This window comes from Vallitalea longa (assembly GCF_027923465.1).
Lineage (GTDB): Bacteria > Bacillota > Clostridia > Lachnospirales > Vallitaleaceae > Vallitalea > Vallitalea longa.
Genome location: NZ_BRLB01000001.1, coordinates 461,372 through 576,714 on the forward strand (window position 1 = coordinate 461,372; position 115,343 = coordinate 576,714).

Genomic DNA, 115,343 nt, shown 5'->3' on the forward strand with positions numbered 1-115,343 from the left:
TTACCTTGATTTTTAATGTTTATACTTGCATTTAGGTCTCTATCTATTGAATTGCCACACTCACAAGTATATACTCTTTCTGATAGTTTCAAGTCTTTTTTTACTGCACCACAAATTGAACAGGTTTTACTTGATGGATAGAATCTGTCTATCTTCACAAGTTGTTTTCCTCTTAATTCAGCTTTATATTTAAGCATTGCAATGAACATTCCCCAACCATTATCAGATACGCTTTTACCAAATTTCAATGCTTGGCTCATACCTTTCATATTTAGGTCTTCTATCGCTATAGCATTGTATTTATTTACTAATTGAGTAGATAGTTTATGTAAAAAATCCGATCTTGAATTTTTGATTTTATAGTGTATTCTTGCCACTTTAGTCTTTTGTTTATACCAATTATTTGAAAACCTTACCATACGTGATAATTTCCTTTGTGCCTTGATAAGTTTAGCTTCTAACATACGAAAAAATCTAGGATACTTGGCTCTTTGGTTTTCAGAGCTAACAAACAGTTCTTTCATTGAAAAATCTAAACCTACTATGTTGCCGTTACTTGGAACTTGAATTATTTCTTTTTCAAATTCAGTAGTAATACTTACAAAATAAGCACCTGTAGGTACTTGACTTATAGTAGCAGATAATATTTTATGATTTCTAGGTATTTCTCTATGAAATTTAGTTTTTAGTAATCCTAATTTTGGGAACTTCAACATACTGCCTTCTATTCTTATTGAATTGTTAGTGTTTTTGGTTGTATAAGATTTGATATTGTTTCTTTTAGATTTGAATCTAGGATATTTAGCTCTCTTTTGAAAGAAATTCTTAAAAGCAGTATCTAAATTCCTAAGTGCAGATTGAAGAGAAACACTATCCACTTCTTTAAGCCAAGTTAAATCTTTTTTCAAAGCTGTTAATTCTTTAGCTTGATTAACATAAGTAGTTGATTTTTCTTCATTCTTGTATAATTCAATTCTTTGATTAAGAAAACGATTGAATACAAATCTAGTACAGCCGAAGGTTTTATGAATTAAAGTCAGTTGTTCCTTATTAGGATATATTCTATATTTGAAAGCTTTATTGATTTTCATAGATTTTCCCTCTTCCTTATGTTATAATTATATCGTAATTCAATTTAGTTGTAAAGGAGTTTTTTAAATGAATAATAGTGAATTCAAAAGCAATAGACATTCAATATACAATCTAAAATATCATTTGGTTGTAATAACTAAATATAGACACAAATGTATTAACAAAGAACTATTAGACGACCTAAATGAAATATTCAAAAACATAATTGAAGGAAAAAACGGAACTATAATCGAATTTAATGGAGAACCTGACCATATCCATTTACTATTTGAAACACCTCCCCAAGTGGAATTAGCAAAATTAGTTAATACTCTAAAGACTGTTTCTTCAAGACTTATTAGGAAAAAACATAGTGAATATTTAAAAGAATATTACTGTAAACCCGTATTTTGGAGTAGAAGTTATTGCATTTTAACAATTGGAGGAGCAACAATAGAAATGATTGAGAAATATATTCGCTCTCAAGCAGGAGTTAAAGATTAAAAACCGTTCCGATTCATCTCCCTCCTAGTTAGAGGAGGGGGTTTTCTCGAAACATCTAGATAAATTTATCATATTTTGATGGAATTATTCCTTCCGAAGTATAAACATACATCTTTTTTACAATTTTATTAAAGGCTGATATATATGAATCACAAATACCATGCAGAGTATTAATCATTTAAAGTAGTACTACCTGCACTATTTCTCAGATTAACATTAATTGTATCAAGGTCACTTCCAAACCAACCTGCAGTTGTTACTTTTAATGTCCCTGTAACCTTTTTTATAGGACTTGATGCATTAGCAAATATATTTATATAAACATAACTAGATGACCAATAAGCAACCTTAACTGTAGAGTAAACTGCTGTTCACCTACTCATTGCATCTCTGTTGTTTATTGCTCTAAGACTTCCATCATTTTCTTGAATAACAATTATTTCTGAGTTATCATTTAGCTTTGTCCGCTGATATTCTACCCATTAAACATAAGATAATAAATAATAAAGTAACCATTAATGCTATTATCTTTCTAACCTCAAGTAATGCTGTTAATTTTCTTTCATTCTACATCTCCCCAATCTTTAAAGCAGCTGCCTTCATATTTTTTATTTTTTCTTTAATTTATTCATATGCACGTCCCTACTAAAAAAGTCTTTTATCTATCTTATGAAATCTATCTAGCATAGTCCAAACTTCTTCTCTATTCTTTTCTGTTTCCTTTTCCTGATCCACCATCACCTGCATTCCAGAAGAAATCACTAAAATAAATAATGCATAAAACCCTTATTGTCTCATGATTAATAAAAAATCCTATAAATTACTACTTAACCCATTATTATTACTGGCTTTACACCGCTTTTTCATGTCAAATACTAAATCTGAACTGATTTATGTCCTAATGCTTTCCTTACATATTCAAGGTCATGGGTTGATTTATATAACCTATTTGCATATGTTTTTCTTAAGCTATGCCCTGTTATGCTTTCAAGATTGATCTCACTATCTAGTGAAACCTTTTTTAATATATCTGAATATGATTTCTCAGTGATATATTTACATCCTCTTCCCTTTTGGCTTGGGAATGCATATTCAATACTGTATTAGCCATCTCTTCATAACAGAAATCTTTATCAATCTTTTTACCTGCGTGAATATATATTCACCACGATATTTAGTTCTCCATGAACGAGTTTCAATTTTCTTAGCTTTCATAGCTATTAATGTAGCCCAAGGCTGAATTATGGTTAAAGCTTTTGATTGCATTTTATTCCCTCACTTTCTATAACTTTGATTTTATCATATTTCTACTTGATAGTTATTCGGTTTTGTTATCTTTACATCATATATATATCAATGTTATAATCCTTTAGTAACATAATTTTCACTATGAAAGGATTGATATTATGTTAGTTTATGCTATCATAACTATTTCTCTAGCTCTTGTGTTTTATACCATAGGTGTATGGTCCGAAAAAATACAAGGTCAACTTAAAAGATGGCATTTGATACTTTTTTGGTTGGGACTTGTATTTGATACAACTGGAACAACTCTCATGAGTTCAATATCCGAAAATACTTCCATACTAAATTTTCATGGAATTACTGGATTACTTGCAATATTATTAATGCTATTTCATGCTGTATGGGCTACTATAGTCTTAACAAAAAATAACGTAAACACGCTAGTAAAATTTCATAAATTCAGCATATTGGTTTGGTTAATCTGGCTCATTCCATTTTTATCAGGAGTAATGATTGGTATGAGGTAGATGAATATAAATATTCAAATACCTCTATTTACTAACCTAACTTTAATTTATTTTAACTATGTATTATAATTTTTTTATCTTTGTATAAGGAGTTGTTTTGATTGAATAAAATTGCATTTTGTTTATCTGGTATTTTAGTAATTCTATGTTTTTGTTGGCTAATACTAATTTCTCTACTTAGTAATTTAGGACAATTTTATGGATATACTACTTTTCCTTTCTTGTTGTCATTGTTAGGAATTGGAACTGGTTTATACCTGTGTAGATATTTTTATAAAAAGGACAAATAGTAATATATTCATTAATGCAGTTAAGAGAAATTTATTTTTGCATTTAGCTGCATTCTTTAGCTGTTTTACTATTAATATAAAATTAATAAGGTGGTTAATCTTCATGAAGTTACTTTTTATAATTTACTATGTATTTATCATTGCTTTTATTAGTGTTGCAATTTATTTAATAATAATCGGTGAATATATAGCATCCCTTATGGCTATATCAATGTGTGGTATATTTCTATGCATCATTTTCCATAATCGAAAACATACTAAAATTATCATTCTTTTTCTTCTTATTTTTGAAATATTTCTATTAGTTATTCAAAAGGTGATTGATCTTAACTAAATACAATTTTTGCCTATACTCTTGCTTTTATCACCTTTAAGAGATAAAATATATTAGAGGTGATAAATAATGAAATTTTTTAAAGATTTTTTTACATTAGGCAAACTTTCAGTATCATACATAATACATAAAATATTTTATATAGGTACTATATTTATAGCTTTCAAAGCATATCTTTTTGCAAAAGGTATCTACCTTACACATACCTATATGAAAGATTTTTCTTATATTGAAAATGGTCAACATTGGTACACTTCTACAGAAGCACAAAATACACCATTGGCGATACTTGGATTCATCGTATTTTTCATAGTAGTTCTTGTTATGTGGAAATTCATTTGTGAATTACTATTGAAATTCTTTAGTTATTTTTCTAGTCATATTAACTAAAATACTCTATACTATTACTACTAAATTTAACTTGGGGTGGCTAATATAACTTTTATCTATACAATCATTGTTTGTTCTGCATTATCATACTTACTTTTTAAATTACAAAAACGATTTTCTTTTAGTAATAAAATACTTCCTAAGTCAAAAGTAATTCGCTTTATTATTGTGGTAACTCTAGTTACAGTTATAGACTCTAAGCTAGATAAGTATATAATCTCTGAATTGATTTATACCATTTTGTCATATTCGTTTTTTACCTTTGGTTTCTTTATACTCTTTAGCTATGAGCAAAACTAATATTTAGCATCTCTTAATTACTTCTTCCATTTTGTTAACTCTTTAAACTTTTTCATGTTATTTAACCTCCTCGATTGACCTTTAATTTCAACCTTTCCTTCTAATAAGTTTTGATATATAATATTATTACTCTAAATGAAAGGTTGACTAATTATGATTATGCTAATATTAATAATTATTGGTTTTATTTCTTTTTTCGGTTCACTCTATGCAATTTCATTACTATCTGCATTATTAGGTTTTAAGGGTAATGGAGAATTTCCTGGAATTTGTTTTCTATGTGCAATAATAATATGCTGTACTTATCTAATCATTTCTAAGCTAAACGAGCAAAAAAATGAATTGAAAGAATACAATGAAAAATCTAATCACGACCTACTAAAATAGTTTTTTCATATTCTCACTCTCAAAAACCTTATCCCCTGTCATCTTAGCAATACACTCTATTCCTAGTATTGCTATTTATCTTATACTATCAGCCTTATTAATCTTTATCTTATATCGCTTATATATTCTTGTATACTTTACTTCCTTGCTGATTCCTCTAGGTTCAAAAATGTATGATCGCTATAGGGGAAATACTTACTTCCATCTTCTCCATTCTTCATCTTCTCCAGTAACATCATAGTATTCTCATACATTTTCTTCACCCGCCTTGTATTTCAAACTCTTTAGGATTAGTCAAGCTAAATTGATTACGATAATTGTACAGTTTTATTTGATTTATTACTAAAGAATGGTAATCGTGACGATCGTTTTTACACAATTAACTATTGTAATAATACTTTTGATTTTAATTCACTAACTCATATAACAGATATTCCTAATGATATACGGAAACACTGTTGTGAATACTATTATACTAATCAATATCTATTTGAAAATACTATTTTACCATTACCATTAGTATTTTTAATTAAAAAGGGACAAATAATATAAGCTAAAAAAAGTAACCTTTATATTAGGTTTACTTTTTTAATTGTCTTAATCATTTTTTTCATTTATAATATTATCATAAGTAAATATGAGGTGATACCAATGATAGCCATATACGCCCGTCAATCCATCGACAAAAAAGACAGCATCTCCATAGAAAGCCAAATAGACTTCTGCAAAAAAGAATTCACCACCGAAGAGTACCGTGTCTACACCGACAAAGGTTTCAGCGGCAGCAACACCAACCGCCCCCAATTCGAACAAATGCTAAAAGATATCAAACACCAAGATATCTCAAAAGTAATTGTTTATAAGTTAGACCGTATCAGTCGTTCAATTCTTGACTTTGCTAAGATAATAGAACTGTTCAAAAAGTATCACGTAGAATTCACTAGTGCTACTGAGAAATTTGATACAAGTACACCTATGGGTAATGCTATGCTTAACATAACTATGGTATTCGCACAGCTGGAACGTGAAACCATCCAGCGACGTATAAAAGACAGCTACTACGCACGAGGCAAAAAAGGCTTTTTCATGGGAGGCAAAACCCCTTACGGATGTATAAAAGAACAGATTGCAATAGATGGTGTCAAGACTTCAACCTTGAAACCCAATCCTGAAGAATATAATGTCCTAATTAAGATATTTGACCTCTACTCTATTTCTGATCTGTCACTAGGTAAGCTTGCTGCATCATTAAACGAAGAAGGCTATAAATCACCTAATGGTGTCAACTGGGACGGACAGAAACTTCAGAGAATCCTACGTAATCCTGTATACGTGAAAGCTGATGCAGATATATACACATATTTTGAAAACAAAGGCTGTAAGATTAACAATGACATATCTGAATTCATTGGTACCAATGGTTGCTATCTCTATGGAAAAAGAGATCGTAACGCAAGTAAGTACACGAATATACAAGACCACGTTCTATCACTGGCATTACATGAAGGATTCATCAATAGTCATATATGGTTGAGTTGTCAATATAAGCTTGACAGCAATAGACAGATCAAGAATAGCGGAAAAGGAAAACATTCCTGGTTAAGCGGTCTAGTGAAATGTGGCTACTGTAATTATGCTATGACTGTTAAGACTTACAAAGATTATAAATATCTATCATGCACAGGAAGAACAAACTATAAAGTATGTGATAGAAAGCAACGAACTCATTATGTATATGAGATAGAAGACTATGTAAAAAACGAACTCACTAAACAATTAGCTAACCTAAAGGCTGTCAAACAAGATACTCCAAAAGAAGTCAGTTATGAACTTAACCAGTTGAAATTACAGCTTATCAATATAGATAAACAGATTGACAATCTAATCAATCAACTGGCACAAGGTAACGAAGTAATAACTAATTATATCAATAAAAAAATAGTTCAGCTGGATTCAGAAAAAAATGATATACTAGAAGAGATAGATAAGCATACTCGAGATGATAAGTTGAGCCAAGAACAGATACTTGATGCAACTAAGGATATCAGTCTCTGGAATGAGCTGACTCTGGAAGAGAAAAAAAGGATTGCTAGAAGATTCATAAACAAGGTTTTCGTCACTGATGACGTGATTAAGATTGAGTGGAAAAGCTAGTAAATATGCAGGTTACAGACTTTGTAAGTTCATCACCCGTGAGTCAACATCCCATTGGATAGTATAATAATTGCACTCCCTAGCTGTTTCTACCAAAGTATCATTATAATCTCCGAAAGGTGGCCTGAATAGTTCCATCTCATATCCAGTAAGACTCTTGACCTTTTCATGAGCTCCCATCAATTCTTCTTTTATGCCTTCTTTTGATAATTGAGACATATGTGGATGAGTACTTGAATGATTCCCTACGTCATGACCAGCAGCTAATATTTTCTTAACATCATCTGGATATTTTTCAACCCACATACTTACTAGAAAAAATGTGGCTTTTATATTATATTCATCAAGTATTTTAAGTAAATCATCAGTATCATCATTGCCCCAGGCTGCATCAAAACTTATTGCAACCTTGCTTTCCTCTGTATCAACACAATATATGGGCAATGATTTTTTGCTAGTGGACATTGTAGTTATTGTTTTTTCAATCAGCATATTACTAAGCATCATTATCGCTAATATAATCAATAATATACCTATAAATCTTATCAATAGCTTCCTATTAAGACGTGTTCTAATCATAATCTATCACACTTCATATAAAATCTTTATTATATTCTATTCCTATTATAATGAAAAAATTAATAAAAGTGAATATCAATAGGATTATAATAGCTCTAACTGTTCTGTTTCTTGTAATCTATAAACAGATAAAGGTGATTTTTCTTTTAAATAAGCCATGTTAATATGACGCTCATTAGTCATAATCTGTCTTTCCCCTCCAACAGCATCTCTTAATCTACAACTATACACTATAGGAAAATAATCAGAAATGAATTTCCCCTGAGCATGAGCAGTTAATGCAATAATCTGAAATCCTAACTTTTCAGCTATAAAAAATACTGGTTCCAGAACATGCTTGCTAGAAGCTTTCCCAAACGGATTATCTAGAATAACTGTACGATTATTCTTTTGGCTTATGTTCAGGTGTTGTTTCTTCTCTGCTAGATAGTTAAGAATCCCTAAGAACAGAGTCATATTTTTACTCCATCTTTCTCCTCCTGACCATTTATTTGAACTTTCCCATGACATAGGAACTTTAGTTATCTTCATATCATTTGTGACCTTACGGCATTTTATCTTGATTGATTTATCTTTTAATACTACATTCAATAAATTTTTTATACTTAATTTTTTTTCAATTAATCGACGAATTGACACTTCGTCACTACTATTTTCTATTTCTCTATCAAATTCATCAATAATAATATCAATATATTTTCTTAATTCCTCTTTCCCCTCTGCTACTTTTATTGTATAAACAATAGTTTTTGCCATATTTTTTTGGTATTCTATAAGATCTTTGTACTCGTTTTTATTTTTTATACCATTTACAGCCATTCCTCTTAATCTGCTGTCATTAATATGTAGATTGCAATAATCAATAAAAGCTTCTCGACTTAATTTAATTCTATTGTATTTTCTATCGCATTCATTTTTGTCAGATTCCAATTCTTGACTAAGTCCTTTCATTATTTCTATCATCTGGTAATTAAAATCTAACAATATTTGTTCTGCTAATACTTCAGTCTTAATAGTCTCACTGAGAAAATTATGTTTTGCGTTTTCAACTTGAAATTTATTATTAACATTTTCTAACAGATCTGTTCTTGCGATAATATTATCAAATTCTCTATTAATATTTGTTTCTAGTTTTTTAATTTCTAGCTTTTCTACTTTTAGTAATTGTGGTATATCATTAATATCAATATTAAATTCACAAGGAGATTTATCTTCTTTTATCAATTCATTAGTAGTTCTTCCTTTTTCCATTTATGTTTACTAATAATCTTATTTATTTTATTAATTTTATTGTTCACCAATTTTATTTCTTTACTGATCTCTTTTATTGTAATTATGAGTTTTTCGATTTCTTCTTCATTATAGACATTTAATAGTTCTAATGGGAAGTCTGCTTCTTTTGATTTATAATCTGCACTTCTTGTGTTTTCACTGAGATTCTCTTCTTCTCTCATTAGATTATCAGAAATAGCACTTCTATTGAAATTTAATCCTCTTAATCTATCTTTTATACTTTTTCTTGATTCACATAAAACTTCAAGGGTCATATTTGAATAATTTACATCACTATTTTTAATTTCTCTATATAATTCATTATCAATTATGATAGCTTTTCTGTTATCTAATTTAGATATAGCAGTATTAATATCATCAATTATATCTTGAATCTTATCAAATTCCATTTGTAATAGTTTTTTATCATTTTTATAAGTCTGTAATAATTTATTATTAGATTTATAAGCCTTCAATTTAGTATTTTTATCATTATTTTTATTGTTAAAATCGATTGCCCTAGTTACACACTCTTCATTAATTCGAATCTCCTGCATATATTTTTCTTTTTCATTATCAATATTTACTACATCTTTACTACACTGATTAATTATATTATTTATCATTTCTTCTTTTTCTTTGAGACTAATTAGTTTCTGTTCTGAATCACTTATGTTTTTTTCCAATTCACTTATTTGTTCATATGGGTAAGTAATAAAAAAATCCTTAGCATGCTTAAGAACATCGTTACAAGATATGTATTCTTGTTCATTTTGTTTTCTAATGCTTTCAGTTTCTTTTGCTAATTTCTCATTAACTGATTTCCATTCGATAAATTCACTTCTAGATATATTATCAATCCATATGCTTGGAAAAACTGGTTTATCTTCTTTTATGTTATTACTCTCGTCATTATAATTCATATATGACTTTATTTGGTCAAGTGTCTTAATGAATATTGGATACATCAATTCTCTTTTATAAGACTCTACCTTTTTTTCTACTACTGGCTTATCTTTACCAGTTGTTATAATGGTAATTGCCCAATATGGATACTTGTCAAATAATATATCTTTCGTAAAATTACCATCATTAATAAGGGATTGTAAATATTGGCTTCCAATAGTTATATATCCTATTTTATTTTTAAGACTATTGACTATTTTCTCCATAACAGGTTCTGCACAAAAAACATCCATATTTTCATATAGATCTTGCAACCTTTTACTAATACGTTCTTTCAATAATGATTTTTCCTTATTATCGTTCAGTAACCTTTGTTTTTCAATTAATCTCTGTAATATACTCTCTTCTTTTAAATATATATTAGAATGGGTATTGATATATTGTCCATGCTCTATTAGTTCTTGATACAATTTTTCTTCTTCTTGTCTTTGTTGATTTAACTCTCTTTTATTTTCTTCAAGTTCCAATTTAGTAGAATAATAATTTTCTTTAGTTTGTTCTCTTTGCACTCTTTTATTTCCAATTTCAGTATTTAGTTCTTTCTTTTCTCTTATAATATCTAGCATTTTATTTTCAAGTTCTGTAAGTCTAGTTTTCCAATCGTGTATACATCCATTGATATTATTAGTATCCAATGGTAATGACATTGTATCGGCGATTTGCTGCATATTTTTTTCTAGCATCTCGATTTGAGCTTCTATCCTATGGATTTCTTCTTTTACTTTATCCTCTTTCAATATAATTGAATCCATTTTGCTATTAATCTGACTATATTCTCTATCATACGTTTCTTTCTGTGCTATTAATTGTTGCTTATCTTTTATAATAATTTGAAGTTCATTTTCATAATAGCCTTTTATATTACTACTATTTAATTCCAGCTTATCTTCCAATTCTGAAATAGATATATCCTTTTCAAACTCCTTCAATTTCTTTTTGAAAAAATCTATTTTTTCAATATTAATTTTTATTTTATTTTGCAATTTAGTCCATTCAATATTTTGTTTTCTCGATTTTAATTTGTTTATTTGTTCCTTATATTTTGATAATAATTTTTCTTCAATATCTAATTTATCGGATTCTTCTTTTAACTGCTCATCAAGAAGTAAAATATTATAGGATAAATCTTTTTGATTATACTCATCTTTTCTATTTATGAGTTTTTCTTTTCGGTCTATATTTTGTTTTTTATTATCTTCATTTTCTTCTGTAAGATTTATTAGATATCTATTAAGGGTTTTAGCTTTTGACTTATTATCATCGTATGTTTTTAGACAATCATCATAATCTTTGAATTCTCTGATAAAATCATCTATATGTTCTTTCACGTTCTTACTTTCTGTTATTTTTTCTTGCAGATATTTATTCTTCTTGAAATGATCCCTTTGTTTTTCAAATGTATCAACAAATCCTTTCGCCTGATTTCCTTCAATGGCTTCTTCTACTACTGGTATCAAAAGATTATTTAATAAAGCAGTTGTTGTCTTGCATTGATTAAAAAATTCATCTACATTACCCTCACTACTGTTAATCAATGCTATTTTACGCCATTCCGAAGGAACAATTTTAAAATGTTCTTCTATATAGCCCCCATATTCATTAATACCATCAAAAACTTTTGCTTGTATGCATTTATTGTTCATACGATGATAGTATTCAGATATCTCCCCTTTACTAGATGGTCGTTTCTTTCCATTTTGCTGCATTATAGAAAAGGGTATTTTTTCTATATCATTTTCACTTTTACCACTATATTCATATACATATTTTACTGAACCTAGCATGTTTTTCTCAATGAATAAACTAGTAGCTGTTATTGCATATCTTCTAGGATGTTCATTAATTATCCATTCAATTGCAATATGTGCTGGTCCACTTTCTAGAGACAATGTATCTTTGATTTTTCTGTTTGCCATATCAATATGAGGAATGATAGCTTGAATTGCCGTTTGGATAAAAACAGTTTTACCTCCACCATTTTCTAATAGAATAGCTCCATTCTGACCATCAAAATCGAAAATCATATCATTGTATCTCTTTGCTCCATTTTCATATATTACGTTTGTGAATCTTATCTTTGAAATTGCGGGCATACTATTCCTCCTCATTCTCCAACTGGTAAATAACATCTAAAATTCCTCTATTATATTCATATTCCATAAAATACTTACCAACAATAGCTTTTGTTTTCTCTGTCAATTCAAGTTCATCACGTCCTATTTCTTTTATCAATTTTTGGTCAAGCATAAACTTTTTAACAATAGTCATAAATCCCATACGACTTACAGTCTTAGCTGTCTGTTTTCTAACTCCCTCTTTAATATTATCCATAGCTTCCCATTTTTTCAGGATGCCTATCCAATTATATTCATTCTCTTGTTCTAAGCTTATAAGAGTTTCCTCATCAACTTGATTAAGACTATCCATACGCTTGTTCATACTGTCAAGCCAATCATTTATAGTAATGAAATCTCTTGTAGAATTAGCTGATTGGTAACTATCATAGAACTCCCCTATAAAAATAATAATAGCAACATACATAAGATAAATATCCATGTTGAGAGTTTTTGCAGGAAAATATATTCTTTTGATATCACTATTAGTTATATGATATATTGAGTTTTTAGTCAAAGGAACTAAATAAATATAATAGGCGGCAGTAACCACCGTACAATCTACCTCATTGGCAAATTCCATGACTAGGCTTCTTACGATTTCGTCTGTAAAGAATTTATTGCAATCAGTTTTTAATACTTCACCTTCAGCATTTAATTTTGAAAATATTTTGAATGCTTGAGTTATAAGTTCGTGGTTAATCATCTTCATTCCCCCCTAAGACTATTAACATATTTCTTACATAATAATTTCCGTCATAAGTTATTTCTTCTTTTAATTCAGTTGCTGTTATCATACTACCTATATCTATAAGTTTTTCAAAAGCTAATTTAAAAACATGCTCTCTACTGTTTACAATATCCAATATATTTAAAGGAGATAATTGATGGAGTATAATAAAGAAATCATAAAATTCTCTGGTACTGAACAATGGATTCTTACTGGATTTAATTATATCTTTTAGCGTAAAAGTATTTATATCTTTAATAATCAATAATAGCTCTTCAACAATATATGCATACACCCTTTGCTGTTCAACTAAAGTTTCACTTAATTCCCTATCTTCATCAACATCTATATAACTATCATTTTTCATCTGTTCCTCAGTTTTTCTGATCTTCTGCTTTGCAAATACTGTAAGTGGTGACCAAGTATAATAATTCTTTAATCTTAAGAAAGGGCTAGCCAATATTTTACCACTTTCAAAAGGTAATGGTACATTCATATATTTTCTTGTTATTTCCTGATCAAAATTAAATGATGTTAATCCAACGAAATAAAGGGATTCAGTCGCAGATTCAAGTGCAGTGGTTTTTAATTCAATACTTTCTTTTAATAATGTTGTATGTATATAATGTACTTTTGCAAGTTCATTGTCTATTTTTATTATTTGAATTAAAGCAGATTTTTCTTTTTTTGTCTGCTTAATATAATCATTCAATCTATTTTGGGTATCCCTAATGAAATCCATCAATTCTTCAAATTCTTCGTGTTCTCTTGTAAGTCTCCTATTTATATCACCAATTAATTCTTTATATCTTTCGTAAGTTTCATCAGATATAATATTCCTTTGTATGTCATGTTTTATATTATGTATCTTATCTTTTATACTGTTAACATTAATTCTCATTTCATCAATTTGTCTTAATGCACTGGAAAATTCACCTTTTTCCAATTGCTTCCTTAACAACAACTGACTTATGGATATTTGAAATTCACTATAATATTCTTTGGTTGCGAATATAAGCTCTAACCCCTGTTCATCCAAAACATAATATTGGATGTTATTAGTACTGTCCCATGAATCTGCTTTCAGTATAGAATAATCTACATAATCCAATTCCTTAGTTTCATAATTATAGAATTCTCTTCTGTTTCTTTTACCAGATGAAGGTCGAAAAACATCTATAATGCTCTTACTTATTTCAATAAAACCTGCTTGATCCAATTTCATTTTATTAAAAGATACTTCTTGTAGGTAATCAGCTAATTCCATAATACCTATTTTTTTATTTCTTATAAGCATATTTTCAAAGAAAAACATTAGAGTCAATAATCCTAGGCCAAAAAAATCTATAGTATTTCCTGCCCTATCTTTTTTCTGTTTTTTTTCCAAACGATATAGGCAGTCAAATAATGCCACCCTTTCTATTCGATCTCTATATCCTTTTGTTACATTCCTATAATCCATAAATAATTCATCCTTTTAGTATTTTGCATAATGTATTTTTACTTAAAATTTCTTGAGGATAATATTTTTTACTAGTTAGTACTTTCTTTATTAATTCTTTTTCTCTATCATTAAAATGAATAGCAAAATCATTTATAGCAGTATCATTTATTTTTTGAGTTACTTTACCTTGTACACCATCATATCTCATCATGGTTCTGTAATAATCAACAGCTGGTTTAACATTTATCTTATTAGCAAGACTATCATATATACTAATACCTTCGTTATCTAAATCTCCAAAATACTCATAAACATGTTTACCATTACAGTTTAGCTGTCTATCTAACATTTTGATACTAGAGATGATTTGCCATCCTTTTCCATATATTATAGTAGTATATTTAGATTCTTCTATACAACTAATCAAATGTAAAAAAGGTGTTTTGTTTTCTATAATTAGATGATAATGTATATCTTCATCGAATCTATTTTCATTAACTGCAAAAGATAATGGTTCAATGCGTTCATAAAATGACAATCTTTCCCATAAATGCAATCTTTTTAATACTGCTTCCCCACCTTTTTCTTGTATCCATTTCTCATCTTTCACCAGATTAAAGGAAGACTCGGGTATAAACTTTTCTTTACTAATATCAGGATTCTTATTAAGATAATCACTAATCAAGTCAATATAATATTCATCTTTATTATATATGGATTCTTTCAATGAAAAATAATCTTCTAAACTTATATGTCTATTTATTTCAAGTTGTTTCTTATATAATTTATTATAATAACTCTGAAGAAAATACTGCTTATTGATTCTGTACTTGTAATAAAGTGGTTGTGACATATTATTTAGTCCAGAGTTTTTTACAGGCTGTAGACCTCCATTTTCTTCAATGTCTTTTATATTATCTGACAGTTCATTATAAGTCATATTGCTATCATATATTTTCATTATTTCATCTAGTAGTATGTAAGTCTTTTTATAATTTGCAAGATAGTTTTCTAACCTTTTTTTCAACCTAATAAACCCCTTTCCTACAAAATTATCTATATATATGCTTATTATAGCATAATTTTTTCTAGCTATAATAATTTTCTGAAATAATATATAAAAATAACCTATTTAATTGTATCTACAAAAGATATAATCAAATAGGCTTTAGATATTACCATACGAGCTTCTATAATAATAAGTTATAATATTAAAATTATTTTATACTTAACTTATTAAATAATATTTATGCTATTACTACAAATAGATAAAGATAATGTCCAATCTAAAAATCAATATTGTCAGGTTCAGGGAATATCTTTATCCCATTATTCAATCCACTAATAGTCTTCATATCTTCCTCAGCAAGAGAAAAATCGAATACATCCCTATTAGAAACAATACGTGCTGGAGTTGATGACTTAGGAAGTGGTATTATATTTTTCTGTAGCAAGAATCTAATAGCTACCTGAGGTACTGTTTTCTTATATTTCTTAGCAATTTCAATCATATCTTCGTTACTTAATAATTCAGATATTCTATTACTCATCAATGGAGCATATGCCTCTAGATAAATACCAAATTTATTACAATACTCCTGTAGAACTCGGTTCTGTAATCCAACATGACACTCTACTTGATTGACTGCTGGAAGTATCTTAGCATTCTTAATCAGATCATCCAAATGATGAATATTAAAATTAGATACACCGATTGCACAAATTTTACCTTCTTCATACAATTCTTCCATAGCACGCCAAGAAGCACGAGTTTTTTCATAACTCTTTGGCCAATGAATTAGATATAGATCTATATAATCAAGTTGAAGTTTTTCCATAGAATCATAAAAAGCCTTTTTGGTTCCCTCATAACCCTGATCATCATTCCATAGTTTGGATGTGACAAATATTTCGCTTCTATCTATACCACTATCTTTAATTGCTCTTCCAACACCTTGCTCATTACCATAAGCTGCTGCTGTATCAATATGACGATAGCCGTTTTCAAGAGCACATTTTACACTATTATAAGCTTCCTCTATCTCAGCACGAAAAGTACCAAAACCCAATTGAGGTATTGTTACCCCATTGTTTAAATTCAATTTTAGCATCCTCATAACCTCCTATATTTATGATAAATACATTGTACTATATATAATTTATAATATCCACTAGAAACCAACAAAAAAAGAGAATAAAAATAAAAGCCATATCACAGCTTTTATTTTACATTCATTTATTGATATTTTTTCTAATCCGTATTTTACTCATACAATAGTTAATTCTTTCTTAGATTATATGTTATTTTCTATTTATCTACAATTACAGTATTCTTTATCATGCCTGATTTCCTTAGAACAGGGATTATAACAGTTGAAGTGTATGCTGCAACAGCAATCAGAATCAAATCTTTTACCATAAATGGAGCCATGGATTTAAAAATACTGAACAAAGGAATAGGCTTGTTTATATATAGATCTTTTATAAAATACAAATACACATTTCCTATTATGTAATCAGCTAAGAATCCAATTACAGCTATACCTAGTATATTAACGAAATTCAACTTGTTAGTCCTTTCAGTCATAAGACCAACTATTAGAGCTGCAATTGCAAAACCTATAATATACCCGAAAGTAGGGTTAAATACATATGAAAAGCCTCCTCCTACAGTAAAAACAGGTAATCCTATAAGACCTAACAGCATATATATTATTTGAGATAAAAAACCTGCCTTAGCACCTAATAATAAACCTGCATAAATACTGAAAAAAAGCTGAAAAGTTATAGGTACTCCAAAAGGAGTAGGAATACTTATCTTAGCACCAACCACCATTAATGCCGCAAAAATACCAATCATGATCATTTCTCTAAGTTGTAATTTCATAAATTCAGTCTCCTCGTAAATATTATTGTTAATTAGATAAACAGCTATATAAAAATCCCCTCATACTTTCATAAAATTAAAGTAAATATGTATTAATGATAAATTACACATAAAAATATAAGATAACCCATTGAATTTTAAGTTCTTAAATATTATACATTTACTACAATATATTGTCAACCTTTTTTATAAATAAGTTAACAATATTCTTAATTGAAAACGCAAAGAACTTATAGCTAATCTTTGCGTTTCATAAAGTAAAATCCATAAAAATGAATTATACCATTCTTGATATATTATTCTAAGTTGTAAGCAACATCTTCAACAGTAACCTTTTGTTCCATAACACCCTCATTATCAATTCTTCTATTAATCCTTATCATCCATAACGTAGCAATCCCAACAATTACAGCACATAACTTCCAGCTAAAGGCATAACTAGTCATTTCAAGAACCTGCCCCATAACGAATGGTCCTGCAGTAAAACCTGCTCCCATAATAATAGGTAAGACAGAACTCATTCTACCTCTATGATTAGCAGGTGTATGGTTCATGATAAATGGCATTACACTTATAGCTTCTAGAATCTCTCCAAGTGTGAAAATGAAAACTGAAACAAAAAATGCTGTTTTGGTTGATATAAAACCAAGTAAACCAAATCCAACTGTAAATAATATTCCAGCATAAAAAACTCTTTTCACATTGCTTTTCTTCTTAAATAATGAAGTTAGAACAGGGGTTAAAGCTACAACTATCGTAGCATTAAATGTTCCCAATATACCATAAAGTGCGGCACCGTCTATTGGAAAATTACTCTTAGCATGCATTGGCAGCATAAAAGACCATTGAGAATATACGAATCTATATCCAAAAAGTGCTAAAGAAAAAATAATAAGTGTTGGTCTTGAAAATAACACCTTGAATATGGAACCTTCTTCTTTCTTCTCCATTTTTCGATCTTCGGTTATCTCTACACTACCATTATTAATAGTTTCTCCAATAAATATAGCAATAAGTGTTATTCCCAATAAACCAGTTGCGGCATCAATTAAAAACAATAACTTAAGATTATGTTCAAATAGAAATCCTGCAAAAAGCTGAGCGATAGCATATCCAAAATTAAAACCCAAATAATTAAGTGAATATGCTCCTTGTCTTTCTTCAGGAGTTGTCAAATCAGCAGTTATCGCATCATGTGCTGGTCCAGCTAAACCAAATAGTACTCCAGACAAAATAAGTAAATATGCCATGTACATATTGGGTTGTAAAAAACAACATGAGCCATAACACAATATACCCAATGTCTCAAATATCACTATGATTTTCTTTCTACCCACAACATCACTTAATTTTCCACCTATTAAACTTGATGGAATGTATAAAATACCACTAAGGGCAATAAAAAAACCTGTTTCACTTTTACTTAATCCAATTTTGTCATTCAATAATAATGTAAGGAATGGGAAAACAAAAGCTCCCATTGCATTAACAGTTTTTGCAATGAAAATAATATATATCTCTCTTCTCAATCCTCTATACGGTGCTAATAATTCTTTAAGTTTATTCATAACTATGTCTCCTTCGGTATCTGCAATAAAATAAAGTCATGTATACGTATTAATACGATCCATGACTTTAATATAATAGTATTGTAAACATAGAGTTATAAATAATTGAACTATATAGCATGATTACATAAAACTCTTATCCCATATAAAATAACTACAATATAATAATAGCCACAGATCTACCTGTGACTAATTAATTATAGTATGTAAATTCACTAAACTATTTCATTAACTATTAGGTATCACAGGTTGTTTTACATTTTTAGATGTTAAATATAATGTTAAGGTATTGCCTATTGTCGTTTTCATAAAACAACCATCCTTTCAAATTAAAATTCTTTAAAGATTATATAATGATATATGTACATTTGTCAAGAACTTTTTATATTATATAACATTATTAAATATTGACTTACTATGTATTTATCATGTAACCAAACACACTATTCTGTTCAAAGCATAGCCTAATATTATAACTACTAATAGGAGCCTTCATAAATGGATCAACATAATCAATATCTCTATGTAATCAGTATAGATGCATTAAATAGTAATGATTTCCATTATATCAGAAATCTCCCTGTTTTCAGGTCATTTATTACTGAAGGATCTTATAGCAACAATATGCTTAGTATTTATCCAAGCTTAACATATCCCTGTCATACATCTATAATCACTGGTACTTATCCTAATAAACACGGTATTGTCTCCAACAGGAAATGTCAACCTTACCGATATAAAAACCCTGAATGGTATTGGTATGAAAATGACATACAAGTACCGACTGTATTTGATTATGCTATGAAACAAAACTACACATGTGCAAGCATATTATGGCCAGTAATGGCTGGTGCTGATATAACATATAACATTCCTGAATTATGGCCTATAGGACCATCTTGCTTTATAACCAACTACATTAAAAACAGTACCAAGAATCTAATTATACCAACTTTAAAAAATATCAAATTAAGCTGTTCAGCACAACCAACACTAGATGATACAGCAGAAAACATATCCAAATACCTTATATTAAAAAAGCAGCCTAATCTATTATTCATTCATTTTACACAGTTGGATTATATGAGACATAGACTTGGTATGAATACAATTGAAGCAAAAGATTTACTTGATAACTTTGATAAAAGATTAGAAAGACTTATAAACTGTACCAAAAAAGCTGGAATATATGAAAAAACAACTTTCATAGTCCTTGGAGATCACGGAATGAATGACTATGACAAATATATATGCATTAACTCTATATTCAAACAAAAACGATTACTAATAACTGACAAGAAAAATAGTATCATATCATACAAAGCTTTTGCTAATGCATGTGGCGGTTCAGCTCAAATATGTATGAAAAACAAATATGATAAATACCTATATGAAAAAATTTATAATATATTATTAGAACTACAATCTAATCCGATTAATGGAATCAAACAAGTATATACCAGTGAAAAGGTAAACAGATTATACCATTTGGATAACAGCTTCCAATTTGTTTTAGAAGCAGAAAATGGTTATGTATTTAATAATCATATTTGCAATAAACTAATAATACCTAGAACCAAGTTATCAAAACCTCATATAGCCGATCACGGATTTTTACCTACTCATCCTAATATGAAAACTGTTTTCTTCGCCAAAGGAAATAGAATTAAAAATACCTATATACACAAAATGAATCTAGTAGATATAGCCCCCACAATAGCAATGATCATGAACCTTCCTATGAAAAACATTGATGGCAATTGCTTAAAAAGCTGCCTTGAATATTAATCAAGACAGCTTTTAGAAATCCCATTTATTTAGAAATTATCACATAAAAGTTCGAAATATGATTGAGGATGTGCACATGCTGGACATACTTCTGGAGCACTTTCTCCCTCATGTATATATCCACAGTTACCACATTTCCACAATGTTTTTTCTGGTTTTGTAAATACTGTATTATTTTCAATATTGCTTAATAATTTTCTATATCTCTCTTCATGATGTTTCTCTACTTCAGCAATCTTCTCAAAAACGAATGCAATAGTATCAAATCCTTCTTCTTTTGCAACTTTTGCAAATGCAGGATATAAATCTGACCATTCTTCATTTTCTCCATTAGCTGCTGCTAGTAAATTGTCTTTAGTATCTCCAAGTGTAATAGGAAATCCAGCAGTTATTTCAATTGCTTCATGCTTATAGTCTTTTTTCAGGAACTTAAAAAATCTCTTAGCATGTTCTTTTTCATTATCTGCTGTCTCAGTAAATATATCTGATATTTGAACATATCCTTCTTTTTTTGCAGTAGAAGCATAAAATGTATATCTATTTCTTGCTTGTGATTCTCCTGCAAAAGATTTTAATAAATTTTCAGCTGTTTTAGTACCTTTTAATGATTTCATTTTAATTCCTCCAATATTAATTTTTTCTCCATAGTCCATGTACATTACAATACTCTCTTGCAAAAACATTATCAGCCTTTGGAACCATGAATGTAGCTTCTGGTTCATCATCAGGCGTCAATTCTTTTCTATATATATGTGAATCAGCAACTAATTCGATCCACATGATATAATGTTTCTCCATCATAGGATGAGTTTGATTTTCTCCTACTTTAACTTTATATCCATTATCTGTTTCTTCAATAAATGGAACATGTTTTTCTTTTGATGTATCAGCTGTTTGTTCTTCTAATAATTGCATCTTTTCTCCACAACATACAATTGGAGCACCATCACCTATAAAAACTTCAACAATGTTACCACAATGTGAGCACTTGTAGATCTCTAATTTTTTAGTCATTTTATTTCCTCCTCACTATTGATTCAATATGATTTCATGTGATTGATTGTTATACTATTATATTCTATCAAAAAACCAGCTTTCCTTGTATATTTAATAATAATTAAATCAACTTTCTGGTGATTCATTGAATTTGACTATGTTTTTCTGTTCATTATCACCAAAACCATAATATAAGCCATTATTATTAATATTGACACAACCGCTAGTAATATCCATAATCTTGGATTTAAAAACATCTTTTTTACCATACTCTACTAAAACAGTGTATATAACATTATCTTGGTACTGTGTATCATATATAATATAATTGTTTTGCAAAATTTCATACTGTACTTTACCTGATAAAGTATAGTTTACCTTAACGTCCATTAAATAATACAATATATTTTCTGCAACAACAGATGTCTCTAATCCTAATTTAGCACAACCACTATATGCTCTTACAAGTCCGCCTGTACCAAGTAAAGTCCCTCCAAAATATCTAGTAACTATCACTATAACATTTCTTAGATCCATTCCTCTGATGACTTCTAATATAGGCATTCCAGCAGTTCCACTAGGTTCTCCGTCATCACTGCATCTTTCTATAGGTTGCTTTAGTCCTATTGTATAAGCAAATACATTATGTGTTGCATTCCAATACTTTTTTCTTATTTGTTCCAAGAATATTTTTATTTCTTCTTCTGTCTCAACATGTTTAATTGTAGCTATGAACTTTGATTTCTTTTGCTCTAACTCTGCCTCATTATTATCATATATGGTTAAATATTTTTCTATCATTGAATTATCATCCTTAAAATTATTACATCATTTGAATTCTACTCTTTTATATTAAAACATTTTATTTTCTATCCATTCGGCAATATCTTCAAGCATATTTTTTCTGCTAGGTATTGCAGTATTACCTCTTAATTTATCTGCCAATATTTCAGAATTATATTTTTGTCCTATAAATAATTTAGGTAGATCATCTATGAATTCTTGATCTAAGCAATCTGAATAAATAATTACTTCTTTTATTATAGCATTTTTCATATTTAAATGAATTTGTATTTCTCCCCAACTTAATCTTGTTTCTAATACTACCTGAAATTCAGGTACTCTGCCATATCTCCAATCCCATGAAGCATTTTTTTCATATAACTTTTTTATCTCTTCATTTTCAAACCACAATGGGTCTTTTTCTATGATAACATCATTTTCATCCTGTGAATATTCATTTATGAAAGATCTTATACACATATCAGTAACTTTTTCTGTACTTAATCCTTCATAATAAGTAGCTAAATTAGATACTCTTGATTTAACTGATGTCACGCCTTTGGAACTCATTTTTTCTTTTGACACTTTTAAATATTTAGCAAGATTACTCATGTTCTCGTTAATGAGCAAAGTCCCATGATGAAGTGAAACTGATGATCCATGATAAAATGCATTACCGGAAAATTTTCTGCCATTGACAGTGAGGTCATTACGCCCAGTAAGTTCTCCATCAATTCCTAATTCACTACACATATCCAAAATAACTTTCAATTGCCTATTTAGGTCATAATCACCCTTGTTCATGACAAAAGAAAAATTCAGATTTCCAAGTCCATGATATACGGCTCCACCACCAGTTATTCTTCTTGATAGTTTTACTCCGTCCTTTTCTATAAGCGGAATATTGCATTCCCTCCAAGGATTTTGATTTTTACCTATAACTACTGTTTTATCATTCTTCCATAAATACAAAACACATGAATCTTTTTTAAGATTAGTAACCAAAAATTCTTCTATGGAAAGATTTTTCCATGGATCTAAACTTGTACTTATTATAACTTTTGCTTGTTTCATAAATACCCCCTGAGTAAAAGAAATAATTAAAACCTACTATAATTATACCCGCTAGTAACAATAATTTCAAATTGGTTTTCTTATTGTCTAGTCCTATTTAACAAAAAAATAAGCAAGTCAAAATTTATTTTGACTTGCCATAATCATTATGCATTCAATTGTTGAATTAATCCATTTAACTCTTCTTCATTCATAGCTCCAAAGGTTATTAGAGATCTAAGTGTATTGGTCCCTGCCATTTCCTGTATAGCATCTTTGTCAAATATGTCAGAATCACCAAACATCTTCTGCATATTTTCCATAATATTTTTAACTACCATTGCTCCTACTGGATGCTCAGCAATCTCAATGAATGTAGAGTTTCTATTAAAAGATTTATTTATTTTTTTGGTGGAATTAACTGTAATCTTTGTCTTAAGTGGTAAATCAACTACTGATGAACCTACTAGAATTTCAAAATCTCCCGTTTCTACATACCAATCTTTAATATCTACATTGTAATAAGCAAAAGAACGATTATTTAATATGAATCTGACTTTCTTTTCCTCTCCAGGTACTAATTCAACTTTTGCGAATTCTTTTAATTCTTTTTCTGGTCTGATAACTGATGATTCTACATCTCTTACATATAGCTGAATGACTTCTTTTCCAACCACGTCTCCAGTATTTTTAACTGTTACAGTTACCTCTACCTTTTCTGTATCTTGTATTTCTTTTTTATCTACTTCTATACCTTTATATTCGAAAGTTGTATAACTGAGTCCGTGCCCAAATGGGAATAAAGTGTCTATATCTTTTGCATCATAATATCTATAACCTACAAATAAACCTTCATTGTAACAGACTTTATTTTCTTTTCCCGGATAATTAAGTGCTGATGGATTATGTTTTAATTTCAAAGGGAAAGTCTCCGCTAATTTACCTGATGGATTGACTCTACCATATAGAATATCCGCAACTGCTCCTCCACCTGCTTGACCTCCAAGATATCCTTCAAGTACTCCTTTTACATTATTTATCCAAGGCATTTCTATAGGAGAACCATTAGATAATACAACAACAATATTTTCATTAACCCTACTCAACTCATTTATTAGATGAACTTGATTCTCTGGCATTTGTAAGTGTTTTCTATCATAACCTTCTGATTCATACCTATCAGGTAGACCAACAAATACTACAACTGTTTCATTTGCTTTCGCCAACTTAATTGCTTCATTTTCTATTTCTTCATTTGGTTCGTCAGCATCAATATCATATCCTCTTGCAAAACTTATTGTTCCTAATTTCTTCATTTCATCTAGAGCACTATGTAAAAATGTAGGATTGATATGAGAACTTCCTCCACCTTGATATCTTGGTGTATCAGCTAATTCACCTATAACAGCAGTTTTTTGCTCTTTAGCTATTGGTAAAACCTTATTATCATTTTTAAGAAGCACCATACATTCAGAAGCTACTCTTCTTGCTAATGCATCATGTTCTTGTTTGTCATACTTCATGTCTTTAGCTTTTTCTATACCCTTGAATACAAGTTCCAATATTCTCTGTACGACTTTATCTAAATCTTTTTCATCCAAGTTACCATCTTTAACTGCTTGTATTATCTTTTTATCATTAATACCTCCGTTACCAGGCATTTCTAAATCCATTCCTGCTTTTATTCCTTCTATTCTATCATCTTCTGCTCCCCAGTCTGAAACAACTAATCCTTCATAACCCCAATCATCTCTGAGGATTTCTGTTAATAGATTATGGTTATCTGCACAATATGTACCATTCAATTTATTATAAGCACACATCACTGTCCATGGTTTTGCTTCTTTTATAGCAGTTTCAAAACTTGCAAGATAAATTTCTCTAAGTGTTCTTTCATCAACAATAGTATCAACACTCATTCTTTTATATTCTTGATTATTGGCTGCAAAATGTTTTATTGATGTACCTACACCTTGGCTTTGGACTCCTAGTATATGATGTTTAGCTATTTGTGATGATAGGTAAGGGTCTTCTGATAAATATTCAAAATTTCTACCGCATAATGGTGATCGTTTGATATTTACTGCAGGTCCTAATAGAACTGCTACTTGTTCTGTCTGTGTCTCTTCACCTAATGCCACTCCAACCTTCTGCACTAGCTCTCTATTCCATGATGATGCCAATCCTACCCCGGAAGGGAAACAGGTTGCTGGTACAGAAGTGTTCATACCTAAATGATCAGCTTCTGCTGCTTGTTTTCTTAACCCATGAGGGCCATCTGTAACCATGATTGTAGGAATTTCTAACCTTTCCACTGGTTGTGTAGTCCAGAAATCTCTGCCTGAACATAATGAAGCTTTTTCTTCTAATGTTAATTCTGCCATGATTTTTTTGATTTTTTCTTGCATTTAATCTCCTCCTTGATTATATAATTTTACTATATGATAGTCACATATAAGTTTTTGTCTACTTATTTTTTCCCCAATCTGTTATAATAGAAATACTAGATGTTAATTATATTGTATATATTTATTGATAGTATGTATATCATTATATTTACTATTTTTTACCTATATTTTACCTATGGAGGTGATTATGTGTTTATTGGCAATATGGACTTCAGACAGATTTTCAATTCCTTTAAAATATCAGATATGTTTTTGAAAGAAGAATATCTATATAAAGAATTAAAAAATAACAGCTCTAGTTATACTCACTATCCATATGAACTGGAAAAGAAACTATATCAAGCAATTCTAACTGGTAACTTAGTTGATATAGAAAAGGTTGGTAATGAGTATAGTACTTATCCTCGTTCTGTCTTATGCCAAAACAACTCGATAAGATCTCTAAAAAACAACTTGATATGTAGCTGTGCTCTTATTACCAGAATGGCTATAGAAACTGGATTAGAAGAAAACTATGCGTATTTTCTCAGTGACCTATATATCAATAAAATAGAGTCATTAAATGAAGAAGAACTCTTGGTCAATTTAAATGCTATAATGATACTTGATTTCATGACTCAAATCAAAAATAGTCTAACTACCAATAAAAATAATTACTCTGATATAACTAAAAAAGTAATTAAATACATAGATGATAATCTATGCAGTAATCTTACCCTTACTGATGTAGCTAAACATATTAATACTAACAGTAGCTATTTATCAAGACTATTCAAAAAAGAAGTAGGTGTAAGTTTTACAAAATACATTCATATCAACAGGATTAAGAAGGCTCAACATCTACTTTTGTTTACTAACTTGTCACTAGTAGAAATATCCACTTTATTAGGTTATACTACTCAAAGCCATTTTTGTAAAATATTCAAACAGATTAGTGGTATAACTCCTAACAACTTCAAACAAAATCACGTCAAAAAAGTTTAAAATATAAATAGAACAAGAGGCTACATCTCATAAAAGATTTCAAAGAAATAGAAAGTAGTACTTTCCTATTTAATTAGAAAGCAAGCCTTTCGGCTTGCTCTTGATCTATAATAATTCATCAATAGCTACTACCATTCCAACTGGAGTAACTGTATTAGCTATTAGCTTATTAAGTATTATCATAACTTTATCTTTACAATCTGTTATTTTTGAAACGATATCCGATTCTAAGATTTTATTATCTTTCTTAAGTATTTCGATACCATAAGCTACCTTTAATGAATTTTTTTCATAATATGGGGTTTCAATTAAATAATACTCTAGGTTAATAATATGATTATTCTCAGTTACAACTTCTCTTGTTCCTTGTAGACGCTTTTTCATAATACCATCCCCTCTGTAATAAATTCTTATAGACATGTCCAAATTATCCCCTAGCTTGCTAGAAATATCTTCAAATATTTCCACAATATGTAGTGTCTTTGTTTTTCTGTATCAATACATATTGTAGTTTCATGCCTTATCCTCATTATATATTACTTAAAGTAGGTATTCTATATAAACATATCGCAAATCAATGTAGAAAATAACTTCTTTCGACGTATCATTTCAATACATATTAACATCTCTGTATAATACCGTCATATATATGATGTTACTGCGATATCTTTTTTTCAATTATTAACCCCTCCTGTTTTATTCTATAAAACCTCTCTTCCTATTCATTATTTCAACAATTTTTACCTTATTATAATAGTAATCAATATCCTTTCTATTGCATATAGTAGGATATTTTGAATTTTTAACAGCTATTTTACTTGCCATCAGATATTTAGCCAATTTTTCTTGCTCATATCTACGCTCTATAGATACTGCCAATGCTCCTACCAGCGAATCGCTAGAACCTATGTTGTCAGATATTTCTTTTGTTTCACTAATTACAGCTTTACATATTTTACTTTTAGATATTACATAAACACCATCATTAGAATCATATACCAGATAGTGTATTTTATTTAAAGTGAGAATATCATATAATTTTTTTAATATATAGTAATTATCATACGTTAACGTATCTATATCAACCAAATCGGAAATATTATCATCAGATATTTTCAGAGCAAATAGATTAAGGCTTAATGACTTTCTGAGATTTTGTCCTTTTAATGATGATATGATTTTTGTATCATGCTTAATAGCCATTTCTATGATATGTTCTGCAAAATCATAATCAGTACCTTTCGGCAAATCTCCACCAATAACTAATACCTTAGCATCTTTTATTTTATTTTGAAGTTTATGCTTTAGATTATTTTTATCTCTTTCATCTACTGTCATGTTATTATCAATCAATGTAGTTTCTGTTAAATTAATAGAGTCAACAATCTTATATATGGATTGACTCTCACCTATGTTAAAAATAAAATCTGATTTTATTCTGCTTTTCTGCATAACATTCTGTATAAATCTACCACCCATTCCCCCTAAAAATCCTAAGACATAAGGTTCTCCTTGGAGTAGCTTTATCATGTATGCAGTGTATATCGGGCTTTCTCCTAAAGTTATCCTGTAATCTTGTACCTTATTTTCACCATCCACTTCTAATCCGTCAATAACAGCTAACTTATTGATTGAAGGATTAAGTGCTATAGTAACAATCATTTTTTCCACCTCAACAATATCATTAATCTTATAGATTATTTAATATTATAACAGACCTTGCACTTTTAAACAAACAAAAACAGCTTTTAATGACAAAAAGATTACTCCATAAAGGAATAATCTTTTTGCATATTGTACTCTATCAAAAACTATACTCTAAATAGTAATTCATCATATGTTGGATATGGCCAAGCTTCCTCTGAAACGATTCTTTCAAGTTCATCACATGGTTTTCTCAATTCTTCCATAGCTGCAAATACTTTTTCTCTATATGCAAATGCCATACTCTCAATATTGCTCATGCTTTTTGCATCTTCGATAGCTTTATTAAGATTGGCAACTTTAACTCTTGCATCAAATAATAACTTAGATATTTTTGATACGATTTCTTCCTGAACAGATACATCTACTGAAGGACACACGCCTTTAATTTTGCTTATGGATTCAGCAACACTAGTCATATAACTTATGCATGCAGGTATAATCTGCTTTTTAACCATTTGAGACATTGTAAGTCCTTCTATATTAATTATCTTAGCATATTCTTCGTAAACGATTTCTTTTCTTGACTCTATCTCTTGTTTTGTGAATACACCATGTCTTTCAAATAATTCAACAGCATCTGGTTTATCAAAGTAAGAATAAGCTTCTACTGTTGATGATAGATTTGGAAGTCCTCTTCTTGCAGCTTCCTTAATCCAATCGTCTGAATAACCATCTCCATTAAATATTATTCTTTTATGGTCTTTAATCAATCTACCTATAACTTTTCTAAGTGAATCATTGAAGTCATCGGCTTTCTCTAATTCATCAGCTACTCTTCTAAGATATTCAGAAACAATTGTGTTAAGAACTATGTTAGGTCCTGCTATTGAAGCTGATGAAGGGCACATTCTGAATTCGAATCTATTACCAGTAAAAGCGAATGGTGATGTTCTGTTTCTATCAGTAGAATCTTTTGGAAGTTTTGGAAGTGTAGAAACTCCTACTTCTAATAATTCTACTTGTTTAGCTATATTAAGATCTCCTGCTTCTATTTGCTCAATAATCTTAGTTAGTTTGTCTCCTAAGAAAATAGATATTATCGCTGGTGGAGCTTCGTTAGCTCCTAATCTGTGTTCATTACCAGGATTAGCTGCTGATAATCTAAGTAGTGGGGCATATTCGTCAACAGCCGCAATAATTACTGAAACGAAAAGTAAGAATCTAGCATTATCTTGTGGTGTTTTACCTGGATTTAATAAGTTGACTCCTTCATTAGTAGCTAACGACCAGTTATTATGTTTACCTGAACCATTAACTCCTGCAAATGGTTTTTCATGTAATAGACAAACCAAGTCATGTCTAATTGCAACCTTTTGTATTATTTCCATCATTAATTGGTTATGGTCTGTAGCAATATTTGTTGTTGTGAATATGGGTGCTATCTCAAATTGTGCTGGAGCTACTTCATTATGTTTAGTCTTAGCAGATACTCCCATCTTCCATAATTCTATATCTAACTCTCTCATGAAACTAGAGATTCTTTCTTTTATATTACCGAAGTAGTGATCATCAAGCTCTTGACCTTTTGGAGGCATCGCTCCGAATAATGTTCTTCCAGTGAATATTAAATCTTTTCTTTGTTCATAGTATTTTTTATCTACTAAAAAGTATTCTTGTTCTGCTCCTACAGTAGTTATAACTTTTTTTGCTGTATTGTCACCAAATAATTCTAATACACGCATTGCTTGTTCAGATATGGATTCCATTGAACGAAGTAAAGGTGTCTTCTTATCAAGTGCTTCCCCTGTGTAAGAATAAAATGCTGTTGGTATACATAAAGTTACACCTGCTGAATCTTCTTTTAAGAATGCTGGTGAAGTTGGATCCCAAGCAGTATATCCTCTAGCCTCGAATGTAGCTCTAAGTCCTCCGTTAGGGAATGATGAAGCATCCGGCTCACCTTGAATCAATTCTTTTCCAGAGAATTCCATTGTTGCTCTTCCATCAGAAGTTAAAGAAATAAAAGAATCATGTTTTTCCGCTGTTTTTCCTGTCATTGGTTGGAACCAGTGTGTATAATGTGTTGCGCCTTTTTCGATAGCCCAGTCTTTCATTGCATTAGCAATAACTTCTGCTGTTGTTTTATCAAGTGTCTCTCCAAGTTCTATCGTTCTTTTAAGTGATTTATATGTTTCTTTTGGAAGTCTTTCCTTCATTACTGCATCACTAAATACATTTTTTCCGAATACATCATTAATACTCATAATATGTCCTCCTGTTAACATTTTGATTTTATATTTTTTTATCTTATCTTACGTTTTTTATATTTCAATATTTTTCATAAATAGCAAATAAAAAAAGCGTTACTAAGGGAACTCCCTAAGAACGCCATTGCTCTAAAAGTTTAACTGATTCGGACTCCTTCGTCCGTCTATATTTATATATACTATACCATATTAAATCAAATAATGCAAGTATCAGTTACTCAAAAATTAATTTTCACAATTTTCAATTATTAAGTATATTTGTTTATTATTTCATAGGCTACAACTCTTTTAGAAATACCTCTATTCATACTAAGTTTTTGAATCTTCCTATGGGATTCTTCTTCTGTTGAACCGGTATATTTCATAAGTAATTCTTTTGCCTCATTGATCAATTGTTTATCTTCCTGTTTCTTCTTTAGAGTGCTTACTTCTTTAGTTAATTTAGTTATGCTCTTTGATGTTTTAACTAATATATCGATAGTATTTATCAATAGATCTTTATTTATAGGCTTAACAAGAGAACTAAATATAGGCTCACTTTTTAGATTGGTAAAATAATGTAAATCTGATGAACTGATTATTGTGATAATCGGACAAACATTATCTGCTACTAATACTTCACTTACATCATGTCCATTTAGTCCTTTCATGTTAAAGTCCAAAATACATATATCAGGATAAACAGTGTGTACTCTTCTTAGTATATCATATCCATCTGTCGTTTCACCTACTACATTATATCCATTTTCATTTAGGAAGTGTGATAATTGCTTCAATATTTTTTTGTTTGAGGATCCTACTATAATTCTAGCTCCCATACACAAACATCCTTTTATTCAGCCTATTACTTAGTTCAAAATCTTCTAATATCTTGAAATATACTTTTCTACTTCCCAAGGATGAACTACTGACATATATTCATCCCACTCGATACTCTTCGCTTTCATATATCTTTCGTATACATCACCTAATGCTTCTTTTACGACTTCATCTTTTGACAATTCTATTAATGCTTCTTTTAAGCTACTTGGAATTGTTAAATTGACATCTAATATGTCTAATGCTTCACTTAATTCTTCTTTCTCCAACATTTTAGGAGGTTCTATTTTATTCTTGATACCATCAAGTCCAGCTTTCAGGATTGCTGCTACAGCTAAATAAGGATTACATGATGGATCGGGACTTCTAAGTTCAATCAATGAATTTTTGTTTCTTCCTCTTGGTATTCTAATTAGTGGACTAGCATTTATTGTAGACCATCCAATTCTTACAGGAGCTTCAAATCCTGATACCAATCTTTTATAAGAATTTACTGTAGGATTAGTAACCGCTGTTAGAGCCTTTGCATGTTTTAATAATCCGCCAATAAAATAATATGCTTCTTTTGATAAATTAAGTTCATCATTTTCATTATAAAATATATTTCTGCCATCATCATCATACATCAGTAGATTGCAATGCATTCCAGAACCACTTATTCCAAATATAGGTTTTGGCATAAAAGTTGCATGAAGTCCATGCTTTCTTGCAATAACTTTAACAACTAACTTAAACGTAACAATATTGTCGGCTGACCTTAATGCATCACTATATTTAAAATCTATTTCATGCTGTCCAGGAGCGACTTCATGATGAGATGTCTGAATATCGAATCCCATTTCTTCTAGAGTCAGTACTATATCTCTTCTTACATTTTCACCTAGGTCAATTGGTCCTAAATCAAAATATCCTGCATTATCATGAGTTTTAGTTGTTGGATATCCATCTTCGTCTATTTGAAATAGAAAGAATTCGAATTCTGGACCTACATTGAAATCATATCCTAATTCTTCTGCTTCTTTAATGACTTTTTTCAGAACATATCTAGGATCGCCTTGAAAAGGAGTACCGTCTAGATTATAGATATCACATATCATTCTTCCAACCTTACCTTGATGAGGTCTCCATGGAAATATTTCAAATGTATCTAAATCAGGCTTTAGAAACATGTCAGATTCTTCCATCCTAACAAATCCTTCAATAGATGAACCATCAATCAATATTTGATTATTTAGCGCTTTTATCAGCTGTTCATCTGTGATGGCTACATTTTTTAGAGTACCTAGAATATCTACAAATTGTAGTCTAATGAATTTGATATCCTCTTCCTTAGTGATTTTAATTATATCTTCTTTTGTATATTTACTATCTATTAACATAACAATGCCTCCTTTTCTAATATTATTTACTTACCTTTCCCACCTATAACACTTTTTTTGAGTTCATTAAATTAAAGGCGAGAAAGTTGAGTTGTTTATATTTTCTGCAATCTTTATTAGTTAAGAGTATATTATAAAAACATAAATCTGGCAACACTTTTTATAAATTAACTTCTGCTGTAACACTATACGTACATGGAACATCTGAAATAAAATGATTATTATAGTATATGAAACTTGTACAAGTTATGTTATATAGATAAAAAATCATATGCCTAATAAAATTTTTCCCGCTTCTCTATCCAACACCACTACAACATCATTATGTAACTGTAGAACCGATGCTGGCACTTCTTCTGTAACCTTCCCCTTAAGAGCTTTATAGATAATCTGAGATTTAGAATCACCATTTGCTAACAACATAAGTCTCTTACTGTTCATTATATTCTTTATTCCCATTGAAACACCTTTCTTAGGAACTTTATCTTTACTACCAAATGACCATATATTCGCTGTTCTTGTTTTATCAGTTAAATTACATATATGTACCATTGAATCAAATGGTGTATTGGGTTCGTTGAAACCAAGATGTCCATTATGTCCTATTCCCAATATCAATAGATCTATTCCACCTAAATCATTGATTAGGTTATTATATCTGCAACACTCCTTCTCATAATCCTCTGGATTACTATTTAAGTGATGTATATTCTCTTGCTTTAGATTAACCTTAGTATATAATCTTTTATTTAAGTAACTTTTACAGCTACCTGAATTACTAGACTCAATACCTAAATATTCATCTAAATTCAATGTAGTTACTCTAGAAAAATCAACTTGCTTCTCTTTGCATAAATCACCTAATATATCATACATACCCTTTGGAGTATTTCCTGTAGCCAAACCTATTACTGCATTAGGTTTTTCTTTTATTAGATTCAATATTTCCATTGCCCCTGCATAATCAAATTCCTGTTTATTGTCTTTTATCATAAGTTTCATAATTATACCTTGTATAACCAAATACATTTAATAAGTCATACATTATCCTTTCTTCAATTTTTGAGTATTTATTTCTTTAAAGATGGGAAAGCTGATATATTACTAAAACTAACTTTCCCATCTATCATTTACTATATAGAATTTATCTCTTCTTTAGCACATTTAACAATATAATCTATTTCATCAGCTTTATTTTTTTCTATTGCTAACTCTTCACAAATTCCATGAGAAAATATATCTTCAACTTTTTCATGAGCTTTTTGTAAAGAATCCTTAGAACCTTTCGATACCCATGTATCATAGGCATCTTTATTCAATACTTTAGAAGGAAGATAGTTATTATTCATATGTTCCAGAGTATGCCCTTCCATTAGATAATGCCCGCCTATTCCTACATTTTTTATTACATCTAGGGCTATAGTCTCCTCAGTTACTTCTATTCCTTTTTGAATATAATTATAAGCAGATAACCATTCGTTATCCAAAACCAATTGTTCAAAACTATTACCTTGGTCTGCTCCCACTATACCTTGACATCCAATATCTATAGTTCCTGCAAGACAACTATATGTAGCTGTTAGTGCTTTTTCAAAACCAGCCTGGAAATCAGGTCTCAATGAATCTGTCAATCCTGAATTACTTCTAGTTTCTAATCCATAATATCTACCCAACTGTGCAACACTCATTCCTATTAAAGCCTGATTAGGGGTTCCAAATGAACACAGAGCTGTCTGCATGTCAAGAGCATGCCCTCCAACTTCATATTTGACATATTTTCTAGTAGCTGCATAGATAAGAAATAGACTTGCCAGAACCTCAGCATTCTGCATTGTCAACATACCTGCTATTGTAACTGGACCTGTAGCACCAGCCATAACCATTGGTGCCATAGATAATCCTTGTCCATGTTTAATGAATTCTAGAGCAATTTCCAGCACTTCATCCCGAAATTGTAAGGGACTAACTGTTTCAAATAGATAATTTATCTTCAGCCCCATTACATTAGCCATCTGAGCTATATATTTAGCAGATATTGGTGATAATATGTAAGTTCCTCCTGGTTTGGTGGAATATTTGTAAATTGCTTGAAACGAAACTATATCACTAATGTTATATTCAACATCATGAGGAATAACTATTGCATTACATTCTTTGATATTTTCAAGATGTTCGACTAATGTAATTCCTCTATAGATATCTTCCATTAAACCAGTTCTTCTTGTACTTGATTTATAGTCAACTAATTGAACTTGTGTAGATATATGACCATATAATCTATTGGGTATTTGTACATTTGAATTTTTCTTGGTCTTTTCTCTATTTGTCTCTATTACATGTTCCATTATTCTATTAGGTATCTTAACTATTTGTTTTTCTCTATCTATACAAGCTCCTGCTTCTTCAGCAATATCAAGCCATTTACTGTGTGGTACTTTTAGACCTACGTTTTCTAATATATCAAGGGTACTTTCATGGATTAATTTAATCTCTCTATCACTTAGTACATTAACTCTTGAATCCACTTTATTCATTTTGCAATACCTCCAAAAACTTGACATGTCTATTTTTAGTTAACTCAAATTTCCTGCTTTCAATTTAATGGTTATCTATATTCATCCATAATCTTACTGGCTATGTCATAAGTAATGTTAGCTCCATAACATCCAACAGCTGTAGTGGAATAACCTCCTAATGCATTCCCCCATTTCATACATTCTAATATATCATAACCGTTATACAACCCATACATAACTCCAGCTAAAAAATTATCTCCTGCTCCAGTTGTATCGACAGCATCAAATTTCATAGGCATCTTTATATGAATTATATTATTATCTATCATTGTCAAACAACCATCTCCCCCGACTTTCACAATAGGATGTTTAACATACTTAGATAATATCTTTAATGATTCTTGTACATTATTCGTATGAGTCATTTTCATAGCTTCCTTATCATTAGGTGTAAAAACATCTGTATATTCAAGTATATGTGACAAATTTTTAACATCTAGATCATCATGCCATCCTAAATCATACACTATAGAAGCCCCTTCACTTTTCAATTTTTTAAATATCTTGTCATAACCCTCAAATACAAAACAAAGTTTAGCCTCTTTATAGAAATCGTATACTTCTTCATTCGATAAATAGTTCTCGTGAAGTCTTGGATTATAACATGTGAAACATCTATCTTCTGGAAATGTTGAGACACTCGTCACGACTACCGGATTATCATCTTCTCTATACAGATTCTTATAGTTCATACTTAACTTATCTAGTAATTGTTTAGAGATATTACTTGTAATATCCATTTCATTATTAGATAAAAAAGTTCCGAATCTTGACTTGACTCCAAATCTATTTAATATGATAGCAGGAACCATAGGTCCTCCCCCTAATTGGATTTCAAAATCATCTGCAAAGACTTCTTCACCATAATCAGGTATTCTTGGAGAACCAGAAAAAATCATATCCAGATTGAACTGAGATACAAAAGCCGCAAAGGACATATTTCATTCCCCCCAGTCTCCAACATACTCTTTATATTCATTTAGGTATTCATTGACTAATTGTTTAGCAAGAGAATAGGAATTAACTAATGGATGTACCATCAGTCCCTCTATCGCTTTATCTATACTTTTATCTCTTATCGCCTCTACTGTTGTTCTTTCAAACAGTTTTACCTGCCTGATAAGATTCATTTGTAAAGGTTCCACTTTACCTATCTTAACAGGTACTGCCCCATCTTTATTGATTTTACATGTTATCTCTACTACATCTGTATCTTCCAATCCTTCAATTGAACCGTTGTTAGGTACTGACAAAACCATCTCTATTTCTTTATCTGTCTGCATCGCTTCTATAAAATTAAGTGCTACTCCTGCATATCCTCCTTCATCTTCCTGTTCTATGAATTCATTTACATCAGGTACTTCTACTTGTTTTGTACGTGTACTACCAGATTCAATGGACATATAACTGTTTTCTCTTTCATAATAATGCTCCAAATATATTTTAAAAGCTTTAGCAAATTCTTTTTCTATGTCCAGATTAGATAATCGCTTATTCATTCTGCTATTTATTTCTAATATTGTTTCCCCTCTTGTTTTACCTGATCTATTAATTAATCCGACTGCCTTCTCTCTATAATAATAGAAATATAAATAACCGTTAAGAAGCATCTTATGCATCTTTACAAGCTTTTCATCAAATAGATGCTCTTCTGTTTTTATGTATAACTCTTTACCATTTATTATGTCTTTCGTTATATCCTTCCCATTGACGGTTATTTTTCTAAACCATGATAAGTGATTTAATCCAAAACATTCTACTGAAAAATTATCAGACCTAGACTCTGTTAATATCTGTAATTCTTTGATAAATTCACTTGGTCCATCACATATTCCATATACATTGTCATATCCAGCTGACCTAAGAGCTTGAGTCACAAGACCTGAAGGATTGGTGAAATTGAATATATAAGCATTTTTCTTAGAATATTTCTTAATCAACTCACAATAATTCATAAGTGCAGGAATAGAACGAAGTGACATTGCAAATCCTCCTGCTCCCGTTGTCTCTTGACCTAGTATATTGTATTTCAGAGCAATCCTTTCATCACTTACTCTTCCTTCATCTTGTCCAACACGTAATGTAGTAATAATAAAATCTGCATCTTCTACCGCTTCTATAGGATCTGATGTTAATATGAATTCTATCGATTCATCTATACAATTAGCAATATGCTTGGACATACCACCGTATATTCTCAACTTTTCCATATCATTATCCATAAACACGATCTTATTAATTCCTATTTTTTTGGCTCTGGTAACAATTGATTTTGATAAAAATGGAGAGCGTACTCCTCCTCCACCTAAAACAACTAATTTCATTATCCTTCACTCCTTTTGTCTTATTAACCTTTCACGGAACCTGCTGCTAAACTATCCACAACTTGTTCCTGCAATATTACAAATGATAAAATACTTGGTATATTAATTATTACTATAGCTGCAAATAATGCTCTATAATCAAATGAGAATTGAGATAAAAAGTAATTAATAGCAAGTGGTACAGTTCTTACTTTACTTGAATTAGTTAAAACAAGAGCATACAAGAATTCATTCCAACATAATAGAAATTGTAGCACTGCCGCTGTTGCAAATCCTGGTTTTGCTATTGGTATGATGATCTTTATATAAGTCTTAAAGAAATTTCCCCCATCAATATAAGATGCTTCTTCAATTTCTTTTGGAATACTTAGAAAGTAACTTCTAAGTATATATAGAGTAGTCGGCAAACCTAACGCCATATACACTAGAATGAGTCCTATTCTCTTATCGTATAATCCTATATTTTTTACTATCATGAATGTTGGTAATATGAGAGCAGTAAATGGTATGAGTAACGATAACGAGAAAATCAAAAGAATAGGCTTATTCAACTTAAAGTCAAATCTCGCTAGCACATACGCTGCCATCCCTACAATGAATGTATTCAAAACTGTTCCTGAAACAGCTATTATAATACTGTTCCAATAATAACTTAAAAGGGGAGATGTCTTAAAAGCATCTATATATCCTTGAAAATTAATATGTTTTGGTAAAGATAATGCTGATTCTAGTATTTCACCATTGGTTTTGAAAGATGATATCAATACCCAAATGAAAGGTATGATTGCCAGTAAAGTAATAATTAGCAGAAATAATAATTTTAATATTTTGATCGTTCTTACTTTCATTGTCTCCCCTCCTTATGTATCTGATTTACCTAGTCCAAATAATTTATTGATGATTAATATGCAGATTATTCCACATATGATAAGAACTGTTCCCATCATATTAGCATAGCCATAATCATTTTCTATAAATGCTGTTTTGTATAGATATAGTGGCAAACTAAGTGTTCTGTCACCAGGTCCTCCTTTTGTAGTTAAATATACAAGTTCAAACTCTTTCAACATGCTAGTTGCGGCAATAATAACACATGTACCTATTACATTTCTTAGCAGAGGCAAAGTTATATATATCTTCTGTTGAAATTTAGTTGCTCCTTCTATATCCGCTGATTCATATATGGTTTTTGGTATTGACATTATTTCCGCTAGAATCAAAATTGTGATTAAACCTGCGAATAACAGCCATGTTATGGTTACCGTTGGAAAAGCAGTTCTTCCATCAAAATACCAATTGTGATTGAAATTTTCAAAACCCAATTTACGTATAACAGAATTGACTAGACCAATCTGTGGGTTAAAAATATTCACAAGAATAATTGCAAAAGCCGAACCCGAAATCATATTTGGTACCATATATGAAGTCCTGATGAATTTCCAACCTTTCGGACGATCGGCTAATAATAGTGCAACTATAGTTCCTAAGGCTACATGCACCGTTCCTTGAAGTACTACCCAAAACATAGTATGAGTCAATCCGCTTCTAAAAGATGCATCCTTAAATGCATTAACATAATTTTTTATTCCTACAAAAGACATAGCACCTTTAAAACCTCTCCATTGAAAAAAAGAAGTATACACAACGTTTACTACTGGTACGGCAAATATCAATACAAATATTATTATTGTAGGCAATAAGAACAATGTAATCCAGATATTTCTTTTTTTATACAATTTCTTCGCTCCTATCATATTAAGCTTCCAAATGAGAGGTTATGTATGTAATCAAATGTTAGCTTTTTGATTATTCATTTTTATTTGCTGATTCATTAAGACGATCAATAAACTCTTGTGGAGTAATGTCTCCCATTCCCAATCCAGGATAATCAGTACTTAATCTATCTACTACATTAGGGTACCAAGCTGACTGAATGTTAGGATATATATATTTGGCATCGTGACTTAGATCTATAAGCTTTGCAAGTAATGGTTTGTTTTCCTTAGTATCTTCATCTAACTCAAGCTGTGGTGATGGTGGTATTCTTCCTATCATATTTAATGCCCTTAGCTGCGCTTCCTCATTAGTCAGGAATTTTAGTAATTTTACAGTTGCATCTGCATGTTCTTTATCTTTTGAAGCAACAAAATAGCCGAACATCGGTGCATCATACATACCCGCATCTGGATAAATTGCAACCCCTATTTTTTCAGCAAATCCTTCTGGTGCTTTCTCTGGATTAGAAAAATCAGGTATCATCCAAGGTCCATTTGCCATCATTGCAGTCTTACCTGATAAGAAGTTGTTTGCTGCATTTTCGTATTTGCCACCTATTGCATCGACAGTTGTATACTCTTTAAACATTTTTTGTAATTTGGTTATACCTTCAAGGAATTCTTCGGTATCATAATCTTTGACATTATAAGTATTCATGAATTCATTACCAACTTCACCATTAGTACCTACTATTGAACCAAGCCATAATCCTGAAACCCAACCTGAGTCAGCCGTATCCATAGATAATGGCGTTATACCCGCTGCTTTTAATGTTTCACATTGATTGAAAAACTCGTCCCAAGTATTAGCTGGCCCTTCTAATCCTGCTTTAGCAAATAACTCTTTATTATAGAAATAACCTACAGGCTGCTTTTCTTCAGGAATACCATAATATTTACCATTCCTTGAATTGAATTGTAAATCAGCTTCACTGAAACACGCCTTCCATTTAGGATCTTCCTCAAAATAAGGTGTTAAATCTACAAGCTCAACATTATCCGCTGCTAAGTCTAGTAAATTATATCCACCTGCATATACTAAATCAGGTAGATCATCAGCTGATAATAATATTTTCATTTTATCAACATATGCCTGATCTCCGGGTATTTCTTCTACTATAACTTTAATTTCATCCCCATACTTTTCGTTAAATAATCTAATATTTTCTTTTAATACTGGAGCACCTGAATTAACACCAACTTGAAAAGCGGGAAAAGTTATTGTTATGGGCTCTTTTTTAGAATCTTTGTCATTATTATTATTTGCTACCTCTTTACTACTACATCCCGCGGCACTTACTATTAAAAATACCAATAACAAACATGCCATAATTTTTTTGATAATAATTCTTTTCATAGTAATCCCTCCATGATTTTATTACCTTATCGGTATGTATAATTCTATGACATGTCACCATCATTATCAATTTAGTATTTTGACTACTTTCACCCCAATTTATTAACATGTTTTGATACTGAACCCATATCTTGAATTGATGTTTTTCATATAACTCTGATTTATATGATTTTATTGACTTATATGTTAAAATTTTTACTTATTCTTATACAAAACCAAACATATTTTACTATATATCTATTTTTTCATTATACATAAAATCCAAAAAACATTGATTTCAACTAATATTATTAGTATAATATTAATAAATAATTATCAAAAAAACTTATTGATTAATATTTTAATATCACTTATTACAATATAAATGATATATGACTTAAGGAGTATTCTTATGTATAAAAAGCAATCTCTCAAAAGGGTTATTACAGTGATGGTATTATTTTTTACTTGTTTACCTTTTCTTTTTTTTGGAACATATTATAATTTAACTTTTTCCAATACTTTAAATAAAAACGCTGAGAATTTCCTAACAACTTCAATGGAAATAATGAAAAGGGATATTGAAAGGAATTTCCAATTCACCAACGATACTTCAATGAACTTCTTAGCTGATAAAATATTGAGAGAATATCTAAAAGAATATGCAAGAAGTAATAATCCTTATACAAGAAATCAATTGAGATATGAAATAGAACGAAGATTGCAATCTTCCCTTAATTTCAATTCTCTATGGAGAGAAAAATTGATTAACGGAATATTTATTTTTGTTGATAGAGAAAATTACTTTAGCATTCTTAGGGATATACCAACAGATGATATTGTTGAAACAAATAAAGAACTATTTGGAGAAAGTGAGAATTTTGATAAACAGTTCACATTTTCACCACCTAGAAATGATTTGAATACTATTTATTTTATTAGAGCTATTAATGATTTGGAACAATTTAAACCTATTGGAAAGATAATACTTAGTATTGATTGCCGTAAACTGAATGAAATTGATGAGACTTTTATTCAATACAATAATATCAAGACTTTTACTTTCTCTGATGACAGTACAGTATATTTCCATTCTGATTCTCTAGATATAGGGAAAACTATTGATGAGAAAATATATGCTAATAGAAATGAAAATAATATATTTGAGTTGAAAATCAATGATGAAGTCCATTATATGCGAATAGCAAAAATAAATGATTATAATCTATATACAGCAATAGGTATACCTAAAAAAGAAGTCATGAGAGACCTTATGAAAACTCAACGCAATTATTACATAACCATATCGATTATATTATTGTTGTCTCTAATCCTTGGAACTATAATATCCTCTAATATCATTAAACCAGTTTCTATGATTACTAAAGCTTCTCGAAGAATAAGCGATGGTAATTATAAAAACAAATTACCTGAATTCAATTACAGAGAACTTAACCAATTGAGTACAGTATTCAATCAAATGATTGAAAAACTGGATTTTTCCATAAACCAAGTTTACAAAAAGCAGTTATTATTGCAAGAGGCAGAGTTAAAAATGTTACAATCCCAGATTAATCCTCACTTCTTGTTTAATGTATTAGATACCATATCATGGGAAGCAGTGATGAATGGTCAAAATAAGATTCAAGAAATGTTGAATAGTTTAGCCCAATTGATAAGAAGTAATATTGATTTTAGCAATAGAGAAATCATTACTATCAGTGAAGAATTAAACTACATCAATTATTATGTTCATCTACAACAAACAAGATTTGAAGATAAACTTAGCATAACAATTAATATAAAAGATAATGAAATAGAAAAACTATATATTCCGAAACTTTCCATTCAACCTTTCATAGATAATGCAATCGTACATGGTATTGAACCAAAAGATTCAATGGGTCATATACAAGTTGCTCTATATGAAAAAGCCAATAATATGATCTGCGAAATAACTGATGACGGTGTTGGTTTTGATACATCAGTTAACAATAAATCAAAGAATAAAACCAAACATAACCATATAGGGATAATTAATGTAAAGAAAAGAATCAATCTATTATATGGTGAACCCTATGGTATTGATATAATAAGTGAGCCTGACAAAGGTACGAAAGTTGTAATTACACTACCAATAGTTAAGGATGGTGACGAGATTTGTTTAAGATAATGATAGTTGATGACGAATCAAAAATCAGAAAAGGGTTATCAAAATTTATTAATTGGGAATCTCTTGATTGTGAAGTAATATATGTTGCAAGCAATGGAGAAGAAGCCATTAATAATCTAAAAATCAATAAACCTGATATGATCCTTTCAGATATTAAAATGCCTAAAATCAATGGTATCGAACTTGCTAAATATATCTATGAAAAAGAACCATCAATTGAAGTAATAATCCTTACAGGATATGCAGATTTTGAATATTCCAAGAAAGCCATACAGTACGATATAGTCGATTTCGTTCTTAAGCCAACAACTTTCGATAATATCTCGAGAGCTGTCAATAAAGCAAAAAATAAGATAACCCATAGAAAAGCAATGAATAATAAAATTGTTAATCTTCAATTGGAACTTGAAAAAAATAATGAGAAAATGATTGAGTTGATACTTCATAAAATAATAAACAATATACCCGTTGACCAAAAATCAATTGAAAGATATATTTATCCATCACTTCTTAGTGATAGTATCAAATTCTGCTGTCTTCTTATTAATATAGATTACAAAAGTGCGAAACGAAATATAGAAAGATATTATCTTAAGAATATAAAACTCTACATTAATGAAATCTTTAATAATATTCCTCACTATATAGTTGTTGAAAATCATAATGATATTTGTATCTTTTTACTTCATCATAGGAATAATGATGTACATAATCTTGAGAATACTGTTGTTTTTTGCTCCGAATTAATTGACACAGTCCATACTATACTGGGATTCCAATTGAAAATAGGAATAAGCTTGTATCATAATAAACTAGAAGATATTCATCAATCCTATAGCGAAGCTCAAAAAGCATTAAAAAACACTTTTTATTTTGGACAAGAACCTATATATATTTATTGTTGTAATGAAGAGCAATCAAAGTTGATACATTCCATTAATAATATAGAAGACAATATAATGGAGATATTGAATCTTATTAATAAAAAAGACATCGACGCTACTATAGACACCATTAAATCTACATATAATATATTAAAGAATGACTTTATAAATATTGAGTCCGCACGTTCTTATTCACTATTATTATATTCATATATGATTGAATATAATGATATGAAGAAACTCTCAAAAGATTCTATCGACGCTATCAACTTAACTTTTTCTAAATTGACCAAAGCTAAAAATATTGATGAATTAATGGAATTGATACTAGAAGTTTATAAAAAATCATTGGACTCAACAAGCATTAATTACGATAATTATTTAGTCAATATGGTTAATGAATATATTACTGAAAATTACAATAAAAATATAAGCTTGTCTACTATATCGAAATCAATATCTGTTAATAATAGCTATCTCTGCAGGTTATACAAGCAAATAACGAATCAGAATATAACAACTTATATTACTAAATTCAGAATCAATAAAGCTATAGAATTATTAAAAACAACTGATATGAAAATATATAAAATCGCTAATGCAGTAGGTATAGAAGATGCAACTTATTTTTCACAGCTTTTCAAAAAGTACACCAAGCATAATCCAACAGATTATAGAAATATTTAATAAAACATTCATTTTAGATTAAAGTTACTAAACATCATCAAATAAGAGCAGTGTGACATGCTCCCCCACTAAACCTATAAAACGGTTTTGAGGGGGCTTCTTGGGACGTAGTAACCTAATGGTTACTATTATTACCAAGCTCTACGGGTAAGCCCTACCCTGTAATATTTTAATATTGCAACAACAATTCACCTTGATTTTAGATAAATTCATATGATTTATGACTGCTCTTATTAATATATAATTATGAATTAAAAATTCTACACTCTTGTTTTAACTATTTTGTACTATTATAGACCTCAATTAATTCCTGATAACCATAATCTTGGTCTTTGTATTTTGCTTTCAATTCAATCAATTTCTCTTTTAATTCTTTAATCGTCTCAATATATGATGGATTGTCATATAGATTATGTAATTCTTTCGGGTCATTCTCCATATCATATAATTCCCACCCTGAAGGAGTTTTCTCACTTGATGCTCCACTTGCATCTAATCCTAATCCATAATAGAATATCAATTTCCATTTATCAGTTCTTATACCATAATGAGCTGGATTATGATGTCTGTGTGCTAGATGCATCCAATATCGAAAATAAACAGCATCTCTAGTAGGTTCATCATTAGCAAGCATATTCTTGACTGATATCCCCTGCATTTCTTCTGGTATATCTATTCCAGCAATATCAAGTAAAGTAGGTGCAATATCAATATTCGCAACTAGTCGCTTGCTATTAGTTTTTTCTTTTATCAACTTAGGATATCTTATCAAAAATGGCGCTTTCAAGCTTTCTTCATAACTCCATCTTTTATCTTGATAATCATGTTCTCCTAAAAACATTCCCTGGTCAGAAGTATATATTACGATTGTATCATCTATTATACCTTCATTCTCTAATTCTTCTAATATCCTACCTACAGAATCATCTATACTAGCTACTGTCCTAAGATAATCCTTAATATATTTTTCATATGCTGCTATACCTTTTTCTTCAAAAGTCATATTCTCCGTATTTTCAAGAGGTCCGGTTATATAATCTTTCTTACAGAAATCTTCATACAGACTTCTTATTTTGCTTCTAGGTGTAACAGAAGAACCAAAGTCTCTTGATGCTTCGCTTCTATGACTTCTATCTTCAAAAAGGCTATCTGGAATTGGAATATCTATATCATCAAATAAGTGTTCATATCTTTCATGGTATTCCCAAAAATCATGTGGTGCTTTGTGATGACACATAAGGAAGAATGGCTTGTCACTGTCTCTATTTTTAATCCAGTCAATAGACATATCTGTGATTATATCACTAACGTACCCCTCATACCTTACTTCACCCTTATCTTTTTCTTTGAATGAAGGGTTGAAATAAACTCCTTGACCATAACCATCAGTTAGATACTTATAATCATCAAAACCTATCGGCTCGCATCCAAGATGCCATTTACCCAGCATACCTGTCTTATAATTGTTATCTTGTAATATTTGAGCTAAATTAAGGGTTTCTAAAGGATTCCACTTGTCTTCTAGAGTTCTTACCCCATTGACATTGCCATATTGTCCAGTCATTATTGTAGCTCTTGCAGGAGTACAAATAGAGTTAGTTGCATAGAATCCATCTAAACGTTTTCCTTCTTCTCCTAATCTATCTAGATTAGGAGTTTTAAATATAGAAGATAATATTGAGTTATAGCAACTGATAGCATTAGCACTATGATCATCTGACATAATAAATAAAATATTTGGTCGTTTTTTTTCTCCCATGAGTTTTACCTCCAATTTCTTGATTGGTATTTAGTAATTAAAAATACATGAATCATTAATCAAATTTTTTAAGTCGTCTCACATAAACATAATATGCTGCGTAATGTCTACTATTTCTGTCAATAAAATGAATATAAGCTTTTGTTTTCCCTTTGACTAAATCTATGTTGCTAACAATACTTGAATCATCATTATCAACATCAATTTCATATTGTTTCTCACATATATCAATTACGACTTTCTCTATATCAATACTTGTACCACCAGTATACCAGTTTTCATATTTGTCGTGTATCTCTTTTTTGTTATATATGATATCATCACCATCTATGCCTTCACATATATTTCTTCTATGTGTTCTCGGCCAACGGCATATCTCCAATTCATATGTCCCATCTTTTTCTATTTCGATTTCCCAATAACTAGATGTTCTTTTCCCTGCTCTAATCTCACCTTGATTCCAGGCACAGTCGTCACCATCTCCTCTAGTATCATGAGTTGTCAGGATACAATCATTATCTCCAAACAAAATAGGTACATCCTGCTCAATTTTTCCAGTGACTTTATCCCACCATCTATCATAAGCCAATCGCATATTGTCCACTTTATCCTTGTACAAATTACTTACATCCACTTTTTGAGACGTATCATTTTTTATATTATACAATTCTGTGCCATTAATTAGTCTCCAATTGCCTTTCATTACAGAACTCTGTTTCCATTTAATCGGATCAGTTACTCTCTGAGAATCTGTAACCACATATCTTTCTTCTAGAGTTATATCTTTGCCAGTCAATAGATTCTTAAGGGATATTCCATCCACTTCTCTATTCCTAGGTATTTCAACATTACATAAATCAAGTATTGTTGGCATAAAATCAATATTGGCAGTTAATTCATCTATATCCTTACCGCCTTGTATGCCTAGTCTTGGATATCTGATGAAAAATGGTACATGGTGACCACCTTCATATTCACTTCCCTTTAGTCCTCTGAAACCTCCGTTATACCCATCTATCACTTGTTCATTTTCATCTAGAACTGCTCCACCTGAAGAACCATTATCAGTCATAAAAATTAGTATAGTATCATCAATTATATTGAGCTCTTCTAATTTATTAATAAGTTTTCCGAAATTTTCATCTATATTAGATATCATTCCATAGAATTTTTTTCTATCCTTGTTGATATTATCATCTTGGTATATGTCCTCGTATTTTTGTGGAACATTGTAAGGCTCGTGAGGAGCATTACAAGCTATGTAGCAAAAAAATGGATTATCTCTTTTTTCTTCTATGAATTTCATTGCCTCATTATAGAAAATATCTGTACAATATCCTGAAAATCTCTTGGGTTGATTATCATCATAGTATGTATCGTCAAAATAATCATTTCCCCAATAATCAGGTGTTTGTCCTACTCCTCCGCCTTTATGGATAATGGATTTATTGAATCCTCTGTCAGATGGTCTATAGGGATAAGTATCACCCAGATGCCATTTGCCGAATATACCTGTTTCATATCCATTTTCTTTTAATGCATCTGCAATAGTCCATTCGTCTTGTCTAAGTAAAGAACGACCTCCAATAGTATGCCAAACCCCTGTTGAATTAGCATAGTGTCCAGTCATTAATCCTGCTCTTGTTGGAGCACAAGTTGGTCCAACATGAAAATCTTTTAATCTAACAGATTCATTATAGAAATTATCTATACAAGGTGTTTTTATGATATTGTTACCATGGCATCCAAGGTCTCCGTAACCTTGATCATCAGTTAGTACAAAAACTATATTTGGTCTTTTCATGCATTTCATCTCCAGAATATTTATCTTCTACTTAATTTTTCGTAAACTTCATTGTAATATAATGCATTTTCTATAGGAGTATTAGATGGAATGTGATTTCCTACAGCCATAAAAAAGCCGTTACAATCTTTTCCTATATCTATACATCTTTTTACTTCATTGTATATATCTTCTTTTGAGCCTGATAATAGAATTCTAGTATCAGCATTTCCTATGAATGAATGTGTTTTGCCATATTTTTCTGCAATATATTTCATATCTGTAGTTGGTTCCATAACAAAACCATGAACACCAGCATCTGCTATATCATCAATAAACTCATTATAATTACCGTCTGAAGTATATATAAGTTTTTTACCTGCTTCTAGTATTGGTGAAAATAATTTTTTATAATTAGGGAATAAGTACTCTCTATACCACTTAGGATTGGTAAAAGGTCCTGAAGTCCATACTATATCATCATGTACCATAATTACTGGAGAATCACATTCAGCTAGAGCTTCATAATACTGCTTAATCCATTTCGAATATCTGTTCAGGACTTCTCCAAAACCTGTTAAATCTATTCCCATTGCCATTAGCATCATATCCCAACCAAAAATCTCTAATAGACCTGATATAGGTGATACATAAATTCCCGTCATATTAACTGCATCAGGATTCAAAGTACGATTTTTCTTATAATGTTCATTAAGCTTTGAAACTAATACGTTCATATCCTTTTTCCCATATTGTTCAAAAAAATCTAGTTCAAAAGCTTCTTCTGGTGAATTAAATGGACAATTGACTGACTGATCGAAATCAGTGCCACCTGCGCTGAATTCTGCGTGTCCCATACTAGTACAAAATCCTTCAAATATTTCTTTATTGAATAAAATACTCCAACAAAAATCATAATTCCAATTCTTTTTAAAAGCTGAACTAGCCTTTTCTTTTTCTTCTTTCGAGTTTTTGGCACTATCTATTGATATACCAGTTACACGTTTCACTAATTCCCAATGCTCGCTTGCGGAATATTCTGTTCTAGGTATCCTATCTGTTTTTTCCAAATTTAATGCTGCCCATCCATCTGAATATGCCATAATTAACCCTCCTGTAATGATTTATAAAATTTCTAACCTTTTACTGCACCTGATGTCATACCTTCTACAATATGTTTCTGCAATATTAAATATAAAGTCACAATAGGAATTATAGTTAGAACTAAAGCTGCAAATACATAATGCCAATTTCTGGAATACATACCAAAGAATCCATAAACCGTTAAAGGAACGGTCCATTTAGTTGAAGTTCCAAAGAAATAAAGTGGTATTATGAAGTTATTCCATACACTTATTGTTGTAATTATCAAATTAGTTATTGTTATAGGTTTTAAAATTGGTAATAGAATATTTACTACTAGTCTTATTGGTCCACATCCATCAACAATAGCTGCTTCATCTATCTCTTTTGGAACTCCCTTTACGAAACTTGCAAATGTCATAATAGTGAATGGCATCCTTACAGCTACGAAAACGAATATAACTCCTAAGTAAGTTCCATAAAGATTAAAAGTTTTTAGTAAAGCAAATGTAGTCACCGTCTGAAGTGTCATAGTTAATCCGAAAACAAAGTAATAATATAAAGCATTACTTTTGAAATCACCTCTTCTAGATATAACTATACCAGCAAAAGAACCAACAACTAATGTTATTATTACAGATCCTACAGTTGTAATAACACTATTCATATATCCTCTTAATATATTACCTGTCTCAAATACATAAGAATAATTCGAGAACAACCATTTCTTAGGCAAACTCAAATCAAAAAGTATAGCTTCACCTTGGGACTTAAATGAGCCCAAAACCATCAATAAAATCGGTAAAATATAAATCAAAGATACAATAATCAAAACAACAGCTAATATAATTTTACTAATTGATTTCTTACTCATTACATTTCTACCTCCTTTGATTTGAGTTTCAGATTAAAGAAAAATGAAATAGCAACTACAATTATAGATAATATTATTGCTGAAGCAGCAGATTCTCCAAGTAATCCCAATCCAAAAGATCTATATGTATAAGTATTTAATACTTGAGTATCGAAACCTGGACCACCATTAGTTAATACATATATGATATCAAATACTTTCAAAGCTCCTGATATGTTAAGAGTTATAACAACTGTGAAAGAAGGTACAAGTAGAGGTAATGTTATTTTGAAAAATTGTTGGAATTTATTACATCCTTCTATATCAGCACATTCATAATAGTCTTTTGGAATCGCTTGTAGACCAGAAATAAAAATAAACATACAAAATCCTGCCCACATCCAAGATTCAATCAATATGACTGAAGTCATTGCTGTACCATAACTGCCAAGCCAATTAGTAGCTAGATTGCCTAGGCCTATGGCATTAAGTATATTATTAAGTAATCCATCTGTATCTAGAATGGCTGTGAAAAGAACACCTATTACAACTGTACTTAATACACAAGGAAGATAATAAAGAGTCCTTAAGAAACTATTTCCTTTAAATTTCTTAACTAAAACTAACGCTAATAATAATCCGAATACAGTTTTCAGAATACATGTTGTTATTGCAAATAATAATGTATTGAATATTGCCTTTATGAATATTGGGTCCTTGAATAGTTCAATATAATTTTTAAATCCTGAAAAACTAGGTGATGTAATTCTTAATAAATTCCAATCTGTAAATGATAACACTAAAGATAACACTACAGGAATAATAAAGAATAACGAATATATAACAATGGCTGGAGTTGCAAGCCACATTGGATAAAATCTTCTACTTATATCTTTTTTCATATTATGTCCTCTCCACTTCTTGTAAATTTTATATGGTTTGTTCACTTATATAAGAGAACAAACCATATCTTGTTAGATATTATTAAAATCCAGGTGCTTGTTTTTCTTTCATAAGTTTCTCTACATCCCCTTGGAATTTTTCTAATAACTCTGCACCAGTCATTCCTTTTCCTGGAGCATCTAAGTAATATACCCAAAGTGTTGAATTATATAAAGGTTGAATAGCTGTTAATAATTGATTCATCTCTGGAACAGTTTTTCCTTGCTCAATATAATCTCTTTGAATATCTACCATAAATGAATTAAGTTCACCACCATCAACACCCTCAAATGCTGGGAAACCAGGTTTTGTCTCGAAATATAGATTTTCGTATTCTGGTGTTGAGAATAAGTTTAATATTTTCTTGGCAGTTTCCATTTCTTTTGCATTTTTATTGATTGTTAATCCAATTGAATAAGCAGCTGCACTAACTATATCTTCATCTTGGAAAGGCATCATAGGATTTACCATATTAATATTAACATCTGGGAAAGCTTCTACAATCATGCTTGCAACTTGATTACTTCCATAAAGCATAGCTGCCTTACCATTAGCAATCATTTCTAGACCTTTATCTAAACTAGCTGATAAATAATCTTCATTGACATAGCCCTTATTAAACAAATCAATATATGTATCTATTACCTGTGCTAATTCAGGATGATCCGTAAATTTAGTTTTATTAGTTAATAATTCATCTGCGAATGTATAAGCATCCTTACCTAAAGCTTTTGAATAACCAGCTGCCATCCATATTTGTGGAACCCATAGATCTTTTGGTGAGAAAAATGGAGTAACACCTTTACTTTTAAGTGTTTCACAAGCAGCTAAAACATCATCCCATGTTTTTGGTACATCAATACCATTTTCTTCAAATACATCTACATTATATATAATGGCTTGAAAACCTGATAACTCTTGAAATGGGAAAGCATATATTTTGTCATTGAATTCAACATTTTCTTTACTCTTCAAACGACTTACCCATTCTTCATCACTAAGATCTGCTAAATTCTTTTCAGCATCTACTATACCGAATAATTGAGGTACATTATAATCAATAATATCTGGTGCTTCTCCTGTTGCTAATTTCAATGTCATAAGATTATCATATTGATCATCAGGAACAATCTGTGCTTCCACATTGATATTTTCTTCATCTTTTAATTTTTGTATCATTTTTTGTAACCCTTCAGTATATCTTGACTGCATAATCATTGCAGTAACTGTTACTGATTTATTGCTTGAACCCGAATCAGAATTACTTTCTTTATCAGTTCCTTTGTCATCTGTACTCTTTGAACATCCAAATAGTGATAAAGAAACCATTAAAACTATTAATAAAGTCGATATTACTTTTGAACCTTTTTTCTTCATAAGACTACCTCCTAAGTTTTGTATAACTTATTTTACTTAATTAACCAATATATTAAAATGGAATTTTTATAAATACTACATGGAAATTTATTAAAACTTATGCATATTTACTATAACTTTTATATTTTTTCTTGATTTTATCATAAATATACATTATTATTATGTATATTAAATCTATAAAGGATGATAATTTTGATAAAAAAATTCAAATTCCAAACTAAGGTTTTTCTATCCAATATTATTATTATTTCTTTTATAATGGCTTTACTTTCTATATGTTTTTATTATTTTGTAGTACAAGTAGAACTTGATAAAGCAGATAAAAATCTCAATGTATATGCTTCAAAAATATCCGATCAATATAATGATCTATTATATTACATGGATAGGACTACGTTGCAACTAGCTTCCAATCCTACTATAATTGAATTATTTAATGAAATTCCAAAAGATAATTCTTATAACTATTTCATAGAAGAACCGCTTATCACTAATAACCTCATACCGTTAGTAATATCTTATAACTCCAAAAAGGATTTTACTGGACGTATTTGCTTATATAATGAATTTAATGATTTCTTCTATAGCGGAACTTTATCCACTAATCAAGAAAAAGTTAATGATTTCTTAAAAAACGAAGTATTAGATATACGTAATGAATTCTCCAAAGGTATATTTAGATTATTCACTCCTCCAAGAGATGATCCTATGAATTCAAAAAAACAGAATTCCAATAATAAGAAGTTATTCTCAATTATAAGACCTATTGTAAACTACTCTATATATAAAGCACCTAACTACGGATATATCGAAATACAGCAACCAGTAAACAAATTGGATGAGATGTTTACTTTTTTACCTGATTCGGTAAGTGGTTATATTATAGATAAAAATGATACCGTAATCTTTTCTTACAATGTTAATGAAAATATTTCATTAGAGAAATTACAAAAAGAATTGTACACTTACAAGAACAATAATGGCCATGAAAATCCAACTTTATATAATCCAACAAGCAAAAATAAATATTTGTATTCTAGTTCTGATATAGATGAGATGGAGACCTATATATTATTAGTCCAACCTACAAAAAAAGTGATTTCATCCCTTATTGATTTTAGGGTATTTATTCTAATCACAGCAATAATAATAATATGCGTCGTAACAACTACTCAATTTTTGATAATCAGGAAATTAACTACTCCACTTAGAGAATTACGTAAACATGTTAATAAAGTTACTCTCAATAATCTATCTATCAATATAGAACATTACGAGAATTATAACGAGTTCAACAAACTTAATGTAGCATTTAACAAAATGTGTGATAAACTAAAAGAATCTATAGATGATCGAGTGAAAGCACGTACTAGTGAACTAAAATCCCATTTGTTTGCTTTACAATCTCAGATGGATCCTCACTTTTATCATAATATATTGACAATAATCAGTGTAATCGCTGATGAAAACAATGTATCAGAAATAACAGAGATATGTAATAAGTTATCTAGTATGCTTCGCTTTTCAACTTCTTATGATATATCTCAAAGTACAATAAATGAAGAAATCGAACATACACTCAATTATCTTCAATTAATGAAGATCAGATATGAGAATCTTTTTACTTTTGATATAAATGTTGATGAAGAATGTAAAGAAATAGACGTTCCCAAATTAATTATCCAGCCATTAACAGAAAACTGTTTTGCTCATGGTTTCAAGAAAAAAAGACCCCCATGGGATATTAAAATTGATGCAATGATTAAAAATGACAAATGGATTGTTGAAGTTATAGATAATGGCACAGGATTTAGTGAAGAATCTCTAACAGCTCTAAATAATTTCAAAGACAAGTTTAATATAGATAGAACTCATGAATTGTTAGAAGACCTTAATATCGGAGGATTATGTTTGACTAATATATTTATTAGATTGAGCATATTATACGGAGACGATATGATATTTAGAGTTGATAGTAACCAAAAACAAACTAAAATAACTATTGGAGGCAAAATAAATGTATAAAGTGTTAGTTGTTGAAGATGAACCCCCTATCCTAAGAGGTATTTGTAATGCTATCAAACAAGTTAATCCCAATTTTGAAATAACTTCAACTGCATATAACGGTCAAGATGCTGTTGAGTTACTAAAAAAAAGTTCATATGATTTAGTGATAACAGATATAAATATGCCTATAAATGATGGTTTTTATATTTTAGAGTATATCACTAAAAATTGTCCCAGCACTATATCTGTCATATTAACTGGATATCAAGAATTTGATTACGCAAAAAAAGCAATACAATACAAAGTATATGACTATTTGGTTAAACCTATAAATAAACAAGTATTAGAGAAATTACTGAATTCTATTGATAATCACCTAAAAACTCAAAAAAGAGAAAACAAAAGGGAAAAATTAATTTCTTCAGTACATACTAATACTTATATAGATAAAGTAAATGAAGCATTAGGTGAGAATTGCTATATGTTCTTGTTATGTGCAGGTTCCTTTCCCGTTACAGGATATGATTCTATGACACCAGGAAGCAGTATATGGAAAACTTATAATCTTGAATCTATATCAAAAAATATCATCAATGAAAATTTCAGTTGGATAATTAATGGGAAAACTCCTAGTGAACAAATAATTATACTAGCTGGTAACAGTAAAACTTGCAATACTTTTTCCAAAAGTTTGTTTAACATGGTATCCCAACAAAAAATACCTATCACAATAGTAGTTAGTGAACAGATAAATAATTACTCTCAAATATACCCTACTCACAATCTACTAAGAGATTTTATGTATCAAAATATCATTTTTGGTAAATCTAGTTTGCTATTTTTCAAAAACCCAAAAAATACTAAATCAAACAATAATATTTTTGATGAACAGAAACTAAATATTTCTCTAAATTATAATTCTGTTACTAAAACAAGAACAGCCGTTTCCAATATCATAAAATCATTTAACAATAAACATATTACACAACAGGATTTAAAGAATAATCTTAGAAAAATACTATACTTGATTAATTCTTCATCGAAAGATAATACCATTAATATAGAATCAAGTCTAAATGAAGTTATTGTTAACTCCTTTAATTATGATTCACTTCTAGAAGGCATGGATGTACTTATTAAAAATTGCTATAACAAAACTGCTATATACTCTTCCGACAAAAAAATACTTGTTGAAGATATAAAAAAATATATTGACAATCATTTATCAGAAACAATAAGCAATCAAATCTTATCTAAGATTTTTGGACTCGTTCCTTCATATATAAGTACAATTTTCAAATCACATACCGATACTATACTATCAGAGTATATAATTAATAAACGTATAGAAAAAGCCAAAAAACTGTTATTGTCTGACACTAACCTTTTAGCTAAAGATGTAGCTAAATTGGTAGGTTATAATGACCCGCTTTATTTTTCTAAAGTTTTCAAGAAAAGAACTGGTATATACCCTTCCAAATACAAAAACAAACAATATTAATTAAAGATTACCAATTCCAACTTATTTGTAATTAATCATCAATAATAGTTAGGTTTCATATTGTGTTATATCCTTTACGCAAAATACTGCAAAAAAAGCAAAAATAATACAACTAAAAATTATAAATCTATGATAATATATATATATATTTCTAATAAATATACATTCTATAAAAATAGGTGATTACCCATGTTAGATTTTTTTCAAGAAGATGAGTTGAATATTATAAAAAAGCATATGGAGTTATTTTACAAAATAACAGAAATAAACTGTATGTTGATTGATGATACAGGATCTACAGTTTTTTCTCAAGGAGAAATTTTCAATTATTGTAATAAATTCATGGAACTTACTGGTGATAAGTGCCCATGCTGTGGAGCGCATTTATATGCAAGTAAACAATCGGAATCGTTAGGTGAGTCATATATTTTTTTCTGTCCTGGAGGATTAGTTCACATTACATCTGCAATCGTTATTGGAAATGTTTTTCGAGGTGCTCTGTTGGCAGGTCCAATACAAATGAATATTACAGACCCATATGTTATTGATAATTTAATAAAAGTATATAATATACCTATTTCATCAAGAGGTATATTGCAGTCATATTATAAAATAATTCCTATAGTGGCTCCTGAAAAAGTTAGATACTTAGCTAATCTGTTATATATAATCACTAAAGATATTGTAGGAGACCAAAAATCCGAATTAAAGAAAAAAAGGGATTTCTATTTGGAACAAAAAATAATAAATGAGAATATCCAAGAAATTAAAGAAGAAAATAATTATGAACGTAAGACTTATCCTATTGAACTAGAAAAAGAATTAAGTGGGAAAGTCAGAAGAGGGGATTTAGACGGTGCGAAAGCCATTCTTAATGAAATCCTTGGTTATATATTATTTAAACACAGCGGCAATAATGATATGGTCATTTCTTTTATTATAGAACTAGTTGTTGTAATGTCTAGGGCTGCAGTCGAAGGGGGAGGCAATTTCGAAGAAATTTTCACACAAAACATAAAATTCTACAAAACAGCTTTTAGTATCAACAATATAGAGGAACTATGTGTATGGATAGTAAAGGTTCTAGAAAAATTTACAGAACTTGCATTCAAATTAAATAAAGATAACGTTGAAAACACTAACGTTATCAAAAAAGCTTTACAATATATAAATAATAATTATGATAAAAATATCTCTTTGGACGATGTTGCAAAACATGTCAGTCTGAGCCCAACTTATTTCAGTAGATTTTTTAGCAAAGAAACCAATATGAAATTTTCGGAATATCTTAATATGGTAAGAGTTGAAGAAAGCAAAAAATACTTGCTGGATTTAAAATATAGCATAAGTGATATAGCTGTTATGATGGGTTTTAGTGATCAAAGTTATTATACTAAGGTATTTAAAAACTATGAGAACGTATCTCCCGGAAAATACAGAAAAATGTTTAATTTATGATACTTCTCGCAACATCTATATTCCATAAAACAAATCAATTAAATATCGACGTTGAGATATTAGATTATAGCATAATACAGGTAAAAAGGTGGTTGTATGGATACTTTAAATGAAATTTCTAAATATGTACAAGAAGGTCAATCAATAAAAGTCCGTAAATTGACTATTTCTGCATTAGAAAAAGGTTATACTTATCAGCAGATATTAGAGACTCTAATTACGGCTATGGATATTATCGGTAATAAATTCAAAAAAAATAAGGTATATGTCCCAGAAGTACTTATTGCTTCAAGAGCATTTAATATCGCTCTTGATATAATAAGTCCCCTTGTTGATCCTAATATGAGCACCTATATTGGAAAAGTAGTTATCGGTACAGTTGAAGGTGATTTACATGATATAGGGAAAAATCTTGTCAAAATGATGATGGTTGGCACTGGATTCGAAGTAATTGATTTAGGCGTTGACATATCACCCAAAAAATTTGTTGAAGCAGTCAGAAAGTATAAACCTGATATAGTTGCGATGTCCGCTCTTCTTACCACAACTATGATAACTATGAAAAATACTATTAAACTATTAGAAGAAGAAGGACTTCGAGATAATATTACCATTTTTATCGGAGGTGCACCAATTACTTCTAACTATGCAAGAACCATAGGTGCAGATATATATTCCACCGATGCTGCAAGTGCCGCTGAACTAGCTAAAGAAATTGTTTCTAATGACTCTTGATATCCTACAAGATAAAATAGTACAAAATTAAATATAATTTTTCTATATTTAATATTGATTGTATACTAGAATAATTACATACTATTATAAATAACTCAACTTTCCCACCTTTAATTTAATGCAGGAAAATAAAAGGTAATAGGTTTGGTTTGCAGAATAAAAAGATAGAAGGAACACCTATATTTTTATTCTGCAAAGCCTTTTAATTAGCTTTTCTGCATAGAATATTGAAGTGGGAAAGTTGAGTAAATAAATTATAAGGAGTGCTGATTAATGAACGAATTACTACAAAATATTTCAGAAAACTTACAAAAGGGAAAAATGCCAGAAGTAGTTTCTTTAACTAAACAAGCTGTATCTGAAGGACTTGATCCATCTGAAATTCTTAATGGATTACTTGATGGAATGGGAGTTATAGGAGAAAAGTTCAAGAAAAATGAAGTATTCGTACCAGAAGTATTGATTGCTGCTAGAGCTATGAATGGTGGTCTTGATGTTATCAAACCATTACTAGAAGAACAAGGTGTAGACCCAGTAGGAAAAGTTATTATCGGAACTGTAAAAGGAGATTTACATGATATAGGTAAGAATCTCGTAAGAATGATGATGGTTGGTGCTGGACTTGATGTTATTGATCTTGGTGTTGACGTTTCCCCTGAGAAATACATAGCAGCAGTTGAAGAAAATAATCCTGATATAGTTGCAATGTCCGCTCTTCTTACTACTACAATGCCTAATATGAAATTAGTTATTGATGCATTAGAAGAAAAAGGACTAAGAGATAAAGTAAAAGTTATGATTGGCGGAGCTCCTGTTACTGATAATTATGCACAAGAAATTGGTGCAGATCGTTATACCTCAGATGCTGCAACAGCTGCAGAAGTTGCTAAAGAATTAATTTTAAACTAAAAACTAAAGAGAGGAAAGGTGTTAATATGACAGGAAAAGAACGAGTACTTAATATTATGCAACATCAATCCACTGATAAAATACCTTGGGTTCCATTTGTTGGTGTCCATGCTGGATCAATTAAAGGTTATACAGCAGAAGAAGTATTAAAAGATTCCGATAAATTATATGAATCATTAATGGAAGCTCATAAATTATATCAACCAGACGGTCTTCCAGTGATTTTTGATTTACAGGTAGAAGCTGAGATACTTGGTTGTGACCTTGTTTGGTCAGATGATTGTCCTCCATCAGTTAAATCACATATATGTGAAGATGAAGCAAGAATACCTTGTAAATGTAAACTTCCTACTAAAGAAAGTGGAAGAATCCCTCTTATTCTTGATGTAATGAACAGAATGAAAGAATCCGTAGGAGATACTACTGCTCTTTATGGCTTAATATGCGGTCCTTTCACACTTGCATCCCATCTAAGAGGTAATAACCTTTTTATGGATATGATATTAGATGAAAACTATGTTAAGCAATTAATGGAATATTGTACAGAAGTTGCTCTACGTATGATAGATTTTTATACAGAAGCTGGTATGGATGTGATAGCTGTAGTTGACCCGTTAGTATCTCAAATATCTCCAGAACATTTTACAGCTCTATGTCACGAATCATTCTCCACTATATTTGATTATATAAACATGAAAAATGTGAAATCTTCATTTTTTGTTTGCGGTAATGCTACAAGACAAATAGAAGTGATGTGTAAAACCAATCCAGATTCAATTTCTATAGATGAGAATGTAGATATAAAATCAGCTAAAGAGATAACTGATAAATACAATATAACAATTGGTGGTAACATACCATTGACAACATTGATGTTACATGGAACTCAACAGGACAATATGAAATATGTCGTTAATATGATAGATACATTGACACATGATAATCTGATTATATCACCTGGTTGCGATATGCCTTACGCTGTACCAAAAGACAATACAATCGCTATAGGTCAAACAATAAAAGATACTGATACTATACGTGAAATGGTTAAAAACTATGAATCAAAAGATGATGACATTGATGTTGATATACCAGATTATAAGAATTTAGAAAAACCATTTATTGAAGTATTCACTCTTGATTCTTCATCATGTGCTGCTTGTACATATATGATGGATGCTGCTAATGTAGCTAAAGATCATTTTGGTGATAAAATAGATTTGATTGAATACAAATATACTGAAAAGATCAATATTGCTAGATGTAAAAAAATGGGAGTTAAGAATTTACCAAGTATTTATATCAACGGTGAACTGAAGTGGGCTTCCATAATACCTAGTAAGGAAGAATTATTTAGCGTAATAGAATCATATTTATAGAATCCTTGAGAGTTAGAATATTTAGAGTTATAATTTATATAATTATACTTATATTTTAACTCTCTTGCTTTTATAATTAATAAAGTAAATATGAGAATATATTGAGGAGATTCTTATGGAAATTAATTTTAGTAAGTTATTGAATAAAAAAGAGGTACTTGATGTTATGCAGTGCTATGAGGATAGTACTAATTATGATGAGTACTGTAAAATATATGAAGAGGTAGTTGAACAATCTGTTGAAGGAATTACGCCTAAAGGATATTATCTGATAAAAGATAATCACAATTATATAGATAATGACTGTGAAAAAGTTATTTTCTGTATAGTGACATTAGGTAGTTATATCGATAAAGAGATAAAAAGATATTTTGATAACAATGATTTCCTAAAAGGTATGATGTTGAATTCCATTGCAGACCAGATGTTATATGATATCAGTACTTCTATGTTCAAATTACTACAGAAAGAGCAAGGTAACCAAGGTATTAATCTGACCTCAAGAGTTGAACCTGGCTCAAGTGAATCAAGTATAAAATTCCAGAAGGATATACTTGATATGATAAATGAAAAGGAAAATACTGATATTACAATAACAACTGGATACATGTTCTCTCCTACCAAAACATTATCCTACTATTATGGGGCATCTGCCAATATACCTCCTACTACAGTGGATCATGACTGTAGCAAATGCAGTAATTTGACTTGTCCTTATAGAAAAGTCAATGTTTTCATTCAACAAGGTAACGATTCCTACAGATACCAAGTCAAAAAGAATGAAAACCTATTAAATGTCATACGACAAAACAATTTCCCTATCGAAGCATACTGTGGCGGTAAGAAAGTTTGTGGTAAATGTAAAGTCAAACTTTTAAAAGGAAATGTTGAATTATCTGAAGCAGAAAAGAAATTTTTGACTGAAAAAGAAATCGATGAAAGAATAATTCTATCTTGCTTCCATAAAGTAACTGAGGATATTACTATTGAATTAAAAGAAAAGAATAATAATTCCAAAATACAAACAGATTACAATATTAATTGTGCCACTAGTCCCAAATACCAATTAGTTAAAGTCGATGGTATATCTGAAAGTGCAGATAACAATAACAGTGTAACTGAATTAATCAATGAAAAACTACAATTTAACTTTAATTACTCATTGAACGCAATAAAAGAATTATCAAGAATAGACAGCCTCAAAAAAGATATCTACTTATTGTCAGAAAACAATAGAAATATATTACATGCTGCCAATAAGGAAATCAATGCTTATGGTGTAGCTGTAGATATTGGTACTACTACTATCGTGGTAACATTGATAAATCTACTAAACAATAAAGAAATAGGCATTTTCAAAAATGTTAATCCTCAAAAGGTATATGGTGCGGATGTAATCAGCAGAATCAATTATGCAATAAAAGATACCGAAAACATTCAAACAGAATTAATCTGTAAAGAAATAACATCAGGTATTAAAACAATAGTTGAAGAAAAAGATATAGATAAAAATAATATAGTTGAAATAACAATAAGTGGTAACACAACTATGATGTATCTATTGGAAGGCATCAATCCTTATAAATTATCCATAAGTCCATTTACTACAATAGATTTATCTCTTCACAAATATTGTTATAACCAAATATTCATGGATAATTATCTTAATTGCAAAGTTACTCTTCTACCTGGTGTTTCAGCATATATTGGTTCAGATATAACAGCAGGATTTTATTACAGTGATTTACTTGAACAAGAAGGAAATGTTTTATTTATTGATATAGGTACTAACGGAGAAATAGCATTAAAAACTGATAACCATATTATTTGTGCCGCTACTGCTGCTGGTCCTGCTTTTGAAGGAGCTAATATAAAATGTGGTATGGGTAGTATAAACGGTGCTATCTGTAATATAACATTAGATGATGATGATATTCAATACGAAGTTATAGGAAATGGTACACCAAAAGGTTTATGTGGTTCAGCTCTGGTTGATATAACATCTGAGTTGATAAAAAATAAAATAATAGATAATACAGGTAGAATAGATAACGATAAATTCACCATTTACAAAGATACCAATACTGAAATAGCTCTATATCAAGAAGATATTCGCCAACTTCAACTTGCTAAATCAGCTATCTCAGCAGGAATAAGCGTATTGATAGATGAAGCCAAGATTTCATTTGATGAAGTTGACAAAGTATACCTAGCAGGAGGATTTGGAAGTAATCTCAATATAGCTAACGCAATTACTATTGGATTAATCCAGAAAGACCTAGAAGATAAAATTGAAATATTGGGAAACAGTTCATTAGGTGGATGTGTAAAATATCTTTTGGATGATAACAGCTCTAATAATTTTAATGAAATAAAGTCAAAATGCAATTATATTGAACTATCCACAAATATGAAATTCAATGAAGAATATATTATGAACATGTATTTTGAGTTGCTATAACAAATAAAAGGATTGATATTCATGACAAAAATATATCTTATAACAGGATTTTTGGGCTCAGGTAAAACAAGCTTTCTTCAGAATGTTCTAGATAACGATACTTCTAGATCAGGTGTATTGATGAATGAATTCGGAAGTATCAGCATAGATAGTTCTTTAGTTCAAAGAAAAGATATGGATATGATAGAACTTACTAACGGTTCTATATTTTGCAGTTGCCTAAAAAACAATTTCATTGAAAGCCTTCGTATTCTTATAGAAAGAAAACTGGAGAATCTATATATTGAAAGTTCTGGATTAGCAGACCCTGCCAATATGTTGACTATAATTGATTTGCTTACAGAACAATGTAGTCATGACTTCACTTATGAAGGATCTATCTGCATTATTGATGGACTGCATTTCATGAAAGAAATCAATATGATGGTTAGTGTAGAAAATCAAATCAAACATAGCAAAATCATTCTACTCAACAAAATGGACCTGATAAGTCCTGAACTAGCTACAGAAATAAAGAACAAATTACGTTCAATCAATAATCAAGCACCAATCTATGAAATGGTTAATGGTAGAATCGATTTCAATTCGTTGAAATTCTCTGCGATTATAACTAATGAGGCAGGAGAATCTTCTAATACAACTGAGAATAGACCTAAAACCATAATCATCAAATTGAAAGATAACAATATATCTATTGATGATATCATTACTACAATCAATTTCCTAAAAGAATTCTGTTATCGTATTAAGGGATTCATCACTATAGAAGGGATCACTTACAAAATCGATACGGTGAATGAAAAATTAGATGTAATACAATATAAACATACGTCAGAAAAATTTGATGATCAAACATTGGTTTTGATATCAAAAATCGGTATTGGTATCATTTCTAAAATACTAACATTCATTCAACAATCTCTGAAAAATAAAATTGATATCATTTCTTAGGCAAAATACAATAAGACGTTCCTTTCGTAGGAACGTCCCGTGATTTCTACAACACAATGTTGAATTCGATTTACTTTTATAATCTACATATTGTACATATAGAATTAATATTTATTATGATAATAATGATCTCCGAAATTATCATCTACATATGTATGCCCATCTTTTTCATACTCAATAGTAAAATCATATTCTTCAAATAAATCTTTCTGGATTTTGAATGACCAATATTCGTAAGAATTATCTGGATTTTGATATGAATTTTTGTAACCTTTTACTTCTTTATAAGTATCAGTACCTTTAATCTTATATCGTACTGTTACATTATCAGCAGTATCATTAACTACTATTCTTCCTGTAACATAACCATCGTAGTATTGATCACCATCAAATAATAACTTGCTTTTACTCAATACAAGACGTGGATAATTACCACCTACATTAGATAAACCTACAAAATAATTCTTTCCATTATTATTATCCCAATAAATTTGTCCATTCACTTCATATCTGATTGCAAAAGTACACTCATATGGGTTATAATATCCACGCCAAGGATTCCTATCTGTTTCAAAAGTATATATTTTATATCCATCTGATGATTTTTTTAAATAAGTAGCTGGTATATCACGCCATTCACCAATACAATCAACAAAATGGACAAATACCTTTGCATCATCACCTAAGTCTTTAACAGCAATTTTTCCTACTGTTGTATATTGATTATACGAACTTTCTCCAGGATAATACTTACTCTGTGCATTTGCATAATATAACTTAACGTTATCATTGTCTGCTGCATTAATGTTAAAACTAAATAAAGTCATCATCATACACATACATAAACTAATACTCATTAATAATTTAACTGTTTTTTTCATAATCTTAACTCCTTTTCTCTTGTATATTATCTTTGACAATATAATTGTATCATTATTATGAATAATTTCAATTGTTATAATAACTTAATTTTCTATATATTTCGCACTATTTTCAGTAAATATATTAGATATAAACTTACTGGTTTAATAATACTCTTGTGATATTCCCGAATATTTCATCTATTGAATAAATTCAGACTTATTCAATTCAATATAAACATTAATTCATAGAATAAGAAAAGCCTTGCCTCATTCAGTAAAGTGGATTTGTAATTCCTACAAGAGAACAAAACGAGACGTCCCCTTCATGGGAACGTCCCGTTATTTTCATCTTATTCATAATATACTTATTAAAAAGCAAATTCTACATCAGATAAGCGATTATATATTTCATCTATAACTTTCTTCTCTTCTTCCTCTGTATCTGCCAAAAACGTAACTGAGAATCTTACAAACGCCCCAGCATCATCCCATGGAACAGTGGATATCAATTTCTTTCTTATGAGAAACTGTGAAAAATCTTCTGCTGTAGTAAAAGTCTCTCCACCTTTAACTCCTTTTGGAATTTTAACATATAAGTAAAAAGAACCTTTTGGTTTTCTAGCAGTAAATCCTAATTTATTTAAAACATCAACTAACATATCATGTCTTCTGGAATATTTCGCAGCAGTCTTTTCTGTAATTTCTGGATGTTCTAATGCATATATACCTGCTTTTTGAATCCCTTTGAATTGTCCTGAATCATTATTATCTTTTACTGCGGCAAATGCACTAACTACTTTTTCATTACCTGCTACAAAAGCCATTCTCCAACCGGTCATGTTATAAGCTTTTGATAATGAATGAATCTCTACTCCTACATCTTTAGCTCCATCAAGACTCAAGAAACTGAACGGTCTGTTACCATCAAAAGTCAATGCTGCATACGCCGCATCTTGTACAACAACTAGATCATTTTCTTTAGCGAATCCAATGACCTTCTCAAAAAATTCTCTTGGTGCTACTGCTCCTGTAGGATTATTGGGATAATTCAGATACAATAATTTAGCTTTCTTCAAAACATCTTCAGGTATTGAATCCAAATCAGGCAAGAAATCATTTTCTTCCAGTAGACTTAGATTATATACCTCTCCACCTAACCATTTAGTCATAGTACCCATTATTGGGTATCCAGGTACAGTCATCAATGTAATATCACCAGGGTTAATGAAAGCCTGAGCCATCATGGCAAGAGCAGGTTTTGAACCTATAGCATGATTGATTTCTGTTGCACCGTCAATTCCTTTTACATCATAGACTTCTTCCAAATATCTCGCAGCTGCTTCTTTGAACTCAGGTACACCATTATCAGCATAATTTCTGTTTTCCCATTTAGCCGCTTCTTCTGCTAGAGTCCTTACAACACCTTCATCAGCCATAGCATCTGGTTCACCAACACCCATATCGATAATTTCCATATCTGGATGCTCACTTATTGCAGCCGCCTTGGCTCTTTTTATTTTTTCGAATTTATAGATTACTGTGCTCTTACCGAATTTATTACCTCCGATTCTGTCAGCAATCAATTCTTGAATATACGTCTCCATTATATTTACCTCCTATTCTATGTCGTAGATTTACAGTAGCCATTCACCTTCAAAAACTGTAGTTGCTGGACCTGACATGAATATGTGATTACTCTCTTCATCCCATTCAATGGACAAATCTCCACCAATCAACTTTATGACCGCTTTTCTATCCACAAGGTCATTGAGTACTGATGCAACCAATGTAGCACATGCACCTGTACCACAGGCTAGCGTTTCGCCAGTACCTCTTTCCCATACTCTCATCTTTATCGTTTTTCTATCTATTACTTGAGCAAATTCCACATTGACTTTCTTGGGGAACTTATCATCTATCTCTACTATCTTACCTATTTCTTCTATTGGATAATTATCAGTATCATCAACATAAGTTATAGCATGTGGATTACCCATTGATACACAAGTAAATTCATAAGTTTTTCCTTGAACATCTATTCTTTCACCTATTACAGGGTATTTATCACTAACCACTGGAATATCACATGCTTTTAAAATTGGTTCTCCCATGTCCACTTTTGCATATGTAACTTTTCCATTTTCTACTGTCAAATCCAATGTCTTGATACCAGCTAATGTTTCTATGGTTATTTTTTCTTTTTGGGTCATTTCATTATCGTATACATATTTTCCTACACATCTTATTGCATTACCGCACATTTCTGCTTCTGACCCGTCAGCATTGAACATCCTCATCCTGAAATCAGCTTTTTCAGTTGGCAGAATCAATACTATACCGTCTCCACCTACTCCAAAATGTCTATCACTCATTTTTGTGGCTAATCCTGATGGGTCGTCGATAGAGTTTTCGAATCCATTAATATAAACATAGTCATTTCCGCAACCGTGCATCTTAGTAAACTTCATGTCTAACACCTCACTATAAATTTATTTATAATACTTAAGATAATTGCATAATTCCTGATTTGATTATATACACACAATATGTATATTATTATTGTAGATAGAATCCAACATATTGTGTAGAATCAGCCCAAAGTAATTATGAAATTGTCTTACTTAATATATTTCTCTTCTTATCAAAATATTATCCACCGAAATAGTGGTTCTAATTACAAATACTATTTTATTATACATAACTAATTATATAAAATCAAGAAAAACAATTAAAATTTACAGACATTTACTATTATTCTAGATTGATTAGAGCAATTAAGCTCATAAGAAGATTTCAAGGAAAATAGAAAGCTATACTATCTTATTCATTTTAGAATAATTCTGAACTAATACAAAAATAATCAAGAATCTAATATATCATTTTAAAAAGCTGATTAGAGAATCCCTAATCAGCTTTTTACCAGTCTATACTACTACTTTTTTTATATAATAATTTATCTAAATAAGTTAATAACAATATCTACTAATCATTTCTGTTAATCAACCTTTAACAGCCCCTCCTGACAATCCTTTAACAAAGAATTTCTGACAGAATATGAATATCAAGATAACAGGTAGAAGAGATATGACTGACATTGCAAAAACATATCCCCATTGAGTGAAATTATGTTGTCCGAAAAATCCAGAAATAGCTATAGGCAAAGTTCTCACGTCTTTATCATTCAGAACTGTCAATGCCCATGGATATTCTTCCCATACAGTCAGGAAATTGAATATGCTGACAGTTGCGATAGCTGGACTTGCAAGGGGTAACATAATATGCCTATATATTGTTAATATATTACCTCCATCAATAAAAACAGCTTCATCAAATTCTTTTGGTACATCGTCAATAAATCCTTTTATCATAAACGTTGAAAATGGCACAACCCAAGATACGTATATGGGAACTAAACCACTTAGTTTATTAGTCATATTAAAAAAAACCGCTAACTCGAATTGAGGAATAATCAGTGTCATCCCCGGTACAATCATGGTACTTAATATCATTACATAGATGAATTTTCTACCTGGAAAATTCAACCTTGAAATACAATAAGCTAAACTGGATGAAACCAGGGCCACTATAGCAATAGTGGACACTGAAACAATAACACTGTTAATAAAATTCTTATAGAAATCAACTTCTTTTATTACATAAATATAATTCTCGATTGTTGCTTTACTGGGAAACAACCTAGGAGGGTATTCATATAATGCACCATTAGGTTTTAGAGAAGTACTTATCATGTATATTGTTGGTAATGTCATAATAATGACCCCTATAATTAATATAATATATATTAGATGCTTGAAAAATTTATTTCTAACATTCATGGTCTATTACCCCCTAAGTCAATCATTCTTAAATACCCTGAACTGGATAATTGTTATTATTGATATCAACAAAGCCGTTATGAATGATAGAGCTGCAGAGTATCCAAAGTCTCTAGCTTCAAAAGCTTTATAATACATCCAAGTCAATATTACCTCCGTCTTATGAGCTGGTTTACCACCGGTCATTAATTGAATTGAGGTGAATACATTAAATGCACCTATACTTAACATTACCACTGCAAACAATATAGTATTCTTAATATGAGGAATGGTGATATAGAAGAATTTCTTGAAATTACCACACCCATCTATATCTCCAGCCTCATACAATTGCTTTGGCACACACTGCAGAGCAGCTAAAAATACTACAACATTCCATCCTATCCCTTTCCATATACCAAGTAATTGGGCAACTAACAATCCTGTGTTAGGTCTATCCAGCCAACCTATATTATTATTAGTCAAATGCAAAATCTCAGTTATAAGGTAATTCAATAAACCTTCATTGTTAAATATGTACTTAAATACTAATGAAACTATAACCCATGATGTTATGACAGGTAGATAGTAGAATACCCTAAAAGTTACTTTGAACTTGGTTATACAATTAATTAATGCCGCAAAGGCAAGACCTATGATGATCTGACAAGGAACAGTAATGACTGCATACATTAGAGTATTACCTACAGCAGTATGAAATACCGTATCTTCAATCACTCTCACATAGTTACCAAATCCAATAAACTGCGACGTCTGATTAAGTCCTATCTTCCAGTCAAAAAAACTCATGACAAATAATTTGATAATGGGATAAATGGTAAATAATCCAAAAATAATCAATCCAGGAAACAATAATAAACAGGTTTGAACTCTTTTACGCATTTCTTCACCTCAATTGTATGTATAATATAGAAACATTGCTACTTATTTGCTGTCTCCAACAATTCGTCTATCTTGACAGCTAATTCATTCATAATCTCTTCAACAGGTTTATCATCCAACATTGCCATTGTAATACTACTTGTAATTTCATTATCTATTTCAGGCCATGTGGATACTGGAGGTCTTGGTTTTGCAGTTTTTATTGCTTCAAGAAATGGTGCGAAGTTCTCTATACTTTTAACTTCTTCTGAATCAATAGCTTCTTTATTGACTGGAATCTGACCTACTTTTGCCATCTCTATCTGAGCAAATTTATCTGTCATGAATTTCATGAATTCCCAACTTGCCTCTTTCTTGGAATCAGAAAACATAACTATATCCTCTCCACCCAACACCTGAACAGAACCGCCTTCTCCAGCTGGCATCTGAGCAGTCATAGGTTCAAAGTCAGGGTAAGAACCTTCTAATTCTGCGAATTTCCAAGGTCCTTCAATAATCATACCGTATCTTCCTTGACCGTAACCATCTGTTAGAGGGATGTCCCCACTATTGAATCCTATCATTCCACTGTCTTTGTATAGATCTACAAGTTTTTGGATGATATCAATTGTTTTCTTGCTATTTATGTATCCTGTTGCTGTTTTGTACTCTTTATCAGTAATATCCCCACCATTACTCCAGATGAAAGGACAGATATTCCAACCAGACAATGCTGGTTCACCATATCCCCATATCTGTTTACCATCTTTTTTACTCATCTTTCTGGCTGCTTCAAAAAAATCATCCATTGTAGTTGGAACTTTTATATTTTCTTTATCTAACATGGATTTGTTATAAAATAGAATTTTTGTATTCGTATTTAATCCTAATCCATAATGATTATTGTTTATCTTAGCAGTATTCATAGGTCCATCTATTATATTGCTTGAAATCTCTTTGAAGTCTTTCATTTCTGAATCTAATTTTTTCAATATATTCAATTTCTGAAATTCTGGAACCCAAGCGATATCAACTCTAGCCACATCTGGTAATTGATTAGAACTGGTACTTACTAATATCTTCTTATGCAATTCTGCCCATTCATGAGAGACTGTTTCTACATTTATATTAGGGTGTTTTTTATGGAACTCAGGTATAATGACTTCATTTAATACTTTATTTTCGGCTGATTGTGAATTATAATGATGCCAAAAAGTTATAGTCACACTTTCATCCGAGCCATTACTACTCGTTGCTTTATCACTTTTACACCCTGTAGCTATAGAAATAATTAATATAAACATCAAAAAAATACTTATTGTTTTTTTCATTTTCATTGTAATCCTCCTAATTATTTAGTTAACAATTAAAATTCTCACTCCATATGATTCAATATTAATTTTTACGCTACTTTCATAAGGATATATATCACAATTATAATATTTCTCATTCTGTAATGTAGAAATTTGAAATTCATCATCTGTGATTATATCTACAATAACCCTGTTTTCATCATACTTTTCTAATAAAGGTATTGTAATTTCATTAATCTTATCTTCATTATTAAGTATTACATATACTCTTTCCCTAGTTATCTCTCTTACAAAAGCATAAACTAAATTTTCATTACTACAATAAATGGATTTGAATTTACCTTCTACTAAAGCTCTATATTTTTTTCTTATATGTATGAGTCTTTTATAATATTCTAATAGGTTCTGTTGTCTTTCAGTAAAACTCCAATTCATAGCCCCTCTACAACCTGGATCATTTGAACCTTCCATACCGATTTCGTCACCATAATATATACATGGAACGCCGATAAATAATAATTGAAAAGCGGCTGCTAATTTTAACTTATCCATATCTTTGTTACATGAGGTTAGGAATCTTGTTGTATCATGACTCCCTATTAGATTAAATAAGGAGTGATGTACTCTATTGGAATAAGCTCCTAGGAATTGATTGATTCTAGAATCAAATTCAAATGTATCTATAGTGTTTTTTGCGAAATATTCTGTGACTGCATAGAAGAACAAATAATTCATGACAGAATCCATCTGATCTCCTCTTAACATACTTTTGTTTTCAATCCAAGTCTCTCCCAATATAAAGCACTCTGGATTGACAGACCTTACTTCCCTTCTGAATTCACTCCAGAAAGTGGTGTCTATTTCATCTGCAACATCCAAACGCCAACCATCAATATTAGCTTCCTCAATCCAATACCTGCCTATTTTCTTTACATAATCTCTAACTTCTTCATTATTGAAATTAAGCTTAGGCATCCATTTATAATAACCTACACACTCATAATTGATTTCATCGGTATCTACTGGAAGCTGGTCAATATAGAACCAATCTTTGTATTTAGATTTTTCTCCATTTTTTATGACATCCTGAAATTGCCTAGTATAGTATCCACAGTGATTGAACACTCCATCTAATATCAATTTGATATTATTTTCATGAAGTACTAGTACAAGTTTCCTTAGGTCATCTATATCTCCAAAATGCTTATCTATCTTAAAATAATCCATTGTATCGTATTTGTGATTAGAAGGTGCCTCGAATATTGGATTAAGATATATAGCATTAACTCCCAATGTTTTCAGATAATCTATTTTTTTATGTATTCCTTCTAAATCACCTCCCATGAAATTTTCTCTGGTAGGTGAACTCCCCCATTCTACAACATCATCGGGATTATTCTCCTTATTTCCATCATAATATCTTTCCGGAAATATCTGGTAGAAAATAGATTCTTCAACCCAATGTGGTATTTGCAGAAAATCTTTTTCATTACTGATAAGATATTGGAAATTTCCTTCCTCCTGTACAGTTAATGAAATACCATAATAATTAAAATACACTACATTAATTCCATCATTAATCTCAAAAAAATATTTTATGTATTTGGTTCTTTCTCCTGTATCAATCAAAACTTCATAATAATCGAATCTCTTATCTCTAGCATAACATGTCATTCTGACTTTTGAACTATTGGAAATAGTAGTTTTCTGCATATTATAATAATGCAATATGCATTCTTTGATATCACCTTTTTTAGCTTTTATCCTGATTGCTAATTGATAAGAGTTGATGGGGTATATATAATCCCTTATTTGTTCATGAATAATCGCTTCATATATCATGTCAATTACTTAACTCCTTTCGGCTGAACCTCTCGTTATTAATTTAACCGACAATAAAGTATTATGTTTACTTGATGATGGTAAATTGATTTCACCGATTAGCATAGATCCCGCTTGAATACCCAATTCCAATACGTCTATATCTACTGTAGTCATCTCTGGTTTAGTCAACTCTGCTACCAAGAAATTATCAAAACTGACCACACCTATATCATCAGGTATATTATATCCTTCTTCTTTTAGAGCTGTAATGGCTCCAAAGGCAGCTAAATTGCTGGAGAAAACAAATGAGTCGGGAATATAGTTTCTATCCATATAATTCTTAATTAAGTTATATCCATCAATATTTCCTGTAATGTTTTTAGTGAATAATCTATCATCAAATGCTATACCATTATCCTTTAGTGCCTCTTTATAGCCTCTATATCTCTTCATATTAAAAGTATCATTTTGATTACTGGAAACAAACGCTATATTTCTGTATTCATTATCTATCAGATGTTCAGTAGCGATATAACCAGCCATCTTATTATTGATATCCACCCAATTGACATCATAATTCTTAGGTGGCTCTCCAATGACTACATATGGTATATTCAGATCTTCCATGTTCTTGATAATATTCTTTTTCAATAGAAGCGCTGGAAAAATAATACCATCAGCTCTTTTTTCACAAATTATTCTGTTCAGAGTATTACCTTTATTTATAGTAGTCTTTTCATTAGCTATAATTAAATTATATCCTTTATTGCATATCACTTTTTCTATTCCATACTGAATTTTATAGAAAAAAGGATTATCAAATGCATCAAAATTATTGATATCAACTACTAAAGCAATATTATATGTATTCTGATTAGAAAATCCTCTAGCCATACTGCTAGGATAATAATTCATCTTCTTCATAGCCAATTTAACTTTTTCTGCTGTTTTTGGAGATATCAGTGGACTATTATTTATTACTCTAGAAACTGTAGCTGTTGATACTCCTGTAGCTTTTGCAACATCTTTAATTGTCACTCCCATATTTTCTCACTCTCTTTCAAAATACAATCATTTTTAGTGCAACCGTTTACACTAATAATTATAAAAAAATTGGTATTTTTAATATATACCTTTCTACATGGATTTGCAACAATATTTTGCTCAAGCTACAGGAATTGTACTATTTAATTAAAAATTAGGATAGATATCTATTGTTTGCCCACCAGTAACTGTATAATTGTTGCCTGTCGACCAGGAATTATCATTAATAAGTGCTTTAAATTCAACTGTCTCTCCTGGTTCAATACGTTCCATTTCAAATTCCCATACATCTGAAGAGATATTTCTCATTATTCTTCCTTGATTCCATCTAAGTGGATAATTTTCACCTCTTACGAACATATAGTTACCATAACCAACATCATAATGGACTCTTATTTTAGTTGTGACTGGAACAGGAGGTGTATAACTTGATGGATTACCTTTAACTAATATCATTGCTTCTTTTCCATCTACGCTAACATCTATTTGTTTGCCAGTTACCCCACCTGAAGTAACAGTTACTTTTTGAGATGTATCCAAGAGATTAGTTAGTTCTGTACCAACAGTTATTGAACTCTCCGCTCTTAATGGAATAGCTCTTGTAGAGATCTCGAATCCATTATTAAGGACTGTTATTACTTCATCACCGTTGTCATCGTTCCTTCTAGAATAAGAATATACGAAAGTATCACACCACATTTCCCTTTGAGTTCCGTTTCTTAGAGGTTCGTATTCTTTTCTTATTTCAGCTAATCTTTTTATATGTTGATAGTTGATATTGGTCTCGTCAAAAGAACTCATTACTTCACGATTTTCTTTATTCGCTATACCAGTATATTCTGTACGTACTCCACTACCGAAGTGTGCTTGCTCTGTTCCATAATAAACATCTGGAATACCTCTTATGGTGAATAAAAATGTCATACCTAGTCTTAATTTTTTGTAACTATCGTCTGCTAAGCATAAGAACCTGTCTCTGTCATGATTATCAAGAAAAGTTACTAGATTATTGACATTCTGATATTTATAATCTTGGTCAAATATGTTTTTCAATGACTGGAATCCTTCATCGTGAGCAAAAACTTCTCTTGCTACGAAAAATACAGGAAAATCCAGAACCCCCCATTGATAATTCTGAAAATCACTAACAAAATCTACACTACCATTGAAGATTTCACCAAAAGTTGGAACACCAACATAATCTTCGAACTCAGTAATAAAAGGTTTTGGAAGTGAACTTGCCGCATCCACTCTTATGCCATCAAATCCAATGTCATCAATCCACATCTTGTATGCTGATAATACAGCATTCTTCGCATCAACATTTGATTGGTCTATATCATCTAACCCACCCATATCATGATTGACTAACTCATGATAATTATTGTAATCCGTGATATCTCCATTATGATGATACCAATTAGGATTATTGAATGGGGATGCAGGACAATATGTTGAAGGATAATATGATGTAGAAGTTCCAGCTAAATAATCAGCAGTATGATTTGGTACTGCATCAAGAATGACTTTTATTCCATTATCATGAGCTGTATCTACTAGCTCTTTCAATTTGTCCTTGCTACCGAAATGTGGATCGGTCGTATTGTAGTCATTAGTAAAATATCCATGATATCCTGATTCTTGACCATCCCTACTTAGAAGTTCATTTTTCTGAGGTGGAGATATCCATATTGCTGTGACTCCCAGATTTTTTATGTACGACATTTTGTCTATAATACCTTGAAAATCACCACCTTGTGTATACTTTAATTCACCAGGTCGATATTCATTCCCGACTGTACCATTAATAGATGAATCTCCATCATAAAATCTGTCAGTCAATATCATGTAGACAATGTCATTACTGTCAAGATTAGAAGAAGTTGAAGAAGCTTTTATGCTTATGCTCCCAGTAAACAATGTTGTTATAATAAGTGTCAAACAAACGATGATAGTAAAGATTTTCTTCCTTTTTTGCATTTCGTCACCTTAACCTTCCCTTATTATTTTTATAATTATAAACCAAACATTAAGTTTGATTTTATAATTTATGCAACCGTTTACAATTTTTAATAATAAGTATATATTATACTATCATGTTTAGCTAATATTGTCAACTTATAACCTAAAACTATTCTGAAATTATACATATGAGTTAATCAATTAACTTTACCGATTTAATACTCTATGCAGGTAAACCAATAAAAAAGATTTAAAGAATAAAAATATAGTCACTTTTTCTATCTTTTCATTTTGTAACTCTTTAACTACATTCTTTTATTTTCTCCCATTAAATTAAAAATAGAAAAGTTGAGTTAATTCCCTCTTGATTAGAATAATATGCAACTCAGTATCAAATACTTTATACAGACTATAAAATATTTGGAGGAATAATCAATGGAAAGGTTAGTAGGTAATAAAGCACCCCATTTTGATATGGCAACAGCTCTTGGAGACGGAACTAATTTTGGCAAAAAGAATTTGGATGATTATAAGGGTAAATGGTTAGTCCTGTTTTTCTATCCTTTGGATTTCACATTTGTGTGTCCCACTGAAATAACAGGTTATAGCAAGAAAATCAAGCAGTTCCAAGATATTGGCGCAGAAATGCTTGCTGTAAGTACAGACAGTCAATATTCTCATCAAGCATGGATAAATGGAGCTCTTGGCAAAATCAATTTCCCAATAGCATCAGATATAACTAAATCTGTTGCAAAGAAATACGGTGTATTAATAGAAGAAGAAGGTATCGCATTAAGAGGTTTATTCATTGTAGATCCAGAAGGCATCATAAGATATAGTGTCATACATGATCTCAATGTAGGACGTTCTGTAGATGAAACATTACGTGTTCTACAAGCTTTGCAAGCTGGAGGTTTATGTCCCATTGATTGGTCGCCAGGAGAAGATATGTTATAAATATTAAGAGAATAGTGCCTAAACACTATTCTCTTCTTACTAATTATCAAATCCTCCTGGAGCTACATCCAGTATATTCTTATCAGGTACATTAACATAGTTAGGTGGAACTGTACCACTTATTATCCTATCTACTAATGTAACTTGTTGTGCCACTGTTACTTTTTCAGAAGCAAGAGGAACTACTACCTGCATAGTAGTCTCTATATTCAGCCATACCCTATGATTAATCTGGTTAATTCCTGTCGATTTAAATTCTCTGTCATAATTAATTGTTGCTGTACCAAAAGGTAGAATTTCCACTTCTATATTAGGACCTGTATTGGCGAATATGTTAGAACCTATTAAATTACCTGAAGGAATGGGTATTGTCTCATCCGCATACTTATCAACTTCTTCTGCTATCTTATCTATCACATCTGCACATATTTCATTGATAGTTATAGTATCAATACCACAAGATACTATCTCCCCTTTTTCATTATAAAAATATGTAACCAGCTCATCAGTATTTATATCCTTCTCCGCTAGAGTTCTCCTAACTGCATCATTTATGGATTGTGTAGCTATGGTTTTAATTTTCAATTGGGACATAGCCACTACTATAGGCAAGATCTGCTTATCTAAATATGTATACACAAATATAAAACTAAGACTTAAAACTGCTATAAGAATAAACACATATGCTCCAAAGCGTTTTTTCTTATTCTTGTTCTTTCTTGGCTTTCTGCCTTTTATATTTCTTCTCATATCTCCTCCTATGTCTATTACTATTGCCAGCATTTCTTAATCCTTATATTAAGTATATGATTGCTTATTAATAATTGTGTATGTCTAATAAAACCTATTTCGCCAAGAGATTATTGTCTTTACTATGAACTTTAGTTGTTAATAACATGATTATCAAAGTGTTTCACTTAAATTACAAACGCAATACATTTTGTGAATAATTTGTTAATATTTATTAAATTTATGGCAAAACATATATTTTACTTTCTATATCTTTATATATTTGATATAATATCATCTGTATAAAGGAGGCAATTTATGAATTTTAGTAAAGAATCCAACAAAAAGAAAAAGGAAAAGCTTGATTCTAAATCAAGTAAAGCGACTAAAAGTGTAAGCACATCTTTTATTAAAATTTTGGCTTTTGCATTTTTGTTACTTATTATTGTAGGCGTTTGTGCTGGATTGGGATTCGCAAAATCCATCATAGACTCAGCTCCTGATATTAATGTTGAAGATATTGTTCCAAAAGGATATGCATCATTTATATATGACCAAGACGGTAACGAAATTGTTCAATTACATGGATCTAATGCTAATAGAATATATGTTGAACTTGATGAAATACCTACATATCTTAGAGACGGTTTTATAGCAATAGAAGATGAACGTTTCTGGCAACATAATGGTATTGATATAAAAGGTATTTTCAGAGCTATCTTTACTAACTTGAAATCAGGAAGTTTAGCTGAAGGTGCAAGTACTATTACTCAACAGCTAATAAAAAATAATATATTATCAACTGAAACAAGCTTTGAGAGAAAAATACAAGAACAATATTTGGCAATACAACTAGAAAAGAAATCAGACAAAGAAACTATATTAGAAAACTATTTAAATACTATAGGACTTGGTAGAGGTACTAATGGAGTACAAGCTGCTGCTAATAAATATTTTAATAAGGATGTTAGTGAATTAACAATAGCAGAATCAGCAGTTATTGCTTCAATAACTAAGAATCCTAGTTATTATGATCCTGTTACTTACCCAGAAAATAACAAGAAAAGGCAGTCTAGAATTCTTACTAAGTTATTGGAACAAGAAAAAATAACACAAGCTCAATATGACGAAGCAATCAATGAAGATGTATATAATAATATTCAAATAGTAAACAAATCATTTGCAGGTAACTCAAGTTACTCATATTATGTCGATGAAGTAATATCAAGAGTAATTGATGACTTAATGGTTAAAAAAGGTTATACGGAAAGTCAGGCATCCAATTTAATATATCGTGGAGGACTTAGCATATATTGTAATCAAGATTCTGATATTCAAAAGATAGTAGACGAAACTTATACCAATGAAGATTTCTTCCCTAAGAAAAATGTCGACTACGCTGTTAGACTATTCTATACGGTAACAATCAAAGATAAGGATGGTCACAAAAAAGATATTAATAAAGATAAGACATTTGATACGGACCAAGAAGCAGCAGATTATATGGAGCAAGTAAAAAAAGAACTGGAAGACGAAGGTAATACTATAATATCAGATAATTCCATATCTGTCCCTCAACCACAATCAGCTATGGCAATTATAGACCAACATACTGGTTATGTAAAAGCTATATCAGGTGGTAGAGGCGAAAAAGTAGGAAATCGTACATTTAACCGTGCTACTAATTCCAAACGTCATCCAGGATCAACATTTAAGACTTTAGCAGCTTATCTACCAGCTATTGATACTGCTGGCTATACATTGGCAACTGTAATTGATGACGTACCTTCTAAATTACCGAATATGCCATATGGTTGGCCAAAGAACTATTATAGGCAATATAAAGGTTTATCTACTGTTAGAGAAGGTTTAAAATATTCTATGAATATATTGGCAGTAAAAACACTTAATGATGTAGGTGTCCAAACTGGTTATGACTATTTAATTAAGTTAGGTTTTTCAACATTAGTAGAAAATGAAACAGTCAACGGAAAAAATTACACTGATAAAGGTCTATCATTAGCACTTGGTGGTTTATCTCAAGGGGTTACTGTATTAGAATTGACAGCAGCATATGCTGCAATTGCCAACGATGGTGTATATATAGAACCAACATTCTATTCTAGAGTTCTGGACCATGATGGAAAGCTGTTATTACAAAAAGAACCTGTTACAAGAACTGTAATGAAAGAAACAACCGCTTTCCTATTGACAGATGCTTTAGTAGATGTTTGTAGCCCAGGAGGTACTGGTTATCCCGTTCACTTTAATGGTATGCCTATTGCAGGTAAAACAGGAACTTCTTCTGATGATGTAGACTTAGTTTTTGCTGGATATACTCCTTATTATACTGCTGTAGTCTGGAAAGGTTATGACCAGCAACAAGAACAAGTTTATGTACGTAATGGATATCATAAAGCAATCTGGAAAGAAGTTATGCAGAGAATTCATAAAGACCTTCCAAGAAAAGAATTTAACAAACCATCTGGTATCGTAACTGCTAAAATATGTACAGAATCAGGTAAACTAGCTGTTCCAGGATTATGTGATCATGATCAAAGAGGATCTACAGTACGAACTGAATACTTCGCTAAAGGTACTGAACCAACTGAACCTTGTGATGTTCATGTAAAAGCAGTCATTTGTAAAGACTCTGGATTGATGGCTACAGAAAATTGTCCGGAATCAAGCAAAGAAGAACTAGTATATATTCAACGACCTATTCCATTTGTACCTCAAGACCCTAACAGGCCACCAGATATCGCAGATAGACAGTATGAATTGCTACCTTCAAAGATAGGGGAATATTGTAACATTCATACTGCACAACCTGAAATACCTGATGTACAATTGCCAACTGATTATTATAATAATGATATGAATAATAACCATAATAGCAATAATCATAATAACGACAATAAACCTAATCCATTTACACCTTTTTTACCTAATGACTAGGTTTTGATACTTGGATAATAATAAAAGAATATGTGTTACATTTAATGAGAGAGGAACTCCATATAGGGGGTTCCTCTTATTACATATCTACTATTAAAAAAATCTTATGTTTTACCCTATTTCATGAATAATAGCCTTATAAAAAACACATCCTTTTAATATAAACATAAATTGTTTATACATAGATATAAAAGCATTTATAAGGAGCTATTTTATGAATTATAGCAATCATTCAAAAAACAAACGTGAGAAAGAATTGGAATCAAAAACAAAAAAAGTGAAAAAATCAATAAGTACATCTTTTATTAGAATTATCTCCTTAACCATTTTAGTCTCTCTAGTATTGATTGTTTGTGCTGGATTAGGTGTAACCAAAGCTATAATTGATTCCGCACCTACAATAGATTACGATAAGGATATTATGCCAAAAGGATATAGGACATTCATATATGATCAACTAGGTAATGAGATAACTTCTCTTCATGGAACAGATGCAAATAGGATATATTCACCTATAGATAGAATGCCCATTCATCTACAAGATGCATTCATAGCTATAGAGGATGAACGATTTTATGACCATAACGGGATTGACCTAAAAGGGATTTTGAGGGCAATAATAAATAATATAAAATCAAAAGACCTAACTGGCGAAGGTGCAAGTACAATCACTCAACAAGTAATCAAGAATAATGTTCTTTCCGCTACGCAAACATTTCAGAGAAAAATACAAGAACAATATTTGGCTGTAGAATTAGAAAAACATGTTGAAAAAAATATTATACTGGAAAGTTACTTAAATACTGTTGCTCTTGGACGAGGAACCTATGGGGTCCAAGCAGCTGCTAACAAATATTTTAATAAAGATGTGACAGAACTCACCCTTGCCGAATCAGCTGTATTAGCAAGTATAACCAAGTACCCTAGTAGATATGACCCTATTTCTAATCCAGAAAAAAATCACTCTCGCCAATTGATCGTTTTAGATAAAATGTTAGAACAGAATAAAATAACAGATGCCGAATATAAAAAAGCCTTAACTGAAGATGTTTATTCTAAAATTGAAATAACCAACAAATCTGCATCAAGCAACGCTAACTATTCTTATTTCGTAGATGAAGTTATTTTACGAGTCAAAAATGATCTTGTAGTCAAAAAAGGGTTTACTGAAGAACAAGCCTATGATCTTATATATACTGGAGGTCTCAATATATACGTCACTCAAGATGTGAATATGCAAAAAATAATGGACGAAGAATTTTTAGACGAATCCAATTATCCTCCAAAAAGTGAAGACTACTCAGTAAAATTAATGTATACTCTATCTGTCATTAAAAACGGTGCAGAAACCAAACATTATTATAAAGAAAAAGAGTTCAATACTGATGAAAAAGCTAATGAATATGCAGAAGAATTAAAATCTTTATGGGTCACAGATGGTGATGAAGTAATTTCAGAATCTAAAATCCTAGTACCACAACCACAAGCTGCAATGGTAATAACAGATTATCATACTGGACATGTAAAAGCTATAACTGGAGGAAGAGGAGAAAAAGTTGGAAACCAATTGTTGAATAGAGCTACCAGCACTTATCGTCAACCTGGATCGACTTTTAAAATATTAGCTGCATACTTGCCTGCTATTGATACTGGACAATACACTTTGGCAACTATACAAGATGATGTACCTTTTTCGTATTCTGTCTCAGAAGACTCAGAACCTTGGGAAGTAAATAACTGGTATGATAGTGATGAATATAAGTATAATTATAAAGGATTATCCTCTGTAAGAGATAGTATAACATATTCTATAAATATACATGCAGTAAAAACATTAATGGATATTGGTATTGATACAAGTTTTGATTATTTGATGAAACTTGGATTTACATCTCTGGTAGAACGTGAAACTATAAACGGTAAAGTATTCTCTGACAAAAATTATTCTTTAGCTCTCGGAGGTATTACCAAAGGAGTTAGCCTACTAGAATTGACATCCGCATATGGAGCGATAGCCAACAATGGAAATTATGTTGAACCTATTTTTTATACCAAAGTCCTAGACCATGATAATAACATTCTTCTTGAAAACGACCAACCTGATGAAGTTCAAGTCATGAAGGAAAGTACTGCCTTTCTTTTGACTGATGCTATGACAGATGTAGTTGAAGTAGGTACAGGTACCATTGTTAAATTTAATAGTGTAAGTATGCCTATTGCAGGTAAAACAGGAACTTCTTCAGATAAGAAAGATCTAGTTTTTACAGGTTATACTCCTTATTACGTTGCCAGCATATGGCAAGGATATGACACACCAAAAGAACAAGTATATAACAGAAGCTATCATAAAATACTTTGGCGTAAAATCATGGAAGAAATTCATAAAGGATTACCTAGAAAAGAATTTTATAAACCAGATAATATAGTTACAGCTAAAATATGCACAGAATCTGGTAAATTAGCTGAATTAGGTTTATGTAATAAAGATCCAAGAGGTTCTACTATAATTACCGAGTATTTTGAACAGGGTACTGAGCCTACAGAGACATGCGATGTTCATGTAAAAAGAACCATATGTTCTGCTTCTGGACTTCCAGCTAATAAGTATTGTCCGAATAGTTGTAAATACACAAAAGTTTTTATTCAAAGACCTGAACCACTTGTACCTTCTAATTGGGACCCTAATAATCCACCAAGAATACAAGATAGGAAGTATGAATTATTATACACTAGTTTAGGAGAATACTGCAATATTCACGGTCCTTATGTTAAAAAACCTGAAATTAAACTTCCATCAGATTATATAGATGAAAATACGGAAGAAGACCTCAACGAAGAAGATGAATTTATAGCTCCTGAGGACAAACCTCTAGAAGATGAAATTGAAGATGAACCTTATTTAGAGGATGACTATTATTCACCACCACCTTTCATGTATCAAGAATAGTTCTTAAATAAAAAAAGCGATTAAATCGCTTTTTTTATTATCATATATGTTTTTGGAACTCATAAACTATTTTGTGTCTTTAGGTTTAAATAATACAGCTGCTAAATAACCAAATAATAGAGCTGCAGTAATTCCCCCAGCTGTTGCAGTCATTCCTCCTGTAAAGACTCCAAGGAAACCTGATGTCTTTACTTCTTCTATTACTCCTTTACCCAATGAATAACCAAATCCGATTAAAGGAACTGTAGCACCAGCACCACCGAATTCCACAACATGTTCATATATACCTAACCCAGTCAGAAATGTCCCTAATGAAACATATATCACTAATACTCTTGCAGGCATCAGTTTAGTCTTATCCATCAAAATCTGAGCTATAACACATATTACTCCACCAGTAACAAAAACTTTTATATAATCAATCATAATGTCCCTTCTTTCCCATTATTCTTGGCTATTTTCTATAGCAACAGCATGAGCTATACCAGGTATGCTCTCACCTTGAAAACTACTACTTTGACTTAATAACGCTCCAGTAGGAATAAATAGAACTCTATTAAAGGTTCCTTTTGCCATTTCTTTCAAAATATATCCCGTAAGAGTAACAGCAGAACATCCACATCCACTTCCTCCAGCATGTGTATCTTGCTTATCACCATCAAATATTTCTATTCCACAGTCTGTATAGTTATCTGATAAATCATATCCCTGTTTATTTACCAACTCTCTATTCAACTTTTTGCCTACAATCCCCAAATCACCAGTTATTATCAAATCATAATCATCTGCACTTCTGCCTGTATCTTTAAAGTGGGTAATAATCGTATCTGCTGCTGCTGGTGCCATAGCTGCACCCATATTCATAGCATCTTTAATTCCAAGATCCACGATTCTACCTGGTGTAACATGTGTAATCTTTGGTCCACTTCCAGTATTACCAATAACAACTGCACCACTACCTGTTACCGTATAAGTTGCCGTCAAAGGTCTTTGATTACCAAATTCCAGAGGAAACCTAAATTGTTTCTCAGCACCACAAAAATGGCTGGATGTAGCAGCCACACAATAATCTGCAAATCCACCTTCAACAGTCATAGACGCAAGTACTAAAGATTCTCCCATTGTCGAACAGGCACCATATAAACCAAAATATGCTTTTTTCAAGTCTCTAATAGCAAAAGTACTAGCTGTCAATTGATTCAATAGATCTCCTGCAAAAATATACCTTATATCGTTTTTAGGAACTTTAGCATTATCAATCGCTAAATTAATAGCTGCATTTAATATCTTGCTCTCAGCTTTTTCCCATGATTCTTCTCCCCACAAAGTATCTTCTAATATTTTATCAAAATAATCTTTTAATAACCCATCGCCTTCTTTTGGACCAACTATATTACCATATCCTATAATAGTAGGCGGTCTATCAAAAGCTATTGTTTGCTCTCCTAGTTGAGTACCCATTGATATCATTCCTTTCAAACATTAACTAATTTATCTATATTATTAAGTAATCAGCTTAACCAGCACCTACCATATAATAGATTAAACCTACAATAACAGAAGACAGCATACCGTATAATATGACGGGACCTGCTATTGTAAAGATTTTTGCACCCACACCAAATACATATCCTTCATTTTTATACTCTATAGCTGGTGAAACAATAGAATTGGCAAACCCTGTTATTGGTACTATAGAACCTGCTCCTGCTCTTTTTCCGATACTATCATATATATCCAGCCCTGTTAACAATGCTCCTAAAAATACCAATATAATACTTGTAAAAGTTGATGCAGTATCTTTTGGAAGTTTTGCAAAATGCATTAGGCTATCAGTGATTCCTTGACCTATGCAACAAATACTACCACCTACCATAAACGCCCAAATACAATTTTTTATTAAACTTGGTTTAGGTGAAGATTTCTCAACTAATTCTTGAAAATCTTTTTGTTGTTCTTTAATATTATCCATCCATTTTATCTCCTTTCGTAAATATCTATTTCTTCAAAGTATAGAAACCAGGTATAATAAAGTAAACTAATGAACCTACTAACTTACCAATAGCTAGTGTTACTATAAAATAAGCCATTCCTACTTTTATATTGAGCCTTCTTGTCAAAATAGGTACTACATCTAATACTTCTGCTAAAGAGACCGCTAAACATCCTATAAATATACCTGAGAAAAAGCCATATATTATAGCTCCAATATTCCCTAATGGTATTTGAAAATCTGAAATCATAACTAACGTACCGAAGATACCTCCAAAAACAATGGCATCCTCATAAACCCAAATGTATTTTTGTGTTGATGTCTTTTGAGCTAATCTTGGAACTATCCCAATAATAGCTATAAAAGCAAATACACCTCCTGCAATAATCACTCCACCACCGAATCCTATTATTATTAATAACAAGTAATTTATTATCACTTTTCTTTATTCCCTTCATCAGTTAGATTCTCAATAATACAATCTTCTACATCTCTTTCATACAGTCTCATCTCCACTTCTATAGGAGTAGGATCATCAGTTAATTTCTTTGAAGAAAAATGATTGAAGAAAACAATTATACCTGTCGCTAAACCAATAGAATAAGGTATCTCAATGATCAAAGGGTTAATATTCTCTTCACCTAAAAACAAACTATATAATCTAACGAATACATCTGGTACTGCTGCATCTGTATGAAATGTCATAATCGCAATCCCACCACCAGTAAATAAAGTTATACAAACAAATATAACTTTAACAATCCTAATGAAATTTTTATATTTATGCTGTTTCTCTTTAGGTGAATAAGAAATAATGATATCTTCTTCTCCAACATTTTGTATAAGTATGTTTTCATAATATTTCTGTATCTCTGCTATTATTGTGATAATAGACAATAAGTAATTTTTTTTCTTATCATTATCTATAGTAAAGATATTAATATGTTTAATTTTATTTACAATTTCTTTTTTCCCTTCTATATCAGCAATATCATTAATAATTATATTTTTTTTCCCTATTATATTTACCTTCTTACTTGCTTTTATATATATATTATCCATCTAATCACCCTTTTTTATCAAAGGCACAATTAACGAATGTTCCCTGATATGTTACATCTGTTTCTCTATTAATATACATATAAGTTAAAACAGACGCTAACACTAAAACAAACATAACAGCTATTATTAATATTTTTTTATGTTTCATTAAATCACCTCTTTAGAAATTTATAATATTTACTAATATTTTTTGAAGTATTAACCATAACTATTCTGGTAATAAGTTCAAAAAAAAACTATGATCATATAATCATAGTTTTGGGTAGGATAAAAAATATATTTTATCTTCCTATATGGGAATGAAAAATCAAATATATGTTAAAAAATTCATAAAATTTTATGATAGCTTTTCTCTGATTTGACCTAATATCTTTTTCTCTAATCTTGATACTTGAACCTGTGATATTCCAATCTTTTCAGCTATTTCAGTTTGGGTCTTATCTTTATAATATCTAAGAACTATTAACTCCATTTCTTTTGGAGATAATTGTTTTATTACCTGTCTAAGAGCTATTTTATCTATCATCATTGTATTTTCATCTGCATTCTTTTCTAGTTTATCTATTAAAAAAATAGGATGTCCATCTCCTTGATGAATTGTTTTATAGAGAGATTCTACCTCTGAATTAGATTCCAATGCCATTACTATTTCTTCCACTGATGTACCGATTTCACTAGATATTTCTTCTATTGTTGGCTCTCTCCCTAATTTTTTGTTTAAAATATCTTTATTGATACGAACTCTGTTAGCTATCTCTTTAAGTGATCTGCTGACCTTGATCATTCCATCATCCCTCATAAATCTTTTGATTTCACCCATAATCATAGGAACAGCATATGTTGAAAATTTTACTTCATAGGTCAGATCAAATTTATCTATAGCTTTTAGCAAACCAATACTTCCGATTTGGAATAAATCATCTAGGTCATATCCTCTATTAGAAAATCGCTTGACAATACTCCATATTAAGCCTATATTCTCTTCTACAATTTGCTCTCTAGCTCTTTGATCTCCTTTTTGGGATTTTTTTATTAGTTCTAGTGTTCTATCCATATTCAACACCTTCTCAAAGCTTTTCTAAACTTTTAAGCTTTTTCCTCATGATTATTTTTGACCCTACACCTACTTTGGATTCTATTTCTACTTCATCCATAAATGTTTCCATAACTGTAAATCCCATTCCCGAACGTTCTAATTCAGGTTTTGAAGTAAATAATGGTTCACGAGCTTTATTAATATCCATAATACCTTTACCAAAATCTTTTATTTCAATATATACTTTATTATCAGTTATTTTGCAATACATATGAACTTTTCCTTCGTAATCTTCATATCCATGTATAATTGAATTGGTAACAGCTTCTGATACAGCAGTCTTAATATCCGATAATTCTTCAAGTGTCGGATCAAGTTGAGCCACGAAAGACGCTATAACAATCCTAGCAAATGATTCATTTTGCGACTTACTACTAAACTCAATTTTCATTTCATTTTCGTACTTCATAATATCCCCCTTTATTATTACCATTTTTTGTAATATATATTAAAAATATTTTATTCAGACATATATATTAACTTATATTAGAATGTTTAAGTGCTTTATCTACATTTGCATAGCTATTAATAATTCTATACAATCCTGATAACTTAAAAATTCTATCCATCCTAGGATTCACATTGGTAACAACCACATTTCCCCCCATATTTTTAATATTTTTATATCTTCCCATGATAACTCCTATCCCAGAACTATCCATAAAGTTAGTATTGGAAAAATCAAATATCACACATTTTATGTTGTGATTTAGTATAAGTTTATCAATTTTTTCTCTAATTATTTCTGCATTATGATGGTCAAGTTCTTCTGATACATTTACAACTAGATTTCTCTTGATTATTTTACATTGGGTAGACACTACTTTTCCTCCTTCTGTAAATATTTTACATATTTTTATAATTTCTCCATTTATTTCCAATTTCCTTTTTTTATTTGGAACTTTTTTTATAATTATAGTATTTTAGTGTAATTGACTAAACTTTATAACTAAACTACTACAACTTAATAAGAAAATTTAACAATAATAATTACAATAACGTCTAGAAAATAATATTTTATTTCAAAACAAAAGACTGTTCACAATTTACCATAACTATAAAATAATCTTTAATATAATTATCGCAAAATATTGTAAAACAGTCCTTGTAAAAAATCACATCATTCCAGTTTATCAACTTGTTGTTTAGACCAAGTTTTGAAACTCGAATTTGGATAATTATCAAGTAGTTTATTAAAAAGTGCAAGTGCTTCTTTATCATGACCTAACAGTTGTTGACATCTAGCTTCATAATATAACATGTCATCTGCATATGATGCATCATTACTTACAAATTTTGTCGCTGTTTGGAAACTAGTTATTGCATTCACAAGATACTCGTCTTTATTGTTGTTTTTCCATCTACTATATAATTTGGACCCTTGATCAAATGCTTTTTTAGCAATTTGGGGATAGGTATCTTTTCGTATCTTATTATACAAATCAATAGAAGTTGAAGACACCAGATTCTCTGGCTTAACCAAATATAATTTATTAGCTGCCGATTCGTCTTCATTTTCTAAATATAGTGCAACCGCACTTATAAGATTTCCCAAAGCGTCATAATTAGTAGCTTTACCTTCAAATTCTACCAATAAACCATTTTTCTCATCTAAATCTATTTTTAATTCATCTTTTTCATTAGTCAAAGAAGTCAACAATGTATCATATTCGTTTTGTTGGCTTAATATTTCTTTTTTAAGATTATCCGCCTCATTTGTTTTACTTTTAACTCTACCAGGAACAATTAAGAATACTGCAACCAATAAACCAATTACTACACCAAAAACAACATAACCGAATTGTAACATTGCCGGATTCAATCTACTTTCTTTCTTAGTTGTTTTTTTTACTGAAAACGGATCTTCTTTTTTATCAACAGAATATATATCTTCTTTTTTATCTTCTGTATCTTGAGATATAATCTCTTCATAGTATTTTAGAGCTACATAATTGCTTTTATCTATAGTTAGAACCTTTAATAAATTTATTTTCGCCTTTGCTAAGTTATCTTCATGTATGTAACAAAGTGCTAATAAACAGTATGCTTTGACAAAATTAGGATTCAGACTGATTACTTTCTTAAGTTGTATAATTGCTAGATCTTCACTTTTTTGTTCAATATATCTTAATGATTGATTATATTTTTTTATTGCAGTATTAATCATATCCAATTTATGCTGGTTATGATGGATTTTCTCAATATAATAATCTGCTATATTATCTTCTTCTTGAATATTTTTACTTATGACCCACTGTTGAAGTGCAGGTACGACTTCACCGATTTCGAAGTATACCAACCCTAATAGATTGTGTGCATCTATATTGTTTTTATCTAGTTTTAGGCTTCGTTTCAATAAACTTATGGCTCCACTAAGATCTCTAAGTTTAGCTACTTGTAATCCTTGATTATAAAGTAGTCTAGAAGTTAGTTTGATCTTGTTGTAAACGTCGATTTTTGAACCGCAATTGGTGCATATATAATCATCATTTAAATCACTACCACATTTTGGACATAATTTACTCATCATTATCTCACCACTCTACTTATCATCATTTTTTATTTCTCTAAGCATTTCTTGTAATATATCGGATACATCTTTTGAGTCATAGGCATATATTGATTCTTCTGCCTGTTCGATTTCTAGACATGGTTTAAATCTTTTAATTTCTTCTTCAAAATTAATCATATTGAGCCTCCTCTTTCATCTTGCTTTTAATGTAACCCACTAGATATAGTGAACCGATACAGCAAACCATTCTACCCTCATTACTTAACGAAATTGCATATTCTACAGCATCATCTATGTCAGTGATAGTATAAATATCTTTGAATCCTATTTCTTTACAGTATTCTCCTAATAAATTTGCATCTGTTGCTCTATCACTATTCATCTGAGTTAAAATCATCCTATTTATATTATTACATTTTTTCAGTTCACTAATCATTTCTTTGTAAGGTTTATCTTTCAGACTTGTATATAATATACTAAGTTCCGTATTCTTATACAAATTATTAATATCCTTAACAAACATGCGAATACCTTGGACATTATGTGCTCCATCTATTAACATATTATCCATTACATATTCCATTCTACCTGGCCATGTGAATTTTTTAAGAGCTTGCAATATAGATTTTCTATTTAGATCGATACCTTCATTAATTAATACTTCAACAGTTGTAAGTGCAATAGAAATATTAATAATTTGGTAATTAGCTATTGTATTTAAATAAACCTCATTATAATTATAATACTTGTTATTTATAGAAAAATCAATGTTTTTCTTGGTTCTTTTTAAAATACCATAGTTAAAATCATTATAACTGTATAATTTAGATTTTTTATTGCTACATTCTATACTAATTGTATTAAAAACTTCTTTTTTGTCATAATAGAGCACTGTAGGTCTACCATGTTTTATTATTCCTGCTTTTTCTCTTGCTATTTCTTCTATTGTATTTCCAAGGATTGCAATATGGTCATATCCGATGGATGTAATTACTGATACTACAGGATTTTCAATTATATTAGTTGAATCAAGTCTGCCTCCAAGTCCTGTCTCTAGAATTACATATTCAACATTATTATTATTATAATAAACAAATGCCATAGCTACTAATACTTCAAAAAAAGTGGGATGATTATATCCTTGTTCAACCATATATTCAATTTTATTTTTTACTTGAACTAATGCATTTATAAAATCTTCGTTATCTATGTCTATATTATTTATTTTTATTCTTTCGTTCATATTTATCAGGTGTGGAGAAGTAAACAGACCTGTTTTATAGCCATGCTCACATAGTATATATGATAACATGGTGCATACAGAACCTTTTCCGTTTGTACCAGCTACGTGTATGAATTTTAGTTCTTTTTGGGGGTTGTCTAATAAATCAAGTAAAATCTTTATGTTCTCTAAGCCTGATTTTTTACCGAATTTCGGTATATTAAGTATATATTTGCATGCTTCTTTATAGTTCAAGAGTTAATACCTCCAAAGTTTTTTATTTAGTTATATATTCAAAAATATAATATTTATAAAATAAATATAGGTCATTTTATCTGTACTATAAGTAGTCATAGTTTTTATTTATAGATCAAACCTATAAGCTTTCATTTCTATGTATTCATATTATAGTTAGTATAGTTTTGTTAATCATTATATGCATTATAGATTTGTTTTTTTAAGTCTATATAAATGTATCATATTAGGGGGGAAGTTTCAATAGATTGGATAGGTATTTTCTGGGTGGGGGATATCTTATGGCAGGTGGTATAGGCTGCGCCTGGAAAAAGATATTAGAGATAAATAGAAAGTTATAATTTTATTATAATAACAAAAAACCATATATAGTGAATTTTTTTAATCTAATTATCACTACCCTAATCAGTAGTAGATAATCAACATCACTATATATGGTAATATTTGATTTCTATAATTTACATTATATTATTCTAAGTTTTTGCATATGGGTTAACAGTTTATTTGGTAGATAGATTACTTAATCTCTCTTTTACTTGTTTCATCATGCTGGAATATTTCTCAAGTTTTGCTTTTTCTTCATTAACTACTTTTTCTGGTGCTTTGCTAATGAATTTTTCATTGGCTAATTTTTTATTTACACGGTCTAATTCACTTTGAAGTTTCTTTTCTTCAGCTTTCAATCTTTCTATTTCTTTTTCGATATCTACTAATTCTGCAAATGGCATGAATATAGTTGCTCCCTCAATAACCGTTGATACTGCGTCATCAGCAATGTTTTCCTTATCGGCTTGTATAAGGACTTCATTTGCATATGCAAGGGTTTGGAAGAATACTTTACCTTTTTCGAATGTATTTCGTATTTCTTCTTTTTCTGATACAACGAAAACTTTTGCTTTTTTGGATGGTGGTACATTCATCTGAGCTCTTACATTTCTGATGCTTCTAACCGCCTGCTTGATTAATTCGATTTCTGTTTCTTCTGTTTGGAAGTTGTATTCTTCTTTATATTCAGGCCAGTCAGATACCATTATTGATTCTTCTTTATCTTGTATGAATGTAAATATTTCTTCTGTGATAAATGGCATATATGGATGTAATAACTTTAATGATGTTATTAATACTTTCTTTAGTGTCCATAATGCAGCTGCTTTTGTATCGTCATCATCATTATATAATCGTGGTTTTACCATTTCAATATACCAGTCACAGAATTCTTCCCATATGAAGTCATATAATTTGGCTACAGCAATTCCAAGTTCGTATTTCTCCATGTTTTCAGTTACATCTTTTACTAATGTGTTAGCCTTAGATAAAATCCATCTATCTGCTGGTGTCAATTCATCAATTGCTACTTCACGTTCTTCAATGTTTTCTAGGTTCATTAGAATAAATCTTGATGCATTCCAGATTTTATTGGCAAAGTTTCTACTTGCTTCAACTTTTTCATCATAATAACGCATATCATTTCCTGGAGCATTACCTGTCATTAATGTTAATCTAAGGGCATCTGAACCGTATTGTTCAATTACTTTTAATGGATCGATTCCATTACCAAGTGATTTACTCATCTTTCTACCTTGTGAGTCTCTTACTAGTCCATGAATCAATACTGTATCAAATGGTACCTGACCCATGAATTCCATTGATGAGAATACCATTCTAACTACCCAGAAGAATATAATATCATATCCTGTCACCAATACATTGGTTGGGAAGAAATATTTCAATTCATCTGTATTCTCTGGCCATCCTAATGTGGAGAAAGGCCATAATGCTGAACTGAACCATGTATCAAGTGTGTCTTCATCCTGATGGATATTGGTTCCTGAACATTTAGTACATTTTGTTGGGGCTTCTTTACTTACAATGATTTCCCCACAGTCTTCGCAATAGTAAGCTGGTATACGATGTCCCCACCATAGTTGTCTAGATATACACCAATCTCTTATATTTTCTAACCAATGAAGATATATTTTGCCATATCTTTCTGGTACGAACTTCAATTCACCTGATTTTAACGCTCTTATGGCTGGTTTTGCTAATTCTTCCATCTTAACAAACCATTGTTGCTTTATCATTGGTTCTATAACGCTTTTACATCTATCATGCATTCCAACACTGTGAGTGTGATCTTTTACCTTAACTAGAAGTCCTTGCTCATCAAGGTCTTTTACCATTTGTTTTCTTGCTTCATATCTGTCAAGTCCTTGATATTTACCTCCGTTTTCATTGATGGAACCATCATCATTCATAACATTGATCTGTGCAAGATTATGTCTTAATCCGACTTCAAAATCATTAGGGTCATGAGCTGGTGTAATCTTAACTACACCTGTTCCGAATTCCATATCAACATACTTATCAGCTACAATTGGTATTTCTTTGTTAACAAGTGGTAAAATAACTTTTTTACCTATAAGGTCTTGATAACGTTCATCATCTGGATGAACCGCTACTGCTGTATCTCCAAGCATTGTTTCAGGTCTTGTAGTAGCTATCTCAACAAAATCTTCAGTTCCAACGATTGGATACTTAATATGCCAGAAATGGCCGCTTTTCTCTTCATGTTCTACTTCAGCTTCTGATATGGTTGTTTGACATACTGGACACCAGTTGACTAACTTGGAACCTTTGTATATATATCCCTTGTTATAATATTTAATAAATACTTCTTCAACAGCTTTTGATAGACCATCATCAAGTGTGAATCTTTCTCTGTCCCAATCACAAGATGATCCTAATTTCTTAAGCTGATCTACAATTACTCCACCATATTCTTCTTTCCATTGCCATGCTTTTTCTAAAAATTTATCTCTTCCTATATCCTCTTTAGTAATTCCTTCTTCAGCCATTTTCTTGACTATCTTTACTTCTGTAGCTATACTTGCATGATCAGTTCCTGGTTGCCATAATGTACTGTATCCTTGCATTCTTTTAAATCTGATCAGAATATCTTGCATAGTATTGTCTAAGGCATGTCCCATATGTAGCTGCCCTGTAATATTTGGTGGTGGTATCACAATTGAAAATGGATCCTTGGTTTTATCAACTTCTGCGTGAAAATATTTCTTATCCATCCACTTTGAATATAATTTTCCCTCTACTTTTGAAGGGTCATAAGTTTTATCTAAATTCTTACCCATACATTGCCTCCTGTATTTTAATTAATATTTTATTCTTATTCTAGATTTATTGATAGGAATTGCAGAATAAAATCATAGTTGTTCATCTATCATTTTATTCTACAATCCTCAAATAATAATTTCATAATACGACTAATGAAAGAAATAATATACGATATTTTAATAAAATAGCAAAATTATTATAACACCTGATACAACTAATAATGCACCAATTATTTTAGTCACAATTGCACCATTATTTAATAATGCCAAGAATTCCTCATTATCATTTTTATTAGGATTATAATCCATTTTTTTCTTATTTCTTTTATACATTAATTTAGTACCATAGAAAATAATAGCACCTACAACCAATAATATTATTCCTATTATTTTCATAAATATCAACCCCTATCTAATTTTATCAAACTAATATACAGTTACATAAGATTTTAGTAAATTACAAGTATATTATACCAAAAAAAAATCTTATCAATCCTTGATAAGGACGATAAGACCGTGGTACCACCTTAATTCTTATATTAAATTCATATAAGCACTTTCAAACTACTAACGGAGTTACCCGATTCATCCTACTATTTTCAGATGAATTGCTAAAAAGCTACCTTCTGTTTGCCATATCATAGAAAATTCTCAGCAAATTCGAACTATAAACAACAATCCAAATTTATTTTCCTCTCTGTATAATTGTTTCAAACATACTCCTCTTTCTCACTGCATCTACAAATATATAATTATATAATATGGTATTATAATATGATTTATTTGTCAAGGATATTTTTTCAACCCAGAACATCATTAATCATCTTTGTAATAATCTTTTCATTAGTACTATCATTCTCCCTAACATCAATTAATATTTTAGTTATTACATCTATCTCTTTACTATATTCGTCTATAGTATTTTTCAATGTCTCTTGATTTTCTTTAGCTAGTCTCATAAAATCTAGTCTTTTTTCTTTTGTTGAATATAAATCAATATTTTCTAATACGTAGTTGATTCCTTCTATATTACTTTTCTTAAGAATCCTTTCAATATCATCTTCCATCATTATGATGTTACTTGATAATTTATGTATATTGGTTTTATCCTTCTTGTTCTGTTTATATTTGCTCCATCTGTCTTCTAACATTTCACTACTTTTGACTTTATATTTATTGTATTCATAGGTTAGGAACTGTTGATTATTCACATATTTCAATTTGATTTTATTTATCAGTTCTACTGCTCTATTAGCCAATAAATTGTTTTTCTTCAATTCGTGAGTGACATATCTTCTGAATATGAATATCCATGAACCGAAAAATGCTATGACTACTATCATTATGATAGAAGGAATGAATATATCAATATCATTATATGTATATAGAATGCTTAGAGTCAAAGCGGAAAAAGCGAAAATCGTTAATATGGCTATCATAAATATTTTCACATACTTCTGTGCTTTCATAAGTCTCTCTCTATTGAATGCTATATCACCTTTTTCACCTTCAAGATATGTTATGTCGGTTTTTACATCACGTTGCCTTTCTTCTACATTTTTTATATTATCTATTACATCATCAATGTTTTCATCATATTCTCCTAAGTAATCAAATTGTTGTCCTGCACCTTTTATCCTATCAACATAATCAACTTTATCTTTTTTTATTTTGTGATAATTTGTAGCGAAGTTTTCAAATTCAGCTAATTGGTTTTTATTTAGCTTTTCTATTTTTTGCACATTGGAATACATATTAGTTATGCTTTCATATTCTTTTATTATATGTTTTTTATCATTTGAAGAATTCCTTAACCTATTACATAATTCATATGTATTCTCTACATTATCATATATATCCTCAATATTAACTCCTAAATAATTTTTTTCATGAATATCTTCTACTACCTGCTTCTTCAATATATCTTTTAATTTTGAAATAAACCCCATTTTTGGCTACCTCTTTCATGTTTAACATTAAATTATCGGTTGTTTGATATTTTGTAAAATTTATAATATATATTTATTATATTGTCGACTCAATTAAGTGTCAAGAATAGTGTCAATTTATGTTTATTATTTCATATATTGGTAATACTAATTTCAATAATCTATAGGAATTATATACTATATAAGGTGAAGTCATGTATAAAAAAATTCTATTTGCCATTACACTTATTCCAGTATTATTAACAACAGGATGCTGGGATTCAAAAGATATAAACAAAAAATGTATAAACATTTCACTGGGTGTTGATTATGTTGATGAACTCATAGAATTCTCAGGTGAAATTGTTAAACTCACAAATACCGAAAAAGAACAAAGTGACGATTCTCAAGCTTCAAATGTCTACACAGTATTTTCTTATGGTACTACTTTTGAAGAAGCAAGAGTCAATTATAATTCAAGTATACCTTATACTTCATTTCTAGGAGCTACCAGAGTTGTAATATTTAGTGAAGAATATGCAAAACAAGGTATTGAAGCATATCTTAACAGAGTTGATAGTCTATTTGATTACAGAAAAACTCTTAATACCGTTGTAAGCCGTGAACCAACCAAAAAACTTTTAGATGTGAAAACCAATAAAGCTATATCAGTCGGTTTTCTCATAGACAGAATGCTACATCATCAGATAGAAGAAGGAACCACAATAAGTCCCAATACAGGTAATATACTGTCTAATGTTGCTTTTGGTTCACAAGGTTATTTAATGCCTTATATTGGTATAGAATCAGGTGACATAGCTTATTTGGGGTTAGCGATATTCAAAGATTCCAAGCTCATTGATGTAATTGATACCACTGACACCACTCCAATATTATATATATTAGCTAAAAACCCAAAACTCTTGGAAGTCATTACTTTACCTACGGATAATAAGAACAAATACTCTTTTAGAATACACATAAATGATAGAAATATTAATACTTCATATATTGATGATACTATATTCATAGATATGGATTTGGATTTACATGCAGAACTACTATATCAATATTATAAAAGCAAAATAACTGAAGAAAAAGTTAAACAACTACAAAATGAATTATCATACAAAATCAACACGGAAATTAATGAAATGATAAAGAAAGCTCAAAAAGAATTCAAATGTGATATTTTTGGTTTTGGCCAAAAATTCAGAGCACAGAATTATCACCAATATCAAAAAATGAATTGGACTGAAGATTTTTTGACTTCTAAAATTAATGTAACAGTTAATACAACAATAGTAAATAAAAATTTAAAAAGTGATGATAAATAGAAAGATAAATCATTTTCAGAAGGATGTTAATTAATGAATATAGATGATTACTTGAATAAAAAAAAGCTACAAGAATTAGGGATTACAGCAAGATATCTAGACATCAATGATACAGAAGTCATTTTATTGTATATACAGCAGCTTACAGATAGGATCCGGCTATCATCAGATATTATAAACCCCTTATTATCATATAATAAGAAAGATATTTCTATTAATAAAATAATAAGTTCAATAATATACATTGACGATATTTCAACAGATAATCATGCTAATAATATCATCAATTATGTTCTAAAAGGTAATTCCGTTATTATTATCCCTAGTGAAGAAACTTATATAATAGCTAATACTTTAAAAATACAAAAACGTCAAGTACAGGAACCAAATATAGAAAACACAATAAAAGGTGCTAGAGATTCCTTTACCGAAAATTATGATGATAACATATCACTAATTAGATATAGATTGAAAGATCCCAAACTGAGAATAGATGAATTTGAAGTTGGAAAAAGAACACAAACAGCTGTAGCTGTTATATATATAGAGGATATTGCAAATGAAGATCTAATAAAAACTGTAAAAGATAAAATATCAAAAATAGAAATTGATGGTATATTGGAATCAAGTCATATTGAAAAATTCATATTAAACAATTCTTTCAATTTCTTTCCTCAATCTGGAATTGTAGAACGTTCTGACACCGCATGTTCAAACATACTTGAAGGAAAAATAATAATTCTTGTGGAAGGTGGAAATCTAGCATTAGTCGTACCAAAAACTTTTATCGAATTCTTTGATACTGGTGATGATCATTTTGATAATACATTCATTAGTATCTTTTCAAAATTCATACGTATACTATGCATTTTCATCTCCTTGTTTCTTACTTCTTTATATGTCATCGTAGTTAGTTTCCATACAGATATACTGCCACCAGAATATATTATAAGTCTTGCGGTTTCAAGAGCAACTGTTCCTTTTAATGCTTTTCTAGAGGCACTTTTGATGGAATTAGTTGCAGAAATACTTAGGGAAGCAAGTGTAAGACTTCCAAAACAAATTGGTCCCGCTATCGGTATAGTTGGAACTATAGTTATTGGCCAAGCATCTGTCGCTGCTGGTTTAGTCAGTCCTTTACTAGTAATAATCGTATCCTTATGTATCATGAGTTCTTTTGCTACTGCTGACTATTCAATTACTAATACTATACGACTACTGAAATTCGTAATGTTAATAATTACTAGTATATTTGGATTATTTGGTTTCACTATGGGAATCATCTTAATAACAGTTAATCTCTGTTCAATAGACAGCTTCGGAGTATCTTATGTAGCACCCCTATCTCCACTTAATTTTAGAGATCTAAAACATTTAATACTGAGCGATGTTAATTTAACTAATAAAAGACCAAAATATCTTAAAACAAAAGATGATACCAGACAATAAATGGAGGTGTTTTCTTGAATCGAACACTTACTAATAAACAAATAATTTTTTTGATTTTTTCTTATATAGTAGGATATGGAATAATTTCTCTTCCAAAAAATATTGCTGAACATCTTGGTACTGGTGGATGGATTGCTATAGTAACAGGAGATATCATTATAATTTTTTGTGCATATCTATTTATATACTTAGCAAAAACTTTTAATAATAAAACGATATTCGAATATAGTAAAATTCTCACTGGCACATTAATATCATATTTAATCATATCTGTAATCGGTATATATTCTATAGCTACTGCTACTATCACAATAAAATTATCATGCGAAACAATTAAACTATCTTTTCTGCTGAACACTCCAACTTGGGCTCTAACTATAGTTCTGGTCTTAGTATGCTTTTATACTTTACTTAATGATATTAAAGTATTAGCAAGAGTCTTTGGAATCTTCTCCATAATTTTCATCATATTTGCTCTTATATTAGATATCGCTACGTTTTCTCAAGGAAATTTAACCAATCTACAGCCTTTTTTTATTATTGATATTAATGCCTTATATAAAGTTATGCCAAAACTAATTTTCCCTTTCATAGGTATTGAAATATTAGCTGTGATACCTATGGATTTTAAGGGAAAAAATAAACATATATTTAAATATATATTAATCCTTTTATTATTTATTGGATTCATTTATATTATGAATGTTGAATCATCCATCTCTGTAATGGGAGTTGACAGTATAGTACATTATGAAGATGCAAGATTCGCTTCTATCAGGAGAGTGGAAATTGATGCACTTCAATTCTTAAAAAGACTAGATTCAATCTTTATAGTAGCTTGGATTTTAAGTGTTTTTGGAACTATAATACTAACATTATATATGACAATTTTTTTACTTAACAAACTTTTTTCAAAAATCAATCGTAATTTTATAGTGATTATTATTATGTCTATAGTATTAGCTTTGACATTGATTCCTACAACAATGGATATATTAAGAGAAGCACTTAATTATGTAAGCTATTTTGGTCTTTTTATATTATTGGTTTTACCTCTAATGCTATGTACAATAACACTTATCAAAAAGCATTTTAAAAAACTATAATATAAATAGTAGACTTAACTTCCCTACGTTTAATTTGATGTAAGTAACTGAACTTTCCCACCTTTAATTTAATGAAGGTAAATAATTGTTTTCATACTTGAACATGATTATTTTATTATATTTTTTAATACTTCAACAAATAGTGAAAATGACTTGCATTTTTAATCTTAACCAGTATAATGTAGTTGTAAAGGAAGTGATTAAGTGTTAAACGATAAGAGTCATTTTCATGGTAGTGATCTAGAGAAGGTAGAGGCAATATATAATATAAATAAATATGATATAATCAATTTCAGTGGTAATGTCAATCCACTTGGAGTTTCCAAAAATCTACTGGAATTACTATCTAAAAATGTCAACGTAATAGGCATGTATCCTGACAGAGAATATACAAAACTCAGAAAACAATTATCTAAATATATTGGTGTTAATTATGAAAGTATAATTGTTGGCAATGGTTCAACTGAACTCATTTCAATTTTTATTAATATAATTAAACCAGATAAAGCAATTATAGTTGGTCCTACATATTCTGAATATGAAAGAGAAATAACTATTGGTGGAGGCTCTACTGAATATTATCCTCTAAGAGAAGAATTAGATTTCAAATTAGATATTGAGGACTTAAAAACCAATTTAACTGATGATACGGATCTACTGGTTATCTGTAATCCCAATAACCCGACATCTACATCTATTGATAACAAAGACATTAAAACCATATTAGAATACTGTAAAGAGAAAAATATATATGTGATGATAGATGAAACATATATCGAATTCACTAATGAAATGGAAAAGATAACTTCTGTAGGATTAACCGAGAGTTATGACAACCTATTCATCACTAGAGGTGTTTCCAAATTCTATGCATCTCCAGGTCTTAGATTGGGTTATGGTATATGTGGTAATCAAGAGATAATGAAGAAAATAAATGATCTAAAAAATCCTTGGACGATAAATTCTTTAGCAAGTTTTGCTGGAGAAGTCATGTTCGATGATACAGAGTATATTGCTGAAACTAAGCAATTTATAGATAATGAACGTAACAGAATATACGATATATTAAAAGATTTCAATGACATAAAAGTATTTTCACCAACAGCTAATTTCATATTGATCAAGATATTAACAGATAATATCAACTCTCATGAATTATTCGAGATATTGATCAAAAAAAATATGATGATAAGAGACGCATCAACATTCAGATTCCTTGATAATCGTTTCTTCCGTTTCTGTTTCATGAAAAAAGATCAAAACAACTTACTACTAGATGAATTATCCAAGATATTTAAATAGACAAAAGGACAAGCAATGCTTGTCCTTATTTTATTTTGAACCTTCAACAATAGCTATTCCTGCACTGGCTCCAACTCTATCTGCTCCTGCATCAATTACAGCTTTTGCTTTAGCATAATCTCTTACTCCGCCAGAAGCTTTTACTTTCGCCTTACCTGCAACAGTTTCCTTCATAAGTGAGACATCTTCAACTGTGGCTCCACCTTTACTGAATCCTGTTGATGTCTTAACAAAATCCGCTCCTGCTTTTACTGATAATTCACAAGCCTTCACTTTTTCATCATCTGATAATAGACAAGTTTCTATTATAACCTTAACTATCGCTTTTTTGTCACAAGCATCTACAACACTTTTTATATCTTCATAAACATAATCATAATCTTTATCTTTCAATGCTCCAATATTGATTACCATATCAATCTCTTGGGCTCCATGTTTTATGGCTAAATCTGTCTCACAAACCTTTACTTCTTTTGGAACTGCTCCAAGTGGAAATCCCACGACAGTACACACTTTTACATCTGTACCCTCTAGATTTTCTTTTACCAACCCTGTTCTATATGAATTAACACATACGGAAGCGAATTTGTATTCTTTCGCTTCTTCACATATTTTTATGACTTGTTCTCTAGTAGCGTCAGGTTTAAGTATTGTATGGTCTATGTAACTAGCTATATTCATAATCTTTCCCTCCTATAAACTATTATTGATTTAAATAAAATCCACTCAAATTTACTTTTTCTTAATATACTTCTTTGAGTAATTCATAATTATAGTTTACCTTTATAAGCTATTCTAGTCAATATTATATATTGAAATAACAAGCAAATACATATATAATATATATTATATATGTATTTGCTTATAGTTGCAACTTTAATACAAATCATATATTAACCAGTAAAGAACATTAAATACTAATTAGTCGGGGAGTAGTGATAATTCTCATGAAAAAAATATGCTACTATTCATGTATTATACTTACAATAATATGTTTGTTATATGCAATAATAAATAATAACAAACTCAATGCTATTAATAATAGTCAAAATATTAAACAAGAAACGATTGTCACTGATCATTTACTTAGTTTGAGTCTTGTTGAAGAATTTGATGGATATAAAATATTACAATCTGAATATCCTTCTATTGCTATACAAGATATAATAGATGGTTTAGAAGTTGCTGATATTAGTTTTATGTATTTATTTGAAGCTGATAGAATATCCGTTAGTGCAGTATATAGAAGATATATTTACATTTTAGAACAATATAGACTGGAGCAAATTAAAACAGGTACTATTGAAGACAAAGAAGATTTTAATAATATTTTAAAGGATATAAAGATTATTAAAAATTGGTTGGAAAGTAGATATCACGATAAGAACTATGAACCTTATAAATACGAAGAATTAAAAGGCGCAATATTTGATGACCTTAACATTAAATTTGAACAATAGTCACTGTCAAAAAAACGTGTAATATAAGACCACTTGTTGAACGTACAATCAACAAAGTGGTCTTATTATTTTTTTAGAATGTCTATAAAAATTTATGATTTTGTTGAATTAAAAACTCATATTTGGATATACTTATTATTACAGGGATACCGAATAACGATTCATTTTATGGAAGCTTTTTTATGGATAATAAATTAGCCTTTATATATGGGTCATAGCAACCTTAATTCTGGTCTTTATATAAAGGCTAGTCATAGATTGGTTGTGATAGGTTACTTAGTATCCTTGTTTACAATATGTTCTCCCCCACATAAGAATACTACTTCAAGTAGTATTCTCTTTTTTTATTCTTTTTTAATCAAATGAACTTGTCTTCTCATATACTGTAATTAAGTAAAATTATGACTAAAAAATGAGGAGAATTATGAACAGAAAAATTATTTATCCAGCAGAAACATCTACTCAATCCTTTGGTATGTTGTCAGTTAATACAGTTACACAAGTAGGATTCAAACCTATCGAATCCGCTAAAGTGACAATAAGAAAAACTACTCCGGGTAATGAAATCGTTGAAGAATTGACTACCAATAATGTTGGTAGAACACTTACCATAGACTTAGAAGCTCCCCCTGTCGAATATAGCTTAGAACCTAATAATCCAAAACCATATTCCGAATATAATATTGAAATATCAGCACCTGAATTCGAAACTGTAAATATTGAAGGATGTCAGATATTGCCAACAGAATTGGCTTTACAGAATGTAAACATGATACCTTCTGTAGAAACTTCAGCAATCAGGAGTCAACAGCAAGAAACATTAACTATAGGTCCACACACACTATATGCTGAATATCCACCAAAAATACCAGAGAGTGAAGTTAAAGAAGATGTTGAAAATAGCTTCATCGTTCTAGAAAAACCAGTTGTCCCAAGTACGATAATTGTACATGATGGTACTCCTGACGATACCAGTGCACCTAATTATTTTCTTCCATTCACAAGCTATATTAAGAATGTAGCATCTTCAGAGATATATTCCACTTGGCCTGAAAGTACTATACAAGCCAATATATTAGCAATACTTTCCTTTACGTTGAATAGGATATACACTGAATGGTATCGTGCCAAAGGTAAGAACTTCAATATCACATCATCTACAGCATATGACCATAAATTTATATATGGTAGAAATGTATACCGAAACATATCAGATATAGTTGACCAATTATTTGTCAACTATCTCTCAAGACCAGGAGTAAGGCAACCAATACTTACACAATATTGTGACGGTGTCCAAGTTCAATGTGAAAACTGGATGACTCAGTGGGGAAGCAAATACAGAGGCGACCTTGGTGAAAGTCCAATACAGATACTTCGTTATTTCTACGGTCAAGATATGTTCATCAATACAGCAGAAAAAGTAAGTGGAATCCCTTCATCATTTCCTGGCTTCAACTTGCAAGAGGGTTCAACTGGAGAACCTGTCAGGGTCATCCAACGTCAATTGAATGCCATATCCAATAATTATCCAGCAATACCTAAGCAAAAAGTTGACGGTGTCTTCGGACCTCAAACCAAAGAAGCTGTGGAAGTATTTCAACAAACTTTTCTACTTCCACCAAACGGTATAGTTGATTATCCCACTTGGTATAAGATATCCGATATCTATGTAGCAGTTACCAGATTGGCTGAGTTAGTTTAAAAAAGGGCTATAAATATACTGTTTTTTTCAGTATATCTATAGCCTATATAATTATAGCCGGAAAATGTTAATTTACTATGGTTGATACCAAGACCTAATTACTAAACTTGAACCAATCGAAATCACCTACACCATAATGGTCGTTGAAAACAATGTAAATATCATGTATACCATTAGCATCTGATAAATTGATTGACTGTTCTTGGAATGAATCAAATGCTCCTGTAGCTTCAATGGTAAAAGTTCCAACTAATGTTCCTGTAGTGCTGTCTAATCTTACCTCTGCTCTAGAACCAGCATATGAATCAGGTACTCCTACTCTTGCTGTCATAGTGCTATAACCTGTACCAAGATCAATATTACTATAGCTGACCCAATCTCCGTTATCACACCCACCGATTTTATTTCCACCATTGATGATACCACTCATATTAGTATAATCTTCCGCTTCAATTAATATAGGTTGACCTGAATTTGAATTTTGACCCTCTAGTCTAGCATGCGCCCAATTAGCATGGTCATAATCAATATTATCACCTGAATCTGTTACTTCTAATTTCAATTCATTACAGCCTGTGACATCTATACTTATGCTCTTGGCTTCATCTGCACCTGTCATAAGACCACTATCATATTTCAATATTCCGTCAGTATATACTTTGAATATTATAGTACCCTTATCATTAACATCATCATCCACACCAATATCACTCAAAAATCTGGTATAATCACCATTCAAGTCATATATTATTGTAGAATTAGCATGTGTTCCTAAACCTTTGGAATAAGTTTTTCCATTGATATTTAATGAATCACCATCTCTATCCAAGTCTTTTAATGGCTCTTGATAGCCACTCCAAGATGAATAATTCATATCACTTAGGTATGTTACTCCTGAACTTTCACCTGTAGTGAATTGTGAAACTCCGTTACTATTTACTTTCTTTTCATCTCTTAAACAATAAGCGTCTGATCCAGCTTCTACTTTCCAATAATATGTAGTATCAGAATCTAATCCTCCTATTGTTTTACTTGTATTTTCAACTCTAGAATCGATAACGATATTATCAAAACTTGAATCTTTTGCTACTGTTACTATATAGTAATCAGCTCCTTCTGATGTTGTCCAAACCAACTCAGCACTTGTACTATCTACATTGTCATTATTTGCTGGTGATACACTTTCAAATTCTCCAATAGCTGAATTTAATTCAGTTCTGTAAGCATCTACCTTCAATCCCATATTATCAAAATCTATAGGTTGAAAATCAGGTAATTGGTCATATATCGCTGAATCAGATCTAAGATTAAAGTTATTGCTATTTTCATCAACAAAACCTGGATTATCACTTGAACTGAAAGTTATATTATTATTGATAGTACCATATTGTGATGCTTTGGATACTATACTCATTGAACCACTTTTGTAGATTACATTATCAGTTACTACATTGCCTTTTGGATATGCAGCATTATCTGACCATATGTCAACTAACTTAGGATATTTACTACTCCATGGCTCTTGCTGATATGGCATGTTCATCAATCTTTTATAATTAGTTCCATCTGGTGCTTGAGCTGCGGCGGAAGCCCAATTAAGTAATCTATCATCAATAAATACAGATTGTCCACAATCAATCATGATATTATTGTCAACAATATTATCTCTTCCTCCACCAATCAAAAATGCTTTACTGCTGATATCATAAAATACATTACCTGTAATTTCTGCACTACTCATTGCATCATCTAAATAGATACCATGAGATCCTAGACCACCTATTGATGGTATATTATGTATATAGTTATCTCTTATGATATTTCCTCTGTATGTCCAGTCACGTCCAGTATATATAGCACCCGCATCACTAGTTTCATATACTACGTTATATAATTCATTATTCTCAATAACATGGTCATTACCATAGAAGTCTATTGCAAAATGAGGTGCATTGTGAATAAGATTATGACTTGCTCTGTTAGCAACACCTTTTAATGTTATGGCTGGTGTATATGTTCTTATTATTCTAGCGAAATCATTGAAATGATTATTTTCTACGTAATTGTTACCAGCAGTAAGTGTTACTCTATCTCCTCCAGCAACAAAAACTCCACCTGCTCCTGTTTCATAGATTTCACAGCCTACAATACCGTTGTTAGTTCCACCCTCTGGAACTGTGGCAGGATCGATATCTGCATGGTGTAAACCTCCAGGGTTTCCTATTACGACTGCTCTTTGTCCAAGTCTTCTGAATGTACAGGAAGCCACTAGATTATCAGATGCATTAAGCATCATGACTCCATCACTTCTGGACAATTCGAATGTAAATCCTTCTATATTAATATATGAAGCACCATCCAACTTGAATAATGGTGTATCAAGTATTGATAATTGTACTTTACTTTCCAATATATTACCCTCAGGATATATATACATCTTTCCATTGGTTCTATCTAGATACCATTCACCTGGCATATCCATTTCTGATAATAAATTATAAGCATAAAAACGTTTATTGCTTTCAATACCATAGAAACTAGGATGTTCTGCTTCTATCCTTTTAGTACTTGTATTGAGATTCTTAACCTTAAGATTATCATCAGCCCAATCCCATTTCCAATATCCGAATAACCATATTTCATCTTCATCCGACCATCTTGAAAAACGAGTATCAGAATAAGAAAAAATAGGTCCTTGTTGGTTTATGTAATTCTCTGGTGCAACATATCCAGGATCTGTAGGTTTATCATCCACATGATTTCTAGGAATAAAACCTTGAGTAGAAATACTTCCTGTAGACATATAACCTTCATTAGGATATCTAGCCAATGTCATGGTTTTATTATCTACGAACAGTTCTGGAGCTGGTGGCAATTTTTCCCATCCGAATCCAGCTTTTGTTATCTCACCATATTCAGTAATCCCTAATGAACTTAAATCAACTTGTAAAACCTTATCCCTTGACTCACTTGGAAGTCTATCAAGAATCGTTTGATCTGTAACTTCTGTAAAAGCACTAGTGTCAATATCATGTCCACCCATTATCTTTACATCTTCACCATTATATGCTTTGTAAGTTATCGGAGAATCTTCTGTTCCTGAATCTTCAGCAGTAAGTTCGAATGAACTGTCCCTATTATAAGTACCTTCTCTTAGATAAACAGTTACTCCTCCTGCTGGTAATGAAGAGGTGCTTTTTAGAGCACGAATAGCATTTCTTGCTCCTTCTAACGTACCAAAAGGATCTTGCTGTGTACCTGAATTGTTGTCATTTCCATCTGGTGATACATAGAAACTAATTGAAGTATTAGCTGATGCATCTGTGTCAAAATAATTTAATGCAGTTACACCAAAAAGTATGACCACACATAATAATGAAATCAATCTGTTAATGCTTTTGTTACCCATACAAACTCCTCCATATCTTCTTCATTTTTTATATAATAAGCTTACACTTCTTATAGGTGATTTATATAAGCTTATTACACTTATTTTAATTATAAAAATATAGAAAAGATTATGAAACCCTAAATAATTAATATTGGGTACTGAATATTTACCAAAATCTACTATAATTTACCAAAAACTTATTATGGTTAATGAACCTTACTTTCTACTAGTTATTTCCAGACTCTATAAGTCCATATTTTATCTTGATACGTTCCAATTTTTCTATCATGGTATCAGAGAGTATAAATAAAAAGAATACAGTGGATGCAGCATGGATTACATTGAACCAAAAACCTGTAGCATAATAGGTTAATAATACTCTGAAATCAAATTTTCCCGTTGCCATCATCATAGAACCAATATCTATTATTCCACCATATATGAAAAAAGTAGATAAAAGACCATATAGCAATAGCTTTATCTTGTTTCTCCTAAGGATTCCTTTTCTAAACAATATTCCTGCCAAGAAACCTATGATGCCAAAGCAGAACATCTGCCATACTGTCCAAGGACCTTGTCCAAAGAAGAAATTAGAAACGAATCCTGAAACGGCTCCTACAAGAAAACCTGCTTCACCGCCGAAGCATACACCTGATATAATCACTATAGCTACTACTGGTTTGAATTGAGGAATCATAAAAAAAGCTCCTCTTCCTGCTACAGCGATAGCTGACAATACTGCTATTATCACTATTTCCCTAGCTTGAGGCTTTCTTCCCTCAAAAACCATAAGGAAAGGTATCATGGTATATAATATGATAAGTATGCTGATGAAGACATATTTCCTATCATCCAATACAAAAACTCCAAACAAAATAGTTATTGGTATCAATATCAATATGATGATACTTGAAACTATTGTCCTTTTGGTCAACTTATTTGACTTTTGGGTTGTTCCATATTTTTCTTCCATAATTCTACAACATCCTTTACAGTTACTGCATTATCAAACACACATCTTGTCATACGGTTACTACTTGTGGTATAAAAGCTGTTACCACTAAAAAATCTATTGGTGGTATTTTCCGTAACGATGCTTCCATCAAAGAATAAACCACATCTGTCTGCATAATCAGCACAAAATTCTATATCATGAGATACCATCACTATTGTCACTCCTGTGGATTTCAACTTACTTAGGATTCGAGCGAATTCTATCTTAAAATGTGCATCCAATCCTTTAGTAGGTTCATCCAATAATAATATATCAGGATTCAGTAGAAGAACTTTTCCTAATGCAACTCTCTGCTGTTCTCCCCCACTCAAATCGTATGGATGGCTATCCAGAAAATCTTTTACATGTACTAATTCACTTATTTCATTGATTCTTCGCTCTACGGACTCATTACTTAGCTTTTTATCATGAATAATGTCTATCAAATCCTCATAAACGGTTTTTTTCACAAAAAGGCACTCTGGATTTTGAGGTAGAGTTACGCATCTTTTACCTGATATCTTAACTTTACCACAATAGGGTTTTCTGATACCGCTAAGAACTGATAGGGTAGTTGTCTTACCAGTACCGTTTCCTCCAACTATTGCATATAGTTCTCCTTCATACACAGTTAGGTTAAGATTATTAAGTATGTCCTTACCTTTTCTCTCATATCTAAAATTGACTTCTTTAACCTTAATAGCTTCTTTTTTCTTCTTGTCCTCTTTTTCTATGGGAATATCTTTATAATATATTGGTTTGTCATTAAAATAATCTTCAATGATATTACGACCCTCACGTATAGTTAAAGGCGTTAGATTATTGTCAATTTCTCCAAATATCCTAATAGGAGAAGGCATGGCAGTAAACATTTCATGGTTGGAATCTTTTAATATCTTACAGACTTCTCTAGGTGAATCATCGGCTATTATTCTTCCTGAATCCATTACAATAACCCTATCTGTAATAGGGAAAATCTCTTCAAGTCTATGTTCTGTAATTATAATCGTAGTGCCAAAATCCCTATTGATTTTCTTTATTGTCTCCAAGAAATCTACAGCTCCTATAGGGTCAAGTTGTGCAGTAGGCTCATCAAGTATAAGTACTTCAGGACTCATAGCCATGATACTGGCCAGATTGAGAAGTTGCTTTTGCCCACCTGAAAGTTCCGTCACTGATTTATGGAACCAGTTCTGTATGCCAAAGTAACTTGCCATCTCTGCTACTTTCAGTCTTATTTTATATTTACTGTAACTTAGGCTTTCTAATCCGAAGGCCAATTCATGCCACACTTTATCTGTAACTATCTGTTGTTCGGGATTCTGTAATACATATCCTATCTTCTGAGCTTGATCTTCTAAGTCCATTTCTTCAATGTTCTTATTATAGAATGATATAGTCCCTTTTTTATTACCATTGGGAGTAAGAACAGTTTTCAGATGTTTAATCAAGGTTGTCTTCCCACATCCTGATTTCCCACATATAGTTAAGAACTCTCCCTTTTTTATATTCAGATTGATATTATCTATCGCTTTCTTCTTCTGTAAAGGATAGGTGAAGTCTAAATTCTTGATATTAAATATTTCCATTTCAATTCCTCCCATATGGTTATAAAAACAGGTGTATAGCATAATATGAAATACCCTATATAACTAAATATGTTAATTGTTGAAAACCCAGCAAATCTTATGGTTGGGAAATATCTCACATCAGTAATATCAAGAATTGAACATACTATTATGAATAACCCTAAGCTTATGATTATAGTTACAGCTATTATATCTCTAGTCATAAAGTCATAATTGGAATAAGCTGTTCTCTTATTTAGACCATACCCTCTTGCCTTCATGCTATCTGCAGTTTCTATACCGCTTTCCAATGCCCATGTAATCATTATTGATAGAATCTTGATTCCATTCTTGGCCCTTCTTATCACATTACCATCAGTCACATCATTTCCAATACATTTCTGTGCATTAGAAATAGTAACTATCTTCTTCTTGTATAAAGGCACAAATCTAAATACCATCGATAATATTAATGATAATGATGGTATGATCCTACCAAATAGATATATGAATTTATCTGAAGTCATTATACAGTTATAACAAGAAAACCACATTATTACGGTTATTAGCATAGTACTGGATACCACTCCATATATTACACTCTCTAGTGTGAAGGGATTACCGTTTTTCAGATAAAATAGTATTGTTGCTCCCTCATGATTGAATAATGGATTGATGCATGCTACAATAATCAACATTGGTAACATGAACATTATATTGAATCTGAACCCTTTTTCCCCTTTTAGGATGATTGAATATATGAATGCACCACTTATAGATATAATCATATATACTGGATGTAGAAAAAACATGCTGAATCCTATTACCAATATAAAATATGCAAAATTGACAACAGGATGATATCTACTGAAATGATCCGCCACTCACATCTCCTCCTATATCTCTACCTAAATCACATGTATATATCCACTCTATCTTATCATTTTCTTTCACCTGATATCTGGAACAACCATAATTAGGAAACCAATCGTTAACTTTGTACATCCAACCACTCAAATCACCAGCATCGAATTCATAGATATTGTTTATTCCTTCTATATATGCACTATTGTACATAGGTGTTTTGACGAATTCCATATGTATCTTAGCATTTTTCATTTCTCTTAGTAGTACATCAAATACACTTTCTCCTTCATATGCTGTAACTTTTTTGGTTGCAAAAATCATTCCGTCCTGTGGAACAAGTTCCAACTTATTTTTATCAAGTAAATTCATATTGCTAAGAAGAATATCACATCTGACGGCTAACTCCAATTCAAAAGATTTTGATTCATTTACATCTGCCTCTTGTGGTTCTAAAGGTTGTGGTTTGCCTTCTGGTACAGGATCAGTTAGATATTCATCTTGTTCATTATCTTTAGTTTCTGTTGGAACAGAATCCGTATCATCATTTATAGTTGATTCCTTAGAAACCTTTTCTACATCATCAGTTGGTTCTGTATCATTTGTCGGTTTATCTTTTTGTTCTATGTCTGGTACATGCTGTTTTTCTTCTGGCTGTACACTTTCTTGTTTTATATCATCATCAGTTATCTTTGGTGTTTCATCTATCTGACTCCCACTGACTTCATTATTTTCATTATCTGTTTCATTGGTATCATCAGCATTATCAAGTTCAGAAATATCCTCTTGATTTTCAATGTTTGATTCTTCACTTTTTGCAATTTGCTGATTTTCTATATTATTATCTTTATCGTTAATATTATTTAAATCTTTATTTTGTTCCTGCTTCTCAACATTTTTATCTATGTTATCAACAATTTCTATATCTATATCTGAATCATCTTTATTTACTTGCTTTTCATTATTTATTGTATTTTTATCATCAACAGGTACAGCTGGTTTACTTCCCATAAACCAGCTGATTGTTAAGATTATTATTACTACACTAAGACTAACTATTTTCTTCTTCATACCGTATCCCTACTTATTCACATCACTCATATCATATAACGAGCTTTGATTATTGACGAATCTCTCATATGCCACTAGAGCATAATATCCTTGTTCAGTAGCCATCTGGTTGACTTCTCCATCAACTAGATGTTTGAATCCTCCTCCTTGATTATAGTATGTCATCAAGTTAGTTATTGGATCATTACCGTTTTTTATGAATCTATCATCAGTTGTTGGATTAATGTCTAATGAGCATAGTGCTACAATAACTTGTACGGTACTTTCCACAGTTGCTTCTGCTTCACCAGAAAAACTAGCGAATTCACTTGCAAATCCACCTTTCTCATCTTGGATATTGGATAGAGTCTTAAGTGCTCTATCAATAGCTTTTGTTACATTCTCATATCCATCCTTTTCATAATAAGGTGCAAGTGCTTGGATTGTCATTCCTGTTAAATCCGCATCAGCAGTTTCAGAATCTTGTCTAAGATTAAATCCACCTTCATCTGTTTCATATACATCTATTATTCTTTTAATGATTTCTTCTCTGCTTATAGATGCATCTTCCGGCATTTTACTATTATTCAGATCTATTGTAATCAATCCATATATCAATTCATTAAGTCCCTGTCTATTACCAAGTATTTGGTGTTCCTCAGAGAGACTAGGCATGTTTTTACCTTTGTTCCATGTATAATCTATAAGATCTATATCTTCTACATCTGATGGATTCTTACCTATAGCAGTAAGAGCGATAGCTACTCTTTGGGTATCAGTTACTTTGGTGGACCATCTTCTTGAAGTTTTTGTTTGTTGTTCTTTAACTTTCTTTGCTACTTTCTTATAGTAATTATCATAATAATCTTTAGGAACATCTGCATTTCTTCTTGCTAGACCAAGAACCGCCCATTCACCACCTACTGAACCAACAATAGGCTCTTTTACATTTTCAAGTATATAATTGGTAGTTTCATCTAGAGCCTGTTGTATATTATCATCTAATTTATTAATATCCAGATCTTCTTCTTTTAAATTACCCTTGAGTTCATAAGCTCTTATTATAATTACTGCTGCCATTTCTCTAGTGACATATTCCTTAGGGTTGAAATTACCTCCATAACCATTGATGAGCTTATGACTATAAGCAGTCTCAACATCTTTTATAGCCCAATCAGATACATTATCAATATCTTTTATTATACTACCACTCGTTCTTTCCTTTAACTTCAAGGCACGAACTATGATACTGGCCATTTGCTCTCTTGTTATATTATCATCTGGCTTAAATAGAGAACCGTATCCTTTTATGATATCCTCATTATATGCAGCATTGACATATGATCTGTACCAAGTATCTTTACTAATATCTGTAAATTCAATAGTGTCTGTTCCATGTAAATCCAAGTCAAGTAGAAGTGCTATCAATTTGGTAAATTGTGCTCTTGATATATTATCCTTGGGATTGAATTTATTGTTATAGCCATTGATAAATTTCAATTCAGATGCTTGCTCTACTGCATCTTTTGCCCAATCAGATATACTTTCTTGATCTAGATATAGTGAATTATCTTTAGTCTGATCTTCTTTTACTTCATCTTTATTGCTACCTTCGTTATCAGAAGATTCCTTTGGTGTATTATTTTTATCAGGTTTACTATTATTAGATTTATGGCTATCATGGTCATCATCATTAGAATCATCCCAATTACCTGCATTGAGATCTTTTCCTAGATTGGTGGTATATCTTATTTTTACTCTATCACCATTATGTAACTTGTATTTGTCAACACCATAATTAGGGTACTTACCGTTGACACAATACATCCAACCGCTACCAGTTCCATGATCAAATTGACCGTCACCATCAATAGATTTTATATATACACTTTTGTATTTATTTTCGGAAGGTTCTTCATAATCATAAGAAATATTCCTTGAATCCAATTCATCCTTAAGAACATCCCAAACAGATTCTCCATTATTAAATTCAAACCTGGTTGATGATATAACGTACCCTTTATTGATTGTCAATTTATCAACTGAAAGGGTGATGTATTTATGGCTTGGTGTAGACGGATTGGAACCACTATTACCACTATTATCATCATCGTTATTACCTTTATCTTTTGTAGAAAATACTATAAAATCTGTAAAGTGCTTTGTCTTGACTACTAAATCACCGTTACGGTCATATGCGAATTCATCTTTCTTAGAAGCTAACCCAGATGCATCACTGCTGTATCTATTGATATTATGTATGATATCATCTTGAATATATACTGCTTCTTTTCCAGCCTGACCTTTGAAAGTTATTTCCACATAATCAGAAAATACTATTGATTGTTCTGAACCTACCATAATTGATTGTTCTAATTCATCAACTTTTTTATTGCTGTTTATAATATTAGAACCTTCAATCTTATCTATTATGCTTTTCTTTCTGTTTTGGTCTAGTACAAGATTCCTTAGCAAATCAATATCTGCACCACTGTTCTTGTCAATACTGGTATTTTCTTTGATTACTAAAGCAGAATCATTATTCTGAGCTTCAATTCTAGGCAATTGATTATGTACATTGGAAAGATTTACTTTGACATTAGCTTTAGTGCTATTTCCAATATTCAATTTAACAGCTTTATCATTAGCGGTAACATTAACCTTGAATTCTTTTTCCACATCAGGAATTTTTATGTCAACTTGATCTTTTGTAACTGTTATCTCTTCACCGTTGTTCCCTACCTGCTTGATTTCATCTTGTCCTTCTGGTAGAGATGGTATTGTAATC

94 protein-coding genes and 1 other annotated feature (2 of these 95 running past the window's edge) are annotated in these 115,343 nt (G+C 30.5%); of the genes, 27 read left to right on the forward strand and 67 right to left on the reverse strand.

Annotated elements, in window-relative coordinates; all coding sequences use genetic code 11:
• On the reverse strand, window positions 1-1,091 hold the 5' portion of the coding sequence (tnpB, locus tag QMG30_RS02025; RefSeq protein WP_281811700.1) for an IS200/IS605 family element RNA-guided endonuclease TnpB. It extends 19 nt beyond the left edge of the window; only the first 1,091 of its 1,110 coding nucleotides appear in the window; the start codon lies at window positions 1,089-1,091; its stop codon lies beyond the left edge, outside the window.
• A 67-nt stretch (window positions 1,092-1,158) separates the two neighbouring features.
• On the opposite strand from tnpB, the gene tnpA reads away from it, so the two are divergent.
• Complete coding sequence (gene tnpA, locus QMG30_RS02030) at window positions 1,159-1,575, forward strand: IS200/IS605 family transposase (protein WP_281811702.1); 417 nt, start codon at window positions 1,159-1,161, stop codon at window positions 1,573-1,575.
• An 875-nt stretch (window positions 1,576-2,450) separates the two neighbouring features.
• Here the strand turns inward: tnpA and QMG30_RS25210 are convergent.
• Both QMG30_RS25210 and QMG30_RS02040 read right to left on the reverse strand, forming a co-directional pair.
• Complete coding sequence (locus QMG30_RS25210; RefSeq protein WP_281813382.1) at window positions 2,451-2,672, reverse strand: tyrosine-type recombinase/integrase; 222 nt, start codon at window positions 2,670-2,672, stop codon at window positions 2,451-2,453.
• The gene (locus QMG30_RS02040) at window positions 2,668-2,841 is read right to left on the reverse strand and encodes an ASCH domain-containing protein (protein ID WP_281811704.1); all 174 of its coding nucleotides are present in this window, start codon (window positions 2,839-2,841) and stop codon (window positions 2,668-2,670) included. The genes QMG30_RS25210 and QMG30_RS02040 overlap by 5 nt, the downstream gene beginning before the upstream one ends.
• Before the next feature lie 140 nt (window positions 2,842-2,981).
• On the opposite strand from QMG30_RS02040, the gene QMG30_RS02045 reads away from it, so the two are divergent.
• The 5 genes from QMG30_RS02045 to QMG30_RS02060 all read left to right on the forward strand — a co-directional run bounded on the left by QMG30_RS02045 (window position 2,982) and on the right by QMG30_RS02060 (window position 7,202).
• On the forward strand, window positions 2,982-3,347 hold the full coding sequence (locus tag QMG30_RS02045; RefSeq protein WP_281811706.1) for an HsmA family protein: 366 nt from the start codon (window positions 2,982-2,984) through the stop codon (window positions 3,345-3,347).
• Between the two features lie 693 nt (window positions 3,348-4,040).
• The gene (locus QMG30_RS02050; protein WP_281811708.1) at window positions 4,041-4,361 is read left to right on the forward strand and encodes a hypothetical protein; all 321 of its coding nucleotides are present in this window, start codon (window positions 4,041-4,043) and stop codon (window positions 4,359-4,361) included.
• A 453-nt stretch (window positions 4,362-4,814) separates the two neighbouring features.
• On the forward strand, window positions 4,815-5,048 hold the full coding sequence (locus QMG30_RS02055) for a hypothetical protein (RefSeq protein WP_281811710.1): 234 nt from the start codon (window positions 4,815-4,817) through the stop codon (window positions 5,046-5,048).
• Between the two features lie 303 nt (window positions 5,049-5,351).
• Complete coding sequence (locus QMG30_RS25215; RefSeq protein WP_353511675.1) at window positions 5,352-5,600, forward strand: type II toxin-antitoxin system RnlB family antitoxin; 249 nt, start codon at window positions 5,352-5,354, stop codon at window positions 5,598-5,600.
• Between the two features lie 99 nt (window positions 5,601-5,699).
• Complete coding sequence (locus QMG30_RS02060) at window positions 5,700-7,202, forward strand: recombinase family protein (RefSeq protein WP_281811712.1); 1,503 nt, start codon at window positions 5,700-5,702, stop codon at window positions 7,200-7,202.
• Between the two features lie 12 nt (window positions 7,203-7,214).
• Here the strand turns inward: QMG30_RS02060 and QMG30_RS02065 are convergent, their stop codons facing one another.
• The 9 genes from QMG30_RS02065 to QMG30_RS02105 form a co-directional block, all read right to left on the reverse strand.
• Complete coding sequence (locus QMG30_RS02065) at window positions 7,215-7,781, reverse strand: polysaccharide deacetylase family protein (RefSeq protein WP_281811714.1); 567 nt, start codon at window positions 7,779-7,781, stop codon at window positions 7,215-7,217.
• Between the two features lie 84 nt (window positions 7,782-7,865).
• Window positions 7,866-9,032 carry a hypothetical protein gene (locus QMG30_RS02070; RefSeq protein ID WP_281811716.1) on the reverse strand — a complete coding sequence of 389 codons (1,167 nt, stop codon included), beginning with the start codon at window positions 9,030-9,032 and terminating at the stop codon, window positions 7,866-7,868.
• Complete coding sequence (locus tag QMG30_RS02075; RefSeq protein WP_281811718.1) at window positions 9,002-12,112, reverse strand: coiled-coil domain-containing protein; 3,111 nt, start codon at window positions 12,110-12,112, stop codon at window positions 9,002-9,004. The genes QMG30_RS02070 and QMG30_RS02075 overlap by 31 nt, the downstream gene beginning before the upstream one ends.
• 1 nt (window position 12,113) lies before the next feature.
• Entirely contained in the window at window positions 12,114-12,839 is a 726-nt protein-coding gene (locus QMG30_RS02080; protein ID WP_281811720.1) for a DUF6063 family protein, read from the reverse strand.
• Window positions 12,832-14,325, reverse strand: coding sequence for a replicative DNA helicase (locus QMG30_RS02085; protein WP_281811722.1), 1,494 nt, complete (start codon window positions 14,323-14,325; stop codon window positions 12,832-12,834). Before QMG30_RS02085 ends, QMG30_RS02080 begins: the two co-directional genes overlap by 8 nt.
• 7 nt (window positions 14,326-14,332) lie before the next feature.
• Complete coding sequence (locus tag QMG30_RS02090) at window positions 14,333-15,334, reverse strand: Wadjet anti-phage system protein JetD domain-containing protein (protein ID WP_281811724.1); 1,002 nt, start codon at window positions 15,332-15,334, stop codon at window positions 14,333-14,335.
• 259 nt (window positions 15,335-15,593) lie between these two features.
• Window positions 15,594-16,418 (reverse strand): aldo/keto reductase, encoded by an 825-nt coding sequence (locus tag QMG30_RS02095; RefSeq protein WP_330680635.1) that lies wholly within the window; start codon window positions 16,416-16,418, stop codon window positions 15,594-15,596.
• A gap of 197 nt (window positions 16,419-16,615) precedes the next feature.
• Window positions 16,616-17,194, reverse strand: a complete 579-nt coding sequence (locus tag QMG30_RS02100) for a biotin transporter BioY (protein ID WP_281811729.1) — start codon at window positions 17,192-17,194, stop codon at window positions 16,616-16,618.
• Between the two features lie 296 nt (window positions 17,195-17,490).
• Entirely contained in the window at window positions 17,491-18,762 is a 1,272-nt protein-coding gene (locus QMG30_RS02105) for an MFS transporter (RefSeq protein WP_281811731.1), read from the reverse strand.
• A gap of 498 nt (window positions 18,763-19,260) precedes the next feature.
• Between QMG30_RS02105 and QMG30_RS02110 the strand changes: the two genes are divergently transcribed.
• A complete protein-coding gene (locus tag QMG30_RS02110) occupies window positions 19,261-20,550 on the forward strand; it encodes an alkaline phosphatase family protein (RefSeq protein ID WP_281811733.1) in 1,290 nt (429 codons plus the stop codon).
• Window positions 20,551-20,579: 29 nt separating this feature from the next.
• On the opposite strand, the gene rbr is transcribed toward QMG30_RS02110, so the two are convergent.
• The 5 genes from rbr to QMG30_RS02135 all read right to left on the reverse strand — a co-directional run bounded on the left by rbr (window position 20,580) and on the right by QMG30_RS02135 (window position 25,790).
• Window positions 20,580-21,164, reverse strand: a complete 585-nt coding sequence (gene rbr / locus QMG30_RS02115; protein ID WP_281811735.1) for a rubrerythrin — start codon at window positions 21,162-21,164, stop codon at window positions 20,580-20,582.
• A gap of 16 nt (window positions 21,165-21,180) precedes the next feature.
• Complete coding sequence (locus QMG30_RS02120; RefSeq protein WP_281811737.1) at window positions 21,181-21,564, reverse strand: desulfoferrodoxin; 384 nt, start codon at window positions 21,562-21,564, stop codon at window positions 21,181-21,183.
• Between the two features lie 108 nt (window positions 21,565-21,672).
• Window positions 21,673-22,347, reverse strand: a complete 675-nt coding sequence (locus tag QMG30_RS02125; RefSeq protein WP_281811738.1) for a YigZ family protein — start codon at window positions 22,345-22,347, stop codon at window positions 21,673-21,675.
• Between the two features lie 51 nt (window positions 22,348-22,398).
• Complete coding sequence (gene lplA / locus QMG30_RS02130; protein ID WP_281811740.1) at window positions 22,399-23,403, reverse strand: lipoate--protein ligase; 1,005 nt, start codon at window positions 23,401-23,403, stop codon at window positions 22,399-22,401.
• 146 nt (window positions 23,404-23,549) lie between these two features.
• Window positions 23,550-25,790, reverse strand: coding sequence for a glycoside hydrolase family 3 C-terminal domain-containing protein (locus QMG30_RS02135; RefSeq protein WP_281811742.1), 2,241 nt, complete (start codon window positions 25,788-25,790; stop codon window positions 23,550-23,552).
• Window positions 25,791-25,979: 189 nt separating this feature from the next.
• Here QMG30_RS02135 and QMG30_RS02140 point away from each other — a divergent pair, with 189 nt between their 5' ends.
• Window positions 25,980-26,774 carry an AraC family transcriptional regulator gene (locus QMG30_RS02140; RefSeq protein ID WP_281811744.1) on the forward strand — a complete coding sequence of 265 codons (795 nt, stop codon included), beginning with the start codon at window positions 25,980-25,982 and terminating at the stop codon, window positions 26,772-26,774.
• Between the two features lie 105 nt (window positions 26,775-26,879).
• On the opposite strand, the gene QMG30_RS02145 is transcribed toward QMG30_RS02140, so the two are convergent.
• From QMG30_RS02145 to QMG30_RS02200, 12 genes are all read right to left on the reverse strand, one after another.
• The gene (locus QMG30_RS02145; protein WP_281811747.1) at window positions 26,880-27,158 is read right to left on the reverse strand and encodes a DUF6514 family protein; all 279 of its coding nucleotides are present in this window, start codon (window positions 27,156-27,158) and stop codon (window positions 26,880-26,882) included.
• A gap of 312 nt (window positions 27,159-27,470) precedes the next feature.
• Window positions 27,471-28,436 (reverse strand): PfkB family carbohydrate kinase, encoded by a 966-nt coding sequence (locus tag QMG30_RS02150; RefSeq protein ID WP_281811749.1) that lies wholly within the window; start codon window positions 28,434-28,436, stop codon window positions 27,471-27,473.
• Between the two features lie 149 nt (window positions 28,437-28,585).
• Window positions 28,586-30,685, reverse strand: coding sequence for a glutamine synthetase III family protein (locus QMG30_RS02155; RefSeq protein ID WP_281811751.1), 2,100 nt, complete (start codon window positions 30,683-30,685; stop codon window positions 28,586-28,588).
• Window positions 30,686-30,936: 251 nt separating this feature from the next.
• Window positions 30,937-31,506, reverse strand: a complete 570-nt coding sequence (locus QMG30_RS02160; protein WP_281811753.1) for an ANTAR domain-containing response regulator — start codon at window positions 31,504-31,506, stop codon at window positions 30,937-30,939.
• 45 nt (window positions 31,507-31,551) lie between these two features.
• Window positions 31,552-32,886: a type I glutamate--ammonia ligase gene (glnA, locus tag QMG30_RS02165; RefSeq protein WP_281811755.1), complete on the reverse strand. Its 1,335-nt coding sequence runs from the start codon at window positions 32,884-32,886 to the stop codon at window positions 31,552-31,554.
• A gap of 267 nt (window positions 32,887-33,153) precedes the next feature.
• On the reverse strand, window positions 33,154-33,888 hold the full coding sequence (gene nagB, locus QMG30_RS02170; RefSeq protein ID WP_281811757.1) for a glucosamine-6-phosphate deaminase: 735 nt from the start codon (window positions 33,886-33,888) through the stop codon (window positions 33,154-33,156).
• Between the two features lie 131 nt (window positions 33,889-34,019).
• On the reverse strand, window positions 34,020-35,420 hold the full coding sequence (locus QMG30_RS02175) for a trimethylamine methyltransferase family protein (RefSeq protein WP_281811759.1): 1,401 nt from the start codon (window positions 35,418-35,420) through the stop codon (window positions 34,020-34,022).
• 71 nt (window positions 35,421-35,491) lie between these two features.
• Window positions 35,492-36,400, reverse strand: coding sequence for a carbohydrate kinase family protein (locus QMG30_RS02180; protein WP_281811762.1), 909 nt, complete (start codon window positions 36,398-36,400; stop codon window positions 35,492-35,494).
• A gap of 3 nt (window positions 36,401-36,403) precedes the next feature.
• Window positions 36,404-37,786: a family 4 glycosyl hydrolase gene (locus QMG30_RS02185; protein ID WP_281811763.1), complete on the reverse strand. Its 1,383-nt coding sequence runs from the start codon at window positions 37,784-37,786 to the stop codon at window positions 36,404-36,406.
• A gap of 23 nt (window positions 37,787-37,809) precedes the next feature.
• Window positions 37,810-38,634, reverse strand: coding sequence for a carbohydrate ABC transporter permease (locus QMG30_RS02190; protein ID WP_281811765.1), 825 nt, complete (start codon window positions 38,632-38,634; stop codon window positions 37,810-37,812).
• A gap of 12 nt (window positions 38,635-38,646) precedes the next feature.
• Window positions 38,647-39,522, reverse strand: a complete 876-nt coding sequence (locus QMG30_RS02195; protein ID WP_281811768.1) for a carbohydrate ABC transporter permease — start codon at window positions 39,520-39,522, stop codon at window positions 38,647-38,649.
• A 70-nt stretch (window positions 39,523-39,592) separates the two neighbouring features.
• Window positions 39,593-40,918, reverse strand: a complete 1,326-nt coding sequence (locus tag QMG30_RS02200; protein WP_281811770.1) for an ABC transporter substrate-binding protein — start codon at window positions 40,916-40,918, stop codon at window positions 39,593-39,595.
• Between the two features lie 391 nt (window positions 40,919-41,309).
• On the opposite strand from QMG30_RS02200, the gene QMG30_RS02205 reads away from it, so the two are divergent.
• On the forward strand, window positions 41,310-43,070 hold the full coding sequence (locus QMG30_RS02205; RefSeq protein ID WP_281811772.1) for a sensor histidine kinase: 1,761 nt from the start codon (window positions 41,310-41,312) through the stop codon (window positions 43,068-43,070).
• The gene (locus tag QMG30_RS02210) at window positions 43,058-44,641 is read left to right on the forward strand and encodes a response regulator (protein ID WP_281811774.1); all 1,584 of its coding nucleotides are present in this window, start codon (window positions 43,058-43,060) and stop codon (window positions 44,639-44,641) included. The genes QMG30_RS02205 and QMG30_RS02210 overlap by 13 nt, the downstream gene beginning before the upstream one ends.
• Window positions 44,642-44,918: 277 nt before the next feature.
• On the opposite strand, the gene QMG30_RS02215 is transcribed toward QMG30_RS02210, so the two are convergent.
• The 6 genes from QMG30_RS02215 to QMG30_RS02240 all read right to left on the reverse strand — a co-directional run bounded on the left by QMG30_RS02215 (window position 44,919) and on the right by QMG30_RS02240 (window position 52,438).
• Window positions 44,919-46,400, reverse strand: coding sequence for a sulfatase family protein (locus QMG30_RS02215; protein WP_281811776.1), 1,482 nt, complete (start codon window positions 46,398-46,400; stop codon window positions 44,919-44,921).
• Window positions 46,401-46,455: 55 nt separating this feature from the next.
• A complete protein-coding gene (locus QMG30_RS02220) occupies window positions 46,456-48,204 on the reverse strand; it encodes an arylsulfatase (protein WP_281811778.1) in 1,749 nt (582 codons plus the stop codon).
• Between the two features lie 20 nt (window positions 48,205-48,224).
• Window positions 48,225-49,286 carry a uroporphyrinogen decarboxylase family protein gene (locus tag QMG30_RS02225; protein WP_281811780.1) on the reverse strand — a complete coding sequence of 354 codons (1,062 nt, stop codon included), beginning with the start codon at window positions 49,284-49,286 and terminating at the stop codon, window positions 48,225-48,227.
• 32 nt (window positions 49,287-49,318) lie between these two features.
• Window positions 49,319-50,140, reverse strand: a complete 822-nt coding sequence (locus QMG30_RS02230) for a carbohydrate ABC transporter permease (RefSeq protein ID WP_281811782.1) — start codon at window positions 50,138-50,140, stop codon at window positions 49,319-49,321.
• On the reverse strand, window positions 50,140-51,021 hold the full coding sequence (locus QMG30_RS02235) for a carbohydrate ABC transporter permease (protein WP_281811784.1): 882 nt from the start codon (window positions 51,019-51,021) through the stop codon (window positions 50,140-50,142). The genes QMG30_RS02230 and QMG30_RS02235 overlap by 1 nt, the downstream gene beginning before the upstream one ends.
• Before the next feature lie 82 nt (window positions 51,022-51,103).
• The gene (locus QMG30_RS02240) at window positions 51,104-52,438 is read right to left on the reverse strand and encodes an ABC transporter substrate-binding protein (RefSeq protein WP_281811786.1); all 1,335 of its coding nucleotides are present in this window, start codon (window positions 52,436-52,438) and stop codon (window positions 51,104-51,106) included.
• 192 nt (window positions 52,439-52,630) lie between these two features.
• On the opposite strand from QMG30_RS02240, the gene QMG30_RS02245 reads away from it, so the two are divergent.
• The 8 genes from QMG30_RS02245 (at window position 52,631) to QMG30_RS02280 (ending at window position 63,839) form a co-directional block, all read left to right on the forward strand.
• Window positions 52,631-54,463 carry a sensor histidine kinase gene (locus QMG30_RS02245; protein ID WP_281811788.1) on the forward strand — a complete coding sequence of 611 codons (1,833 nt, stop codon included), beginning with the start codon at window positions 52,631-52,633 and terminating at the stop codon, window positions 54,461-54,463.
• Window positions 54,456-55,946 carry a response regulator transcription factor gene (locus tag QMG30_RS02250; RefSeq protein ID WP_281811790.1) on the forward strand — a complete coding sequence of 497 codons (1,491 nt, stop codon included), beginning with the start codon at window positions 54,456-54,458 and terminating at the stop codon, window positions 55,944-55,946. The genes QMG30_RS02245 and QMG30_RS02250 overlap by 8 nt, the downstream gene beginning before the upstream one ends.
• Before the next feature lie 189 nt (window positions 55,947-56,135).
• Window positions 56,136-57,404, forward strand: a complete 1,269-nt coding sequence (locus tag QMG30_RS02255; protein ID WP_281811792.1) for a helix-turn-helix domain-containing protein — start codon at window positions 56,136-56,138, stop codon at window positions 57,402-57,404.
• Between the two features lie 96 nt (window positions 57,405-57,500).
• Window positions 57,501-58,139, forward strand: coding sequence for a cobalamin B12-binding domain-containing protein (locus tag QMG30_RS02260; protein WP_281811794.1), 639 nt, complete (start codon window positions 57,501-57,503; stop codon window positions 58,137-58,139).
• A gap of 273 nt (window positions 58,140-58,412) precedes the next feature.
• Window positions 58,413-59,048, forward strand: a complete 636-nt coding sequence (locus QMG30_RS02265) for a corrinoid protein (protein WP_281811796.1) — start codon at window positions 58,413-58,415, stop codon at window positions 59,046-59,048.
• Between the two features lie 26 nt (window positions 59,049-59,074).
• Complete coding sequence (locus tag QMG30_RS02270; RefSeq protein ID WP_281811798.1) at window positions 59,075-60,427, forward strand: uroporphyrinogen decarboxylase family protein; 1,353 nt, start codon at window positions 59,075-59,077, stop codon at window positions 60,425-60,427.
• A 115-nt stretch (window positions 60,428-60,542) separates the two neighbouring features.
• Entirely contained in the window at window positions 60,543-62,888 is a 2,346-nt protein-coding gene (locus QMG30_RS02275) for an ASKHA domain-containing protein (protein ID WP_281811801.1), read from the forward strand.
• A 21-nt stretch (window positions 62,889-62,909) separates the two neighbouring features.
• Window positions 62,910-63,839 (forward strand): GTP-binding protein, encoded by a 930-nt coding sequence (locus QMG30_RS02280; RefSeq protein WP_281811803.1) that lies wholly within the window; start codon window positions 62,910-62,912, stop codon window positions 63,837-63,839.
• A 104-nt stretch (window positions 63,840-63,943) separates the two neighbouring features.
• Here the strand turns inward: QMG30_RS02280 and QMG30_RS02285 are convergent, their stop codons facing one another.
• The 9 genes from QMG30_RS02285 to QMG30_RS02325 form a co-directional block, all read right to left on the reverse strand.
• Entirely contained in the window at window positions 63,944-64,720 is a 777-nt protein-coding gene (locus QMG30_RS02285) for a hypothetical protein (RefSeq protein WP_281811805.1), read from the reverse strand.
• A gap of 350 nt (window positions 64,721-65,070) precedes the next feature.
• Window positions 65,071-66,306: an LL-diaminopimelate aminotransferase gene (locus QMG30_RS02290; protein WP_281811807.1), complete on the reverse strand. Its 1,236-nt coding sequence runs from the start codon at window positions 66,304-66,306 to the stop codon at window positions 65,071-65,073.
• Window positions 66,307-66,336: 30 nt separating this feature from the next.
• Window positions 66,337-67,170 (reverse strand): diaminopimelate epimerase, encoded by an 834-nt coding sequence (gene dapF / locus QMG30_RS02295; RefSeq protein WP_281811810.1) that lies wholly within the window; start codon window positions 67,168-67,170, stop codon window positions 66,337-66,339.
• A 531-nt stretch (window positions 67,171-67,701) separates the two neighbouring features.
• On the reverse strand, window positions 67,702-68,472 hold the full coding sequence (locus tag QMG30_RS02300) for a carbohydrate ABC transporter permease (RefSeq protein ID WP_281811812.1): 771 nt from the start codon (window positions 68,470-68,472) through the stop codon (window positions 67,702-67,704).
• Window positions 68,473-68,556: 84 nt separating this feature from the next.
• On the reverse strand, window positions 68,557-69,420 hold the full coding sequence (locus QMG30_RS02305; RefSeq protein WP_281811814.1) for a carbohydrate ABC transporter permease: 864 nt from the start codon (window positions 69,418-69,420) through the stop codon (window positions 68,557-68,559).
• A gap of 38 nt (window positions 69,421-69,458) precedes the next feature.
• Window positions 69,459-70,736, reverse strand: coding sequence for an extracellular solute-binding protein (locus tag QMG30_RS02310; RefSeq protein ID WP_281811816.1), 1,278 nt, complete (start codon window positions 70,734-70,736; stop codon window positions 69,459-69,461).
• Window positions 70,737-70,754: 18 nt separating this feature from the next.
• Complete coding sequence (locus QMG30_RS02315) at window positions 70,755-72,554, reverse strand: alpha amylase N-terminal ig-like domain-containing protein (RefSeq protein ID WP_281811818.1); 1,800 nt, start codon at window positions 72,552-72,554, stop codon at window positions 70,755-70,757.
• Between the two features lie 9 nt (window positions 72,555-72,563).
• Window positions 72,564-73,580, reverse strand: a complete 1,017-nt coding sequence (locus QMG30_RS02320; protein WP_281811820.1) for a LacI family DNA-binding transcriptional regulator — start codon at window positions 73,578-73,580, stop codon at window positions 72,564-72,566.
• Window positions 73,581-73,727: 147 nt separating this feature from the next.
• Window positions 73,728-75,560: an alpha-amylase family glycosyl hydrolase gene (locus tag QMG30_RS02325; protein ID WP_281811822.1), complete on the reverse strand. Its 1,833-nt coding sequence runs from the start codon at window positions 75,558-75,560 to the stop codon at window positions 73,728-73,730.
• A 417-nt stretch (window positions 75,561-75,977) separates the two neighbouring features.
• On the opposite strand from QMG30_RS02325, the gene QMG30_RS02330 reads away from it, so the two are divergent.
• The gene (locus tag QMG30_RS02330) at window positions 75,978-76,499 is read left to right on the forward strand and encodes a peroxiredoxin (protein ID WP_281811824.1); all 522 of its coding nucleotides are present in this window, start codon (window positions 75,978-75,980) and stop codon (window positions 76,497-76,499) included.
• Between the two features lie 39 nt (window positions 76,500-76,538).
• Here QMG30_RS02330 and yunB read toward each other — a convergent pair whose 3' ends face one another.
• On the reverse strand, window positions 76,539-77,249 hold the full coding sequence (gene yunB, locus QMG30_RS02335) for a sporulation protein YunB (RefSeq protein WP_281811826.1): 711 nt from the start codon (window positions 77,247-77,249) through the stop codon (window positions 76,539-76,541).
• A gap of 297 nt (window positions 77,250-77,546) precedes the next feature.
• On the opposite strand from yunB, the gene QMG30_RS02340 reads away from it, so the two are divergent.
• The gene (locus QMG30_RS02340) at window positions 77,547-80,186 is read left to right on the forward strand and encodes a transglycosylase domain-containing protein (protein ID WP_281811828.1); all 2,640 of its coding nucleotides are present in this window, start codon (window positions 77,547-77,549) and stop codon (window positions 80,184-80,186) included.
• Window positions 80,187-80,400: 214 nt separating this feature from the next.
• Window positions 80,401-83,133 carry a transglycosylase domain-containing protein gene (locus tag QMG30_RS02345; protein WP_281811831.1) on the forward strand — a complete coding sequence of 911 codons (2,733 nt, stop codon included), beginning with the start codon at window positions 80,401-80,403 and terminating at the stop codon, window positions 83,131-83,133.
• 66 nt (window positions 83,134-83,199) lie between these two features.
• On the opposite strand, the gene spoVAE is transcribed toward QMG30_RS02345, so the two are convergent.
• The 15 genes from spoVAE to QMG30_RS02420 all read right to left on the reverse strand — a co-directional run bounded on the left by spoVAE (window position 83,200) and on the right by QMG30_RS02420 (window position 96,350).
• Window positions 83,200-83,556, reverse strand: coding sequence for a stage V sporulation protein AE (spoVAE, locus tag QMG30_RS02350; protein ID WP_334305028.1), 357 nt, complete (start codon window positions 83,554-83,556; stop codon window positions 83,200-83,202).
• Between the two features lie 21 nt (window positions 83,557-83,577).
• A complete protein-coding gene (gene spoVAD / locus QMG30_RS02355) occupies window positions 83,578-84,594 on the reverse strand; it encodes a stage V sporulation protein AD (protein ID WP_281811835.1) in 1,017 nt (338 codons plus the stop codon).
• A 55-nt stretch (window positions 84,595-84,649) separates the two neighbouring features.
• Window positions 84,650-85,105 carry a stage V sporulation protein AC gene (gene spoVAC, locus QMG30_RS02360; protein ID WP_281811837.1) on the reverse strand — a complete coding sequence of 152 codons (456 nt, stop codon included), beginning with the start codon at window positions 85,103-85,105 and terminating at the stop codon, window positions 84,650-84,652.
• 25 nt (window positions 85,106-85,130) lie between these two features.
• Complete coding sequence (locus QMG30_RS02365) at window positions 85,131-85,565, reverse strand: stage V sporulation protein AB (protein ID WP_281811840.1); 435 nt, start codon at window positions 85,563-85,565, stop codon at window positions 85,131-85,133.
• Window positions 85,562-86,188: a stage V sporulation protein AA gene (locus tag QMG30_RS02370; protein WP_281811842.1), complete on the reverse strand. Its 627-nt coding sequence runs from the start codon at window positions 86,186-86,188 to the stop codon at window positions 85,562-85,564. The genes QMG30_RS02365 and QMG30_RS02370 overlap by 4 nt, the downstream gene beginning before the upstream one ends.
• 4 nt (window positions 86,189-86,192) lie before the next feature.
• Complete coding sequence (locus QMG30_RS02375; protein WP_281811844.1) at window positions 86,193-86,336, reverse strand: hypothetical protein; 144 nt, start codon at window positions 86,334-86,336, stop codon at window positions 86,193-86,195.
• 189 nt (window positions 86,337-86,525) lie between these two features.
• Complete coding sequence (sigF, locus tag QMG30_RS02380; protein WP_281811846.1) at window positions 86,526-87,242, reverse strand: RNA polymerase sporulation sigma factor SigF; 717 nt, start codon at window positions 87,240-87,242, stop codon at window positions 86,526-86,528.
• Between the two features lie 13 nt (window positions 87,243-87,255).
• Window positions 87,256-87,693, reverse strand: a complete 438-nt coding sequence (spoIIAB, locus tag QMG30_RS02385; RefSeq protein ID WP_281811848.1) for an anti-sigma F factor — start codon at window positions 87,691-87,693, stop codon at window positions 87,256-87,258.
• A 67-nt stretch (window positions 87,694-87,760) separates the two neighbouring features.
• Window positions 87,761-88,105: an anti-sigma F factor antagonist gene (spoIIAA, locus tag QMG30_RS02390; protein ID WP_281811850.1), complete on the reverse strand. Its 345-nt coding sequence runs from the start codon at window positions 88,103-88,105 to the stop codon at window positions 87,761-87,763.
• A gap of 299 nt (window positions 88,106-88,404) precedes the next feature.
• Window positions 88,405-89,811 (reverse strand): tetratricopeptide repeat protein, encoded by a 1,407-nt coding sequence (locus tag QMG30_RS02395; RefSeq protein ID WP_281811852.1) that lies wholly within the window; start codon window positions 89,809-89,811, stop codon window positions 88,405-88,407.
• Window positions 89,812-89,826: 15 nt separating this feature from the next.
• The gene (locus tag QMG30_RS02400) at window positions 89,827-89,973 is read right to left on the reverse strand and encodes a hypothetical protein (protein ID WP_281811854.1); all 147 of its coding nucleotides are present in this window, start codon (window positions 89,971-89,973) and stop codon (window positions 89,827-89,829) included.
• Window positions 89,966-91,273 carry a bifunctional folylpolyglutamate synthase/dihydrofolate synthase gene (locus QMG30_RS02405; protein ID WP_281811856.1) on the reverse strand — a complete coding sequence of 436 codons (1,308 nt, stop codon included), beginning with the start codon at window positions 91,271-91,273 and terminating at the stop codon, window positions 89,966-89,968. Before QMG30_RS02405 ends, QMG30_RS02400 begins: the two co-directional genes overlap by 8 nt.
• Before the next feature lie 500 nt (window positions 91,274-91,773).
• Window positions 91,774-94,419 carry a valine--tRNA ligase gene (locus tag QMG30_RS02410; RefSeq protein WP_281811858.1) on the reverse strand — a complete coding sequence of 882 codons (2,646 nt, stop codon included), beginning with the start codon at window positions 94,417-94,419 and terminating at the stop codon, window positions 91,774-91,776.
• Between the two features lie 159 nt (window positions 94,420-94,578).
• Window positions 94,579-94,797, reverse strand: coding sequence for a hypothetical protein (locus tag QMG30_RS02415; RefSeq protein WP_281811860.1), 219 nt, complete (start codon window positions 94,795-94,797; stop codon window positions 94,579-94,581).
• A gap of 102 nt (window positions 94,798-94,899) precedes the next feature.
• Window positions 94,900-95,143, reverse strand: a binding site (T-box leader).
• A 58-nt stretch (window positions 95,144-95,201) separates the two neighbouring features.
• Entirely contained in the window at window positions 95,202-96,350 is a 1,149-nt protein-coding gene (locus tag QMG30_RS02420) for a hypothetical protein (RefSeq protein WP_281811862.1), read from the reverse strand.
• Window positions 96,351-96,544: 194 nt separating this feature from the next.
• On the opposite strand from QMG30_RS02420, the gene QMG30_RS02425 reads away from it, so the two are divergent.
• From QMG30_RS02425 to QMG30_RS02440, 4 genes are all read left to right on the forward strand, one after another.
• Window positions 96,545-97,666, forward strand: a complete 1,122-nt coding sequence (locus QMG30_RS02425; protein WP_281811864.1) for a Ger(x)C family spore germination protein — start codon at window positions 96,545-96,547, stop codon at window positions 97,664-97,666.
• Window positions 97,667-97,699: 33 nt separating this feature from the next.
• Complete coding sequence (locus QMG30_RS02430; protein WP_281811866.1) at window positions 97,700-99,115, forward strand: spore germination protein; 1,416 nt, start codon at window positions 97,700-97,702, stop codon at window positions 99,113-99,115.
• A 14-nt stretch (window positions 99,116-99,129) separates the two neighbouring features.
• Complete coding sequence (locus QMG30_RS02435) at window positions 99,130-100,221, forward strand: GerAB/ArcD/ProY family transporter (RefSeq protein WP_281811867.1); 1,092 nt, start codon at window positions 99,130-99,132, stop codon at window positions 100,219-100,221.
• A 204-nt stretch (window positions 100,222-100,425) separates the two neighbouring features.
• Entirely contained in the window at window positions 100,426-101,523 is a 1,098-nt protein-coding gene (locus tag QMG30_RS02440; RefSeq protein ID WP_281811869.1) for a pyridoxal phosphate-dependent aminotransferase, read from the forward strand.
• A 30-nt stretch (window positions 101,524-101,553) separates the two neighbouring features.
• On the opposite strand, the gene deoC is transcribed toward QMG30_RS02440, so the two are convergent.
• On the reverse strand, window positions 101,554-102,204 hold the full coding sequence (gene deoC, locus QMG30_RS02445; protein ID WP_281811871.1) for a deoxyribose-phosphate aldolase: 651 nt from the start codon (window positions 102,202-102,204) through the stop codon (window positions 101,554-101,556).
• Window positions 102,205-102,470: 266 nt separating this feature from the next.
• On the opposite strand from deoC, the gene QMG30_RS02450 reads away from it, so the two are divergent.
• Both QMG30_RS02450 and QMG30_RS02455 read left to right on the forward strand, forming a co-directional pair.
• Window positions 102,471-102,983, forward strand: coding sequence for a hypothetical protein (locus QMG30_RS02450; protein ID WP_281811873.1), 513 nt, complete (start codon window positions 102,471-102,473; stop codon window positions 102,981-102,983).
• 424 nt (window positions 102,984-103,407) lie between these two features.
• The gene (locus tag QMG30_RS02455; RefSeq protein WP_281811875.1) at window positions 103,408-104,688 is read left to right on the forward strand and encodes a peptidoglycan-binding protein; all 1,281 of its coding nucleotides are present in this window, start codon (window positions 103,408-103,410) and stop codon (window positions 104,686-104,688) included.
• 94 nt (window positions 104,689-104,782) lie between these two features.
• On the opposite strand, the gene QMG30_RS02460 is transcribed toward QMG30_RS02455, so the two are convergent.
• The 6 genes from QMG30_RS02460 to QMG30_RS02485 form a co-directional block, all read right to left on the reverse strand.
• Window positions 104,783-108,097, reverse strand: coding sequence for an NPCBM/NEW2 domain-containing protein (locus tag QMG30_RS02460; RefSeq protein WP_281811877.1), 3,315 nt, complete (start codon window positions 108,095-108,097; stop codon window positions 104,783-104,785).
• Window positions 108,098-108,305: 208 nt separating this feature from the next.
• Window positions 108,306-109,052 carry an ECF transporter S component gene (locus QMG30_RS02465; RefSeq protein ID WP_281811879.1) on the reverse strand — a complete coding sequence of 249 codons (747 nt, stop codon included), beginning with the start codon at window positions 109,050-109,052 and terminating at the stop codon, window positions 108,306-108,308.
• Window positions 109,010-110,662 carry an ABC transporter ATP-binding protein gene (locus tag QMG30_RS02470; RefSeq protein ID WP_281811880.1) on the reverse strand — a complete coding sequence of 551 codons (1,653 nt, stop codon included), beginning with the start codon at window positions 110,660-110,662 and terminating at the stop codon, window positions 109,010-109,012. Before QMG30_RS02470 ends, QMG30_RS02465 begins: the two co-directional genes overlap by 43 nt.
• Window positions 110,635-111,525: an energy-coupling factor transporter transmembrane component T gene (locus QMG30_RS02475; protein ID WP_281811882.1), complete on the reverse strand. Its 891-nt coding sequence runs from the start codon at window positions 111,523-111,525 to the stop codon at window positions 110,635-110,637. Before QMG30_RS02475 ends, QMG30_RS02470 begins: the two co-directional genes overlap by 28 nt.
• A complete protein-coding gene (locus tag QMG30_RS02480) occupies window positions 111,506-112,576 on the reverse strand; it encodes a DUF4430 domain-containing protein (protein WP_281811884.1) in 1,071 nt (356 codons plus the stop codon). The genes QMG30_RS02475 and QMG30_RS02480 overlap by 20 nt, the downstream gene beginning before the upstream one ends.
• Before the next feature lie 9 nt (window positions 112,577-112,585).
• On the reverse strand, window positions 112,586-115,343 hold the 3' portion of the coding sequence (locus QMG30_RS02485) for an S-layer homology domain-containing protein (RefSeq protein ID WP_281811886.1). The gene runs 329 nt beyond the window's last position; the window shows 2,758 of its 3,087 coding nt (coding positions 330-3,087); its start codon lies off the right edge, out of view; it ends in the stop codon at window positions 112,586-112,588.

Bases quoted from the DNA above. Each gene is read 5' to 3' on its own strand.
- tnpA (WP_281811702.1), top strand. From the start codon at position 1,159: ATGAATAATAGTGAATTCAAAAGCAATAGACATTCAATATACAATCTA.
- QMG30_RS02040 (WP_281811704.1), bottom strand. From the start codon at position 2,841: ATGCAATCAAAAGCTTTAACCATAATTCAGCCTTGGGCTACATTAATA.
- QMG30_RS02045 (WP_281811706.1), top strand. From the start codon at position 2,982: ATGTTAGTTTATGCTATCATAACTATTTCTCTAGCTCTTGTGTTTTAT.
- QMG30_RS02050 (WP_281811708.1), top strand. From the start codon at position 4,041: ATGAAATTTTTTAAAGATTTTTTTACATTAGGCAAACTTTCAGTATCA.
- QMG30_RS02055 (WP_281811710.1), top strand. From the start codon at position 4,815: ATGATTATGCTAATATTAATAATTATTGGTTTTATTTCTTTTTTCGGT.
- QMG30_RS02060 (WP_281811712.1), top strand. From the start codon at position 5,700: ATGATAGCCATATACGCCCGTCAATCCATCGACAAAAAAGACAGCATC.
- QMG30_RS02065 (WP_281811714.1), bottom strand. From the start codon at position 7,781: ATGATTAGAACACGTCTTAATAGGAAGCTATTGATAAGATTTATAGGT.
- QMG30_RS02070 (WP_281811716.1), bottom strand. From the start codon at position 9,032: ATGGAAAAAGGAAGAACTACTAATGAATTGATAAAAGAAGATAAATCT.
- QMG30_RS02075 (WP_281811718.1), bottom strand. From the start codon at position 12,112: ATGCCCGCAATTTCAAAGATAAGATTCACAAACGTAATATATGAAAAT.
- QMG30_RS02080 (WP_281811720.1), bottom strand. From the start codon at position 12,839: ATGATTAACCACGAACTTATAACTCAAGCATTCAAAATATTTTCAAAA.
- QMG30_RS02085 (WP_281811722.1), bottom strand. From the start codon at position 14,325: ATGGATTATAGGAATGTAACAAAAGGATATAGAGATCGAATAGAAAGG.
- QMG30_RS02095 (WP_330680635.1), bottom strand. From the start codon at position 16,418: ATGCTAAAATTGAATTTAAACAATGGGGTAACAATACCTCAATTGGGT.
- QMG30_RS02100 (WP_281811729.1), bottom strand. From the start codon at position 17,194: ATGAAATTACAACTTAGAGAAATGATCATGATTGGTATTTTTGCGGCA.
- QMG30_RS02105 (WP_281811731.1), bottom strand. From the start codon at position 18,762: ATGAATAAACTTAAAGAATTATTAGCACCGTATAGAGGATTGAGAAGA.
- QMG30_RS02110 (WP_281811733.1), top strand. From the start codon at position 19,261: ATGGATCAACATAATCAATATCTCTATGTAATCAGTATAGATGCATTA.
- rbr (WP_281811735.1), bottom strand. From the start codon at position 21,164: ATGAAATCATTAAAAGGTACTAAAACAGCTGAAAATTTATTAAAATCT.
- QMG30_RS02120 (WP_281811737.1), bottom strand. From the start codon at position 21,564: ATGACTAAAAAATTAGAGATCTACAAGTGCTCACATTGTGGTAACATT.
- QMG30_RS02125 (WP_281811738.1), bottom strand. From the start codon at position 22,347: ATGATAGAAAAATATTTAACCATATATGATAATAATGAGGCAGAGTTA.
- lplA (WP_281811740.1), bottom strand. From the start codon at position 23,403: ATGAAACAAGCAAAAGTTATAATAAGTACAAGTTTAGATCCATGGAAA.
- QMG30_RS02135 (WP_281811742.1), bottom strand. From the start codon at position 25,790: ATGCAAGAAAAAATCAAAAAAATCATGGCAGAATTAACATTAGAAGAA.
- QMG30_RS02145 (WP_281811747.1), bottom strand. From the start codon at position 27,158: ATGAAAAAGCGTCTACAAGGAACAAGAGAAGTTGTAACTGAGAATAAT.
- QMG30_RS02150 (WP_281811749.1), bottom strand. From the start codon at position 28,436: ATGATTGTTACTATAGCACTTAATCCTTCAATCAATAAGTTAGCTGTT.
- QMG30_RS02155 (WP_281811751.1), bottom strand. From the start codon at position 30,685: ATGAGTATTAATGATGTATTCGGAAAAAATGTATTTAGTGATGCAGTA.
- QMG30_RS02160 (WP_281811753.1), bottom strand. From the start codon at position 31,506: ATGGGAGCTAGAATTATAGTAGGATCCTCAAACAAAAAAATATTGAAG.
- glnA (WP_281811755.1), bottom strand. From the start codon at position 32,886: ATGTTAATAGATAGTAAATATACAAAAGAAGATATAATTAAAATCACT.
- nagB (WP_281811757.1), bottom strand. From the start codon at position 33,888: ATGAAACTTATGATAAAAGACAATAAACAGGAATTTGATTATGCAGGG.
- QMG30_RS02175 (WP_281811759.1), bottom strand. From the start codon at position 35,420: ATGAATAAAGTGGATTCAAGAGTTAATGTACTAAGTGATAGAGAGATT.
- QMG30_RS02180 (WP_281811762.1), bottom strand. From the start codon at position 36,400: ATGTCCTTTGCGGCTTTTGTATCTCAGTTCAATCTGGATATGATTTTT.
- QMG30_RS02185 (WP_281811763.1), bottom strand. From the start codon at position 37,786: ATGAAATTAGTTGTTTTAGGTGGAGGAGGAGTACGCTCTCCATTTTTA.
- QMG30_RS02190 (WP_281811765.1), bottom strand. From the start codon at position 38,634: ATGAAAGTAAGAACGATCAAAATATTAAAATTATTATTTCTGCTAATT.
- QMG30_RS02200 (WP_281811770.1), bottom strand. From the start codon at position 40,918: ATGAAAAGAATTATTATCAAAAAAATTATGGCATGTTTGTTATTGGTA.
- QMG30_RS02205 (WP_281811772.1), top strand. From the start codon at position 41,310: ATGTATAAAAAGCAATCTCTCAAAAGGGTTATTACAGTGATGGTATTA.
- QMG30_RS02215 (WP_281811776.1), bottom strand. From the start codon at position 46,400: ATGGGAGAAAAAAAACGACCAAATATTTTATTTATTATGTCAGATGAT.
- QMG30_RS02220 (WP_281811778.1), bottom strand. From the start codon at position 48,204: ATGAAAAGACCAAATATAGTTTTTGTACTAACTGATGATCAAGGTTAC.
- QMG30_RS02225 (WP_281811780.1), bottom strand. From the start codon at position 49,286: ATGGCATATTCAGATGGATGGGCAGCATTAAATTTGGAAAAAACAGAT.
- QMG30_RS02230 (WP_281811782.1), bottom strand. From the start codon at position 50,140: ATGAGTAAGAAATCAATTAGTAAAATTATATTAGCTGTTGTTTTGATT.
- QMG30_RS02235 (WP_281811784.1), bottom strand. From the start codon at position 51,021: ATGAAAAAAGATATAAGTAGAAGATTTTATCCAATGTGGCTTGCAACT.
- QMG30_RS02240 (WP_281811786.1), bottom strand. From the start codon at position 52,438: ATGAAGAAAAAAGGTTCAAAAGTAATATCGACTTTATTAATAGTTTTA.
- QMG30_RS02250 (WP_281811790.1), top strand. From the start codon at position 54,456: ATGTATAAAGTGTTAGTTGTTGAAGATGAACCCCCTATCCTAAGAGGT.
- QMG30_RS02255 (WP_281811792.1), top strand. From the start codon at position 56,136: ATGTTAGATTTTTTTCAAGAAGATGAGTTGAATATTATAAAAAAGCAT.
- QMG30_RS02260 (WP_281811794.1), top strand. From the start codon at position 57,501: ATGGATACTTTAAATGAAATTTCTAAATATGTACAAGAAGGTCAATCA.
- QMG30_RS02265 (WP_281811796.1), top strand. From the start codon at position 58,413: ATGAACGAATTACTACAAAATATTTCAGAAAACTTACAAAAGGGAAAA.
- QMG30_RS02270 (WP_281811798.1), top strand. From the start codon at position 59,075: ATGACAGGAAAAGAACGAGTACTTAATATTATGCAACATCAATCCACT.
- QMG30_RS02275 (WP_281811801.1), top strand. From the start codon at position 60,543: ATGGAAATTAATTTTAGTAAGTTATTGAATAAAAAAGAGGTACTTGAT.
- QMG30_RS02280 (WP_281811803.1), top strand. From the start codon at position 62,910: ATGACAAAAATATATCTTATAACAGGATTTTTGGGCTCAGGTAAAACA.
- QMG30_RS02285 (WP_281811805.1), bottom strand. From the start codon at position 64,720: ATGAAAAAAACAGTTAAATTATTAATGAGTATTAGTTTATGTATGTGT.
- QMG30_RS02290 (WP_281811807.1), bottom strand. From the start codon at position 66,306: ATGGAGACGTATATTCAAGAATTGATTGCTGACAGAATCGGAGGTAAT.
- dapF (WP_281811810.1), bottom strand. From the start codon at position 67,170: ATGAAGTTTACTAAGATGCACGGTTGCGGAAATGACTATGTTTATATT.
- QMG30_RS02300 (WP_281811812.1), bottom strand. From the start codon at position 68,472: ATGACATTACCAACAATATACATGATAAGTACTTCTCTAAAACCTAAT.
- QMG30_RS02305 (WP_281811814.1), bottom strand. From the start codon at position 69,420: ATGCGTAAAAGAGTTCAAACCTGTTTATTATTGTTTCCTGGATTGATT.
- QMG30_RS02310 (WP_281811816.1), bottom strand. From the start codon at position 70,736: ATGAAAATGAAAAAAACAATAAGTATTTTTTTGATGTTTATATTAATT.
- QMG30_RS02315 (WP_281811818.1), bottom strand. From the start codon at position 72,554: ATGATATATGAAGCGATTATTCATGAACAAATAAGGGATTATATATAC.
- QMG30_RS02320 (WP_281811820.1), bottom strand. From the start codon at position 73,580: ATGGGAGTGACAATTAAAGATGTTGCAAAAGCTACAGGAGTATCAACA.
- QMG30_RS02325 (WP_281811822.1), bottom strand. From the start codon at position 75,560: ATGCAAAAAAGGAAGAAAATCTTTACTATCATCGTTTGTTTGACACTT.
- QMG30_RS02330 (WP_281811824.1), top strand. From the start codon at position 75,978: ATGGAAAGGTTAGTAGGTAATAAAGCACCCCATTTTGATATGGCAACA.
- yunB (WP_281811826.1), bottom strand. From the start codon at position 77,249: ATGAGAAGAAATATAAAAGGCAGAAAGCCAAGAAAGAACAAGAATAAG.
- QMG30_RS02340 (WP_281811828.1), top strand. From the start codon at position 77,547: ATGAATTTTAGTAAAGAATCCAACAAAAAGAAAAAGGAAAAGCTTGAT.
- QMG30_RS02345 (WP_281811831.1), top strand. From the start codon at position 80,401: ATGAATTATAGCAATCATTCAAAAAACAAACGTGAGAAAGAATTGGAA.
- spoVAD (WP_281811835.1), bottom strand. From the start codon at position 84,594: ATGGGTACTCAACTAGGAGAGCAAACAATAGCTTTTGATAGACCGCCT.
- spoVAC (WP_281811837.1), bottom strand. From the start codon at position 85,105: ATGGATAATATTAAAGAACAACAAAAAGATTTTCAAGAATTAGTTGAG.
- QMG30_RS02370 (WP_281811842.1), bottom strand. From the start codon at position 86,188: ATGGATAATATATATATAAAAGCAAGTAAGAAGGTAAATATAATAGGG.
- QMG30_RS02375 (WP_281811844.1), bottom strand. From the start codon at position 86,336: ATGAAACATAAAAAAATATTAATAATAGCTGTTATGTTTGTTTTAGTG.
- sigF (WP_281811846.1), bottom strand. From the start codon at position 87,242: ATGGATAGAACACTAGAACTAATAAAAAAATCCCAAAAAGGAGATCAA.
- spoIIAB (WP_281811848.1), bottom strand. From the start codon at position 87,693: ATGAAGTACGAAAATGAAATGAAAATTGAGTTTAGTAGTAAGTCGCAA.
- QMG30_RS02395 (WP_281811852.1), bottom strand. From the start codon at position 89,811: ATGAGTAAATTATGTCCAAAATGTGGTAGTGATTTAAATGATGATTAT.
- QMG30_RS02400 (WP_281811854.1), bottom strand. From the start codon at position 89,973: ATGATTAATTTTGAAGAAGAAATTAAAAGATTTAAACCATGTCTAGAA.
- QMG30_RS02410 (WP_281811858.1), bottom strand. From the start codon at position 94,419: ATGGGTAAGAATTTAGATAAAACTTATGACCCTTCAAAAGTAGAGGGA.
- QMG30_RS02415 (WP_281811860.1), bottom strand. From the start codon at position 94,797: ATGAAAATAATAGGAATAATATTATTGGTTGTAGGTGCTATTATTTTC.
- QMG30_RS02420 (WP_281811862.1), bottom strand. From the start codon at position 96,350: ATGGGGTTTATTTCAAAATTAAAAGATATATTGAAGAAGCAGGTAGTA.
- QMG30_RS02425 (WP_281811864.1), top strand. From the start codon at position 96,545: ATGTATAAAAAAATTCTATTTGCCATTACACTTATTCCAGTATTATTA.
- QMG30_RS02430 (WP_281811866.1), top strand. From the start codon at position 97,700: ATGAATATAGATGATTACTTGAATAAAAAAAAGCTACAAGAATTAGGG.
- deoC (WP_281811871.1), bottom strand. From the start codon at position 102,204: ATGAATATAGCTAGTTACATAGACCATACAATACTTAAACCTGACGCT.
- QMG30_RS02450 (WP_281811873.1), top strand. From the start codon at position 102,471: ATGAAAAAAATATGCTACTATTCATGTATTATACTTACAATAATATGT.
- QMG30_RS02455 (WP_281811875.1), top strand. From the start codon at position 103,408: ATGAACAGAAAAATTATTTATCCAGCAGAAACATCTACTCAATCCTTT.
- QMG30_RS02460 (WP_281811877.1), bottom strand. From the start codon at position 108,097: ATGGGTAACAAAAGCATTAACAGATTGATTTCATTATTATGTGTGGTC.
- QMG30_RS02465 (WP_281811879.1), bottom strand. From the start codon at position 109,052: ATGGAAGAAAAATATGGAACAACCCAAAAGTCAAATAAGTTGACCAAA.
- QMG30_RS02470 (WP_281811880.1), bottom strand. From the start codon at position 110,662: ATGGAAATATTTAATATCAAGAATTTAGACTTCACCTATCCTTTACAG.
- QMG30_RS02480 (WP_281811884.1), bottom strand. From the start codon at position 112,576: ATGAAGAAGAAAATAGTTAGTCTTAGTGTAGTAATAATAATCTTAACA.